The sequence below is a fragment of the Microbacterium sp. genome, from assembly GCF_049650565.1.
Lineage (GTDB): Bacteria > Actinomycetota > Actinomycetes > Actinomycetales > Microbacteriaceae > Microbacterium.
In genome coordinates this window covers 1-111,225 of sequence record NZ_JBASAK010000003.1, presented here as the reverse complement: position 1 = coordinate 111,225, position 111,225 = coordinate 1, and the positions used below count along the sequence as shown (strand labels likewise).

At 68.5% G+C, this 111,225-nt stretch carries 97 protein-coding genes; 54 read left to right on the top strand and 43 right to left on the bottom strand.

Translation table 11 applies throughout. The features are described 5' to 3' along the window. On the top strand, positions 1 to 314 hold a 314-nt coding region (locus tag WA967_RS00705; RefSeq protein WP_424418987.1), incomplete at its 5' end, for a hypothetical protein. Between the two features lie 6 nt (positions 315 to 320). Here WA967_RS00705 and WA967_RS00700 read toward each other — a convergent pair. Continuing rightward, positions 321 to 1,751 (bottom strand): GH1 family beta-glucosidase, encoded by a 1,431-nt coding sequence (locus WA967_RS00700; protein WP_424418986.1) that lies wholly within the window; start codon positions 1,749 to 1,751, stop codon positions 321 to 323. Between the two features lie 197 nt (positions 1,752 to 1,948). Here WA967_RS00700 and WA967_RS00695 point away from each other — a divergent pair, with 197 nt between their 5' ends. From WA967_RS00695 to ddaH, 6 genes are all read left to right on the top strand, one after another. Next, a complete protein-coding gene (locus WA967_RS00695; protein ID WP_424418985.1) occupies positions 1,949 to 3,265 on the top strand; it encodes an ABC transporter substrate-binding protein in 1,317 nt (438 codons plus the stop codon). A gap of 73 nt (positions 3,266 to 3,338) precedes the next feature. Then, on the top strand, positions 3,339 to 4,316 hold the full coding sequence (locus WA967_RS00690) for a carbohydrate ABC transporter permease (RefSeq protein WP_424418984.1): 978 nt from the start codon (positions 3,339 to 3,341) through the stop codon (positions 4,314 to 4,316). Further along, complete coding sequence (locus WA967_RS00685; RefSeq protein ID WP_298868394.1) at positions 4,309 to 5,148, top strand: carbohydrate ABC transporter permease; 840 nt, start codon at positions 4,309 to 4,311, stop codon at positions 5,146 to 5,148. Before WA967_RS00690 ends, WA967_RS00685 begins: the two co-directional genes overlap by 8 nt. After that, entirely contained in the window at positions 5,145 to 7,067 is a 1,923-nt protein-coding gene (locus WA967_RS00680; protein WP_424418983.1) for a cellulase family glycosylhydrolase, read from the top strand. The genes WA967_RS00685 and WA967_RS00680 overlap by 4 nt, the downstream gene beginning before the upstream one ends. Positions 7,068 to 7,109: 42 nt before the next feature. Next, positions 7,110 to 8,135, top strand: a complete 1,026-nt coding sequence (locus WA967_RS00675; RefSeq protein WP_424418982.1) for a LacI family DNA-binding transcriptional regulator — start codon at positions 7,110 to 7,112, stop codon at positions 8,133 to 8,135. A 166-nt stretch (positions 8,136 to 8,301) separates the two neighbouring features. Continuing rightward, positions 8,302 to 9,183: a dimethylargininase gene (ddaH, locus tag WA967_RS00670; RefSeq protein WP_424418981.1), complete on the top strand. Its 882-nt coding sequence runs from the start codon at positions 8,302 to 8,304 to the stop codon at positions 9,181 to 9,183. A gap of 79 nt (positions 9,184 to 9,262) precedes the next feature. On the opposite strand, the gene WA967_RS00665 is transcribed toward ddaH, so the two are convergent. Further along, positions 9,263 to 10,021, bottom strand: coding sequence for a GntR family transcriptional regulator (locus WA967_RS00665; protein ID WP_424418980.1), 759 nt, complete (start codon positions 10,019 to 10,021; stop codon positions 9,263 to 9,265). 230 nt (positions 10,022 to 10,251) lie between these two features. Between WA967_RS00665 and iolC the strand changes: the two genes are divergently transcribed. Genes iolC through WA967_RS00625 form a run of 8 tightly spaced genes read left to right on the top strand, consistent with a single transcriptional unit; the run spans position 10,252 to position 19,327 of the window. After that, complete coding sequence (gene iolC, locus WA967_RS00660) at positions 10,252 to 11,178, top strand: 5-dehydro-2-deoxygluconokinase (protein WP_424418990.1); 927 nt, start codon at positions 10,252 to 10,254, stop codon at positions 11,176 to 11,178. After that, positions 11,175 to 12,131 carry a class I fructose-bisphosphate aldolase gene (locus tag WA967_RS00655; RefSeq protein ID WP_424418978.1) on the top strand — a complete coding sequence of 319 codons (957 nt, stop codon included), beginning with the start codon at positions 11,175 to 11,177 and terminating at the stop codon, positions 12,129 to 12,131. Before iolC ends, WA967_RS00655 begins: the two co-directional genes overlap by 4 nt. Then, positions 12,128 to 13,681 carry a CoA-acylating methylmalonate-semialdehyde dehydrogenase gene (locus WA967_RS00650; protein WP_424418976.1) on the top strand — a complete coding sequence of 518 codons (1,554 nt, stop codon included), beginning with the start codon at positions 12,128 to 12,130 and terminating at the stop codon, positions 13,679 to 13,681. The genes WA967_RS00655 and WA967_RS00650 overlap by 4 nt, the downstream gene beginning before the upstream one ends. A 52-nt stretch (positions 13,682 to 13,733) precedes the next feature. Then, on the top strand, positions 13,734 to 14,651 hold the full coding sequence (gene iolB, locus WA967_RS00645; protein WP_424418974.1) for a 5-deoxy-glucuronate isomerase: 918 nt from the start codon (positions 13,734 to 13,736) through the stop codon (positions 14,649 to 14,651). After that, a complete protein-coding gene (iolD, locus tag WA967_RS00640) occupies positions 14,651 to 16,585 on the top strand; it encodes a 3D-(3,5/4)-trihydroxycyclohexane-1,2-dione acylhydrolase (decyclizing) (protein WP_424418972.1) in 1,935 nt (644 codons plus the stop codon). The genes iolB and iolD overlap by 1 nt, the downstream gene beginning before the upstream one ends. Then, positions 16,582 to 17,499 (top strand): sugar phosphate isomerase/epimerase family protein, encoded by a 918-nt coding sequence (locus tag WA967_RS00635; protein ID WP_424418971.1) that lies wholly within the window; start codon positions 16,582 to 16,584, stop codon positions 17,497 to 17,499. Before iolD ends, WA967_RS00635 begins: the two co-directional genes overlap by 4 nt. A 41-nt stretch (positions 17,500 to 17,540) precedes the next feature. After that, complete coding sequence (iolG, locus tag WA967_RS00630) at positions 17,541 to 18,551, top strand: inositol 2-dehydrogenase (protein WP_424418970.1); 1,011 nt, start codon at positions 17,541 to 17,543, stop codon at positions 18,549 to 18,551. Next, positions 18,551 to 19,327, top strand: a complete 777-nt coding sequence (locus WA967_RS00625; protein ID WP_424418969.1) for a TIM barrel protein — start codon at positions 18,551 to 18,553, stop codon at positions 19,325 to 19,327. Before iolG ends, WA967_RS00625 begins: the two co-directional genes overlap by 1 nt. A gap of 21 nt (positions 19,328 to 19,348) precedes the next feature. Here the strand turns inward: WA967_RS00625 and WA967_RS00620 are convergent, their stop codons facing one another. Further along, complete coding sequence (locus WA967_RS00620) at positions 19,349 to 20,524, bottom strand: Gfo/Idh/MocA family protein (protein WP_424418967.1); 1,176 nt, start codon at positions 20,522 to 20,524, stop codon at positions 19,349 to 19,351. A gap of 141 nt (positions 20,525 to 20,665) precedes the next feature. On the opposite strand from WA967_RS00620, the gene WA967_RS00615 reads away from it, so the two are divergent. From WA967_RS00615 to WA967_RS00605, 3 genes are read left to right on the top strand one after another with little or no spacing between them, the layout of a single operon-like run. Continuing rightward, positions 20,666 to 21,652, top strand: a complete 987-nt coding sequence (locus WA967_RS00615; protein ID WP_424418966.1) for a sugar ABC transporter substrate-binding protein — start codon at positions 20,666 to 20,668, stop codon at positions 21,650 to 21,652. A 55-nt stretch (positions 21,653 to 21,707) separates the two neighbouring features. Next, positions 21,708 to 22,751 carry an ABC transporter permease gene (locus WA967_RS00610; protein WP_424418965.1) on the top strand — a complete coding sequence of 348 codons (1,044 nt, stop codon included), beginning with the start codon at positions 21,708 to 21,710 and terminating at the stop codon, positions 22,749 to 22,751. Then, on the top strand, positions 22,748 to 23,548 hold the full coding sequence (locus tag WA967_RS00605; protein WP_424418963.1) for an ATP-binding cassette domain-containing protein: 801 nt from the start codon (positions 22,748 to 22,750) through the stop codon (positions 23,546 to 23,548). The genes WA967_RS00610 and WA967_RS00605 overlap by 4 nt, the downstream gene beginning before the upstream one ends. A gap of 58 nt (positions 23,549 to 23,606) precedes the next feature. Here WA967_RS00605 and WA967_RS00600 read toward each other — a convergent pair whose 3' ends face one another. Genes WA967_RS00600 through WA967_RS00590 form a run of 3 tightly spaced genes read right to left on the bottom strand, consistent with a single transcriptional unit; the run spans position 23,607 to position 26,821 of the window. Next, positions 23,607 to 24,083 carry a GbsR/MarR family transcriptional regulator gene (locus WA967_RS00600; RefSeq protein WP_424418961.1) on the bottom strand — a complete coding sequence of 159 codons (477 nt, stop codon included), beginning with the start codon at positions 24,081 to 24,083 and terminating at the stop codon, positions 23,607 to 23,609. A gap of 24 nt (positions 24,084 to 24,107) precedes the next feature. Beyond that, positions 24,108 to 25,715 (bottom strand): ABC transporter permease, encoded by a 1,608-nt coding sequence (locus WA967_RS00595; protein WP_424418959.1) that lies wholly within the window; start codon positions 25,713 to 25,715, stop codon positions 24,108 to 24,110. A 2-nt stretch (positions 25,716 to 25,717) separates the two neighbouring features. Further along, positions 25,718 to 26,821, bottom strand: coding sequence for an ATP-binding cassette domain-containing protein (locus WA967_RS00590; protein ID WP_424418957.1), 1,104 nt, complete (start codon positions 26,819 to 26,821; stop codon positions 25,718 to 25,720). A gap of 186 nt (positions 26,822 to 27,007) precedes the next feature. Here WA967_RS00590 and WA967_RS00585 point away from each other — a divergent pair, with 186 nt between their 5' ends. Further along, a complete protein-coding gene (locus WA967_RS00585; RefSeq protein WP_424418955.1) occupies positions 27,008 to 27,553 on the top strand; it encodes a hypothetical protein in 546 nt (181 codons plus the stop codon). Here the strand turns inward: WA967_RS00585 and WA967_RS00580 are convergent. From WA967_RS00580 to WA967_RS00565, 4 genes are all read right to left on the bottom strand, one after another. Beyond that, positions 27,550 to 29,151 (bottom strand): molybdopterin-dependent oxidoreductase, encoded by a 1,602-nt coding sequence (locus WA967_RS00580; protein WP_424418953.1) that lies wholly within the window; start codon positions 29,149 to 29,151, stop codon positions 27,550 to 27,552. The two genes, WA967_RS00585 and WA967_RS00580, sit on opposite strands and share 4 nt — an antisense overlap. Before the next feature lie 67 nt (positions 29,152 to 29,218). Continuing rightward, positions 29,219 to 30,397, bottom strand: a complete 1,179-nt coding sequence (locus tag WA967_RS00575; protein WP_424418951.1) for a multidrug effflux MFS transporter — start codon at positions 30,395 to 30,397, stop codon at positions 29,219 to 29,221. Between the two features lie 27 nt (positions 30,398 to 30,424). After that, positions 30,425 to 31,798, bottom strand: a complete 1,374-nt coding sequence (locus WA967_RS00570) for an MFS transporter (RefSeq protein WP_424418949.1) — start codon at positions 31,796 to 31,798, stop codon at positions 30,425 to 30,427. Further along, the gene (locus WA967_RS00565) at positions 31,795 to 32,226 is read right to left on the bottom strand and encodes a MarR family winged helix-turn-helix transcriptional regulator (RefSeq protein WP_424418947.1); all 432 of its coding nucleotides are present in this window, start codon (positions 32,224 to 32,226) and stop codon (positions 31,795 to 31,797) included. The genes WA967_RS00570 and WA967_RS00565 overlap by 4 nt, the downstream gene beginning before the upstream one ends. An 88-nt stretch (positions 32,227 to 32,314) precedes the next feature. Between WA967_RS00565 and WA967_RS00560 the strand changes: the two genes are divergently transcribed. Genes WA967_RS00560 through WA967_RS00545 form a run of 4 tightly spaced genes read left to right on the top strand, consistent with a single transcriptional unit; the run spans position 32,315 to position 35,937 of the window. Next, entirely contained in the window at positions 32,315 to 33,079 is a 765-nt protein-coding gene (locus WA967_RS00560; protein ID WP_424418945.1) for a copper homeostasis protein CutC, read from the top strand. Positions 33,080 to 33,105: 26 nt separating this feature from the next. Then, positions 33,106 to 33,984, top strand: coding sequence for an alpha/beta hydrolase (locus WA967_RS00555; RefSeq protein ID WP_424418943.1), 879 nt, complete (start codon positions 33,106 to 33,108; stop codon positions 33,982 to 33,984). Positions 33,985 to 34,030: 46 nt separating this feature from the next. Further along, positions 34,031 to 35,080: a lipoyl protein ligase domain-containing protein gene (locus WA967_RS00550; protein WP_424418942.1), complete on the top strand. Its 1,050-nt coding sequence runs from the start codon at positions 34,031 to 34,033 to the stop codon at positions 35,078 to 35,080. Further along, positions 35,077 to 35,937 carry a DNA-methyltransferase gene (locus WA967_RS00545; protein WP_424418940.1) on the top strand — a complete coding sequence of 287 codons (861 nt, stop codon included), beginning with the start codon at positions 35,077 to 35,079 and terminating at the stop codon, positions 35,935 to 35,937. Before WA967_RS00550 ends, WA967_RS00545 begins: the two co-directional genes overlap by 4 nt. A 103-nt stretch (positions 35,938 to 36,040) precedes the next feature. On the opposite strand, the gene WA967_RS00540 is transcribed toward WA967_RS00545, so the two are convergent. After that, positions 36,041 to 36,934, bottom strand: coding sequence for a LysR family transcriptional regulator (locus WA967_RS00540; protein ID WP_424418938.1), 894 nt, complete (start codon positions 36,932 to 36,934; stop codon positions 36,041 to 36,043). A 91-nt stretch (positions 36,935 to 37,025) separates the two neighbouring features. On the opposite strand from WA967_RS00540, the gene WA967_RS00535 reads away from it, so the two are divergent. Further along, complete coding sequence (locus WA967_RS00535) at positions 37,026 to 40,478, top strand: bifunctional proline dehydrogenase/L-glutamate gamma-semialdehyde dehydrogenase (RefSeq protein ID WP_424418936.1); 3,453 nt, start codon at positions 37,026 to 37,028, stop codon at positions 40,476 to 40,478. Between the two features lie 213 nt (positions 40,479 to 40,691). Here WA967_RS00535 and WA967_RS00530 read toward each other — a convergent pair whose 3' ends face one another. Continuing rightward, positions 40,692 to 42,128: a carboxylesterase/lipase family protein gene (locus WA967_RS00530; RefSeq protein ID WP_424418934.1), complete on the bottom strand. Its 1,437-nt coding sequence runs from the start codon at positions 42,126 to 42,128 to the stop codon at positions 40,692 to 40,694. A gap of 38 nt (positions 42,129 to 42,166) precedes the next feature. Then, complete coding sequence (locus tag WA967_RS00525; protein WP_424418932.1) at positions 42,167 to 42,736, bottom strand: TetR/AcrR family transcriptional regulator; 570 nt, start codon at positions 42,734 to 42,736, stop codon at positions 42,167 to 42,169. A gap of 142 nt (positions 42,737 to 42,878) precedes the next feature. Between WA967_RS00525 and WA967_RS00520 the strand changes: the two genes are divergently transcribed. The 4 genes from WA967_RS00520 to WA967_RS00505 are packed head-to-tail and all read left to right on the top strand — an operon-like array spanning position 42,879 to position 48,759. Then, a complete protein-coding gene (locus tag WA967_RS00520) occupies positions 42,879 to 44,186 on the top strand; it encodes an MFS transporter (RefSeq protein ID WP_424418930.1) in 1,308 nt (435 codons plus the stop codon). A gap of 23 nt (positions 44,187 to 44,209) precedes the next feature. Further along, positions 44,210 to 45,697, top strand: coding sequence for a carboxylesterase/lipase family protein (locus WA967_RS00515; RefSeq protein ID WP_424418928.1), 1,488 nt, complete (start codon positions 44,210 to 44,212; stop codon positions 45,695 to 45,697). Next, entirely contained in the window at positions 45,694 to 46,479 is a 786-nt protein-coding gene (locus tag WA967_RS00510; RefSeq protein ID WP_424418926.1) for a phosphatase PAP2 family protein, read from the top strand. Before WA967_RS00515 ends, WA967_RS00510 begins: the two co-directional genes overlap by 4 nt. Positions 46,480 to 46,518: 39 nt before the next feature. Next, positions 46,519 to 48,759, top strand: a complete 2,241-nt coding sequence (locus WA967_RS00505; RefSeq protein ID WP_424418924.1) for a glycoside hydrolase family 3 C-terminal domain-containing protein — start codon at positions 46,519 to 46,521, stop codon at positions 48,757 to 48,759. Positions 48,760 to 48,889: 130 nt separating this feature from the next. Here the strand turns inward: WA967_RS00505 and WA967_RS00500 are convergent, their stop codons facing one another. The 4 genes from WA967_RS00500 to galT all read right to left on the bottom strand — a co-directional run bounded on the left by WA967_RS00500 (position 48,890) and on the right by galT (position 52,983). After that, a complete protein-coding gene (locus WA967_RS00500; RefSeq protein ID WP_424418922.1) occupies positions 48,890 to 49,411 on the bottom strand; it encodes an N-acetyltransferase family protein in 522 nt (173 codons plus the stop codon). After that, positions 49,411 to 50,388 carry a UDP-glucose 4-epimerase GalE gene (galE, locus tag WA967_RS00495; protein ID WP_424418920.1) on the bottom strand — a complete coding sequence of 326 codons (978 nt, stop codon included), beginning with the start codon at positions 50,386 to 50,388 and terminating at the stop codon, positions 49,411 to 49,413. The genes WA967_RS00500 and galE overlap by 1 nt, the downstream gene beginning before the upstream one ends. Positions 50,389 to 50,539: 151 nt before the next feature. Further along, positions 50,540 to 51,781, bottom strand: coding sequence for a galactokinase (gene galK, locus WA967_RS00490; RefSeq protein ID WP_424418918.1), 1,242 nt, complete (start codon positions 51,779 to 51,781; stop codon positions 50,540 to 50,542). A 23-nt stretch (positions 51,782 to 51,804) separates the two neighbouring features. Continuing rightward, on the bottom strand, positions 51,805 to 52,983 hold the full coding sequence (gene galT, locus WA967_RS00485) for a galactose-1-phosphate uridylyltransferase (RefSeq protein ID WP_424418916.1): 1,179 nt from the start codon (positions 52,981 to 52,983) through the stop codon (positions 51,805 to 51,807). Positions 52,984 to 53,058: 75 nt separating this feature from the next. Between galT and WA967_RS00480 the strand changes: the two genes are divergently transcribed. Next, the gene (locus WA967_RS00480) at positions 53,059 to 54,024 is read left to right on the top strand and encodes a LacI family DNA-binding transcriptional regulator (protein WP_424418914.1); all 966 of its coding nucleotides are present in this window, start codon (positions 53,059 to 53,061) and stop codon (positions 54,022 to 54,024) included. A gap of 24 nt (positions 54,025 to 54,048) precedes the next feature. Here the strand turns inward: WA967_RS00480 and WA967_RS00475 are convergent, their stop codons facing one another. Continuing rightward, the gene (locus WA967_RS00475; RefSeq protein WP_424418912.1) at positions 54,049 to 55,071 is read right to left on the bottom strand and encodes a zinc-dependent alcohol dehydrogenase family protein; all 1,023 of its coding nucleotides are present in this window, start codon (positions 55,069 to 55,071) and stop codon (positions 54,049 to 54,051) included. A 54-nt stretch (positions 55,072 to 55,125) separates the two neighbouring features. Then, positions 55,126 to 56,124, bottom strand: coding sequence for a hydroxyacid dehydrogenase (locus WA967_RS00470; RefSeq protein ID WP_424418910.1), 999 nt, complete (start codon positions 56,122 to 56,124; stop codon positions 55,126 to 55,128). A gap of 169 nt (positions 56,125 to 56,293) precedes the next feature. On the opposite strand from WA967_RS00470, the gene WA967_RS00465 reads away from it, so the two are divergent. From WA967_RS00465 to WA967_RS00415, 11 genes are all read left to right on the top strand, one after another. Further along, positions 56,294 to 58,003 (top strand): MDR family MFS transporter, encoded by a 1,710-nt coding sequence (locus WA967_RS00465; RefSeq protein WP_424418908.1) that lies wholly within the window; start codon positions 56,294 to 56,296, stop codon positions 58,001 to 58,003. A 1-nt stretch (position 58,004) separates the two neighbouring features. Next, positions 58,005 to 58,445 carry a MarR family winged helix-turn-helix transcriptional regulator gene (locus WA967_RS00460; RefSeq protein WP_417555058.1) on the top strand — a complete coding sequence of 147 codons (441 nt, stop codon included), beginning with the start codon at positions 58,005 to 58,007 and terminating at the stop codon, positions 58,443 to 58,445. A 302-nt stretch (positions 58,446 to 58,747) separates the two neighbouring features. Continuing rightward, positions 58,748 to 59,902 (top strand): Gfo/Idh/MocA family protein, encoded by a 1,155-nt coding sequence (locus tag WA967_RS00455; protein WP_424418907.1) that lies wholly within the window; start codon positions 58,748 to 58,750, stop codon positions 59,900 to 59,902. Next, a complete protein-coding gene (locus tag WA967_RS00450; protein ID WP_424418905.1) occupies positions 59,902 to 61,062 on the top strand; it encodes a dihydrodipicolinate synthase family protein in 1,161 nt (386 codons plus the stop codon). The genes WA967_RS00455 and WA967_RS00450 overlap by 1 nt, the downstream gene beginning before the upstream one ends. Further along, positions 61,059 to 61,997, top strand: a complete 939-nt coding sequence (locus WA967_RS00445) for a sugar phosphate isomerase/epimerase family protein (protein WP_424418903.1) — start codon at positions 61,059 to 61,061, stop codon at positions 61,995 to 61,997. Before WA967_RS00450 ends, WA967_RS00445 begins: the two co-directional genes overlap by 4 nt. A gap of 15 nt (positions 61,998 to 62,012) precedes the next feature. Beyond that, positions 62,013 to 62,771, top strand: a complete 759-nt coding sequence (locus WA967_RS00440) for a sugar phosphate isomerase/epimerase family protein (protein ID WP_424418901.1) — start codon at positions 62,013 to 62,015, stop codon at positions 62,769 to 62,771. A gap of 9 nt (positions 62,772 to 62,780) precedes the next feature. Beyond that, on the top strand, positions 62,781 to 63,788 hold the full coding sequence (locus WA967_RS00435) for a LacI family DNA-binding transcriptional regulator (protein WP_424418899.1): 1,008 nt from the start codon (positions 62,781 to 62,783) through the stop codon (positions 63,786 to 63,788). 50 nt (positions 63,789 to 63,838) lie between these two features. Continuing rightward, positions 63,839 to 64,939, top strand: a complete 1,101-nt coding sequence (locus WA967_RS00430; protein WP_424418897.1) for a glycerate kinase — start codon at positions 63,839 to 63,841, stop codon at positions 64,937 to 64,939. A 112-nt stretch (positions 64,940 to 65,051) separates the two neighbouring features. Beyond that, positions 65,052 to 65,903 (top strand): ABC transporter permease, encoded by an 852-nt coding sequence (locus tag WA967_RS00425; RefSeq protein WP_424418895.1) that lies wholly within the window; start codon positions 65,052 to 65,054, stop codon positions 65,901 to 65,903. 56 nt (positions 65,904 to 65,959) lie between these two features. Beyond that, positions 65,960 to 67,000 carry an ABC transporter substrate-binding protein gene (locus WA967_RS00420; RefSeq protein ID WP_424418893.1) on the top strand — a complete coding sequence of 347 codons (1,041 nt, stop codon included), beginning with the start codon at positions 65,960 to 65,962 and terminating at the stop codon, positions 66,998 to 67,000. A gap of 53 nt (positions 67,001 to 67,053) precedes the next feature. Continuing rightward, the gene (locus tag WA967_RS00415; RefSeq protein ID WP_424418891.1) at positions 67,054 to 67,833 is read left to right on the top strand and encodes an ABC transporter ATP-binding protein; all 780 of its coding nucleotides are present in this window, start codon (positions 67,054 to 67,056) and stop codon (positions 67,831 to 67,833) included. 34 nt (positions 67,834 to 67,867) lie between these two features. Here the strand turns inward: WA967_RS00415 and WA967_RS00410 are convergent, their stop codons facing one another. From WA967_RS00410 to WA967_RS00395, 4 genes are all read right to left on the bottom strand, one after another. After that, the gene (locus WA967_RS00410) at positions 67,868 to 68,947 is read right to left on the bottom strand and encodes an acyl-CoA dehydrogenase (RefSeq protein ID WP_424418889.1); all 1,080 of its coding nucleotides are present in this window, start codon (positions 68,945 to 68,947) and stop codon (positions 67,868 to 67,870) included. Then, positions 68,944 to 69,777, bottom strand: a complete 834-nt coding sequence (locus tag WA967_RS00405; RefSeq protein WP_424418887.1) for an ABC transporter permease — start codon at positions 69,775 to 69,777, stop codon at positions 68,944 to 68,946. Before WA967_RS00405 ends, WA967_RS00410 begins: the two co-directional genes overlap by 4 nt. Further along, entirely contained in the window at positions 69,774 to 71,735 is a 1,962-nt protein-coding gene (locus WA967_RS00400; RefSeq protein ID WP_424418885.1) for an ABC transporter substrate-binding protein, read from the bottom strand. The genes WA967_RS00405 and WA967_RS00400 overlap by 4 nt, the downstream gene beginning before the upstream one ends. A gap of 291 nt (positions 71,736 to 72,026) precedes the next feature. Then, positions 72,027 to 72,581 carry a TetR/AcrR family transcriptional regulator gene (locus WA967_RS00395; RefSeq protein WP_424418883.1) on the bottom strand — a complete coding sequence of 185 codons (555 nt, stop codon included), beginning with the start codon at positions 72,579 to 72,581 and terminating at the stop codon, positions 72,027 to 72,029. Positions 72,582 to 72,668: 87 nt separating this feature from the next. Here WA967_RS00395 and WA967_RS00390 point away from each other — a divergent pair, with 87 nt between their 5' ends. Next, positions 72,669 to 73,208, top strand: a complete 540-nt coding sequence (locus WA967_RS00390) for a DUF4242 domain-containing protein (protein ID WP_424418881.1) — start codon at positions 72,669 to 72,671, stop codon at positions 73,206 to 73,208. A gap of 25 nt (positions 73,209 to 73,233) precedes the next feature. Here WA967_RS00390 and pgm read toward each other — a convergent pair whose 3' ends face one another. Then, positions 73,234 to 74,880 (bottom strand): phosphoglucomutase (alpha-D-glucose-1,6-bisphosphate-dependent), encoded by a 1,647-nt coding sequence (gene pgm, locus WA967_RS00385; RefSeq protein ID WP_424418879.1) that lies wholly within the window; start codon positions 74,878 to 74,880, stop codon positions 73,234 to 73,236. Between the two features lie 197 nt (positions 74,881 to 75,077). Here pgm and pheA point away from each other — a divergent pair, with 197 nt between their 5' ends. Beyond that, entirely contained in the window at positions 75,078 to 76,022 is a 945-nt protein-coding gene (pheA, locus tag WA967_RS00380; protein WP_424418877.1) for a prephenate dehydratase, read from the top strand. Between the two features lie 180 nt (positions 76,023 to 76,202). Here the strand turns inward: pheA and WA967_RS00375 are convergent, their stop codons facing one another. From WA967_RS00375 to WA967_RS00355, 5 genes are all read right to left on the bottom strand, one after another. Next, positions 76,203 to 77,132 (bottom strand): carbohydrate kinase family protein, encoded by a 930-nt coding sequence (locus WA967_RS00375; RefSeq protein ID WP_424418875.1) that lies wholly within the window; start codon positions 77,130 to 77,132, stop codon positions 76,203 to 76,205. After that, positions 77,129 to 77,464 (bottom strand): putative quinol monooxygenase, encoded by a 336-nt coding sequence (locus WA967_RS00370; protein WP_424418874.1) that lies wholly within the window; start codon positions 77,462 to 77,464, stop codon positions 77,129 to 77,131. The genes WA967_RS00375 and WA967_RS00370 overlap by 4 nt, the downstream gene beginning before the upstream one ends. Next, on the bottom strand, positions 77,461 to 78,240 hold the full coding sequence (locus WA967_RS00365) for an ATP-binding cassette domain-containing protein (protein WP_424418872.1): 780 nt from the start codon (positions 78,238 to 78,240) through the stop codon (positions 77,461 to 77,463). Before WA967_RS00365 ends, WA967_RS00370 begins: the two co-directional genes overlap by 4 nt. Further along, a complete protein-coding gene (locus WA967_RS00360) occupies positions 78,237 to 79,289 on the bottom strand; it encodes an ABC transporter permease (protein ID WP_424418870.1) in 1,053 nt (350 codons plus the stop codon). The genes WA967_RS00365 and WA967_RS00360 overlap by 4 nt, the downstream gene beginning before the upstream one ends. Before the next feature lie 62 nt (positions 79,290 to 79,351). Further along, a complete protein-coding gene (locus tag WA967_RS00355) occupies positions 79,352 to 80,455 on the bottom strand; it encodes a substrate-binding domain-containing protein (protein ID WP_424418868.1) in 1,104 nt (367 codons plus the stop codon). A gap of 196 nt (positions 80,456 to 80,651) precedes the next feature. On the opposite strand from WA967_RS00355, the gene WA967_RS00350 reads away from it, so the two are divergent. After that, entirely contained in the window at positions 80,652 to 81,665 is a 1,014-nt protein-coding gene (locus WA967_RS00350) for a LacI family DNA-binding transcriptional regulator (protein ID WP_424418867.1), read from the top strand. Between the two features lie 6 nt (positions 81,666 to 81,671). Here the strand turns inward: WA967_RS00350 and WA967_RS00345 are convergent, their stop codons facing one another. Then, complete coding sequence (locus WA967_RS00345; RefSeq protein ID WP_424418865.1) at positions 81,672 to 82,301, bottom strand: nucleoside/nucleotide kinase family protein; 630 nt, start codon at positions 82,299 to 82,301, stop codon at positions 81,672 to 81,674. A 368-nt stretch (positions 82,302 to 82,669) separates the two neighbouring features. Between WA967_RS00345 and WA967_RS00340 the strand changes: the two genes are divergently transcribed. Further along, positions 82,670 to 83,593, top strand: coding sequence for an endonuclease domain-containing protein (locus WA967_RS00340; protein WP_424418863.1), 924 nt, complete (start codon positions 82,670 to 82,672; stop codon positions 83,591 to 83,593). Positions 83,594 to 83,753: 160 nt separating this feature from the next. On the opposite strand, the gene WA967_RS00335 is transcribed toward WA967_RS00340, so the two are convergent. After that, positions 83,754 to 84,821, bottom strand: a complete 1,068-nt coding sequence (locus WA967_RS00335; RefSeq protein WP_424418989.1) for an LLM class flavin-dependent oxidoreductase — start codon at positions 84,819 to 84,821, stop codon at positions 83,754 to 83,756. Between the two features lie 149 nt (positions 84,822 to 84,970). Between WA967_RS00335 and WA967_RS00330 the strand changes: the two genes are divergently transcribed. The 7 genes from WA967_RS00330 to WA967_RS00300 all read left to right on the top strand — a co-directional run bounded on the left by WA967_RS00330 (position 84,971) and on the right by WA967_RS00300 (position 92,218). Beyond that, positions 84,971 to 86,080, top strand: coding sequence for an ROK family transcriptional regulator (locus tag WA967_RS00330; RefSeq protein ID WP_424418861.1), 1,110 nt, complete (start codon positions 84,971 to 84,973; stop codon positions 86,078 to 86,080). 116 nt (positions 86,081 to 86,196) lie between these two features. Then, on the top strand, positions 86,197 to 87,309 hold the full coding sequence (locus WA967_RS00325) for a sugar ABC transporter substrate-binding protein (RefSeq protein ID WP_424418859.1): 1,113 nt from the start codon (positions 86,197 to 86,199) through the stop codon (positions 87,307 to 87,309). Positions 87,310 to 87,407: 98 nt separating this feature from the next. Then, on the top strand, positions 87,408 to 88,187 hold the full coding sequence (locus WA967_RS00320; RefSeq protein WP_424418857.1) for an ATP-binding cassette domain-containing protein: 780 nt from the start codon (positions 87,408 to 87,410) through the stop codon (positions 88,185 to 88,187). Continuing rightward, positions 88,184 to 89,446: a sugar ABC transporter permease gene (locus WA967_RS00315; protein WP_424418855.1), complete on the top strand. Its 1,263-nt coding sequence runs from the start codon at positions 88,184 to 88,186 to the stop codon at positions 89,444 to 89,446. The genes WA967_RS00320 and WA967_RS00315 overlap by 4 nt, the downstream gene beginning before the upstream one ends. A gap of 92 nt (positions 89,447 to 89,538) precedes the next feature. Next, the gene (locus WA967_RS00310) at positions 89,539 to 90,027 is read left to right on the top strand and encodes a nucleotidyltransferase domain-containing protein (RefSeq protein ID WP_298862759.1); all 489 of its coding nucleotides are present in this window, start codon (positions 89,539 to 89,541) and stop codon (positions 90,025 to 90,027) included. Next, complete coding sequence (locus WA967_RS00305; protein WP_424418853.1) at positions 90,024 to 90,377, top strand: DUF86 domain-containing protein; 354 nt, start codon at positions 90,024 to 90,026, stop codon at positions 90,375 to 90,377. Before WA967_RS00310 ends, WA967_RS00305 begins: the two co-directional genes overlap by 4 nt. Positions 90,378 to 90,505: 128 nt before the next feature. Next, positions 90,506 to 92,218 carry a cation:proton antiporter gene (locus WA967_RS00300; RefSeq protein ID WP_424418851.1) on the top strand — a complete coding sequence of 571 codons (1,713 nt, stop codon included), beginning with the start codon at positions 90,506 to 90,508 and terminating at the stop codon, positions 92,216 to 92,218. A 1,181-nt stretch (positions 92,219 to 93,399) separates the two neighbouring features. Here WA967_RS00300 and WA967_RS00295 read toward each other — a convergent pair. From WA967_RS00295 to WA967_RS00250, 10 genes are all read right to left on the bottom strand, one after another. Next, entirely contained in the window at positions 93,400 to 94,806 is a 1,407-nt protein-coding gene (locus tag WA967_RS00295; protein WP_424418849.1) for a dicarboxylate/amino acid:cation symporter, read from the bottom strand. A gap of 236 nt (positions 94,807 to 95,042) precedes the next feature. Next, positions 95,043 to 95,381 (bottom strand): hypothetical protein, encoded by a 339-nt coding sequence (locus WA967_RS00290; RefSeq protein WP_424418847.1) that lies wholly within the window; start codon positions 95,379 to 95,381, stop codon positions 95,043 to 95,045. Between the two features lie 113 nt (positions 95,382 to 95,494). Then, the gene (locus tag WA967_RS00285; RefSeq protein WP_424418845.1) at positions 95,495 to 95,668 is read right to left on the bottom strand and encodes an AbrB/MazE/SpoVT family DNA-binding domain-containing protein; all 174 of its coding nucleotides are present in this window, start codon (positions 95,666 to 95,668) and stop codon (positions 95,495 to 95,497) included. Positions 95,669 to 95,886: 218 nt separating this feature from the next. Next, positions 95,887 to 98,970, bottom strand: coding sequence for a type III restriction-modification system endonuclease (locus WA967_RS00280; RefSeq protein WP_424418843.1), 3,084 nt, complete (start codon positions 98,968 to 98,970; stop codon positions 95,887 to 95,889). A 4-nt stretch (positions 98,971 to 98,974) separates the two neighbouring features. After that, a complete protein-coding gene (locus tag WA967_RS00275; RefSeq protein WP_424418988.1) occupies positions 98,975 to 100,975 on the bottom strand; it encodes a site-specific DNA-methyltransferase in 2,001 nt (666 codons plus the stop codon). A 27-nt stretch (positions 100,976 to 101,002) separates the two neighbouring features. Next, entirely contained in the window at positions 101,003 to 101,152 is a 150-nt protein-coding gene (locus WA967_RS00270; RefSeq protein ID WP_424418841.1) for a hypothetical protein, read from the bottom strand. Beyond that, positions 101,142 to 102,989, bottom strand: a complete 1,848-nt coding sequence (locus WA967_RS00265) for a site-specific DNA-methyltransferase (RefSeq protein WP_424418839.1) — start codon at positions 102,987 to 102,989, stop codon at positions 101,142 to 101,144. The genes WA967_RS00270 and WA967_RS00265 overlap by 11 nt, the downstream gene beginning before the upstream one ends. Beyond that, a complete protein-coding gene (locus WA967_RS00260; protein WP_424418838.1) occupies positions 102,986 to 103,642 on the bottom strand; it encodes a DUF4391 domain-containing protein in 657 nt (218 codons plus the stop codon). Before WA967_RS00260 ends, WA967_RS00265 begins: the two co-directional genes overlap by 4 nt. Further along, positions 103,635 to 106,904, bottom strand: coding sequence for a helicase-related protein (locus tag WA967_RS00255; RefSeq protein ID WP_424418837.1), 3,270 nt, complete (start codon positions 106,902 to 106,904; stop codon positions 103,635 to 103,637). The genes WA967_RS00260 and WA967_RS00255 overlap by 8 nt, the downstream gene beginning before the upstream one ends. 2 nt (positions 106,905 to 106,906) lie before the next feature. Next, positions 106,907 to 107,092, bottom strand: coding sequence for a helix-turn-helix domain-containing protein (locus WA967_RS00250; RefSeq protein WP_424418835.1), 186 nt, complete (start codon positions 107,090 to 107,092; stop codon positions 106,907 to 106,909). Positions 107,093 to 107,252: 160 nt separating this feature from the next. On the opposite strand from WA967_RS00250, the gene WA967_RS00245 reads away from it, so the two are divergent. The 3 genes from WA967_RS00245 (at position 107,253) to WA967_RS00235 (ending at position 108,961) form a co-directional block, all read left to right on the top strand. Then, positions 107,253 to 108,176: a restriction endonuclease gene (locus WA967_RS00245; protein ID WP_424418833.1), complete on the top strand. Its 924-nt coding sequence runs from the start codon at positions 107,253 to 107,255 to the stop codon at positions 108,174 to 108,176. Between the two features lie 159 nt (positions 108,177 to 108,335). Beyond that, a complete protein-coding gene (locus WA967_RS00240) occupies positions 108,336 to 108,560 on the top strand; it encodes a type II toxin-antitoxin system VapB family antitoxin (RefSeq protein ID WP_424418831.1) in 225 nt (74 codons plus the stop codon). Beyond that, positions 108,557 to 108,961, top strand: a complete 405-nt coding sequence (locus tag WA967_RS00235) for a PIN domain-containing protein (RefSeq protein ID WP_424418830.1) — start codon at positions 108,557 to 108,559, stop codon at positions 108,959 to 108,961. Before WA967_RS00240 ends, WA967_RS00235 begins: the two co-directional genes overlap by 4 nt. 7 nt (positions 108,962 to 108,968) lie before the next feature. Here the strand turns inward: WA967_RS00235 and WA967_RS00230 are convergent, their stop codons facing one another. Together WA967_RS00230 and WA967_RS00225 are read right to left on the bottom strand one after the other, a co-directional pair. Further along, positions 108,969 to 110,765 (bottom strand): hypothetical protein, encoded by a 1,797-nt coding sequence (locus WA967_RS00230; RefSeq protein WP_424418828.1) that lies wholly within the window; start codon positions 110,763 to 110,765, stop codon positions 108,969 to 108,971. Between the two features lie 98 nt (positions 110,766 to 110,863). Next, entirely contained in the window at positions 110,864 to 111,103 is a 240-nt protein-coding gene (locus tag WA967_RS00225) for a helix-turn-helix domain-containing protein (RefSeq protein WP_424418826.1), read from the bottom strand. Positions 111,104 to 111,225 lie beyond the last annotated feature (122 nt).

Here is a 111,225-nt window from a genome sequence, read left to right as displayed (position 1 = left end):
GCGCCGAACTGGGCGCGCTGGAGGTGCCGGTGGCCGTGGAGACCGAGTCGGAATGGATCCAGCGCGTGCGGCAGCGCTCACCGGAGTCCGCCAAGGTGGGCCGCGTGCGGCTGATCGGCGGGCGGGGTGCCGTCGCCGAGCTGCATCGCACGCTGTCGGATGCTGTGGGCGGCGATCCCGACGTGGCCGTCTACGACAACGAGGTGACCTCCGCAGGCCGCCTGGAGCTGCTGCCGTTCCTGCATGAGCAGGCCATAGCCATCACCGCGCACCGCTTCGGCAACCCCGACCCGTGGAGCACCTCGGTCATCTGAGCGGGCTCATCCCTCCAGCATCCGGGTGCGCGCCAGGCGCGAGTACCAGAGCGCGCTGTCCTTCGGCGTGCGCTCGAGCGTGTCGAAATCGATGTGCACCAGGCCGAAGCGCTTGTCGTAGCCGTACGCCCACTCGAAGTTGTCCATGAGAGACCACGCGTAGTAGCCGCGCACGTCGGCGCCCTCGGCGATGGTCTGCAGCACGACGGCCAGATGCCTGCGCAGATAGTCGATGCGTTCGGGGTCGTGGATGCGGCCGTCTGCCGACACGACGTCGGGGAACGCCGCGCCGTTCTCGGTGATCATCAGCGCCATCCCCGGGTTCTCCCGGTGCATCCGCATGATCAGCTCGTACAGGCCGCTCGGGTCGATGTTCCAGCCCATGTCGGTGTACGGGCCGGGCTGCGGGAGGAACTGCACGCCGTCCGCGCCCGGCCACGGCGATGCGTTCGAGTCGTTGTGGCCCGCGGAGTGGTTGTTGGCGCCGACCCCGTCCCATTCGCGCACGCGACTGGTGGAGTAGAAGTTGATGCCGATCGCGTCGAGGGGCTGATGGATCGCCGCCAGGTCGCCGTCCTGAACGAAGGACCAGTCCGTCACCGACGCCGTGTCGGCCAGCAGATCCTCGGGGTAGGCGCCTGCGAGCATCGGCCCGGTGAACACCCGGTTGGCGAGGGCGTCGATGCGCCGCACGGCGTCGGCGTCCTCGGGGCGATCCGGACGCACGGCCTGCAGGTTCAGCGACACGGAGAACTCGGATGTCGACGGCACCCGCTCGCGCAGCGCCTGAAGGGCGAGGCCGTGCGCGAGGTTGAGGTGGTGCGCCGCGCGCAGCGCGATGGCGGGGTCGGTGATGCCCGGAGCGTGCACTCCCGATCCATGGCCGAGGAAGGCCGAGCACCACGGCTCGTTGAGCGTCGTCCACATGCCGATCCGGTCGCCGAGGGCGTCGCCGACGATGCCGGCATAGTCGGCGAAGGCGGCGGAGGTGTCGCGGGAGGCCCAGCCTCCGGCATCCTGCAGCGCCTGCGGGAGATCCCAGTGGTACAGCGTCGCCAGGGGCCTGATGCCGCGATCGCGCAGCCCGTCGGCGAGGTGCCGGTAGAAGTCCAGGCCCCGCTGGTTCACGACGCCGCGGCCGGTGGGCAGGATGCGCGGCCAGGAGATCGAGAACCGGTAGGCGCCGAGGCCGAGCTGCGCCATCAGGTCGAGGTCGGCGTCCAGCCGGTGGTAGTGGTCGCAGGCGACATCGCCCGAGTCGCCGTGCAGCACCCGGCCGGGCGTGTGGCTGAACGTGTCCCAGATGGACGGGCCCCGGCCGTCCTCCTCCGCCGCCCCCTCGATCTGGTAGGCGGCGGTGGCCGCGCCGAACAGGAAGTGGCCGGGGAATGCCGCGGAGGATGCTGCGGGCTGAGCGTCGTGCGATGAAGCCGTCATTGGTGTCGTCGTCTTTCCGTCCGGATCGGCCGCCGTCGGGCGGTGACCGATCCGTGACCTGATCGTGATGTTAAGAACCTAACCGGTTAAGTTAGGCTACCGCTCAGATCTCCTCAAGAGAAGAGGCAACCCACCGGGTGCCGCAGTGAGGAGGTCGGCGGGCCGACGAACGGCCTTCTGAGACGAAGGAGTCATAGGTGGAAGCGAAGCGGAAGGTCGTCGCGGCAGCCGCGGCGATGGCAGTCGTATCGATGGCGCTGGCCGGATGCTCGGGCAGCGGCTCGGCCGGCGGCGGCGCAGACGGCGGATCGGCGACGATCACGTACTGGGCCAGCAACCAGGGCACCAGCCTCGACAATGACAAGGAGGTGCTCACCCCGATCCTCAAGGAGTTCACCAAGCAGACCGGCGTCAAGGTCGATCTCGAGGTGATCGGCTGGAACGAGCTGCAGACCCGGATCCAGACCGCCGTCACGAGCGGGCAGGGCCCCGACGTGGTGAACATCGGCAACACCTGGGGTGCGGCGTTCCAGTCCACGGGTGCGTTCACGGAGTTCAACTCCGACAACGCCGCCAAGATCGGCGGACTCGACAAGTACGTGAAGACCGCGCTCGACGCGGGCGGGGCGCCGGGGAAGACACCGACCTCCGTGCCGCTCTACGGCCTGGCGTACGGCCTGTACTACAACAAGGCGATGTTCGCGGACGCGGGCCTGCAGCCGCCCACCACGTGGGATGAACTCGTCACCGACGCGAAGACGCTCACGCATGACGATCAGTGGGGCCTGACCCTCGCCGCCGGCAGCTACACCGAGAACATCCACTTCGCGTTCCTCACCTCCGCGCAGAACGGCGGCGAGTTCTACGACAAGAGCGGCAAGCCCACGTTCAACACCCCCGAGAACGTCGCGGGCATCAAACGCTACCTCGACCTGATGCAGACGGAGAAGGTCGCCAATCCCGCCAACGCGCAGTACGACAACGCATCCTCGGCGGCTGCGGATCTGGCCTCCGGCAAGGCTGCGATGTTCCTCAGCCAGAACAACGCCGACTCCACACTCAAGGCCGACGGCATGAAGCCCGGTGAGTGGGGCGTGGTCCCGCTGCCTGCGCCGGACGACGCGAAGGAGCAGATCTCGACGTTCCCCGCCGGCATCAACATCTCGGTGTTCGGCTACACCAAGCACCTGCCGGAGTCGCTGAAGTTCGTGAAGTACATGACCAGCCCCGAAGTGCAGTCCGAGCTGGCCGTGCCGTTCTCGGTGCTTCCGGTGCTGAACGACGCCGAGGCGAAGTTCACCACGGATGCCGACGAGGCCAAGGTGTTCATGGACGCCTACCAGAACCGGTCCAAGCCGTTGCCGCAGGTGGCCAGCGAGGGTGACTTCGAGAGCACGATCGGCAAGGGGATCAGCGGTCTGTTCGCGCAGATCGCCACCGGCAAGAAGGTCACGGAGGCCGACATCTCGGCGATGCTCGACACCGCTCAGCAGCAGGTCGAAGCAGCCAGCTGACCCCATCCGCGAGTCGTGGCGGGCCCGGACCGCACCGGGCCCGCCACGCATGCACAGAGAAGGAGTGACGGACATGTCCGCAACCGCCTCGCCGAGCATCTCGAGGGATGCCGCGGTCGACCCGTCGGGAGAGATCCGGCCGCGGAGACGTCGCCGCGACTGGCTGCCGTACGTGCTGCTGATCCCGGCCGCCCTGTTCGAGCTGCTGGTGCACATCGTTCCCATGGTGACGGGAATCTGGATCAGCTTCATCAAGCTCACGCAGCAGTACCTGCGCAACTGGAGCGAGGCGCCGTTCCTGGGCTTGGGCAACTATCGGGTGTCGCTCGACTTCAACGGCGCTGTCGGGCAGTCTCTGCGCGACTCGTTCCTGATCACCTGCGGCTTCACGCTGCTCGTGGTCGGCATCGCCTGGGTGGCCGGCATGGCTGCGGCCGTCGCGCTGCAGCGGCGCTTCCCCGGGCGCGGCATCTTCCGCACGGTGTTCCTGATCCCCTACGCCATCCCGGTGTACGCGGGGATAATCGCGTGGAAGTTCATGCTCCAGAAGGACACCGGCGCGGTCAACCACCTGCTCTTCGACAACCTCGGGCTTCCCGGCGACAAGCCGTTCTGGCTCATCGGCGGCAACGCCTTCTGGTCGCTCGTCGTCGTCGCCATCTGGCGGCTGTGGCCGTTCGCGTTCCTGATGCTCATGGCGGGGCTCCAGTCCGTTCCGGAGGAGCTGTACGAGGCATCCGCCGTCGATGGCGCCAAGCCGTTCCGGCAGTGGCGCTCGATCACGCTGCCGATGCTGCGTCCGGTGAACGTCGTGCTCGTGCTGGTGATGTTCCTGTGGACGTTCAACGACTTCAACACGCCGTTCGTGCTGTTCGGCAAGACCGCGCAGCCGCCGGCCGGCGACCTGATCTCGTTCCACATCTACAACGCGTCGTTCCTGACGTTCAACTTCGGCTACGGGTCTGCCATGTCGGTGCTGCTGCTCATCTTCCTGCTGCTCGTGACCATCGTCTACCTGCTGTTCGTGAATCGGAGGTCCCAGCGTGCGTGAGACAACGGGAACGCGGATCTTCCGCGTCGTGACGATCGCCGTGCTGACGGCGTTCACGCTGCTGCCGATCTGGGTGATGATCACCTCGTCGGTCAAACCGCTCGGCGAGGTGCTGGACAGCTTCACCTGGTGGCCCGAGCACATCACCTTCCAGCCGTACATCGACATCTGGAAGACGGTTCCGCTGGCCGAGTACTTCGTCAACAGCCTCATCGTGTGCACGGCCGCCACGGCTGTCAGCCTGGTCGTGGCCGTGTTCGCCGCCTTCGCGGTCTCCCGCTGGCGCTTCCGCGGGCGCAGCGTGTTCACCACGACGGTGCTGTCCACGCAGATGTTCCCCGGCATCCTGTTCCTGCTGCCGCTGTTCCTCATCTTCATCAACGTGACGCAGGCCACCGGCATCCCGCTGATCGGCACCCGGCTGGGCCTGGTCATCACCTACCTGACCTTCTCGCTGCCGTTCTCGATCTGGATGCTGGCGGGCTACTTCGACGCCATCCCGCGCGACCTCGACGAAGCAGCGAAGGTCGACGGCACGGGTGCGATGGGAGCCCTGTGGCACGTGCTGCTGCCGGCCGCGCGGCCGGGCCTGGTGGCGGTGGGCATCTACAGCTTCATGACCAGCTGGGGCGAGCTGCTTTTCGCCTCGGTGCTGACCAACGGGCCCACCCAGACCCTCGCGATCGGCCTGCAGCAGTACTCCACGCAGGTGAACGTGTACTGGAACCAGATCATGGCGGCGTCTCTCGTGGTGAGTGTGCCGGTGGTGGTGGCCTTCCTGCTGCTGCAGCGCAGCTTCGTGGCGGGCCTTACGGCGGGAGCGGTGAAATGACGGATGTTGTGAGGACGGATGCCGTGCGCGAGCGCGTCTGGCTCGGGGCCAACTTCTGGTCGCGGGCCGGCGGGCCGCGGATGTGGACCGACCGCTACGACCGCGCCGTGGTGCGCGAGGAGCTGGCGGTGCTGGCCGAGCACGGGCTGAACATGACCCGCTCGTTCTTCTTCTGGCCTGACTTCCAGCCGGAGCCGGACGTGCTCGACGAGGACTGCATCGCGCGGTTCGCCGACTTCCTCGACGCGCATGAGGAGGCCGGGATGACCACGATCCCCACGTTCATCGTGGGGCACATGTCGGGCGAGAACTGGGATCCGGCGTGGCGGCAGGGGCGCGACCTGTATCGCGACGTGTGGTTCGTGGGCCGGCAGGCCTGGTACGTGCGCGAGCTGACGGCGCGGTTCCACGCGCACCCGGCCGTGGCCGGATGGCTGCTCAGCAACGAGGTGCCCATCTACGGCGGCGAGGCTCCGCACGAGGCCGTGGCCGCGTGGGCGCAGCTGCTGGTCGACGCGGTTCGCGCGGGCGGCGGCACCCAGCCGGTGTCCATCGGCGACGGCGCGTGGGGCATCGAGACCACCGGTCACGACAACGGCTTCCGCCTGCGCGAGCTCGCGGAGGTGTCGGACTTCGTCGGCCCGCACGTGTACCGGATGGAGAGCGATCAGATCCGCCAGCATCTGAAGACGGCGTGGGTCGCGCGGCTGTGCGAGATCGCGGAGCGGCCCATCGTGCTGGAGGAGTTCGGCGTCACTGACGCGTACGTCTCACCGCAGGGAGCGGCCTCGTATTACCGCCAGCAGCTGTACGGCACGCTGGCGGCGGGGGCGGTGGGCTGGATCGCCTGGAACAACACCGACTACGACGACCTGGTCGCCGAGAGGCCGTACTCCCATCATCCGTTCGAGATGCACTTCGGCATCACCGACAGCACCGGGGCGCCCAAGCCCGCACTGCTCGAACTGCAGCGGTTCTCCGCCGACCTCGAGGCGATGGATGCCGCGGGCCTGCACCGCCCCGCCGCACAGGCGGCGCTGGTGCTCCCCTCGCACCTGGCCGAGGGGTATCCGTTCAGCCGTGAGCCGGAGCGGGAGCACATCGTCGCGGTCGGCGAGCAGGCGCACATCGCCGCCCAGGAGGCGCACCTGCCGGTCGACGTGGTGCGCGAGGTCGCCGACGGCGGCATCGCGCCGGGCTACGACCTGTACCTGGTGCCGTCGGTCAAGCAGCTGTGCGGGCCCAGCTGGCGGCAACTGGTGTCGCTGGCCGAGAACGGTGCCGTCGTGTACGCGTCATACTGTGCGGGTGAGACCGACGCGCAGCGCGGGCCGTGGTGGGCGTTCACCGAGGAGCTGTTCGGCGTGGTGACGGCCGCGTCGTACGGGCTGGTGGAGACCATCCAGGATCAGACCGTCACCGTGAAGATGACGGGAGACCTGGGCGCGCTGCGCGCCGGCGACCGGCTGCACGTGCGCGCGGCGGGCGCCGACAACGCCCGGGCCCACCTGCCGGTGACCGTGACCAGCGGCGAGGTGCTGGCGACGGATGCGCACGGCAGGCCCGTGCTGGTGGCCCGCAGGCACGGCCGCGGCCTGGCCGTGCTGTGCACGTATCCGCTGGAGTACCTGGCGTCGCAGCTGGGACGCGTGAACCCCGAGGACACCTGGCGGCTCTACGACGCGCTGGCCGACGTCGCCGGCATCCGCCGCCCGGTCGTACTGGACGATCCGGAGGTATTCGCGCAGACGCTGGAGCACGCCGACGGGCGCCGGTTCGCGATCTTCGCCAGCCAGCACGACCGGCCGTGCACGGTGACCCCGGAGGTGGCATCCGGTGCTCTGCGCACTCTCGGCGGCGAGGCTGTCGCGGAGGTCGCGCTGGGCGCGTACGGCACCCAGGTGCGCGAGATCCGCTGAGGGATTCTGCACGACCGCCGAGCCCGTGTCAGAGTGTGATCGATGGATGGGAAGAAGAAGACGGCGGCACGGGTGACCATTCACGAGATGGCGCGCAGGCTCGGGGTCTCGGTGGCGTCGGTCTCGTATGCGTTGAACGGCCGGCCCGGGGTCGGCGAGGCCACGCGCGAGCGCGTGCTGGCGCTGGCACGGGAGCTGGACTGGCAGCCGAGCTCCTCGGCGAGGGCGCTCTCGCGCTCGCGCACGGATTCCGTGGGCATGGTGCTGCGCCGCGAGCCGGAGCTGCTGGGCCAGGAGCCGTACTACATGAGCCTGCTCAGCGGCGTGGAGGCCGTGCTGTCCGAGGCGGGGCAATCGCTGCTGCTGCGGATGGTCGGCACCGCTCCCGGGCGCGACCTCGACGTCTACCGGCAGTGGAGCGCGCAGCGCCGCGTCGACGGCGTCATCGTGCTCGACCGCCTCATCGACGATCCGCGGCCCGAACTGCTGCGATCGCTGGGCATGCCGTTCGTCCAGCACGGGCTGCGCATCGAACCGGGCACCGGTCGTCAGGTCGTGGAGGATCTCGTCGTCGATGCCCGGCAGATCGTCGACCATCTGGCGGCGCTGGGGCACACCGAGATCGTCGACGTGAGCGGTCCGCTTACACTCGCGCACGAGGTGGAGCGCCGGGATGCCATCGCCGCACGGGCCGTCGAGCGCGGCATCCGCGTGACCGTGGCCGAGGGCGACTACACCCGTGAGGGGGCGGCGCGACTGGTCGCGGAGCGGATCGGGAGCTGGGCGTCGGCCACGGCGGTGATCAGCTCGAACGACGTCATGGCGCTGGGAGTGCTGCGGTCCCTGCGTGCCGCAGGGCGCGCGGACATGGCCCTGATCAGCTGGGACGACTCGCTGCTGTGCGAGGTCTCGGCGCCTTCCATCACAGCGCTGTCGCGCCGGACCGACGAGCAGGGCCGGCGCAGCGCCAGAACCCTGCTGCGCGTCATCGGCGGGCACGAGGATACGGCCGAGCCGGCCATCCCCAGCGAGCTGATGGTGCGCGAGACGAGCATCGCCGCCCGCTGAGCCCGGCGGCGCCTGCGGAAAGGGCTGGCGCTCGCGGCATCCGGGATGCGAAGATGTCTCAGGCGTGCCCGAGTCGCATCTTCCCCTCCTCGCCCAAGGCGAGCGGGTCGAACTTCCGCCGGGCCCCTGGACAGCGTCCGCCTCTGCCTTCATCCGAGGAGAAACCATGTCCACGCCCGAGACCGCGACGATCCTTCGACCCGCTCAGGAACCCATCCGCCGACGAGTCGCCCAGCACCGCCACTACCTGATGTGCAGGCCGACACACTTCACGGTCGACTACAAGATCAACCCGTGGATGGACCCCGCCACCCCCACCGACACGGCCAAGGCCGTCGCGCAGTGGCAGGACCTGTACGACCTGTACGTGAAGCTCGGCCACGAGGTCGAGCTCATCGAGCCGCTGGCCGGCTACCCCGACATGGTCTACACGGCCAACGGCGGGTTCACGATCGGCGGCCGGGCGTACGTGCCCGCCTTCTACTACGAGCAGCGTCGGGGCGAGTCGCCGGCATTCGCAGAGTGGTTCCGCAGCCACGGCTACGACACCGTGCTCCCTGCGGAGATCAACGAGGGAGAAGGCGACTTCCTGCTCGCCGGGGACGTGATCCTGGCCGGCACCGGCTTCCGCTCGGTGGGTGACAGCCACCGCGAGGTGCAGGAGGTGTTCGGCCGCGAGGTCGTCACGCTCACGCTCGTCGACCCGCGCTTCTACCACCTCGACACTGCGCTGACCGTGCTGGATCCCGTGGTGGAGGATGGTGCCACCGCCGGCATCGCCTACCTTCCGCATGCCTTCGACGAGGCCTCGCAGCGCATCCTCGCCGAGCGCTTCCCCGACGCGATCCTGGTCGCCGACGAGGACGGCGCGGTGTTCGGCCTGAACTCCGCCAGCGACGGCCTGAACGTCATCATCTCCCCGCGCGCGACCGGGTTCGAGAAGCAGCTGCGCGAGCGCGGGTACAACCCGATCATGGTCGACCTGTCCGAGCTGCTGCTCGGCGGCGGCGGCATCAAGTGCTGCACGCTGGAGCTGCGCCAGGCCTGATCAACGCCCCGCATCGGCGGTCACGGATCTCGGGATGGCGGAGCGCCTGTCTCCGCCGAGGACGTGATCGCCGATGCGTTCAGGCCACCAGTGTGGTCTCGAAGCTGTAACGGTCTGGCCGGTAGCAGTGGTGGCCGTACTCGACAGCCTTGCCCGAACTGTCGAAGGCGATGCGCTCCATGGTGAGCACGGGTGCGGACTTCTCGATCTCCAGCAGGGTGCTCTCGTCGGCCTGGGCGCGACGCGCGCCGATCTTCTGGTTGGCGACCCGGATCGAGACTCCTCGCGAGCGCATGATGTCGTACAGGCCGCGATCGATGAGGTCGTCGACGGTGATGTCCGAGAACTCCATCGGCAGGTAGTTCTCCAGGACGGCCACCGGATGGCCGTCGGTGTTGCGCAGCCGCCGGAGGTAGAAGACGTCGTCTCCCACAGCCATGCCGAGTCCCGTGGCCACCTCGGTCGATGCGGACACGACCTCGCAGACGAGCACGCGCGTGGTCGGGTGGTGCTCTGCGGTCTGCAGATCTTCGAAGAGGCTGGTCAGCTCGACTCGGCGCGTGACCTGACTCTGGACGACTTGCGTTCCGATGCCGCGCCGCCGCACGAGCAACCCCTTGTCCACGACTTCCTGGATGGCGCGGCGCACGGTGGGCCGGGAGATCCCGAGACGCTTGCCGATCGCGATCTCGTTCTCCAATCGCGCTCCGGCGGGGATGGCCCCGGTGCGGATGGCGGACTCCAGCCGGTTCGACACCTGGTAGTACAGCGGGACGGGGCCTGATCTGTCGAGATCGAGGAAGAGCTCGTCGGGCCAGATGGGGTCGCTGTCGGCCACGTGTCGTCCATTCGGTCGGGAATGCGGCTATTGTCATGACAATTTTACACATCGTGCCCAGAATCACCCGGAACGCCGCCGAAACTGCTCCGGATCTGTTGTGCAGATGGCCGGTTGTGCTAATGTCAGAACATACATATCGAAGGGTGACGGGGAGATGACCCCTGGTCGGAGAGGGAGGCGGAACAGTGAGCGCAGCTGAACAGTCGCGTGACAGCGAAGTCGTGGTCATGGGGCGACTCGGTGTCGACATCTACCCGCTGCAGTCCGGGGTCGGCCTGGAAGATGTGACCACCTTCCAGAAGTTCCTCGGTGGCAGCGCGGCCAACGTGGCCGTCGCGGCGGCCGGATACGGCCACGCCGTATCGCTGGTGTCGCGAGTCGGGAACGATCCCTTCGGCCGATATCTCCTGCGCGAGCTCGACCATCTGGGAGTGGATCGCCGTCTCGTCGTCACGGATCCGACGTTGAAGACGCCGTTGACGTTCTGCGAGATCTTCCCGCCGGACGACTTCCCGCTGTACTTCTACCGCGAGCCGAAAGCCCCCGACCACAACATCGAAGCAGGCGACCTGGATGCCGGGATCCTGCGCTCGGCACGACTGCTGTGGATGACCGTCACGGGGCTCAGCCAGGAGCCGAGCCGTGCGACGCACTCCGCCGCGCTGGCGGCGCGGGGGAGCGCGGGCGAGAACATCCTCGACCTCGACTACCGGCCGATGTTCTGGGAGGACCCAGCGCAGGCCACCGCCGCGATCGCCGAGGTCCTTCCGCACATCACCGTCGCCGTCGGGAACCGTGAGGAGTGCGAAGTGGCCGTCGGCGAGACCGAGCCGGGGCGTGCGGCGGATGCCCTTCTGGAACGCGGAGTCCGGCTCGCGATCGTCAAGCAGGGCCCCAAGGGGGTGCTGGCCAAGACCGCGGACGAGACCGTGGAGGTGCCGCCGTACCCCGTCGAGGTCGTCAACGGCCTCGGCGCGGGGGATGCCTTCGGCGGCGCCCTCATCCACGGACTTCTCGAGGGCTGGGGTCTCGAGCGCATCCTGCGGTTCGCCAATGTCGCCGGCGCCATCGTCGCATCCCGGTTGGAGTGCTCGACCGCGATGCCGAGCAGTGCCGAGGTAGAGTCCATCCTCCAGGCGGGAGTCCGAGCATGACCGGTCACATCTTCAGCGACGCCGACTTCGAGCGCCTGCGCACGCTCCGCGCCACCGACCCCGGGGTCTTCGCCAGGGTGCTCTCCGAACGCCGGCGCAGACCGGTGCTGCGGGGCGACGGGCAGATGCTGATCGTCGCGGCCGACCACCCCGCCCGCGGCGCGTTGGCCGTGGGGCGCAATGCAGAGGCGATGGCCAACCGGTACGACCTGTTGGACCGCCTGGCGGTGGCGCTGTCCAATCCCCGTGTGGACGGCGTGCTCGGCAGTCCCGACATCATCGACGACCTGGCTGCGCTGGGCGTGCTCGACGACAAGATCGTGGTCGGGTCCATGAACCGCGGCGGTCTGCGGGGCGCGGCATTCGAGATGGACGATCGCTACACCGGTTACGACGTGGACAGCATGGTCTCCGCGGGCATCGACTTCGCCAAGACGCTCATCCGCGTCAACCTCGGCGACCCGGGCACCGCTCCCACACTGCGGGCGACAGCGGATGCCGTGACGCGCGCGGCTCAGGCGGGCCTCCCGATCATGCTGGAGCCGTTCATGAGCAGCTGGCAGGACGGCCGCATCCTGAACGATCTGTCCACCGAAGCGGTGATCCTGTCGGTGTCCATCGCGCAGGCTCTGGGCGCCAGCAGCAGTCACACCTGGCTGAAGCTGCCCGTCGTGGCGGACATGGACAGGGTGATGCAGGCCACCACGCTGCCGACGCTGCTGCTCGGCGGCGACTCCGGCGCCGATCCGGACCAGACTTTCGCCTCCTGGCAAGACGCCCTCACGCTTCCCGGCGTGCGCGGGCTCACCGTGGGCCGCACGCTGCTGTATCCCCCCGACGGAGATGTGGCGGGTGCCGTTGCCATGGCCGCACAGATGGTCCATCCATCTCAGGTGCCCGCGCCCCAGGACCTTTCGACCACTGACAGAACCTTCAGCAAGGAGTCAAGATGAGCATTGCAGAGCAGTCCGCGCCCTCGGACACGGCCGACACGGCGACCCGCGTCATCTCGCACTGGATCGACGGCGCTGAGCGCGCGTCGCAGTCCGGTCGTCGTGCTGCGGTGTACAACCCCGCCACCGGTGAGGTGCAGGCGCAGGTGGCCATCGCCGACGAGCAGGAGATCGCCGAGGCGATCGCCTCCGCGCAGCAGGGCTTCGCCGTCTGGTCGAGTCTCTCCATCGCGAAGCGCCAGACCGTGATGTTCGCGTTCCGGGAGATCCTGAACGCCCGCAAGCAGGAGCTGGCGGAGATCATCACCTCCGAGCATGGCAAGGTCGTCTCTGACGCGATGGGCGAGATCATGCGCGGGCAGGAGGTCGTGGAGCTCGCGACCGGCTTCCCGCACCTGATCAAGGGCGACTTCAGCGAGAACGCCTCCACGGGCATCGACGTCTACTCGATCAAGCAGCCCTTGGGCGTGGTCGGGATCATCTCGCCCTTCAACTTCCCCGTCATGGTGCCGCTCTGGTTCATCCCCATCGCCATCGCCGCGGGCAACAGCGTGATCCTCAAGCCCAGTGAGAAAGACCCGAGCGCGGCGCTCTGGCTCGCGCGGGCGTGGAAGGATGCGGGGCTCCCCGATGGGGTCTTCACCGTGCTCCAGGGCGACAAGCTCGCCGTCGACGGGCTGCTGGAGTCGCCCGTCGTGCAGTCCATCTCGTTCGTGGGCTCCACTCCGATCGCGCAGTACATCTATGAGACCGCCTCACGCAACGGCAAGCGCGTGCAGGCCCTTGGCGGCGCGAAGAACCACATGCTGGTGCTGCCGGACGCCGATCTGGATCTCGTCGCCGATCAGGCCGTGAACGCGGGCTTCGGCGCGGCGGGCGAGCGCTGCATGTCGATCTCGGTGGTGCTGGCCGTCGAGCCCGTCGCCGACGTGCTGATCGAGAAGATCACCGATCGCATCTCGCGACTGCGAATCGGCAACGGCGTCGGGGCAGACGGGGTCGAGCCGGACATGGGCCCCCTGATCACCGACGTGCACCGCAAGAAGGTCGCCTCCTACGTCGACATCGCCGAGGCGGACGGCGCGAAGATCGTCGTGGACGGTCGCAACTGCCGCGTCGAGGGCCACGAGGACGGCTTCTTCTTCGGACCGACCCTCATCGACGACATCCCGCTGAGCAGCCGCGCGTACTCGGAGGAGATCTTCGGACCCGTGCTGTCGATCGTCCGTGTCGCCTCGTACGAGGACGGCCTCGAGCTGATCAACTCGGGCGAGTTCGGCAACGGAACGGCCATCTTCACCAATGACGGCGGCGCGGCGCGGCGCTTCCAGCACGAAGTCGAGGTCGGGATGATCGGCATCAACGTGCCGATCCCGGTGCCGGTCGCATATCACTCCTTCGGAGGATGGAAGAAGTCCCTGTTCGGCGACGCGAAGGCGTACGGTGCGCACGGATTCGACTTCTTCACCCGCGAGAAGGCCGTCACGAGCCGGTGGCTCGATCCCGCGACTCACGGCGGGATCAACCTCGGATTCCCGCAGAACGATTGACACGGCACGCGCCCGTGGCGGCGCAGCCCGGCATCCACGAGAGAGGATCGACATGAGCACGGCAGGTCGCAGCTGGTTCCACCGTCGAGGCGCGCTCGCCGTGCCCGGCTGGGATGTCGTCGTCGATTCGGATTCGGCGGGCTTCGCATACGCGGGGCTTCGCGTCACCGCTCTTGCGGAGGGGCAGACGGCGACGCTCGCCGTCGATGACGTCGAGCGCCTCATCGTGCCGCTGACCGGCTCGTTCGAGGTGACGCACGAGGACGGCGCGGGGGAGCGGATGACGCGGATGCGCGGCCGGAGCTCGGTGTTCGACGGACCCACCGACGTGCTGTATCTGCCGACCCGCACCGCCGCGACGATTCGGGGCACCGGGCGCGTCGCGGTCGCAGAGGCGCCGACCGGCGAGCGGCGGGACTGGCAGTACATTCCCGCCGCTCGCACTCCGGTCGAGCTGCGCGGCGGAGGATCCTCCACCCGGCAGGTGCACAACTTCGGCACGCCGCAGGCACTGGACGCCGTCAAGCTGATCGTGTGCGAGGTCATCACGCCCGCAGGCAACTGGTCCTCGTACCCGCCGCACAAGCACGATGAGACCGTGCCGGGGCACGAGTCGCAGCTCGAGGAGATCTACTACTTCGAGAGTTCGCCCGTGCGGGGCGCAGAGGGCGTTTCCGACGCAGCGGCGTTCGGACTGTTCAGCACCCACTCATCCCCGGCGGGCGAGATCGAGATCGACAAGACGGTGCGCACCGGCGATGTCGCGCTGGTGCCGTACGGATACCACGGACCTGCCGTGGCCGCGCCCGGATACGACCTCTACTACCTCAATGTCATGGCCGGGCCTGCCGCCGAGCGCGAGTGGCTGATCAGTGACGAGCCGGCTCACGCCTGGGTGCGGTCCACCTGGCAGGAGCAGGGCGCAGACCCGAGACTTCCCTACATGGTGAGCGAGAAAGGAGACGGCTGATGCCCTCGACGAGGAGAATGACGGTCGGACAGGCGCTGGTGGAGTTCCTCGCCCGGCAATGGACGGTCGACGGCGACACGCGGGAACGGACCATACCCGGAGTGCTGGGCATCTTCGGCCACGGCAACGTCGCGGGACTCGGTCAGGCGCTTGCTCAGCTCAACGTCGAGCAGCCCGAGCTGATGCCGTATCACCAGGCCCGCAATGAGCAGGCGATGGTTCACCAGTCGGTGGGCTTCGCGCGCATGCACCGCCGACGCGCGACCTTCGCTTCAACGGCATCCGTCGGGCCGGGAGCCGCGAACATGCTCACCGGCGCCGCGCTGGCGACGACGAACAGGATGCCTGCCCTGCTGCTGCCCAGCGACACCTTCGCCACGCGAGTGGCCGACCCGGTGCTGCAGCAGCTCGAGCAGCCGTGGGACACCGGAATGACCGTGAATGACGCCTTCCGGCCGCTGTCGCGGTTCTTCGATCGGGTGCAGCGCCCCGAGCAGCTGTACTCGATCGCCCTCTCCGCGATGCGCGTGCTCACCGATCCAGCCGACACGGGTGCGGTCACGATCGCGCTCCCCGAGGATGTGCAGGCCGAGGCCGTGGACGTGCCGCTGGAGTTCCTGGCGGAGCGGGAATGGCACGTGCGGCGCCCTCTGCCGGAGCGGGCTGCACTCTCGAGGGCCATCGAGGCGATCCGAGGGGCTCGCCGCCCCCTGGTCATCGCCGGCGGCGGCGTGATCTACTCGGGTGCCGAGGAGCGACTGCGCGTCTTCGCCGAGGCCACCGGCATCGCGGTCGCCACGACGCAGGCAGGCGGCGGTGCGCTCACCTGGGACCACCCGCAGTATCTCGGCGGGGTCGGTGCCACGGGCTCCACGGCCGCGAACCGCTTCGCCGCCGATGCGGACGTGGTGATCGGCATCGGCACCAGGTACAGCGACTTCACCACCGGATCCCGCACGGTGTTCCAGAACCCGCAGGTGCGGTTCGTCAACATCAACGTGGCACCCTTCGACGCGTACAAGCACGGCTCCGCGCTGCCGGTGATCGCCGACGCGCGCGAGGCGCTGGCCGCGCTCGCCGAGGGGCTTCGGGGTCACGGGACATCCGCCGAGTACCGGGAGCGCACCGCACGCGAGAAGAAGGCTTGGGATGCCGCCGTCGATGGGGCCTTCTCCCCATCGGGACGCGCCCTTCCCGGACAGCCGGAGATCATCGGCGCGGTCCATGCGGCCAGTGCGCCGAGGGACGTCATCGTCCAAGCGGCCGGCTCCCTGCCCGGCGACCTGCACAAGCTCTGGCGAGTGCGCGACCCGCTCGGCTATCACGTGGAGTACGCCTTCTCCTGCATGGGCTACGAGATCGCCGGTGGTCTCGGAGCCAAGCGCGGGCTGATCGCCGACGGCGACGACCGCGACGTGATCGTCATGGTGGGCGACGGCTCGTACCTCATGCTGAACACCGAGCTGGTCACGGCCGTCGCCGAGGGCATCAAGCTCATCGTCGTGCTCGTCGAGAATCATGGGTACGCGTCGATCGGGCACCTGTCCGAGACTGTCGGGTCGCAGCGATTCGGCACCCAGTACCGTGCCTACGACGCCGAGCGTCGCAACTTCCAGGGCGAGGAGCTGCTGCCCGTGAACCTCGCGGCGAACGCGCGAAGCTATGGGATCCACGTGGTCGAGATCGCGCCGGAGGCCGGAGCCGTCGATCGCCTGCGCGACGCGGTGGCTGCGGCGAAGGCGTCCGCCGAGTCGACCCTCATCCACATCAACAGCGACCCGCTGATCTATGCGCCCGATGGCGAGGGATGGTGGGACGTGCCGGTCGCTGAGGTCTCGACGCTGCCGAGCACTCAGCGGGCGAGAGCGGAGTATGAGACCCTCATCGGCGCTCAGCGGAGCCTGCTCGGCGAGAACACGGAGAACCGCGCATGAGGGCCACGGTCGCGGGGGCGCCCGTCAGCTTCGGAGTGTTCGAGCTCACGCCCCAGGGTGCGCAGACGGTCACGGCGGACGACCTCGGCGAGGCGCTGCAGCGGGCGCAGTACCGGGGCATCGATCTCGGACCGGTCGGGTTCCTGGGCACGGGTTCCGGACTGCGGAATCGTCTGCGGAGGTTCGACCTCGAGCTCGCGGGCGGATGGATCCAGCTCCCCTTCTCCGACGACGCCGCCTTCGCCGCCTCCCTTCCCGGACTTCGCGAGACTCTGCGGATCTTCTCGGATGCTGCCGAGCTGGGCCCCGATCGCCTGCCGCTCCCCACGCTCGCCGATGCCGGATCCCCCGCGAGGGTGTCGCATCCTGGTCGAGGTGAGGAGGTGGACCCGGTCGCCGCGGATGCCGTTCGACGGCTCCATGAGAACGTGCAGCGCGCGGCGGGCATCGTCCGGGAAGCGGGGTTCGAGCCGACGTTCCATCACCACGCGGGAACGCTCGTGGAATCGCCCGCCGAGGTGGATGCCTTCCTGGCGGGCACGGATGTGGGGCTGACGCTGGACACCGGGCACCTGCTGATCGCGGGCGGCGATCCCGTCGGGGCGGTGCGGCGCTGGGGGCCGCGCATCAACCACCTGCATCTCAAGGACGTCGATGCTGCCGCGCTCGCACGCGTGCTGGCCGGTGGCGGCGGAATGCCGGAGGTCTGGTCCTCGGGCTGCTTCGTCGCCCTCGGGCGGGGCGACATCGACCTCGCCGGAGTCATGGCGGCCGTCGACGCCGAGAACTACGACGGCTGGATCGTCGTGGAGCAGGATGTCCTGAATCCTCCGGACATCGCGATCGACGCGTTCCTCGCGCAGCGCGTCGCGGATCAGATCATCAACCGGGCCTCCCTGCGCACCTGGGCGTAGTGGTCGGCAATTCGCAGCTCTCAGAGCAGACAGGAGAAGTCGTGACTGGTTCACCCTTGCGTTTCGGGCTGATCGGCTCCGGCCGGATCGGCCAGGTCCACGCCGCAGGAATCGCGGCCGACGCGGATGCCGTGCTGGCATGGGTCGCCGATCCGTTCGTCGACGGCGCCCACCGGCTCGTCGATCAGTACGGCGGACAGGCCACGGATGACGTGGAGGATCTCTTCGTGCCCGGCCGGGTGGATGCGGTGCTCATCGCCTCACCGACGCCGACGCACGTCGGTCTCATCGCACGCAGCATCGAGCGGGGACTGCCGGTGCTGTGCGAGAAGCCGATCGACCTCGACATCGCCCGGGTGGATGCCCTCCGCTCTCGCGTGCGCGCCGCAGGCGTGCCGGTGGCATTGGGCTTCAACCGCCGTTTCGACCCGGGCTTCGCGCAGGCGCGTGAACGCGTCGGTGCCGGTGAGATCGGCCGGCTGGAGCAGCTCACGATCATCAGCCGCGACCCGGCCGCGCCTCCTGCCTCCTACGTCGCCGTGTCGGGCGGGATCTTCCGTGACATGACCATCCACGACTTCGACATGGCGCGCTTCTTCCTTCCCGATGTCGTGGAGGTGCAGGCCGTCGGCACCTGCACGTTCGACCCCGGTGCTCGCGAGCACGGCGACTTCGACACTGCGGTCACGGTGCTGCGCTCCTCCACAGGCGCAGTCGCCACCATCGTGAACTCCCGGCACAGCGCGGTCGGCTACGACCAGCGCATCGAGGTCTTCGGCAGCGAGGGGACGCTGGAGGTCGCCAATCAGGGGACCAGCCTCGTCAGCGTCTCCCACGCGGGCGGGGTGGAGACCCGTCGACCCTACGAGCCGTCGATGGCCGTGCGCTACGCCGCGTCCTACCGCGCCGAACTGCACGAATTCATCCGTCTGGCCAGGGGCGAGGCATCGACCAGCCCGACCTTCGAGGATGGCCGTGCGGCCCTGCTGCTCGCCGATGCGGCGCAGCGCTCCGCGCATGAGCGAGTCGTCGTTCCTGTCGACCTGACCTGATGATGTTCCGTCTGGCGGCGTGCGCCGAGATGATCTACCTCGACCTTCCTTTCGTCGAACGGGTCGAGCGCATCCACGATCAGGGCTTCGAGGTGGAGCTCTGGGATTGGAGCGCGAAGGACCTCGGTCGCCTGGCAGCGACCGGGGCGGTCTTCTCGTCGATGACGGGCTATCTGCACGGCGATCTGATCACGCCGGAGGGGTCGGCGCAGCTGCTGGCCACGGCGGAGGATTCGCTGCGCGCCGCAGAGATCATCGACGCTCAGCGACTGAACCTGCACGGCACGGGGCTGAATCCGCAGGGGCTGCCCGTGGTGCCACGGGATCGGGTGAGCGCCGAGGACTGGCGTGCGGCGGAGGACACCCTCGCGCGCATCGCGGCGCTCGGGGAGCGTGCCGGGCGGGTGTTCACGCTCGAGAACCTCAATACCCTGGTCGACCACCCCGGTACGCCGTTCGCTCGGGCAGCGGATGCTCTGGCTCTGGTGCGCGCGGTGGATTCGCCGGCCTTGCGGACGAATCTCGACCTGTACCATGCGCAGATCGGCGAGGGGAACCTCATCGAACTGGTGCGCGCCAGCCTGCCCTGGGTGGGCGAGATCCAGGTGGCCGACGTCCCCGGGCGCACGGAGCCGGGAACGGGCGAGATCCGCTACGAGGCGATCGCCGCCGCCCTGCGCGAGCTCGGCTACCGCGGGGTGGTGGCCCTGGAGGCGTGGGCCCATCATGACTCGGATGCGGCACTGGCGGCGTTCCGGTCGGCCTTCGCGGAGTGATGGGCCGACCGGAGCCCGGCCTCAGGAGTCGAACGTGGTGCGCCCGGACACCGAGACGACGTCGGCCCACGCGCGAGTCTGCGCGCTGCGGACAGCGGCGTCGACGACCTCGGCGGCAGCCCAGGCATCCGCGGTGGACGGCGCCAGCTGCCGCTGCTGGGCGACGGAGCGCAGGAACAGCGCGGCCTCGATGACCTTGAGATCGTCGAAGCCCATGCTCGTGCCCGCTCCCGGCTGGAAGCGGGAGAAGTCGCCGAATCCCGGCCGGGCCATGACGGTGCGGTAGCCGGAGGTGTCATCGGCGATCTGCAGCTCGTTGAGCCGCTGGAAGTCCCAGCGCAGCGACCCGGCGGTACCGTATACCTCCAGGCGGTACTCCGCGTGCGGGCCGATCGCGACGCGACTCGTCTCGAGGGTGCCGACGGCGCCGCCGTCGAAGCGCAGCAGTGCGGCGGCGTAGTCCTCGTTCTCGACCTCGCCGGTGGGATCGTCGTCGCCGCCGCGGCTGAAATGGCTGGCAGCTCCCGCGGTGGGCAGCGGGCGCCGTGTGATGAACGTCTCGGTGAGTGCGCTCACCGACGCGATGCGGCCGACGACGAACTGTGCGAGGTCAGCGCCGTGCGAGGCGAGGTCCCCCAGCACGCCGGTGCCGGACTGCTCCTGCCGGAACCGCCAGGTGAGGGCGCCCAGCGGATCAGCCGAGTAGTCGGCCAGCAGCGCCACCCGCACGTTCGTGATCGTGCCGAGAGCACCCTGACGCACGAGTTCTCGCGCGTGAGCGATGGCGGGTGCGTGCCGGTAGTTGAATCCGACGGCGGTGATCAGGCCGGCCGTCTCCGCGGCTCGCGCGACGTCGCGGGACTCCGCAGATCCCCGGCCCACGGGCTTCTCGATCCAGAACGGCTTGCCTGCCTCGATCGCGGCCAGCGCGATTTCCCGGTGCAGGAAGTTGGGGGCGCAGATCGAGACCACGTCCACATCGGGATGAGCGAGAACGTCGCGGTAGTCCGCGGTGGTCTCCGCGTAGCCCAGTGCGTCTTCGGCATGGGCGCGGCCGCCGGCGTCGGGGTCCGCCGCGATGACGAGGCGGGCTCGGGGCACGTCGTCGTAGTGCCGTCTCACCGCCCGGTAGGCGTGTGAGTGCAGGCGACCCATCCATCCCACCGAGATCAATCCGGCACCGAGTTCTTCGGTCATGGTCTGCTCCTTCGAAGGCTTGACATTGGAATGACAGAATGTATTGACAAAGCTAGATGATGATGCAACTCTAGACCACGACACAGTCGTCGGACAGAGGGATCGTCGGTGGCGGCAAGGTCTTCACCGAAAGGGGCAATCATGAAGAAGCGATTTCTCGCAGGCGCCGGCCTGGCGGTCGCGGCAGCATTGCTGCTGACTGCCTGTTCAGGAACCGGACAGGACAGCGGCACGAGCACCACCGATGGCGGCTCCACCACCGCATCCAAGCATCTGACCTACGCGGTCGTCACCCACTCCGGACCCGGCGACGCATTCTGGGACCGGGTCAAGTCGGGCGCCGAGCAGGCCGGAAAGGACTACGGCGCCGAGGTGACGTACAACGCCGATCCCGACCCGGCCAAGCAGTCACAGCTGATCGACAACGCGGTGGCGCAGAAGGTGGACGGCATCGTCGTGTCCATGGCCAACCCGGATGGCGTCCGCGCCAGCGTCGAGAAGGCCGTCACCGCGGGCATCCCCGTGGTCACGATCAACTCGGGCATGGAGCAGTCGAAGGCGTTCGGTGCGATCACGCACATCGGCCAGAGCGAGTCCATCGCCGGTGCCGCGGCCGGGGAGCGGCTCAGCAAGGAGGGCGCGAGCAAGGCCCTCTGCGTGATCCAGGAGGCCGGTAACGTCGGTCTGGAAGAGCGCTGCGCCGCCGCGGCGAAGTCGTTCGCCGGCCAGATGGACAACCTCCAGGTCGATGGCACCAACGATTCCGAGGTCAAGGCGACGATCAAGTCGAAGCTGCAGGCGGACCCGTCGATCAACGGCGTCCTCACCCTCGGCGGCCAGTACGCGATCGACGCGGTCGGCGCCGTCGCCGAGTCGGGCAGCTCGGCCAAGGTCGCCACCTTCGACCTCTCGGAGGACGTCGTCAGTCAGATCGAGGCAGGCAAGATCCTGTTCGCGATCGACCAGCAGCCGTACGTACAGGGGTTCCTCGGAGTCACGGCGCTGTATCTGAAGAGCATCAACGGCAATGACATCGGCGGCGGCCAGCCGATCTACTCGGGTCCGGCATTCGTCACGGCCGAGAATGCCAAGCAGGTCGCGGAGTTCGCCAAGAAGGGCACCCGCTGATATCGCTCAGGGGCCGGGCACGCAGTGCCCGGCCCCGTTCAGAAAGGAGCATTCGATGACCACGACAGACATTGTCACGCTCGCCACGCGGCCCCGGCTCGAGCGGCGACCGATCCGGGCACTTCTCGCCAGGCCTGAAGTCGGCGCGCTGGTCGCCGCACTGGCCGTGATGATCTTCTTCAGCCTGTACACGGAGACGTTCATGACCTTCAGCGGCGCGGGAGTCTGGCTGGAGTCCGCGTCCACGTTCGGCATCATGGCCGTCGCCGTGGCGCTGCTGATGATCGGCGGCGAGTTCGACCTGTCGGCGGGTGTGATGACCGGCTTCACCGCCCTCGTGGTCGGCGTGCTCACGACCCATTACGGGCTGAACATCTGGGTCGCCGTACTCGTCTCCCTGGCTCTCGCACTCGTGGTCGGCGCGATCAACGGCCTGCTGGTGATGAAGACGGGACTGCCGAGCTTCATCATCACCCTGGGCACGTTCTTCGTGATCGCCGGTTTGGACCTCGCGGTCACGAAGATGATCACCGGCCAGGTCGCCGTGCAGGGGATGACGAAAGTGCCGCACTACGACAGCGTGCAGCCGTTGTTCGGATCCTCCGTCCAGATCGGCGGAGGCACGTTCTACGTGTCCGTGCTGTGGTGGTTCCTCGTCACCGGCGCCGCCAGTTGGATCCTGTTGCGCACCCGACCCGGAAACTGGATCACAGCCGTGGGCGGTGCGCCGGACTCGTCCCGCCAGGTGGGCGTGCCCGTCGTGAAGACGAAGATCGGTCTTTTCATGGGGACGGCGGGCGCCGCCTGGCTGGTCGGGATGATCTCCCTGTTCCGCACGTCGACCGTGCAGGCCAACACCGGCGTGGGTCAGGAGTTCATCTACATCATCTGCGCGGTGGTCGGCGGCTGCCTGCTGACGGGCGGACTGGGGTCGGCGGTCGGCGCGGCATTGGGCGCCCTGATCTACGGCATGGTCTTCCAGGGCATCACCTTCGCTCAGTGGGATACCAACTGGCTGCGCACGTTCCTCGGAGCGATGCTGCTGCTGGCTGTCTTCCTGAACCACTGGGTCCGGACACGAGCAGGGGGTCGGAAATGACCGATATGGCGACCAACGCCGCCGTCGTCGAGGTGCGCGACGTCGGCAAGAGCTACGGACCGGTCAACGCACTGGCCGGGGTATCGATGTCGGTGTTCGAGGGTCAGGTCACCTGCGTTCTGGGGGACAACGGTGCGGGAAAGTCGACGTTCATCAAGATGCTCGCCGGCGCGCACACTCCCAGCGAGGGCGTGATGCTCCTGGACGGAGAGCCGGTGACGTTCTCCTCTCCGCGTGAGGCGCTGGATGCCGGGATCGCCACGGTGTACCAGGACCTCGCTGTGGTGCCTCTGATGCCGGTGTGGCGCAACTTCTTCCTGGGCTCGGAGATGACGAGGGGGTGGGGACCGTTCCGCAGGCTCGAGACCCGCAAGATGAAGCAGATCGCGCAGAGTGAACTCGCCAACATGGGCATCGATCTGCGTGACATCGATCAGGCGATAGGCACTCTCTCGGGTGGTGAGCGGCAGTGCGTCGCCATCGCCCGCGCAGTCTACTTCGGGGCGCGAATCCTGATCCTCGATGAGCCCACTGCCGCGCTGGGGGTGAAGCAGTCGGGTGTCGTGCTGAAGTACATCGCCCGTGCGCGCGACCGGGGACTGGGTGTCGTGTTCATCACGCACAACCCGCATCACGCCTATCCCGTCGGGGATCGTTTCCTGCTGCTGAACCGGGGAACGAGCATGGGGTACTTCGAGAAGAGCGAGATCACCATCTCCGAGCTGACGGCCCTGATGGCCGGTGGTGCGGAGCTGGATTCGCTCGCTCACGAACTCGAACGCGGGCCGGAGGACTGAGGGGGCATCGCAGCGGGGCCCTCGCAGAAGGGCCCCGCTGTCGTGTGGTCTTCTCGGCTCAGCTGCCGAGGCGCCGCTCAGCCCGCAGCGTCTCCCACTCGTCGATCAGCTGCGGCATCCGCAGCGACATGAAGCGGAAGAACTCCGCCATCTCCTCGGCGCGGACACGCGAGGCGGCATCCACGGTGTGGGCGGCGCCGATCTCGTCGATGTAGCCGGCCAGCCGGTCGTACACCGGGGAGTTGCTGGTCATCATCCCGTACCAGGCGTCGGAGATGATCTCGTAGTGGGCAAGGCGCTGGTCGGGGCGGGAGACCTTGCGGATCACGTGCAGCGTCTGCAGGTAGCGCACGGCGCCGGAGACGGCGGCGGCGCTGACCCCCAGTCGCTCGCCGATCTCGGATGCCGTGTAGCCGTCCGACGGCGCTGCGATGAGCGCCATCATCACCCGCGCCGGCATCCGGGGGAAGCCGACCGCGGTGATGGCTGCGGCCGCGCTCTCCGCGGCATCCACCCCCACGTGCTCGTCGCTCATGCGCTCATCCTTTCACCTGCACGGCTATCCGGCCGGGTGGAGCTCACGGCGGCGCATCAGCGCCAGGGATGCCGCGGCGCCGACGGCCACGATCAGCACCAGCCACCACGTGCCGCGCAGGTCGGTCGCGCTGCCGGTCACCATGGGCGTGACCGCGAACGGCGAGAATCGCGTGGTCCACTGCGGCAGTCCGAACAGGGGGCCGAACAGTCCGAAGACCGTCGCCAGCAGCACCAGAGTCCACGCGATGCCGATCGTGCCGCGGGGGACGAGCACGAACACCAGCGCGGTGAGCACCGTGAATACGCAGGCCGCCAGTCCCTGGCCGAGGCCGACGACCGTGACCACCTGGGCGAGCGAGTCGGCATTCCTGCTCCCGGCGATTCCGGCGAAGGCCGCCAGCATGGTCGCGGCCACGATGATCGCGATCGCGAACGTCGCCACCAGCAGGTAGTCGAGCAGCCATCGCACCCGCCCGACGGGCTGCGCGAGCACGATCTCGGCCGTGCCGTGCGCCTCCTCCTGTCGTGCCCGTGCGAGGATCTGCACCGCCGCGCAGGCGGCGAGGATGCCCATCATCGTGAAGAACACCGAGACGACGGTCTGCTCCAGGCTCCCGGCCTTGCCGATCTTGTCGAGGATCTGCTCCACGGCGGGGTTCTGTCCGGCGATCTGACCCGCCAGGCCCGAGAGCTTGGTCGCCAGCATCCCGGTCAGCACGCCGCCCACCGCCCAGCCGATGATCGCACCGTTCGTCAGCCGCCACACCAGCGCATGCGGGCTCGACAGCGCAGGTCGCGCGTGCACCCGACCGGGGCGCGCGGGGATGAACCCCTCGCCGATGTCGCGCACCGACTGCAGTGCCACGGACGCGACCGCGAGCACCAGGCCGAAGGCGAGGCCGAGCAGTGCGGGAACGGGGTTGTCCGTGTCGTACGGGCGAACCTGCGCGGCCCAGCCGAACGGCGAGAGCCAGACGAGTCCGGAGCTCGAGATCCGGGTGAGGTCGTTGCTCGGCGTGCCCGCGACGTCGCCGATCCCGTTGAGCAGGAACGTGCCGACCAGGATCCACACCGAGAGCGAGTTGGCTCCGCGGGAGGTGCGCATGAGCTGTGCGGCGATGAGGCCGATGCCGAGGAACGCGACGCCGGTGGCGGCCGAGGCGATGCCCGTCAGCCACGAGCCTGCCGGATCCAGCTTGGAGCCCATCAGCGCCAGCGCCACCAGCACGCCGAGGACGACGTTGGCCGCGACGCCGTGGATGACGGTTGCGATGGTCGGCAGGGCGCGACCGGCGGGGGTCGCCGCCAGCAGCTCGGTGCGGCCGGCCTCCTCGTCGCCCCGGGTGTGCCGCACGGCCAGGAAGATGCTCATGAGCGCCGCGAGCATGGTCAGCCAGGGCAGGATCTCGAACGACAGGAACTGCCCCTCGGATGCGCCGGACGGGAGCCCGCGGAACATCATGATCACGGGGTTCGCCATCACGGCGGCCAGCACCTCGATGCGGTCCTCGAGCGTCGCGTACGACTGCGTGACGCCCGCGAAGCCGGAGTACGCCATCAGCACCGTCGCGAGGATCCACAGCGTCAGCTGCAGCCAGTCACGGCGCAGGCGCTGCCGGAGAAGCGGCATGATCATCGCCTCGCCTCCTGATCCTTCCTGGACCGCCGCGTCTGGGTCGCTGAGCTCCCGCCCTGGGTCGCTGAGCTCCCGCCCTGGGTTGCTGAGCTCCCGCCTTGGGTCGCTGAGCCTGTCGAAGCGTCGCCCGCTCCGTGTTCCGGGGACTTGGCCTTATGGTTCGCTGAGCCTGTTGAAGCGTCGCCGTCGCCCTCCAGAGCCGCCAGGTCGTCGCCGTAGTGCCGCAGGAACAGCTCCTCCAGGGAGGGCGGCTCGATGCGCAGTCCGGTGACCGCGCGCTGCGCGAGCACGGGCAGCACGGCGGGGACGGCATCCGAATCGACGGTGAACCGCGCGCGGCCCTCTTCGACGACGCCGTCGTGCGCCTGCGGGATGCCGGCGAGGGCGTCGTCGTCGAGAGCCTGGAACGAGACCTCCGTGCGGGTCAGGTGCCGCAGCTCGGACAGGGTCCCGGACTCGACGATGCGGCCTGCGCGGATGATCGAGACCCGATCGCACAGCAGCTCGACCTCGGAGAGGATGTGGCTGGAGAGCAGCACAGTCGCGCCGCGCTCGTGCAGGCGCTGCACCTCGTCGCGGAAGACGACCTCCATCAGCGGGTCCAGGCCGCTGGTGGGCTCGTCGAGGATGTACAGCTCGGCGGGCACGGCGAACGCCGCGATGAGCGCGACCTTCTGCCGGTTGCCCTTCGAGTACGCGCGGCCCTTCTTGCGCGGGTCGAACTGGAACGCCGTCATCAGGCGCTCGCGTTCGGCGCGGTACGCGGCATCCTTCGTGCGCGCGCCGCGCAGGCGTGCGAGGAAGTCGATGGCCTCGCCGCCGGACAGGTTGGGCCACACGCTCACGTCACCCGGCACGTACGCCGTGCGCTGGTGTATCTGCACGGCGTCGCCCCAGGGCTCCAGCCCGAAGACGCTCGCCTCGCCGCCACTGCGGCGCGCGAGGCCCAGCAGGATGCGGATGGTGGTGGACTTGCCGGCGCCGTTCGGCCCGAGGAAGCCGTGCACCTGGCCGGCCTCCACCTCGAGATCCAGACCGTCGAGGGCGTGCACGCGACCATAGGTCTTGGTCAGACCGCGCGTGCTGATGATGGTGCTCATGAGAGGCGACGGTACACCCGTTTCATGAATTCGTGAAGAGCGTGTAACACGTGTTCGACGGGCCTTCAGCCGCAGCTTGCAGACTGCGTTGCAGAGCAGGGGTTTCATGCGAGAAGTGAAGTCTCGCCGGCCGAGGCGCGAATACGATTGAGACGTTGCTTGGTGGAGCACGGAGAGGATGGGGCGGTGGTGGCAGCGTTCAACCCCCGGCGGGAGAGCCCTGAAGCGGCGGACGGGGCGTTCAACCACCGCGAGCAGTCCGCCGCGGGCGGGCACTCTCGGGACGAGCCCGCCGATGAGGGCGGACGCCGGCCCCGCGACCTGGTGGACCGGCCCGACATGTTCGGGCTGTGGGGCAAGCCGATGCGGGCCGCAGCGGGAGTCGACCCCGCCGATGCCGCGTTCATCGCGGCCAACGCGCAGCACTGGGTGGCCAATGCCATCCGCGAGGAGATCGCCATGGAGCTCTCGAACCTGGCATCCGTGCTGCCGACTCTGGACCCGACCTCGCCGGAGATGACGTTCGACCGCATCGCGCAGGTGCGCCGCGGCGAGATCCCGATGACGCTCGCCGACCTGCTGGTGTGGTCGCGCCGATTCCCGGCCGTGCGCGACATCGTGACCGCGACGCTCGGCGACCGGCCGCACCCGAACTCGCGCATGTCCGCACCCTCCGATGGCGGCATGGGCCCGGTGATCACCACGAAGCGCGGCCGGACGGCCGGCGCCTAGGAGACTCGCACGCTGATCGTGTGCCAGCCGCTGGCGCCGTCCGGTGCCGGAGGCGCCACGGCATCCGTCTGCGTCGTCCCGTCGCCGCCGATCGCGCGGCAGCGGATGCTGTGCTGCCCGGCCCTCGCGGGCCAGGGCAGCCGCCACTGCACCCAGGTGTCGTCGGAGATGGCCGTCGCCAGCTCGGCGCGCTGCCAGTCGCCGTCGTCGACCTGCACCTCCACGCCCGCGATCCCGGTGGCGGGCTGCCAGGCGACCCCGGCGATCACGGAGTCGCCCGCGGGGACGTCGCGACCAGGGCGGGGGACGTCGATGCGGGACTGCAGCTTGATGGGCCCGCGCTCGGACCAGCCGCGGTCGGTCCAGTACGCCCGCGCGCGGTCGAACCGGGTGACCTCCAGCTCGGTCACCCACTTCGTCGCCGAGACGTAGCCGTACAGCCCCGGCACGACCATGCGCACCGGGAACCCGTGCTCCAGCGGCAGCGGAGCGCCGTTCATCCCCACCGCCAGCAGCGCCGCGCGCTCGTCGGTCAGCGCCTGAAGCGGCGTCCCCGCTGTGAAGCCGTCGACCGACGTGGAGAGCACCATGTCGGCATCCGCCTGCGGCACCGCCCGCTTCAGCAGCTCGCGGATCGGATACCCGAGCCACACCGCGTTGCCGACCAGGTCACCGCCCACCTCGTTCGACACGCACGACAGCGTCGCCGCGCTCTCCACCAGCGGCAGCGCCAGCAGTTCGTCCCAGGTGAGCGTCACCTCGTGGGCGACCAGGCCGTGGATGCGCAGCCGCCAGCTCGCAGGATCGACGGTGGGCACGACGAGCGCCGTGTCGATGCGGTAGAAGTCCGCGGCGGGCGTGATCAGCGGGGAGATGCCCGCCACGTCCAGAGAAGCGGATGCCGGGATTGCCGGCGCGGGCGTGGCGGGCTTCGGCAGGCGGATCGCCTCGCGCGCGGCCGTCACCGCGGTCGACCCCGCGCGGGCCAGCGTGCCCGCGATCGCGAGCGCCACCCCGACCGCGGCCGTGCCGACGGTCCAGGTCAGGAATCGGCGCCGGGTCGGCCCGTCCACGGCATCCGCTCGTCCTTCCGAGACCGGTAGGGATGCAGGCGGATCCGCACGTTCGGAGACGGACATGCGGGGGAATCGTCCTGCGGACGGGTACGGCGTCCGCACCAGGCCGAGCAGGGAGCGCAGCGCGATGGCGGCGATCACGCCGGCCAGCACCGATGGCAGCCAGGCCAGCAGTCCGGCATCCGATCGGGTGAGCGACAGGATGCCGACGATCAGCCCCAGCGCGGCGAACGCGACCACCCCGGCACGGCGCCACCGCGCCTCGGCGATGCCGGCCAGTGCCGCCACCACCAGCAGCACGATGCCGATCCCCACCAGCAGCGCGGTCTTGTCGGAGGTGCCGAACCAGGCGATGGCGGTGTCCTTCGCCCATGCCGGCGCCGCATCGACGAGGACACCACCCACGACGGCGAACGGGCTCGACGTCGGAGCCGCCAGCGCCGCGGCCAGCTCGCCTGCGCCCGCGCCCAGCAGCGCTGACGCGATCCCCGCCGCGCCCGCCCGCCTCGCGCGTACGCTCATGCCCTCAGGCTACGTCGCGGGCATAGCATCCACCCGTGAAAAACCACATCGCGCCTGCGCGCATCTCTCATGTCGGAAGGGGATTCTCACGCCGGGAGGCCGGAGGGTGTGCGGCCAGCACCAGCATCAGGCTCAGCGCGAACGATGCGAGCATCACCGCACCCAGCACTGCAGCCGAGACGCCCAGCAGCGACACGATCGGCGGCACGAACGCGCCCAGCAGCATCGACAGCGTGCCGAGCACGGCGGATGCCGAACCCGCGCTGTGCGTGATGTACCCCAGCGCCAGGGCGGTCAGCGACGGATTGTTCAGGCCGTGCGTGCAGATGCCGATGAACAGCGGCACCAGCAGCCACGGCAGCGGGGAGTGCAGCGTCCCCGAGAGGGTGAGCGCCAGGGCGCCGGCCGTGCCGACCGTCAGCGACCAGCGCACGATCACCGCGCCGGGCACCCGCCGCTGCGCGAGCCGGCGGTTGAGGTTCGCGGCGGCCGTGATGCCCACCGCGTTCACGGCGAACACGATCGCGAAGCCCTGGGCGTTCAGCCCGTACTGCACCTGCAGCACGAACGGCGACAGCTGCAGGTACGAGAACAGCGCGATCGAGGCGATGCCCAGGGTGATCGCCGCCATCATGAAGCGCCCGTTGCGCAGCGCCGCGCCGATGCCGCGGACGTCGTTGACCAGGCCGCCGGTGGTGCGATGATCGCCGGGGAGAGTCTCCGGCACCCCGAGGATGGCCACCGCAAGCATGAGCAGCCCGATCACGGCCAGCGCGATGAACACGCCCCGCCAGTCCGAGAACGTCACGATGGCGCCGCCGATCAGCGGAGCCAGCACGGGCGCCACACCCATCACCGCCGCCAGTGTGGAGAACGCGGCCACGGCCTCCACGCCCCGGAACAGGTCGTGCACGACGGCTCTGGCGATGACCATCCCCGCCGCACCGCACAGGCCCTGCACCACGCGGATGCCGATGAGCGCCTCGATGGTCGGCGCGAACGCGCACAGCACCGAGGTCACCGCGAAGCCCGCGACGCCGATCATCAGCGGCATCCGCCTGCCGAACCGGTCGCTGATCGGCCCCCAGAGCAGCTGCCCCAGCGCGAGCCCGATCATGCAGGCGCTCATCGTCAGCTGGGTCAGTGATTCGGATGCCGCGAACTCGGCGCCCAGCTGGGGGAGCGAGGGCAGGTAGACGTCGAGCGAGATGGGCCCGAAGGCGGTCAGCGCGCCGAGCGCCGGCATGAGCGAACGCGGATGCCGGCCCATGCGTCAGTCCGTCTTCTTCCGTCGCGGGGGCAGGGGCATGGACGTCGTGGCCGTGGTCTTCTCGTCGAACGATTCCGGTGCCATCGCCTGAATCACGCTCAGCGGCCGCGTCTCATCGAGAGTGAGCAGGAACCGGGTGCGCTCCTGGCGGTGCAGGCGGCCGGACCACAGCATCCAGCCCACGCCGATCGCACTGGCCAGAAGACCTGCGATACCGCCGACGACGATGGCGGCTCGCGGGCCGAATGCGTCGGCGATCCATCCGGCGATCGGTGCACCGATCGGGGTGGAGCCCATCAGCACGGCCATGTACAGCGCCAGCACGCGCCCGCGCAGCGCCGCCTCGGTCGTGGTCTGCACATAGCCATTGGCGGTGGTCAGCATGCTCACGGTGGTGAAGCCGACCAGGATCAGCACGACCGCATAGCTCCAGTACGCCGGCATGAACGCCGAGACGATGGATGCTGCGCCGAACCCTGCCGCAGAGAAGACGATCACCCGCACGCGGGCGCGATCCCGCCGGGCCACCAGCAGTGCGCCGGTGAGCGAGCCGATCGCCAGCACCGAGCTCAGCAGTCCGTAGCCGTCGGCTCCCCTGCCGAATTCCAGGGCCATGGTCGAGGCGAAGATCGGGAAGTTCATGCCGAACGCGCCGATGATGAACACCATCACGAACACGACCACCAGGTCGGCACGACTCAGCACGTAGCGGAACCCGCCGGCCAGGCCCGCGCTGCCCTTGTGTCCGCGAGGCCTGGGCATGAGCAGCGCCGGGCGGATCACCAGCAGCGCCACCAGCATCGCCAGGAACGTGGCGGCGTTGGCGACGAACACCCAGCCGGGCCCCATGGCCACGATGGCCACGCCGCCGACGGCCGGGCCGATCAGGCGGGCCATGTTGAAGGATGCCGAGTTCAGTGCCACCGCATTCGGGGTGTCGTCGATGCTGACCATGTCCGAGACGAACGCCTGTCGTGCGGGGGAGTCGAAGGCATTGGTCACGCCGAACGCCGCGGCGAAGCCGAGCATCATCGGCAGCGTCAGCACGTCGGTCAGCAGCATGACGGCCACGGCGACGGCCAGCAGCATCAGCGTGGACTGCGTGATCATCAGGATCCTGCGGCGGTCGAATCTGTCCGCCACCCAGCCGGTGATGCTCACCAGCACCAGCGGCGGACCGAACTGCAGGGCCATCGTGGCGCCCATCGCGGCGGCGTCGTTGTTGGTCAGCTCGGTCAGCACCACCCAGTCCTGGGCGGTGGCCTGCATCCAGCCGCCGATGTTCGAGATGATGGCGCCGAAGAACCAGGTGCGGTAGTTGAACGAGCGGAACGAGCGGAACATGGCGCCCCCGCGCCCGGCGGATGCGACACTCATGCGTCGGCCACCTTCCGCAGCACGGCGGCGGCATCGCGCAGCACGCTCAGCTCCTGATCCGACAGGCCGATCCCGGAGATCATCTCCGCCATCGCCTCATCACGGCGGCGCACGGTGTCGGCCACGACTGTGCCGCCCTGCTCGGTGAGCTCGACGTACACGCGGCGGCGGTCGTCCTCGTCGGGCACGCGCACCACCAGCCCGAGCTCGGCCAGCCCGTTGACGGTGGCGCTCATGGTGGGCGCTGTCACGCGCTCGTGCTCGGCGAGGCCGGAGATCGTGCGGCGGCCGTGCGCCTTGAGCACGCCGAGGACAGCGAGCTGCGCGTCGCTCATCGCGTCGACGGAGCGCACGCGGCGCAGCCGGCGGGTGGTGCGGAACATGGCGTAGCGGAGCTCGGAGGCAGTGGTGGCGAAGTCCTCGGTCATTACTTAGATAGCCTAACTAAGTTCCTCGCCCGGCGCTAGGATTGAAAACAATGTTCAACATCCGGTGGATCGCCGCTGAAGTGTGAAAATGGATTTCGTGAACCTTCCTTACGAACTCGCCGTCCAGAACATCTCCGGCATGCGCGTCGCCCGTGAGCTGGGCGCCGCCCGTGTGGAGCTGGCGCAGGCGCTGGCGCTCGGCGGGCTCACCCCCTCGCGGGGCACTCTCGAGAGCGTGCTGGCCGAGGCCGGGGATGCCGGCCCCGAGGTGCACGTGCTCGTCCGCCCCCGGGCGGGCGGCTTCCACTACGGCCCGGATGCACTGGGTGTCATGGTGCGGGATGTGCGCGACGCGATCTCCGCCGGCGCGCACGGCGTGGTGGTCGGATGCCAGCAGGCGGACGGCACCCTGGATCGCGACGGACTGGTCCGACTCGTGGACGCCGCGAACGGGGCATCCGTAACCCTGCATCGAGTCATCGACACGACACCCGACCCGGTGGCCTCGCTGCGCACGGCCCGCGAACTGGGCCTTCGCCGCGTGCTCACGTCCGGCGGGGCGTCGCGCGCGGTCGACGGCATCGCCGTGCTGCGCGCCCTGGTCGAGGAGGCTGCCGGTGGTATCGAAGTCATGGCCGGCAGCGGCATCGACCAGCACAGCGTGCGCGCCGTCGCGGAATCCGGGGTGGATGCCGTGCACTTCTCCGCCAAGCGCACTGTGCCGGCGAATGCGGCGGGTGGATCGGTGCGGATGGGGTCCGCCAGCGACGGTGTCGGCGGCTACGAGGTCACCGACCGCGACACGGCGCTGGCCATCATCGCAGCACTGCGCGGAGCCGTGACCGCGGCGTGACCGCCCGGCATCCGTAGACTCGGGGCATGTCTTCTGAGAGCGGCGTCGCGAAGAGAACAGTGGAGTTCACCGACGCGTACGGGGTCGCCATCGTCTACGACGTCTACGAGGCGCAGGGCCAGGCCCGCGGAGTCGTGCAGCTGCTTCACGGCGTCGGCGAGCACGCCGGTCGCTACGGGGCGCTCATCGAGGACCTCACGGGTGCGGGATTCCACGTGTACGCCGACGACCACCGCGGACACGGGCGCACCGGCATCCGGCAGTGGGGCGGGCCGGCGAAGCTGGGGCACCTCGGCAAGGGCGGCATGCGCGCGACCGTCACGGCCTGCTGGCAGTTCACCGGCATCATCCGCTCCGAGCACCCCGACCTGCCGCTGGTGCTGCTGGGGCACTCCTGGGGCTCGTTCCTCGCGCAGATGCTGCTGAACCGGCATCCGGACGCCTACGACGCCGTCGTCCTCAGTGGATCCGCCTACCGCACCCCGACCGACATGAACGCGCTGCCGCTGAACAGGAGGTGGGACGGGCCGGATGCCGACGGGCTGGAGTGGCTGTCTCGTGATCCCGCCGTGTGGCACGACTTCCACGAGGACCCGCTGACCACGGAGGTGCCGCTGCTGAAGCTTTTCGGGCCGGTCGAGGCCGCACGCATGTACGGCCGGCCTCGCAAGGACATCGGGGCGGATGTGCCGGTGCTGCTGATGGTGGGTCGCGACGACCCGGTGGGCGGGCCGCGCAGCGTGCACAAGCTCGCCGACGCGTACCGGAACCGCTCGGGGCTGTCCGACGTGACGACGCTGGTGTACCCGGATGCCCGGCACGAGATCTTCAACGAGCTGCAGCAGGAGCAGGTGCGCGCCGACGTGCTGGCCTGGCTCGATCAGCGCTTCCCCGCACGTGGCTGAGGTGACCGGCCATCGGTCCTGATCCAGCCCGGCATAAGCTGGAGCCGTGCATGGTGAGTACAAGGTTCCTGGTGGCAAGCTCGTCGTCGTCGACCTGGAGGTCGAAGACGGGCTGATCCGAGACTTCCGGCTGGCCGGCGACTTCTTCCTCGAGCCGGACACGGCGCTGGAGGCGATCAACGCCGCCATCGAGGGCATGCCCGTCGAGGCCGACGTCGCCACGATCGCCGCCGCCGTCCGTGCGGCACTGCCCTCCGGCGCCCAGCTGCTGGGCTTCTCGCCCGAGGCCGTGGGCACGGTCGTGCGCCGCGCACTGGTGACGGCTCCCGGATGGCGGGACTTCGACTGGGAGATCGTGCACGACGAGGCTGTCTCGCCGCGCATGAACCTGGCGCTGGACGAGGTGCTCACCGACCGCGTCGGCCGGGGGCTGCGCCGCCCCACGCTGCGCATCTGGGAGTGGAACGAATCGGCCGTGGTGATCGGCTCGTTCCAGTCGTATCGCAACGAGGTCGACCCCGAGGGCGCAGCCCGGCACGGGTTCGACGTCGTCCGCCGGATCTCCGGTGGCGGCGCGATGATGATGGCGGCGGGGCAGATCATCACGTACTCGCTGTACGTGCCGGCATCCCTGGTGCAGGGCATGACCTTCGCCGACTCCTACGCGTTCCTGGACGACTGGGTGCTGCAGGCGCTGCGTTCGATCGGCATCGATGCGACGTATCAGCCGCTGAACGACATCGCCTCGCCCACGGGCAAGATCGGCGGCGCCGCGCAGAAGCGCCTGGCCAACGGGGGCGTGCTGCATCACGCCACGATCTCGTACGACATCGACGGCCAGGTGATGACCGAGGTGCTGCGCATCGGCCGCGAGAAGCTCAGCGACAAGGGCACCACGTCGGCCGCCAAGCGCGTGGACCCGCTGCGCACGCAGACAGGCATGGAGCGGTCCGAGATCATCGCGCGGTTCAAGGAGACGTTCCGGGCGCTCACCGGCGCGAACGACGGGCACATCGCACCCGACGAGTACGCGGACGCCGAGGCCCTGGTGGCCTCGAAGTTCGCGACCGACGCGTGGCTGCACCGCGTTCCATGAGCCCCGCTCCTGAACCGGGGGTCGTCGAGATCATCGAGGGCGACAACCTCGCAGTGGCTGCGACTCTGGCATCCGGATCCTTCACCCTCGTCTACCTCGACCCGCCGTTCAACACCGGCCGCACGCAGGAGCGGCAGGTGGTCACAGCCCGGCGGGCAGGCGATGAGCCGGAGGGCGAGGTCCGGCACGGCTTCCACGGGCTGGCGTACGAGCGGGTGCGCGGCATGCTGCGGGCGTACGACGACCGGTTCGACGACTACGGCGACTTCCTCGTGCCGCGGCTGCAGGAGGCCTGGCGCCTGCTGGCCGATGACGGCACGCTGTACCTGCATTTGGACTACCGCGAGGCGCACTACGCCAAGGTGATGCTGGATGCCGTGTTCGGCCGCGACTCGTTCCTGAACGAGCTGATCTGGGCGTACGACTACGGCGCGAAGTCGCGCAGTCGCTGGCCCACAAAGCACGACACGATCCTGGTGTACGTGAAGAACCCCCGCGAGTACGTGTTCAACTCCGACGACATCGACCGCGAGCCGTACATGGCGCCAGGGCTGGTCACGCCCGAGAAGGCCGCTCGCGGCAAGCTGCCCACCGACGTGTGGTGGCACACGATCGTGCCCACCACGGGGCATGAGAAGACCGGGTACCCCACCCAGAAGCCGGAGGGCATCCTGCGCCGCATCGTGCAGGCGTCTTCGCGGCCCGGTGACCGCGTGCTCGACCTGTTCGCCGGCTCCGGCACGACCGGCGCCGTCGCCTCGGCGCTCGGCCGGGATGCCGTGCTGGTCGACGACAACCCCGAGGCCGTCCGCGTGATGCAGGCCCGTATCCCGCACGCCACCGTCCGCGTGCTCTGACCGCGCCACAGCCCGACTCTCTGGCGCGAGAAGCTCCGGTTCCGCTCAGGACAGGGAGCATTGCGCCACAGGGACGGGCTCTACGGGGCGATAGGGACGGGCTCTACGGGGCGATGCGGTGGTGGGCGGTGAAAGACTCGCGCAGCGCCGTGCGCACGATGGCGACCGACTCGTCGGCACGCGAGGAGGACCGCACGGCCGTGAACACCTCGCGCACGGGGGAGCCGGGCAGGTCGGCCACCGTGAGCGGGCTGGGCTCGTCGCCCCAGATCAGGTCGGGCAGCATGCCGACCGCCAGGCCCGCCGCCACCAGCCGCACATGCGCGGTGAGGTCTGCGGCCTCGTAGCGGATGTCGGGCTCGAAGCCCGCGGCGCGGCACTGCTGCACGGCCCACTGCCGGGCCGCCGTGCCCTCCGGCTCCATCACCCACGCGCGGTCGCGCAGCTCGTGCAGGGGAGTCGGATGCTCCCACGGGGGCAGCACGATCCGGATCGGATCCTCGCCCAGCAGGTCGTGCTCCACGCCGTCGCGCAGCTCACGCGTGTGGCCGGGGTACTGCTCGGCGATCACCAGGTCGAACCGGCGCGCCCACAGCTCGAACAGGCTCTCCTCCGGCGGCAGCTCGGCCAGTTCCACTCGGAGCTGTGGCGCACGCGCGGCGAGGTCGGTGAGCGCGGCGGGCACGATGGTCTCCGCAGCGGTCGGCATGGCCGACAGGCGCACGGTCTCCCAGCCGGCGTGCGTGGCCAGCGCGGCGTGCGCCGCCTCGTCGAGCTCCAGCGCACGTGCGGCGTGCTGCGCCAGCATCCGTCCCTGCGGCGTCAGCCGCACCCTGCGCCCGTCGGGTTCCAGCAGCGCGACTCCGGCCTCTCGTTCCAGCAGATTCAGCTGCTGAGAGACGGTCGAGGGGGAGTAGGAGAGGGATGCCGCCACCTCCGCGATCGTGCCGCGCAGCGCCAGCTCGTGCAGCAGGCGCAGCCGTCTCAGCTCGAACATCCGAAGCCTCCGCAATCATTCGATGACAGTGAATATTATCCATCGGAAACCATCGCTTTTCATAGACGGTCCAGCACGGCATCCTGAGAGCATGAGCACCCCAGTGTCCGCTTCCGAAGCGTCCGTCTCCGATCTCGCAGAACTGGCCGACGACGCCGTCGCCCTCGTCAAGAAGTGGCTCGTCGAGAGCCGCGCCGTGCCGGTGGATGCCGCCGGACAGCGCCTCGCCGGCGTGCTGCGCGACCCCAACGGTCTGGACTTCACCGTCGGCTTCGTCGACGGCGTCGTGCGCCCCGAGGACCTGAAGGTCGCCGCCGCCAAGCTCAAGGAGCTCGTGCCGCTGACCCCCGCGTTCCTGCCCGCCATCATGCGCGGCGCCATCGGCCTGGGCGGCGCCACCGCCACCATGCTCCCCGGTGTGGTCGTCCCCTCCGCCCGTGCCGTGCTGCGTCAGATGGTGCGCCACCTCATCGTCGACGCCCGTGACGAGAAGCTCGGCGCCGCCATCAAGCACATCCGCGAGACCCAGGGCGTCGACTTGAACGTCAACCTGCTGGGCGAGGCCATCCTCGGCCAGGACGAGGCCGTCCGCCGCCTGGAGGGCACCCGTCGCCTGCTGCTGCGCGACGACGTCGACTACGTCTCCATCAAGGTCTCCTCCACGGTCGCGCCGCACAGTCCGTGGGCGTTCGATGAGGCCGTCGCGCACGCCATCAAGGCGCTGCACCCGCTGTACGAGATCGCCGTGAACCCGAAGCGCGGACCGAAGAAGTTCATCAACCTCGACATGGAGGAGTACAAGGACCTCGACCTGACGATCGCGGTGTTCACCGGCATCCTGGACCGTCCCGAGTTCAAGAGCCTCGAGGCCGGCATCGTGCTGCAGGCCTACCTGCCCGACTCCCTGGCCGCCATGATGCACCTGCAGGAGTGGGCCGCAGCGCGCGTGGCAGCCGGCGGCGCGCCCATCAAGGTGCGCATCGTCAAGGGCGCCAACCTGCCCATGGAGACCGTCGACGCCGAGTCGCACGGCTGGCCGCTGGCCACCTGGTCGTCCAAGCAGGAGTCCGACTCCTCGTACAAGGGCGTGCTGAACTACGCGCTGCAGCCCGAGCACATCGGCAACGTGCGCATCGGCATCGCCGGTCACAACCTGTTCGACATCGCGCTGGCCTGGCTGCTCGCCTCCAAGCGCGGCGTCACCTCCGGCATCGAGTTCGAGATGCTGCTGGGCATGGCCACTGCGCAGGCGCAGGTCGTCAAGCGCACCGTCGGCTCGCTGCTGCTGTACACGCCGGTCGTGCACCCCGATGAGTTCGACGTCGCGATCGCGTACCTGATCCGTCGTCTGGAGGAGGGCGCGTCGCAGGAGAACTTCATGTCGGCCGTGTTCGACCTGGATGCCGATCCCACGCTGTTCGAGCGTGAGAAGGATCGCTTCCTGGCATCCGTCGCCGGCATCCCCACCGAGGTGCCCGGCCCGAATCGCACGCAGAACCGCCAGCTGCCGGCCGCCCCGGCGCTGCGCGACGGCTTCGTCAACACCCCCGACACCGACCCGTCGCTGAAGGCCAACCGCGACTGGGCCGACGCCATCCGCTCGCGCATGGTCGCGTCGAAGCTCGGCGATGACACCGTGGCGGCGAACACGCTGACCACGGCCGAGCAGGTCGCCGAGCGCATCGCCGCCGGTGTCGCCGCCGGCGAGGCGTGGCGCGCGCTGGGCGCCGACGGCCGTGCCGAGATCCTGCACCGCGCGGGCGACGTGCTCGAGGCGCGCCGCGCCGAGCTGCTCGAGGTGATGGGCTCCGAGGCCGGCAAGGTCATCGAGCAGGGCGACCCCGAGGTGAGCGAGGCCATCGACTTCGCGCACTACTACGCCGAGTCCGCCCGCAAGCTCGCCCACGTCGACGGCGCCGAGCAGCACGCCGTGGGCCTGACCGTGGTCACGCCGCCGTGGAACTTCCCGGTCGCCATCCCCGCCGGCTCCACGCTGTCGGCGCTGGCCACCGGCTCGCCGGTCATCATCAAGCCCGCCCGTCAGGCCCGCCGCTCCGGGGCGGTCATGGTCGAGGCGCTGTGGGAGGCCGGCGTGCCCCGCGACGTGCTGCAGTACGTGCAGCTGGACGGCCGCTCCCTCGGCGAGAAGCTGGTGAGCGACCCGGCCGTGGGCCGCGTCATCCTCACCGGCGGCTACGAGACCGCAGAGCTGTTCCGCGGCTTCCGCGCCGACCTGCCCCTGCTGGCCGAGACCAGCGGCAAGAACGCCATCATCGTCACGCCGTCGGCCGACCTGGACCTCGCAGCGAAGGACGTCGCCTACTCGGCGTTCGGCCACGCGGGCCAGAAGTGCTCGGCCGCCTCACTGGTCGTGCTGGTGGGCTCCGCCGCGAAGTCCGAGCGGTTCCGCCGCCAGCTCATCGACGCCGTCGGCTCGTACGAGGTGGGCGCGCCGGAGGACGGCTCCAACCGCATCGGCCCGCTGATCGGACCTGCCGAGGGCAAGCTGCTCAGCGCACTCACCGAGCTGCACCCCGGCCAGTCCTGGATGCTCGAGCCGCACAAGCTCGACGAGGTCGGCCGGCTGTGGACCCCCGGCATCCGCGAGGGCGTCAAGCGCGGGTCTGAGTTCCACCGCGTGGAGTACTTCGGCCCGGTGCTGGGCGTCATGACCGCCGACACCCTCGCCGAGGCGATCGACATCGTCAATGACATCGACTACGGCCTGACCAGCGGCATCCACTCGCTGGACGAGTATGAGATCCAGCAGTGGCTGGCCGGCATCCAGGCCGGCAACGTGTATGTCAACCGCGGCACCACCGGCGCCATCGTGCAGCGCCAGCCGTTCGGCGGCTGGAAGAAGGCCGCCGTCGGCGCCGGTTCCAAGGCCGGTGGCCCCAACTACCTCGTCGGGCTGAGCGAGTGGACGGATGCTCCGGCCAGGAGCACCACGAAGCTCGACGCTCTCGGCGCCTCGGCCCTGAAGCTGGTCGAAGGCGACGACGAGGCCTGGCTGCGCGGGGCGCTTGCCACCGACATCGACGCCTGGAATGCCGAGTTCGGCGTGGTCCGCGACGCGACCGGCCTGGTCACCGAGCAGAACGCGCTGCGCTACCAGGCCGTGCCCGTCACCGTCCGCTACGAGGGCGAGCGCGTGGCCGAGGTCGTTCGCGTGGCCGCCGCCGGCGTGCGCGCCGGTTCGCACGTCACCGTGAGCACGGCTTCCGCTCTGCCGGCCGCCGTCGTCACCTGGCTGGGCGCGCATGACGTGACCGTCGTGACCGAGGATGCTGCGGCCTGGGCCGCCCACGCGCAGCGCCTGGCCGCGACGGCCGGCCGTGTGCGCGTGATCGGCACGACCGCGCTGGCCACCGCCGAGGCCGTGCACGGCTCGCCGAGCCTGGCCATCTACGCGAACCCGGTGGTCTCCGCCGGCCGCGTGGAGCTGCTGACGTTCCTGCGCGAGCAGGCCGTCTCGGTCACCGCGCACCGCTTCGGCACGCCGCACCGCTACGAGATCCCGCTTCTCGACCCGGTGCGCTGAGCCGCGATACCCGCCGCCCTGCCGCTCGCCCCTGGTGCTCTGGGTCCTGCGGCAGGGCGTCGTCGTCTGCCGGCGCAGCTCAGCGTCTTCGCGGGTCCTGGATTGCTGCCATCCGGCGCGTGTGCCCGCCATCCAGACCCCGCGCTGTGCCCGATCGCAGACCAGCAGGCGCGGAGCACCGAGCAGCGGGCAGTATGCGGCACCGCGGGGGCGTCACACCAGCGGCAGGGCGTCGTCGTAGGCGCTGCGGGAGAGAGCGGGCTGATCCCCGAACACGCGCGTGATGCCCGGCTCGGTGCGCCAGGCGGGCCAGCCGGGATCCCCGTCGCACACGAATGCGACGGCCGCCGCGTGCATCTCGTCGGCGAGCTGCTGCGGTGGATGCGGACCCGTCATCGCCGCGACGTGCTCCTCGTCCAGGCAGTCGAACCAGAAGGGCACGTCCAGGCAGTGGTGGGACCAGCCGTTCACCGGAGAGCGCCACGTGAACCCGTACACCCAGGTGTCGGCAGCTCGTCGCGACTCGGCCGCGCGCACGACGACCGAGCGGAAGACCCGATCGGTGACGTAGCGGCCCAGCACGGGGACCATCCCCCGCCGCGTGCGGTTGGCGCGCAGCCAGTGCCGCCGCAGCGCGCTGACGCTTTCCAGCGCGCGCAGCGCGATCCGGGCGGGGATCCACCGCAGCATCCGCGGGATGGCCTCGAAGCCCATCGTGAACTCGTCATCGGCGGCGCCCAGCAGCAGCGGCCTGCGCTCGCCGATGCCCTCGGCGAACGCATCCAGCGTCGGGCGGGGGATCAGATCGCCGTCGATCACCGGGCCCCACGGCAGGCCATCGGCCAGCGGCGCGGTGGCCTCTGCCAGCCCGGTTCTGCCCAGCAATGACGCCTGGTACTGGTGACGGGTCAGCTCCCGCTCGGGCACGCCACGGTAGCCCTCGAGCGTGGGTGCGCAGCCGACGGTCTCCGCCAGCTGCTCGCTGCGCCGTCGCACCAGATCGCGGGGCAGGTCGCCGAGCGCTCCGCTGATCGAGATCCCGGCATGGAACAGGTGCTGCACGGCAGGCATCCCGAACAGCGTGAGCACGGCTCCGCCGCCGGCGGACTGCCCGGCGATCGTGACCCGGGAGGGATCGCCACCGAAGAACGCGACGTTGCGCTGCACCCACTCGAGCGCCGCGATCCAGTCGCGGACACCGCGGTTGTCGGGCGCGCCGTCGATCACTCCGAAGCCGTCGAAGCCCAGCCGGTACGAGATGCTCACCAGCACGATGCCGTCGCGGGTGAACGTGCCTCCGTCGTACCAGGGGCTCGCGGAGGACCCCGCGGAGTAGCCGCCGCCGTGGATCCACACCAGCACCGGTGCCCGCCCGTCGAGCGCCGGTGAGAAGACGTTGAGGTTCAGGGTCGCGGCGCCGGGGACGCTCGGCTCGGGGATGATGGCGTTGTCCTCGGGGCGCCGCTGCGGCGTCGGGCCGTACGCGGTCGCGTCCAACGGCGCGGTCCAGGGCGCCACCGGCTGCGGAGGCAGGAAGCGCCTCTTTCCGGTGGGCGGAGCGGCGTACGGGATGCCGAGGAATGCGTACGATCCGTCGGCGCGGCGGATGCCGCGGACGGGCCCCTCCGCCGTCTGCACGATCGCGTTCATCGGGTTCAGGCTACCGCCGGCGTCGCGAATGGGCGGCCTCACGCCGGGCGGAGGATGCGGAGCAGCTCCTCCAGATCCGCGGCCATGTCGATGGAGTGATCCAGCATCCACGCCGTCTGCAGGCCGTCCGCCGTGGCGTGCAGCACGCGCATGACCCATTCGGGGGAGACGTCAGGGCGGATGTCTCCGGCCTCCTGGGCCTGCACCACGGCGAGGCGGGCGATGCCCTCCAGCCGTGCGGTGCGCTCCCGGAAGAACCCGTTGGCGGGATGCTGCGGGTCGCCGGCATCCGCCGCCAGTCGGGCGTAGAGCCGGACGAGACCCGGGACCGACGCGTTGTGCCGTATCACGGCGAGGAACGCATGGGCGAAGTCGCTTCCGTCGTTCTCGCGGGAGTCGCGCGCGTCGCGTGCGGCGAGCACGGCGACGAAGAGCTCCTCCTTGGAGCCGAAGTAGTGCAGCAGTCCGGCGGGGCTCAGCTCCGCGGCATCCGCGATGGCGCGGACGGATGCCTTGCCGTAGCCGACCTCGGCGACGATCCCCAGAGCCACCTCGAGGATCTCCTCGCGCTTGGCGACGCCCTTCGCGTACGCCCCTCGTCGTGCCATGCGTCCACAGTACTCGTCGCGCAAGCCATTACCGAACGATGTTCGGTAATGGCTTGCGCGACCGCCCGGCGTCTGCGACGATGAGTCTGGAAACCGAACACCGTTCGGCATCTATGCCCTATCTGCTCAACGAGGAGCTGACATGACTCTTCCTCCGCACGACCCGACCCACGAGAACGCGCCCACCGGGCTGATCTCCTCCACGCCGCCTGCCGCAGGCGAACCCGCCGCGAGCCCGCCCGCAGGCAAGGCGCTGCTGCCCAGCATGCTGGTCACCGCGCTCACGCTGTTCGCCACCTACGGCGGCCTCATCGCGATCCTGCTCCCCAGCCAGGTCGCGCTCATCGACGAGAAGAACAAGGTGGCGAACCTCGCGATCGTCGTCACCACGTCGTTCGTGTTCACGCTGTTCGCGCAGCCGCTGGCCGGCGCGCTCAGCGACCGCACCCGGTCGCGGTTCGGCCGCCGTGCTCCGTTCATGGTGATGGGCGCGATCGTCGGCGCCGTCTTCCTGTTCGGGCTCGGGTCGCTGAGGGACATCCTCTGGATCACCGTGTTCTGGGTGATCATCCAGGTGGCGCTGAACTTCCTCCAGGCGCCGCTGACCACCATCACCGCCGACCGGTTCCCGCGGTCCAGGCGCGGCACGGCCAGCGCCATGATCGGTCTCGGCACGCAGCTGGGCATGACACTCGGCGTCATGCTCGCCGCGGCCCTCGGCTCGCAGATCGGCATCGGCTACTCCACGTTCGGCGCCGCCGTGCTCGTTGTCACCGTGCTGTTCGTGCTGATCAACAAGGACTGGTCCTCGAAGCAGGCCGCCGTCGACCCGTTCAGCTGGGGAGGCTTCTTCAAGGGGTTCTGGGTCAACCCGCGCAGGCACCCCGATTTCGCGTGGGCGTTCGGAGCGCGCTTCCTGCTGATCCTCGGCTACTTCGTGGTGTTCTCGTACCAGCTCTACCTGCTGCAGGACTACATCGGCATGTCGCTGACCGAGGCGCAGGGCGCGAGCGTCACGCTGACCCTCGCGGCGCTCGTGCCGACGCTGATCGCCGTCATGCTGTCGGGCTGGTGGAGCGACAGGGTCGGTCGTCGCAAGGTGTTCATCTACGTGGCCTCCGCGATCATGGTCGTGGGCCTGTCGATGCCGATGTTCATGCCGGACATGACCGGGATGATCGCGATGAGCGTGATCAACGGCATCGGCTTCGGCCTGTACATGTCGGTGGACGCCGCGCTCATGACCGAGGTGCTGCCCAGCGAGGGCACCGCGGCGGGCAAGGACCTCGGCATCCTCAACGTCGCCACCAACATCCCGCAGGCGATGAGTGCGGCGATCGCCGCGATCATCATCACGTCGTTCGGCGGCTACTCGTCGCTGTTCGTGTTCGCGATGGTGTTCGTCGTGCTGGCGGCCGTGGCGACGGCCCCGATCCGAGGCGTGAAGTAGGAACAGGAGAAGGAGCGGATGCTGTGAACAGCACAGACACCGAATACGTCGAGGTGCAGACGTCCGCAGGGCGCGTGCGCGGAAGCTGGCGGCCCACCACCGGTGGGCGCGGCAACCCCCGTTCGGCGGGATTCCTCGGCATCCCGTTCGCGGAGGCGCCGGTGGGTGAGCTGCGGTTCGCGGCGCCCGTTCCGAAAGCGCCCTGGGAGGGCGTGCGGGACGCCCTGGAGTTCGGCGCCACCGCACAGCGCGGCGACCCCGGGGTCACCCTGATCCCCGAGCCCAGCATCCCCGGCGAGAGCACGCTGAATGTCAACGTGTTCACGCCGTCACCGGAGAACCCGGCCGACGGCGCCGGGCTCCCGGTGCTGGTGTGGATCCACGGCGGCGGCTACTTCGCCGGGTCGCCCGCCAGCCCCTGGTACGACGGACGCAACTTCAACCGCGACGACGTGGTGACCGTGTCGATCTCTTACCGGCTCGGCTTCGACGGCTTCGGATGGATGGAGGGCGCCCCCTCCAACCGCGGCGTGCGCGACTGGATGCTGGCCCTGGAATGGGTGCAGCAGAACATCGCCGCGTTCGGAGGCGACCCGAGTCGGGTGACCATCGCCGGGCAGTCCGCCGGAGGCGGCGCGGTGCTCACCCTGCTCGGCATGGAGAAGGCGCAGCACCTTTTCCACGGCGTGTACGCGGTCTCGGGCGCGCTGGCCGACGTCAGCGCGCAGCGCTCGGAGGAGTTCGGACGTCAGCTCGCGGCATCCGCCGGTGTCGCGGCGACCCGCGACGGCTTCGCGAGCGTGCCCGAGGAGACGCTGCTCGAGCTGCAGAAGAAGGCGACCGCACTCGACCCCAGGGCCATGGACAAGATCATCGAGGAGGGGCTGCCGCTGGGGCCGTCCGTCGACGGCGACCTGATCCCGCGCCCCACGCGCGAGTCGCTGCGCGCCGGAGTCGGCGCGGACAAGCCGCTGGTGATGGGCACCACCGATGACGAGTTCTCGATGGCGATGGGGGATGCCGCGAAGATGCTGCGCTGGGTGCCCCGCGGAATCCTGCTGGGCAGGCTCGGCGTCGCCAAGGGCCGCCGCCGCGCCTACCTCGAAGCCAACGCGGACGTCGTCGCGCTCGGCAAGGCGCGACTGGCAGGCCGCGTGCTCACCGACCGGATGTTCCGCACCGCCGTGCTGCGGATCGCCGCCGACCGCGGGAAGGCCCCCACCTGGCTGTACCGGTTCTCGTGGCCGTCGGGCGTGTTCGGCTTCGCCGAGCACTGCCTCGACGTGCCGTTCTTCTTCGACTGCCTCGACGGTCCCGCGATGGTGCCGCTGGCGGGCCCGAACCCACCGCAGACCCTCGCCGACATCGTGCACGCGGGGGTGGTCGCCTTCGTCAGCACCGGCGATCCCGGGTGGCCGGAGCACGATGCCGTCCGCCAGATCGCCCGCGTCTACGACGTGTCCACCAGAGATGCGGAGGACGCGTACTCGTCGGTGAAGGCGCTGCTGTGAGCGGCGCGGCGAAGAAGACGGATGCTGCGGTCGTGGCGCGCGTTCCGCGCACCCGCGGTCTGCTGTGGGCAGGAATCGTGCTGCTGGTCGTCGTCGGCCTCCACGGGATCGCCGTCGCCGCGGATCCGGCAGCCCCGTGGACGCAGGGCCTCGACGACGCCTGGCGGCGGATGATCGGGGTCGGGCCGGACTCGGGCGCGTACACCTGGTTCCTGCCGATGTTCTTCCAGCACCTCGGGCAGCTGCCCGGCATGGGCGTGCTGATGCTCATCCTGCCGATCGTGCTGGCGGCGGTCGGACGCTGGCGCACTGCGCTGTTCGTGCTGGCCGTGCAGCTGGCCGGGCCCGGGCTGGTCTCGCAGGCGCTGAAGAACACCGTCAATCGGCCGCGCCCGGCGACAGACCAGGCCATGGGGCTGTACGGGCCGCTGTTCCCCGTCGATCACGGCTCGTTCCCGTCGGGCCATGCGGTCAGCGCCGGTGCCCTCGCCGTGATCCTGCTCGCGCTCGTGCCGCTCGCGCGGCGCGGGTCGCGGGTCGCGATGATCGTCATCGGCGCGGTGCTGATCGTCGGGATGATCTGGCAGCGCACCCTGATCAACGCCCACTGGTTCAGCGACTGCATCACCGGCGCCGCGGCCGGCATCGGCGTGGCGCTCGTGCTGTGGTGGGCGTTCCAGCCGTGGCTGACACGCGACCTGCACCGCCGACCGTGGTTCCTCGGCCACCGCGGCGCGGCCGATGCCCCGCCCCGCACCGCTTCCCGAAGCGCAGGCGCCTGAGCGCCCGCATCCCCCGACCCGCCGACGAACGGAGAAGACATGACCGACCGCACCGACATCGTCGCCGCACTGAGCACAGCCGAGAAGGCCTCGCTCACCAGCGGCGCCGACTTCTGGACCACCAAGGCAGTGGGCGAGATCCCCTCGATCATGCTCACCGACGGCCCGCACGGCCTGCGCAAGCAGTCCGGCGACAGCGACCACCTCGGCCTGAACGACAGCGTCCCCGCGACCTGTTTCCCGCCCGCCACTGCCCTCGGATCGACGTTCGATCCGGAGGTCGCGGAGCGGGTCGGCGTCGCGCTGGGGGTGGAGTCGGGCATCGAGGACGTCGCCGTGATCCTCGGCCCCGGTATCAACCTGAAGCGCTCGCCGCTGTGCGGGCGCAACTTCGAGTACATGTCCGAGGACCCGCTGCTGTCCGGCGTCATGGGCGCGGGACTCGTCCGCGGCATCCAATCCCAAGGCGTCGGGGCGTCGTTGAAGCACTTCGCCGCCAACAACCAGGAGAAGGACCGCATGCGGGTGTCGGCCGACATCGACGCCCGGCCGCTGCGCGAGCTGTACCTGCGCGGCTTCGAGCGGGTGGTCAAGGATGCGCAGCCGTGGACGGTGATGTGCTCCTACAACCGCATCAACGGCGTCTACGCATCACAGGATCCGTGGCTGCTGACCCGGGTGCTGCGTGAGGAGTGGGGCTTCGAGGGGCTGGTCGTCTCGGACTGGGGCGCGGTGAACGATCGCGTGGCAGCACTCGTCGCGGGCCTCGATCTCGAGATGCCCGGCGGTGGCGGTGACACGGATGCGCAGATCGTGGCGGCCGTGGAGGCCGGAACGATCGACGAGTCGGTGCTGGATACGGCGGCGGGACGTGTCGTGGAGCTGGTGGGCAGGGCGCAGCAGCGCCCGGGGGCAGCCGGTGCGCTCGACGTCGACGCGCACCACGCCCTCGCGCGCGAAGTCGCCGGGCGCTCGATCGTTCTGCTGAAGAACGATGACGCACTGCTGCCGCTGGCCCCCACGGCATCCATCGCCCTGATCGGGGAGTTCGCCAGGACCCCGCGCTTCCAGGGCGGCGGGTCGTCGCACATCAACCCCACGCGCGTGGACACGGCGCTGGACGCATTCCGCGAGGCCGCAGGAGACCGCGTCGGCTTCGCGCCCGGATTCGCGTTCGACGGATCGGATGCCGACGCGCTTCGCGCAGAGGCCGTGGCGCTCGCATCCGGTTCCGACGTGGCCGTGGTCTTCCTCGGGCTGACGGATGCCGAGGAGTCGGAGGGCTTCGACCGCGAGCACATCGATCTGCCGGCCGGGCAGGTGGAGCTGCTGGATGCGGTGCTGGCCGTGAACCCGCGCACTGTCGTCGTGCTCTCGCACGGCGCCGTCGTCGCGCTGCCCTTCGCAGACCGCGTGCCGGCGATCGTCGAGGCCTGGTTGCTCGGCCAGGCAGGGGGCTCCGCCACGGTCGACGTGCTCACCGGCGCGGTGAACCCCTCGGCGCGGCTGGCGGAGACCATCCCGCAGCGGCTCGAGGACACCCCGGCGTTCGGGTCGTTCCCCGGCTCCTTCGGGCACGTCCGCTACGGGGAGGGGCTGTTCATCGGCTACCGCTGGTACGACCAGCGCCGAATCGACGTGACCTTCCCCTTCGGGCACGGCCTGTCGTACACGACGTTCGAGTACGGTGAGCCTGTCGCATCCGTCACCGCCGGCGGCGACGTGTCGGTCTCTGTGACCGTGACGAACACCGGCGACCGAGACGGACGCGAGGTCGTGCAGGTCTACGTCGCTCCCGAGGAGTCGGTCGTCGAGCGCGCACCCCGCGAGCTGAAGGGCTTCGCCTCGGTCGAGATCGCTGCGGGCGCCTCGCAGGATGTCGAGATCGTGGTGCGCCGTGAGGATCTGGCGTACTGGGACATCCGCGTCGACCGGTGGGTGGTCGAGGGCGGCGCCTACCGGGTGGAGGTCGGGGCATCCAGCCGCGACCTGCGCGGATCAGCCGGCGTCGATGTCGCCGGAGACGAGGTGCGGATGCCGCTGACGATGAACTCCTCGGTCGGCGAGCTCATGGCGCACCCCGTGGTGGGGCCGATCGTGCGCGCGCAGCTGGCAGGAATGCAGGATCTCGCGGCGGGCGCGGCGGATGCCGGCCTCATGAGCGACGATGCGATGGCCACGATGATGGCGTCCTTCCCGATCGGGCGCCTGGCCGGGTTCCCAGGCATGGGCGTCAGTCGAGAGCAGATCGAGCAGCTGATCGCGGTCGGCAACGCCTGAGCACGCGTCGTGTCCTGGCTCAGGCCAGGGCACGACGGCGCGGGTTGCGGGTGCGAGGCCGACTTCGGCGGCCGGGGTGGTCGTGGCGCTGATCGCCGTTCCGATCGTGCTGCCATCGATCCTTGTCGTGTCAGTGCAGGCGCGTCACGTGCCGCAGCTCGCGCAGCTCCAAGCCCGGGCGCCTGTCGATCTTCATGCCGCCGTCGGCATGCCAGCCGTGCCGCTCGTAGAAGGTCGACGCGCGCTCGTTCCCGTCGAGCACCCACAGGTAGGCGGTCTCGTGCCCGGCATCCCCCAGCTCCCGCTCGACGGCCGTCAGCAGCAGGTGGCCCACGCCGGTGGACCAGGCATTCGGATGCGCGTAGATGCCCCACAGCTCACCGGTGCCGCCGCGGGAGTCCGGCTCACCGGCATCCGCATCCCTGGCATCGCCGAAACTCGCCCAGCCGACCACCCGTTCGCCGTCGACAGCGACCAGCGTGCGACGCGGGGTCTCGGCGAGGATGCGTGCCCAGCCGGCAGCGCGCTCGGCGACCGACAGGCCGTCCAGCACGTGCTGCGGCATCAGCCCGCGGTAGGCGGCCTGCCAGGAGCGCACGTGCACCTCGGCGATGCCGTCGGCATCAGCGGAGGTGGCACCGCGGATCAGCATCAGCCGGCGTTGCGCCGTGCCTCCCAGCCCGAGCGCACCATCTCGTCGACGGTGTGCCGCATGGTCCAGTCCAGGTCGCGTGCCGCCAGGTCACCGGCGGCCACGATCCGGTCCGGGTCGCCGGGGCGGCGCGGTCCGATCACGGGGACGAAGTCGATGCCGGTGACGCGCACCATGGCATCCATGATCTGCTTCACGCTCAGCCCGTCACCGGATCCGAGGTTGTAGGCCGGCTCGATCGGGTCGCCGTTCGCCAGGCGCTGCGCGGCCACGACATGGGCGGCGGCGATGTCGCCGACGTGCACGTAATCGCGCACGTTCGTGCCGTCCGGTGTGTCGTAGTCGTCGCCGTTGATCTGCGGCGTGCGGCCCTCGAGCAGTGCCTCGAACACGATCGGGAACAGGTTGTGCGGGCTCACGTCGTAGACCGTCGGGTCGGCGGAGCCGACCACGTTGAAGTAGCGCAGCGAGGTGTGCCGCAGGGGCGCATCGGATGCCGCGGTCGCGACTCCCAGGTCGCGCAGCAGCCACTCGCCGATGAGCTTGGATTCGCCGTACGGGCTGGCCGGCTTCTTGGCGGTGTCCTCGACGACCAGCTCCACATCGGGAGTGCCGTACACGGCGGCGCTGGAGGAGAACACGATGTTCGTCACGCCCGCGGCATCCATCGCCTCGAGGATCACCCTGGTGCCCTCGACGTTCTGCGCATACGTGTGCAGCGGACGGTCGACCGAGACGCCGGCGTACTTGAAGCCCGCGACGTGGATCACGCCCTGAACATCGTGCTCGCGCAGGGTGCGCTCGACGAGCTCGCGGTCCAGGATGCTGCCCTCGACCAGTACGATGCCCTCGGGCACGAACGCGGGCTGCCCGCTCGACAGGTCGTCCAGCACGATCGGGGTGAGCCCGGCGGAGGCCAGTGCCCGCACGACGTGCGATCCGATGTAGCCGGCGCCGCCGGTGACAAGCCAGGACATGGGTCTCCTTCCGGGCGCGCGTCGCGCGCACTGTCTCCATTGTTCCAGACGGGGTCGGGCATCCTCGCCCCTGTTCAGCGCCGCCGCCCCTGTTCAGCAGCGCAGTTGAGCAGGGGCGAGGACGCTCAGCAGGGGCGGCGGTGCTGCGGGGTCAGGCGTCGCGGCGCGGGCCCTCCGAGGGTTCGACCGTGAACAGGTGCGGAGTGGCGAAGCCGGCCTGCGCGAAGGCCGCGATCACGGCATCCGACACCCGCTGCAGGTCAGCGTGCGCGACCAGCGCGATGGCGGCGCCGCCGAACCCGCCGCCGGTCATCCGGGCGCCGACCGCGCTGTTCGCCAGGGCCGTGTCGACGGCCACATCGAGCTCGACGGACGAGATCTCGAAGTCGTCGCGCATGGAGACGTGCGAGGCCACCAGCAGGTCGCCGATCGCCCGCGGACCCCGCTGGGTGAGCGCCTCGACGGTATCCAGCACGCGCTGGTTCTCGGTGACGATGTGCCGCACGCGGCGGAACGTCACCTCGTCCATGACCTCGGCCGCGCGGGGCAGGTCGGCGACCGACGCGTCGCGCAGAGAGCGGATGCCGAGCAGCTTCGCCCCGAGTTCGCACGAGGCCCGGCGCTCGCCGTAGCCACCGGTGGCGTGCGCGTGCTTGACCTGCGTGTCGATCACCAGCACCTCCAGCCCGGCATCGTGGAACCCCGTGGGGATGGAGCGCGTCTGAAGGCTGCGGCAGTCGATGAAGGTCGCCGCGTCGGGCTGCCCGAGCATCGACGACATCTGATCCATGATCCCGGTGGGCGCGCCGACCGCCTCGTTCTCGGCACGTCGGCCGATCTGCGCGAGCGTCACCGGGTCCAGGCCCAGCTCCCACAGATCGTTGAGAGCGGATGCCACAGCCCCCTCGATCGCCGCGGACGAGGAGAGCCCCGCCCCCACCGGCACATCGGAGGCGATCGCGATGTCGACGCCGCGGAACCGAGTCGCGCCGTCCGGGTCCTGAGCCGTGGAGCTCAAGCCCTGGGCCCCTGAGCCTGTCGAAGGGTCGCCGGCTCGCATCCGCAGCGCCCATGCCACGCCCAATACGTACGCCGACCATTCCGGCACGGCCGGTACCTGCCCGGCCGGCGTGGGGAAGAAGCCATCGAGATCGGAGATGTGCGCTTTGACCTCCCCCTCGGCGAACGTCGACCGCACGCGGATCTCGTCGGTGCCGGTGAGTGCCACCGCCGCATAGGTGCGGTGCTGGATGGCGAACGGCAGCACGAAGCCCTCGTTGTAGTCGGTGTGCTCGCCGATCAGGTTCACGCGACCCGGTGCGGACCAGATCCCGTCGGGCCGGCGGTCGTGGGCGGCGACGAACAGGTCGCGGGCTGCGTCGGCAGCGGTCATGGGTGCTCCTGGGGCTGGGCGGGTCAGAATTCGGGGATGGCGGCGATGGCATCGCGCAGACGCGAAGCCGCCACCTCGGGGAGGATCTCAGCGGTCCACGCGCTCATCGCGGCCTCGGAGCCCGCGAGGAACTTCAGCTTGTCCTCGGCGCGGCGGGGGCTCGTCAGCTCCAGGCGCATGCGCACGGTCTCGCGGCCGGTGTGCACGGGAGCCTGGTGCCAGGCCGCGATGTACGGCGTGGGTGTCGAGTACAGGGCATCCACTCCGCGCAGCAGCCGCAGATAGAGCGGCGCCAGCTCGTCGCGTTCGGCATCGTTCAGAGCGGCGAAGTCGGGCACGTGACGGTGCGGCATGAGCTGCACCTCCAGCGGCCATCGCGCGGCGAACGGCACGAACGCCGTCCAGTGCTCGCCCTTGAGCACGACCCGCTCGGAGGAGCGCTCGGAGGCCAGCACGCGATCCATCAGGTCGGGCACCGTGCGATGGATGCTGTCCAGCAGGCGCTGCGTGCGCGGGGTCACGTACGGGTAGGCGTAGATCTGGCCGTGCGGATGCGGCAGGGTCACGCCGATGGCCTCACCGCGGTTCTCGAACGGGAACACCTGCTCGATGCCCGGCAGCGCGGAGAGAGCCGCCGTGCGGTCTGCCCAGGCCTCGATGACGGTTCGGGCGCGGGTGACGGACTGGGTGCCGAAGGAGCCGGCGCTGTCGGGGCTGAAGCACACCACCTCGCATCGGCCGACGCTGGTGCGGGTGCGCCCGATGCCGAGCTCGGCCAGGTCGTCCAGGCCGCGCGTGGGGTTGACGGCTGCCGGCGCGCCGCCGGTGGCCGTGTTCAGCGCGGGCCCGAACGACGGCGAGCGGTTCTCGAACACGGCAACGTCGTAGCGGGCGGGCACCTCGGAGGGGTTTGCCGGGGTCTGCGGAGCGAGCGGGTCGGCGTCGGAGGAGGGCATCATCACACGGTTCTGCCGCTTGGTGGCGAATGTGATCCAGTCGCCGGAGAGGATGTCCTGCCGCATCGTGGCGGTCTCGGGACGGGCATCCAGCTCGCGGGCGTCGACCGCGCGCTCGGCGCCCAGGGAGGTGCCGGGGTCGTCGAAGTAGAACAGCTCGCGGCCGTCGGCGAGCGTCGTGGCGCGCTTGAGCACGCCTGCACCGAGCTCGGTGGTCTGCAACTCCGGAGATTCGCTGATGTTCACGTAAACACGGTATCGCGACCTGAGTGGTAACGTCAACAATCCGGAGTTGTGAACGTCGGGAGAAGGAGAGAGCGGATGCCGCAGAAGCGCGTCTCGATGGCCATGGTCGCCCAGCGGGCCGGCGTGTCGGGGCAGACCGTCTCCCGCGTGGCCAACGACAGCCCACGCGTCGACCCTGCGACCCGTGCGCGCGTGGAGCAGGCCATGGCCGAGCTGGGCTACCGGCCCAACCGTGCGGCCCGCGCCCTGCGCACCGGCCGCTCGCACACCATCGGCCTGGTGGCGCAGACCCTCGCCACCATCGGCAACTCGCGCATGCTGCAGGCCGTGGCGGAGTCCGCGGCATCCCGCGGCTACGCCGTGACCGTCGTCACGCTCGGCGCCGACGGCAGCATCGACGACGCCTTCGACCGGCTGCGTGATCAGGGCGTGGACGGCGCGATCGTGCTCAACGAGGCGACCGCGTTGGCCCGGCATGCGGCATCCGCCGGTCTGCGCCTGGTCGTCGTCGACTCCCTGCCCGATCAGCGCTTCACGGTCATCGGCACAGACCACGCCGCCGGCGCGCGCACCGCGACCGAGCACCTGCTGGCAGCCGGCCACCGCACCGTGCACCATCTGGCGGGTCCCGCGGATTCGTACGCCGCCGCCGAGCGCGAGCGGGGCTGGCGCGAGGCGCTGGGCGACGCGGGCGCTCCGGAGCCCGAGGTCGTGCGCGGCGACTGGAGCGCGGCCTCCGGATACGCGCAGATCCGTGAGCTGGCCGATGCGACGGCGCTGTTCGTCGCGAATGACCAGATGGCCCTCGGCGCCCTGCGGGCCCTGGCCGACGCCGGCCGCCGCGTGCCCGAGGACGTGGCCGTGATCGGCTTCGACGACATCGCGGATGCCGCCGAGTTCCAGCCCCCGCTGACCACCGTGCGGCAGGACTTCGACGCGCTCGGCGAGCAGGCCGTCCGCCGCCTGGTCGATTTGATAGACGGCGGGCGGCCCACCGATCTGCTCCTGGCGCCTGCGCTGGTCGGACGCCGAAGCGCGTGAGCGCGCCGAAGCGCGTGATCGGGGTCAGAACTCCAGCATCACCTTGATCGCGCGGCGCTCGTCCATGGCCCGGTAGCCGTCGGCCGCCTGGTCGAAGGGAAGCGTGAGTGTGAAGACGGCGCCCGCATCGATGTCGTCGTTCATGATCAGGTCGATGAGCTCCGGCAGGAAGCGGCGCACCGGCGCGGGGCCGCCGTGCAGGTGGATGCCGGAGTAGAACAGCTCGCTGCCGCTGAGCGTCACGTCGTGGGAGACCCCGACGATGCCGAGGTGCCCGCCGGCGCGGGTGGAGCGCATGGCCTGCGCCATGGACTCCTGCGTGCCGACGGCCTCGACCACGGAGTGCGCGCCGTAGCCGCCGGTGAGCTCCTTGATGGCGGTGATGCCGGCGTCCCCGCGCTCCTCGACGATGTCGGTGGCGCCGAAGCTGCGCGCGAGCGCCTGCCGGTCGGCGTGCCGGGACATCGCGATCACGCGGTCGGCGCCCAGGCGCGCGGCGGCGAGGACGGCGGACAGTCCGACCGCGCCGTCGCCGACGACGGCCACGGTCCTGCCGGGTCCCGCCTCAGCGGCGACGGCGCCGAACCAGCCGGTTCCCAGCACATCGGATGCCGCCAGCAGGCCGCGTCGGCGCGCCGGGGTGAGCTCGCCCTCCACCTTCACCAGCGTGCCGTCGGCCCACGGGATGCGCGCGTACTCGGCCTGCGTGCCCACCGACCCCATGCCCACCACGTGGATGCAGCGCGACTGGTAGCCGGCCCGGCAGATCTCGCAGATGCCATCGGATGCCATGAACGAGCCGACCACGTAGTCGCCCACGGCGAGGTCGTGCACGTCTGAGCCGACTCGTTCCACCGTGCCGATGTACTCGTGGCCCATCTGGATCGGCCAGGCGGGATTGTCGATGCCGCGGTACGGCCACAGGTCCGATCCGCAGATGCACGCGGCATCCACTCGGATGATCGCGTCGGTGGGCTCGATGAGATCCGGCTTCGGAACGTCCTCGACCCGGACATCGCCGGGGCCGTGCATGATGACAGCGCGCATGGTTCCACTCCACCACTCCTGAGGCCTCCGCGCGAGCCCCGCCGAGATGGCGGGTCATGCGCTGATGGTCAGTTCGTCTCGGGTGATCGGATGCCGTGCGGCGGCGCCCGCGGCATAGGCGGCCAGCTCGTCCAGAGCGGCGTCCGCCAGCCGGCGTGTCTCCGTGCCCAGGGAACCTGCCAGGTGCGGGGTGATCGCGACGTTCGGCAGCGCGCGCAACGGGTGATCGTCGGCAAGCGGCTCGGGGTCGGTGACGTCCAGCAGTGCGTCCAGCCGTCCGGTGCGGCATTCCGCCAGCAGCGCGTCGTGGTCGAGCAGTGCTCCGCGAGCGGTGTTGATGAGCGTCGCGCCGTCGGGCAGCGCAGCCAGCTGATCCGCCGCGATCATGTGGCGGGTGGCCGGCAGTGATGGCGCGTGCAAAGACATCACGTCCACCCGGGGGAGCATCTCCTCCAGAGGTACCAGCGTCGCGCCGGCGGCTGCCACGGCATCCGCATCGGCGTAGGGGTCTGCGACCAGCACGCGGATGCCGTCGAACGGCCACAGCAGCTCGGCCACCCGTCGGCCGATGCGGGAGAATCCGACGAGCCCCACGGTGCGATCGACGTTGCCGATCCGCCGATCCTGCCAGGCGCTCCAGGTGGGGTCCGCGCTGCGCAGGCGCGTGAACGTGCGCTTGCCGGACAGCAGGATCGCCCCGAGGGTGAACTCCGCGACGGGCACGGCGTTGGCGTCCACGGCGGAGGTGAGTCGGATGCCGCGAGCCCAGAACTCGTCGGAGACCAGCGTCTGCACGCTGCCGGCGGCATGCAGGACCGCGCGCAGTCGCGGCATCCGGTTCAGTCGCTCCGCGTCCAGCCGCGGCGCTCCCCACGACGTGATGAGCACTTCGGCCTCGGCCAGCAGCGCAGCAACGGAAGGGGCGTCGAGGTCGGTGATCAGCATCCGGTCGGCGGTGTCGGCGAGCTCGGCGAACCGCGTGCATCGCGCGTCGTCGAACAGCAGGGCGAAGGCATCAGCATCCATCACGGCGTGCACTCGAGGTCGTGTCATCTTCGGGGCTCCAGCGATCACCCTATCCCCACGCGCACGCGGGGGCGACGCGCACGGCATCCATCCCGGGAATAGTTGACCATCCCCAACAGTTGAGGAATATCAACTAACAATGTATCGTTGACGCAGATCAACTATTCGTACAGGAGAGATCCCACCCTTGAGCTCCATGACATCCTCCGCCGGCGCCACGCGCTCGGCTCGCGAGGTCTTCACTGCGATCTCCGGCCTCATCGTCGGCATGTTCGTCGCCGTGCTGTCCGGCACGGTCGTCTCGACCTCCCTTCCCGTCATCGTCGCCGACCTCGGCGGCACCCAGGCCCAGTACACCTGGGTCATCACCGCGAGCCTGCTGGCCACCGCGGTGACCACTCCGATCTGGGGCAAGCTGGCCGACCTGGTCGACCGCAAGATCCTCGTGCAGCTCTCGCTGATCCTGTTCACCGCGGGAACGGTCGCGGCCGGCTTCTCGCAGGACATCAACATGCTCATCGCCATGCGCGTGGTGCAGGGGCTCGGCGTCGGCGGCCTCATGTCCCTGGTCATGGTCGCCGTCGCTCTCATCATCTCCCCGCGAGAGCGCGGCAAGTACATGGGCGTCGTCGGCGGCATCATGGCGCTCGCCACCATCGGCGGACCGCTGCTGGGCGGCTTCCTCACCGACGCGTTCGGATGGCGCTCCAACTTCTGGGTCGGCGTGCCCTTCGCGATCGTGGCGCTGGTCCTGCTGCAGGTCACCCTGCACCTGCCCAAGCCGCAGGACGTCAAGGTCTCCATCGACTACCTCGGCATCGTGCTGCTGTCGGTCGGCGTCTCGGGCCTGCTGATCTGGGTGTCCATGGGCGGCGACCAGTTCGAGTGGGACTCCGTCACCAGCTACGTGCTGGCCATCGGCTCCGGCATCCTGCTGCTCGCATTCGTGCTGGTCGAGGTTTTCGTCACCGAGCCCCTCATCCCGATGTCGCTGTTCCTGGGCCGCACCTTCACGTTGTCGGTCGTCGCGTCGATCGCCATCGGCGTGTCGATGTTCGCGACCTCGGTGTTCCTCGCGCAGTACTTCCAGTTGGCCCGTGGCGCCACACCGACCGAATCGGGTCTGATGACGATCCCGATAATCGTCGGCCAGATGGGCGCGTCGATCATCATCGGCCAGCTGGTCAGCCGCTACGGCAAGTGGAAGGGCTGGATGATGCTGGGCTCGGTGCTCGCGCTCGTCGGCGTCACCATGATGGCCACGCTGCGCTTCGACACCCCGTTCATCCTCGTCGCGATCTACATGTTCATCCTCGGCGCGGGCCTGGGCATGGTGATGCAGAACCTCACCCTGATCGTGCAGAACGACACCCCGCCGCAGCAGCTGGGCGCCGCGTCCTCGGGCGTGAACTTCTTCCGCACCATCGCCGGCACCATCGGCGTGACGATCATGGGCTCGATCCTGGCCACCAACGTCAAGAAGTACATCATCGACGGGTTCGCGGGCTTCAAGCCGGCCTCGCCGAAGGACCTGGCCGCGCTGAAGGCGCTGGACTCCGGCAACGTCCCGAAGATGTCCGACCTTCCCGACAGCATCCGCAACATCGTCGAGGCGGCGTACGGGCATGGCATCGCGGATGCGTTCCTGGTCGCCGTGCCGCTGGCCGTGATCGGCATCCTGGCCATCGCGTTCATCGCCAACAAGCCGCTGTCGACCAAGAACTCCGCCGAGCAGCTGCGCGCCAACGCCGAGGAGTCGGCCATCGAGGTCGCCGAGGCCGAAGTGGGCGCCGCGACCGGCAGCATCCGCATCGTAGAATCTGAGGGTGCCGAGACGGCCTCGTCCTCGGTGCTGCTGCTGGAGCGCGACGACGACCGCGCGGATGATGAGGACCCGGTGCGCTGACATGGTCGACACGCAGACCGCTGACGACATGCTCGCGGACTTCCAGGCTCATCTGAACCTGATCTTCGCGCGTGCCAAGGCGCTCTGGAAGGAGTCCGCCGCGCGCGTGCACCCCGACCTGCAGCCGTCGGGCTACAAGCTGCTGGCGTACATCGCCCGCAATGGCGACACGCACGCGCACCAGCTCGCCGACCTGTTCGACCTGGACAAGTCGGCCGTCAGCCGTCAGACGCGGATGCTGGAGGAGTTCGGCCTGCTGAGCTCCCGCCCTGACGAGCGCGACGGGCGCCTGCGCGTGCTGGCTGCCACACCGCAGGCCTGCGAGGTGCTGGCCGAGCTGCGAGCCGAGAACGCCGACCGGATGCGCTCGGTGCTCGCCGAGCTCACCCCCGAAGAGGTGCACGCGGCCTCGAAGGTGTTCCATCTGCTCGCCGAGGCCTGATCGCCGGCATCCGCTCGGCTTCCGGCATCCGCCCGGCTCCCGGCATCCGCCCGGCTCCCGGCATCCGCTCGGCTTCCGGCGTCTGGCATTCTCGCCCCTGCCCACCGTCGCCGCCCCTGCCCATCGCCCCCGCCCCTGCTCAGTTCCGCGACTGAGCAGGGGCGGCGGCGTTCAGCAGGGGCGGTGTTCGTTCTCGTCTCCGGATGCCGCCTCTTGCGTTCGGCGCGACAACCTGATTCACTATGGGAAAGCGCTTACCCATGAACGGTGCGCAACAGCTTCCCGAGCAGAACGGAAACAGAATGGCGAACGTGCGCGAGATCGGCATCATCATGAACGGCGTCTCCGGGCGCATGGGCTACCGGCAGCACCTGGTGCGCTCGATCCTCGCGATCCGCGACCAGGGCGGTATCGAGCTGCCCGACGGTTCCAAGGTCACGGTCAAGCCTCTGCTGGTCGGTCGCAACGAGGAGAAGCTCGCCGAGATCGCGGCGAAGCACGGCATCCAGGACTGGACCACCGACCTCGACGCAGCGCTCGCCGATCCGCAGTGGGAGATCTACGCGGACTTCCTGGTGACGAAGGCGCGCGCCACCGCCATCCGCAAGGCCATCGCCGCCGGCAAGGCCATCTACACCGAGAAGCCGACGGCCGAGTCGCTCGACGAGGCGATGGAACTGGCGCGCCTGGCGAAGAGCGCCGGCGTGAAGACCGGCGTCGTGCACGACAAGCTCTACCTGCCGGGCCTGCAGAAGCTCAAGCGCCTGGTCGACTCCGGGTTCTTCGGCCGCATCCTCTCCGTGCGCGGCGAGTTCGGGTACTGGGTGTTCGAGGGCGACTGGCAGCCCGCCCAGCGCCCCAGCTGGAACTATCGCACGGAGGACGGCGGCGGCATCATCACCGACATGTTCCCGCACTGGAACTACGTGCTGGAGAACCTGTTCGGCGAGGTGAAGAGCGTGTACGCGCAGGCAGCCGTGCACATCGCCGACCGCTGGGACGAGAAGGGCGAGCACTACAACGCCACGGCCGAGGACGCCGCCTACGGCATCTTCGAGCTGGAGGGCGGCATCATCGCCGAGATCAACTCGTCGTGGACCGTGCGCGTGAACCGCGATGAGCTCGTCGAGTTCCAGGTCGACGGCACGCACGGCTCGGCCGTGGTGGGGCTGTTCGGCTGCCGGATCCAGCCGCGCAACGCCACACCCAAGCCGGTGTGGAACCCCGACATCGAGGACACCCACGACTACGACGCCGACTGGCAGGAGGTGCCCACGAACGACGTGTTCCTCAACGGCTTCCGTCAGCAGTGGGAGGAGTACCTCGCGTCGTACGTGCTCGGCACCGAGTACCCCTTCGACCTGCTGGCCGGCGCCCGCGGCGTGCAGTTCGCCGAGGCGGGACTCGCCTCCAGCGCCGGGGGCCGCAAGGTCGCGATCGAGAAGCTGTCGCTCTGATGACGACGCTGCGCCTGCTCTCGGCATCCGGTGAACTGTCGGGTGCCGTGCTGAACGACTCCGGCGGATACACGCGGCCCACCGCGCCGTTGCGGAGTCGCGTGGCCTACGCGGCCGCGCACGTCGTGCCCGTCGTGTGGGGCGACAACACCCCCGGGCGGCCCGCCGAGATCGACTGGGACTCGACGCTGGCGTTCCGCCGCAGCGTGTACTCATGGGGACTGGGCGTGGCGGATGCGATGGACACGGCCCAGCGCAACATGGGCCTGGATGCCGCGGCGACCCGCGAACTCATCTCCCGCAGCGCTCAGGTGGCGCGCGAGGAGGGCGGGTCGGTGGTGGTCGGCGTGAACACCGACCATGTTCTCGAGGAGGTCATCTCTCTCGACCAGGTGATCGACGCGTACAAGTCCCAGCTGCACTTCGCCGAGGAACAGGGCGCAGGGCCCGTGCTGATGGCCTCCCGTCACCTGGCGCGCGTCGCGACGAGCGCCGACGACTACCGTCGCGTGTACCGTTCGGTGCTGCAGTCGGCCACGACGCCCGTGGTGCTGCACTGGCTGGGCACGGCGTTCGACCCCGCTCTCTCGGGCTACTTCGGGGCATCCGACTGGCAGACCGCATCGAGCGTGCTGCTGGAGATCATCGACGAGAACCCCGGCAGGGTCGCGGGCGTGAAGATGAGCCTGCTGAACGCCGAGAGCGAGATCTCGGTGCGCGAGCGCCTGCCCCAGGGCGTGCGCATGTTCACCGGCGACGACTTCAACTACGTCTCGCTGATCGGGGACTCGGATGCCGGGTACTCTGACGCCCTGCTGGGCGCGTTCGCCGCGATCACGCCGGTCGCGTCGGCCGCGATCCAGGCGCTGGATGCCGGTGACGCGGCCGGCTACCGGCGGATCCTCGGCCCCACCGAGGAGCTCAGCCGTCAGGTGTTCGCCGCTCCCACGTTCTACTACAAGACCGGCGTCGCGTTCCTGGCCTGGCTGAACGGCCACCAGCCGGCGTTCCAGATGGTGGGCGGACTGCACTCCGCGCGCAGCCTGCCGCACCTCTCGCGCATCGTCGAGCTGGCCAACGCCTCGCTGGCGCTGGAGGATCCGGAGCTGGCGCAGGAGCGCTGGCACGGCATGCTGGCCCAGAACGGAGTAGACGCATGACCGCGGAAGTGAACGGCCCTTCGACGAGCTCGGGGACCCACTCCGAGGACGCTGGCTCGCGGAGCCCGTCGAAGCGTCGTGGCGACCGACTGTCCCTGAACCAGGCCACGATCAAGCACGCGGATCTCGCGACCGCGCTGCGGGTGACGGCGGATGCGGGCATCCGCTCGATCGGGCTGTGGCGCGAGCCGGTGAACGAGGTCGGCCTCGAGACGGCGGCGCGGATGCTGGCCGATTCCGGCCTGCGCTTCTCCAGCCACTGTCGCGGCGGCTTCTTCACGCTGCCCGAGGGACTCGAGCGCATCGCCGCGCTGGACGAGAACCGCCGCGCCATCGAGGAGACCGCGACGCTGGCCGCTGCAGGGGCCGATGGCTCCGCCGCCGTGCTCGTGCTGGTCGCCGGCGGGCTGCCCGAGGGGTCGCGCGACCTCACCGGCGCCCGCGAGCGCGTGCGCGATGCTCTCGGCCTTCTCGCCGACGATGCCGAGCAGGCCGGGGTGACCCTCGCGCTCGAGCCCCTGCATCCGATGTACGCCTCCGACCGGGCCGTGATCTCCACCCTCGGCCAGGCGCTCGAGATCGCCGCCGACTTCAATCCCGCGGTGGTGGGCGCCGTCGTCGACACCTTCCACATCTGGTGGGATCCGCAGGCTCTGGAGCAGATCGCCCGAGCCGGGCGCGAGGGCCGCATCGCCAGCTACCAGGTGTGCGACTGGAAGACCCCGCTGCCGGCCGACGTGCTGCTCTCGCGGCACTATCCGGGCGAGGGCGTGATCGACTTCGCCTCGCTCACCCGGGCTGTGACGGATGCTGGCTACACCGGCGACGTCGAGGTGGAGCTCTTCAACGCCGACATCTGGGCCGCCCCCTACGCCGACGTCGCAGCCCGCACCGTCGCGTCGTTCGCCGAGTGCGTCGCACCCCACCTCTCCTGACGGCAGGATGAAGGGATGATCATGCGACCAGGGCTGTGCTCGGTGACGTTCCGGGGGCTCGCACCGGAGGAGATCGTGGCGCTCGCTGCCGACGCGCAGCTCGAGGTGATCGAGTGGGGCGGCGACGTGCACGTGCCGCCCGGCGACGTCGAGCGTGCGGTGCGGGTCGCGCACGCGACGACGGATGCCGGACTCGCGGTCTGCTCGTACGGCTCGTACTTCCGCGCCGGCGCCGACGAGCCGCTCACCCCGATCCTGGATTCCGCGCAGGCGCTCGGCGCCGACCGGGTGCGCGTCTGGGCGGGCCGCGTCGATTCCGCCGATGCGACGCCCGAGCAGTATGCGCAGATCGCCTCCCGGCTGCGAGATGCCGCGGATGAGGCCTTCGAGCGCGGCATCCGCCTGGCGTTGGAGTACCACCGCGGCACGATCGCCGACGACCCGGATGCCGTGCTGCGGCTGTTGGCCGATGTGCCCGCGCTGTCGACCTATTGGCAGCCCTCGGTCGGCGCGGAGGATGCGCAGGCCCTCGCCGAGTTCGACGCCGTCGCCGAGCACACCACCGCGGTGCACGTGTTCTCGTGGTGGCCGGCCGGTGAGCGCCTGCGCCTGCACGAGCGCGAGGTGCTGTGGCGGAGGCTGTGCTCGGCGGCATCCGCTCTGCAGTCCCCGCCCCAAGACGCCCTGCTGGAGTTCGTGCCCGACGACGACCCCGGACTGCTCCTCGCCGAGGCGGCCACGCTGCGCCGGTGGCTGTCGCAGGCCGATCGGTAGGCTCGACGCATGACCACTGATGCCACGCGCACCACCGCTCCCACCCTGCACGATGTCGCACGGGTCGCGGGCGTGTCGCTGGCGACGGCGTCGCGGGTGCTGAACGGGTCCGATCGCAAGGTCGCCGAGTCGTTCCGGGAGCGCGTCGCGAAGGCGGCCGACGAGCTGGGCTACATCCCCAACATCTCCGCCCAGGCCATCGCCCGCGGCACCTCGCAGGTCATCGCGCTGCTGGTCGCCGACATCGCCGACCCGTACTTCGGGCTGATCGCCTCGGGCGTCGCACGCGGCGCCGACGAGGAGGGGCTCATCGTCACCGTCGCGATCACCGAGCGCGAGCCCGCCCGCGAGACCCGCATCCTGCACGCCCTGCGCGGGCAGCGTCCGCGCGGCGTGATCCTGGCTGCATCGCGGGCGGGAGAGCGCGACGCATCGGCGCTCGACGAGCTCGGCGCCTTCCGCAACCTGGGCAGCCGCACGGTCACGTTCGGGGCCGGCGGCGACCGCAGCATCGTGATCGACAACCGCGCGGGCGCCGAGGCGCTCGGACGCGAAATGGCCGAGCTCGGCTACCGGCGCGCGATCGCGATCGGCGCGGCCGCGGGGGTGAAGACCAGTGACGACCGCCTCGCCGGCTTCACCGCCGGCTTCGGGGTCGGCTTCGAGCGCGTGCACCGGGGCACCTTCCACCGCGAATCGGGAGCAGCGTCGATGACGGATGCGCTGGCCGCGGGCGTGGATGCCGGGACGCTGGTCTTCGCGCTCAGCGACGTGGTCGCCGTCGGCGCGATGACCGCGATCAGGGATGCCGGACGCTCGGTCGGCGCCGACATCGCCGTGTGCGGGTTCGACGACGTGCCCGTGAGCCGTGACGTCACACCGCGGCTCACCACCGTGCGCGTGCCGCTGAGCGAGCTCGGCTACCAGGCGTTCCGCGCCACCGTCGACGCCGACTGGCAGCAGCCCGCACTGTCGCTCGAGGTCGTCGTGCGCGACAGCACCCCGCGGGTCGCCTGATGGCGGTGGGCTCCTGATGAGGGTGGTCTTCTGATGGCGGTGGGCTCCTGATGCGAGTGGTCTTCGCGCCGGACAGCTTCAAGGGCACCATCACCGCGGCGGATGCCGCGCGAGCGCTGGCCGCCGGGTGGCGCGAGAGGGACCCGGCGGCCGATCTTGTGCTGCGGCCCATGGCCGACGGCGGCGAAGGAACGGTGGCGGCGTTCGAGGCGGCGGTTCCCGGAGCGCAGCGGATGCCGGTCACTGTCGACGGGCCTGCGGGAAGGCCCGTCGACGCGTCGTGGCTGCTGCTGCCGGCATCCCACGACGCACCGCACGGCACAGCCGTGATCGACCTGGCGTCGACCTCCGGGATCGAACTGCTCGACGAGCTGCGCCCGTGGGACGCCGATTCGTCCGGCTTCGGGCAGGCCATCGCCGCCGCCCTCGAGCACGGCGTCTCCCGGCTGGTGCTGGGCATCGGCTCGAGCGCCTCCACCGACGGCGGCACCGGGATGCTGCGTGCGCTCGGCGCGCGGTTCGTATCCGTCGACGGAACCGAGGCCGTCCCCGGCGCACGCGGGCTGGCCTCCATCGCGCGCGTCGACCTCCGCAGCCTGCGCACCGCCCCCGAGACCCTCGTGCTCAGCGACGTCACCAACCCGTTCACCGGCCCGCGCGGCACGGCGGCCGTGTTCGGCCCGCAGAAGGGGCTGACGGATGCCGCCGATCGGGCGGCCGTCGATGCGTCGCTGGTGCGCCTCGCCGGCCTCCTCGGCCTGGACCCTGCGACTCCCGGCGCCGGCGCGGCCGGAGGCGTCGGCGCCGCACTGGTGGCCTGGGGCGCCCGGCTGCTGCCCGGTGCGGGGGAGGTCGCGCGGCTCATCGGCCTGTCCGGCGCGATCACCGGAGCCGACGTGGTCGTGACCGGCGAGGGTTCCTACGACGGCCAGTCCAGCGATGGCAAGGTGCCGTCGTTCGTCGCATCCGTCGCTGCGGATGCCGGCGCCAGAGCCGCGCTCGCCGCCGGCCGCATCGCCGCCGATTCCGACACCTCGCTGTTCACGGCAGCGGTCTCCCTGACCGAGCTGGCCGGCTCTGCGGCATCCGCCCTGTCCGACACGGCCCGCTGGCTGCGCGCAGCCGGGCGGACGCTCGCCGAGCGCGCCTGACGCCAGCGCGTGCAGTCCGGATTGACACCCCTCCGACCGCGACATAGACTCGGACCATCACTCGGGAATACGCTTTCCCATCCATCCCCGGACGAAGGAGTCGAGGAGCCGCATGTCGTCATCCCAGAACGCCACCATGGCGATGGCACTCGCCCAGGCGCCGCGCGAACAGCACCGCATCGTGCGCTGGTGGGCCCGCAGCTGGCATCCGATCGTCTTCGGGATCGTCGTGCTGGTCGTCTGGTGGCTCGTCACCGCGCTCAAGCTCGTCAAGCCGTTCATCATCCCCTCGCCGGGCGACACCTGGAGGGCGTTCGCCGACAACGTCCCATACCTCATGCAGCAGACGTGGGTGACCACTTACGAGACCCTGGTCGGTTTCGTGATCGCTGTCATCGTCGGCCTGTTCGTCGCCGTCGTCATGGTCTACTCGCGGGGTCTCGAGCAGACCCTGTACCCGGTCATCCTGTTCGCGCAGGTCATCCCGAAGATCGCGATCGCCCCGCTGTTCATCGTCTGGCTGGGGTTCGGGATGGAGCCGAAGATCCTGGTCGCCGTGCTGATGGCGTTCTTCCCGGTCGTGATCTCGGGCCTGGCAGGGCTCCGCACGGTCGACCCCGAGATCCTGCAGCTGACCTCGACGATGGGCGCCGGTCGCTGGCGCACCTTCACCAAGGTGCGCCTGCCCGCGGCGCTCCCCGAGCTGCTGTCGGGCCTGAAGGTCGCCGCCACGCTGGCCGTCACCGGTGCGGTGGTCGGCGAGTTCGTCGGTGCCAACGAGGGCCTCGGCTACGTGATCCTGCAGGCCAATGGCAATCTCGACACCGCCATGCTGTTCGCGGCGCTGATCATCATGTCGCTGATGGGCGTCCTGCTGTTCGCGATCATCCAGGTCGCCGAGAAGTTCCTCATCCCGTGGCACGCCTCCAAGCGGGATGTCGGCGCGGCCACGGTCCGCCTCTGATCCACTCCCAAGACCACTCCCCAGCACCACCCGAAACCCCACTAGGAGAACTACTGATGAAGAAGTCAGCATCCATCCTCGGCACCCTCGCCGTCGTCACGGCATCTGCTCTCGCCCTCGTCGGATGCGGATCGTCCGCGCCGTCGAGCGACAGCAGCGCCCCCGCGAAGGGCGAGAAGCAGGTCACCGACGTGACGCTCATGCTCAACTGGTACCCCTACGGCGAGCACGCGCCGTTCTACTACGGGGTCGAGAAGGGCATCTTCAAGGACCACGGCATCAACCTGACCATCAAGGCCGGCCAGGGCTCCACGAAGACCGCGCAGGCCGTCGGCCAGAAGCAGGTCGACTTCGGCTGGGCCGACACCCCCGCCGTGCTCGCCAACATCGACAAGGGTGTCGCGATCAAGAGCGTCGGCGTCTTCCTGCAGACCACCCCCTCGGCTGTGCAGGTGTTCGCCGACTCGGGCATCAAGGAGCCCAAGGACCTCAAGGGCAAGACCATCGCCGTCTCGGCCGGCGACGCTCCCACCACGACGTTCCCGATGTACCTCGACGCGGTCGGGCTCGAGGAGTCCGACGTCAAGCAGCAGAACCTCGACCCGGCCGGCAAGATCGCCGCCGTGCTCTCCGGCCAGGTGGACGGCCTGATCGGCTTCGCCCACGACCAGGGTCCGACCATCGCGGCCAAGAGCGGTAAGAAGATGCGCTACCTGCGCTACTCCGACGCCGGGCTGAACTTCTACAGCAACGGCCTGATCGCCCCCACCGACACCATCGAGCAGAAGCCCGAGCTGGTGAAGGAGCTCGTCGCCGCCACGTCCGAGGCGTTCGCCGCCGCCGTGGAGGACCCCGAGGCCGCCGTCGCGTCCATGACCGGCAAGGACCCGCAGATGCCGGCGAAGGATGTGCTGCTGGACCAGTGGACCGAGACCATCAAGCTGCTGAGCACCAAGGCCACCGAGGGCGAGGCCCCGGGCGTGAACGCCACCTCGGACTGGCAGGCCACCCTGGACGTGCTGGGCAAGGCCGGCCTGATCTCCGGTGACGGCACCGTGGACACGTACTACGACGCGTCCTTCGCACCCGGCAAGTGACCCCACTCCCGGCAGCTGAACCGAACCGACCGCACGAGCAGGAGAACACGCACATGACGCAGACGAGCGCGGCGCTGGAGATCACCGACGTCTCGATCACCTTCGCCTCCAAGCGCGGCACGGTGACGGCACTGGACGGCGTCGACCTGAACGTGCAGGCCGGTGAGTTCATCACGATCGCGGGGCCTTCGGGCTGCGGCAAGTCGACCCTGCTCAAGGCCGTCGCCGGCCTCACCCTGCCGAGCTGCGGCAGGGTGAGGCTGAACGGCGAGGATGTGACGGGTCCCCGCCAGGACATCGGCTACGTCTTCCAGCGCGCAGCGCTGCTGGAGTGGCGCAGTGTGCGCGGCAACATCCTGCTGCAGGCCGAGATGCGCGGCATGGACATGAAGAAGGCCAACGCGCGGGCCGACGAGCTGATCGAGATGACCGGCCTGACCGGCTTCGAGAAGGCGCTGCCGCACGAGCTCTCCGGCGGCATGCAGCAGCGCGTGTCGCTGTGCCGCGCGCTGCTGCACGAGCCGCGCGTACTGCTGATGGATGAGCCGTTCGGCGCGCTGGACGCACTGACCCGCGAGAAGATGAACGTCGAGCTCAACCGCATCTGGTCGCAGACCGGCACGACGGTGCTGCTGGTCACGCACTCGGTGGCCGAGGCCGTGTACCTCGCCAGCAGGGTGGTCGTGATGAGCCCGCGGCCGGGCCGCATCCTCGAGGAGCACACGGTCGACCTGCCCGCCGAGCGGGGTTACGCGGAGGTGCTGGCGACGCCGGAGTTCACCCGGATCTCCACCCGCGTGCGCGAGCTGCTGGGCTCGCCGGGCGGGGACTGAGCCGCGCTGCGGTGACTGAGCCGCACCGCGGTGCTCAGATCGAGTAGTAGTCGGCCGGGTGATCGCCGAACTGCTCGAGCTCGCGCAGCAGCTGCACCTCGCTGGGCGACTGCACCGGCAGGAAGGCGGCCTCGCGCAGACGGCGGTTGGTGGCGGATGCCGTGAGATACCCGCGCCCGCCGGTCAGCGCCGCCTCCTGACCCGTGGCCGCCTGCGCCAGCCGTGCGGCGTCGAATCGCAGGCGCGTGACGGCATGCGCGTCGGTCGCGGAGACAGCGGATGCCGCCAGGCGCAGCTCACCGGACAGCTGCCGGTGCTCGTCCTCCAGCCGGCGCTGGAAGCCCGACAACACACCGTTGGCACCCTCCAGTCGCGCGGCCGCCTCGGCCAGCGCTCGTCGCGCGAGGCCCAGGCACAGCGCGGTCTGCAGCAGGTAGTGGGTGGCGCGCTGGTCGGCGGCGGCCTGCAGCGAGGTCGCGAGAACGGCATCCGCGCTCACGGGCACATCGTTCAGCAGCAGCATGGCCGAGCGGGTGGCGTCCAGAGCCAGCAGACCCTCGACCGGACGCGTGGTGAAGCCCTCGGCCCCGACCCGCACGGCCAGCAGCACCCGCTCGTCGTCCACACGCGCGGGCAGGATCACCAGCGTGCCGAGCGCGATGTTCGAGGCCCACGCGATGCGGCCGGACACCCGGTACCCGCCCTCGCCATCGGGCACGGCCACCGTCGGCACGGTGCCGAGTCCCGCTGACTCCTGCAGCGCGGTCGCCATCGCGATCGACCCGGCCAGGCGGCCGGAGACCAGATCGGACAGCAGCGAGTCGCGATCGGGAAGGGACGACGCCCGCACGTACTCCGTCACCATGCGCTGCGCCCACAGCGAGAACGCCGTGCTCATGCACTCCCCGGCCACCGCGCAGAGCAGCTCAGCAGCATCCGACACATCATCATCCGCACGCTGCACGCCCAGCCCCAGCGCGCCCAGCGAACCGTACCCGGCGAGGGTCTCGGCCAACGACGGCGCTGTGCCGCCGTCCACAGCGGCGGCAGCATCCGCCGCCCGCCGCGCCGCGGCCTCGATCACAGAACCGGCCTCGATCACGGAACCGCTCATGCCTGTGACTCCCTCGCGTCGACCAGCCGGTGCAGCCCGCGCAGGATGCGGTCGAGCAGGAAGCCCAGCACCCCGATCGCGAACATGGTCGCGGCCAGTCCCGAGTAGTCGATGTTGTCGCGAGCGTTGAGGATGGCGTAGCCCAAGCCGTTGGGCACGCCGAGCATCTCGGCCGGCACCAGCACCACCCATGAGATGCCCAGCGCCACCCGGCTGGAGCCGACGATGGGGGAGGTCAGCGCCGGCAGCGCCGTGGAGCGGAACGCCTCCCACCGCGTGGCGCCCAGTGAGCGGGCCACCTTGCGCAGGCCCGGATCCAGCGCCCGCACGCCGGCGGCCACGCCCAGCACGATCGGCCACACCGCCGCCAGTGCCACCAGGGCGATGACCGCTCCGGTGCCGGCGCCCAGCAGCACGATCGCCAGCGGCGCCCACGCCAGCGGAGAGGTCATGCGCAGGAACTGCACGACCGGGTTCACGGCATCCTCCGCCGTGCGACGCGAGCCGAACAGGATGCCCAGCGGCACGCCGATCACGATCGCGATGCCGAGCCCTGCCAGCAGTCGCCACAGCGACACGGTTATCGCGTCGAGGAACGACGGGTCGACGACCAGGCCTGCCAGCGCCTGCAGCGTGTCGGCCGGTCCCATCTTCGACACGACCGGGTTGGCCGCCAGCACCACGTCGGCCAGCAGCCACCACAGCACGACGGTCACGACCAGCACCGCCAACCGAAGCAGGATGCGGTGCAGCACGGCGTCCCGCGCCGGGGGAGCGGATGCCGGTGGCGCCGCCACAGTGATCTCGGGCGCTTCTGCGATGACGGTCATGGCTGCACCTGCTCCTCCCTGGTCGCCGCGGCGCCGAAGGCGGCGAGGCCGCCTGAGGCGTCGACGGCCCTGCTGTTGATGCGCGTGGCGACGAGGTCGGCGTGCACCTCAGCCGGTTCGATCCGGCCGAGCCAGGCGGTGTCGGCATCGATGGCGGTCAGCCGCATCTGCCGCACCAGCTCCTCGGTGTAGCTGGGGTACGCGTAGGGCTGGAACCCGATCCGCGGCTGATCCCACTCCGGATGCTGCACGGCGCCGTCATCGACGTACTCGTGGTCGTCGTGCTCGACGAGCACCTTCGCGATGGCCGCGGGCGCCTGCGGCAGATACCCGCCGGCGGACAGCCGCTCGGCCGCCGCCTTCCGGTCCTTGCGGATCCGCAGTTGCGCGGCCACCACGGCATCCGCCGCGCGCTGCGCGAGATCCGGGCTGTTCTCGACCAGATCCTCGCGCACCACGGTCACGCAGCATGCGTGCTCGCGCCACACATCCCCGGTGAACCGCAGGATGCGGCCGATGCCCTGCACCTCGGCCACCGCGCAGAACGGCTCGGCGACGATGTAGCCCGACACCGACCCCGCGCCCAGGGCGGTGGGCATGTCGGCGGGCGCCAGCACCACCAGCTGCACGGTGCCCGCTGCGGCGGCCGGCTTCTGGTTGATCACGGCGGTCAGGCCCGCATCCCGCAGAAGCTGCTGCAGCACGACGTTGTGGATCGAATACCAGCCCGGCACGGCGACGGTGGTGCCCGCCAGCTGCGCGACGTCGGTGATGTGCGGGGCGACGGTGATCGCCGAGCCGTTCACGTGGTTCCAGGCCAGCACCTTCACGGGCACCTTCGCCTCGTACCGCAGCTGCATGGCGGCCGGCATCAGCAGGTGCACGATGTCGACGCTGCCGGACTGCAGTGCCTCGACCAGCGGCGCCCAGCCGCGGAACAGGGTGGGCTTCGGGGTCTGGATACCGCGCTGCGCGAACTCCCCGCCGTCATGCGCGAGCAGCAGGGGAGCCGCGTCCGTGATGGGCAGGTAGCCGATGCGCAGCGTATCGGACTTCTTCTTCGCCTGGCTCGGTGCGGCAGTGGCGTCGGCGGGACGGTTCAGCGCGCCCGCCACGACCGGCAGCGCCACCAGCGCGCCGGCGCCCGCCAGGGTGAGGAACTCGCGTCGCGTGCGGTCACGACGAGCGGATGCCGGAATCTCGGCCTGCTGGTCGTCCGCAGCCTCGGGGATGTCGTCTGCGAAGCGCGCCAGCAGCTCGGATTCGAGCCCGACGCGGTCGTCGCCCGCATCGAGGATCTGCAGCCCGCGGCGTCCGGTGCGCAGCACCGCCACCCGGTCGCCGAGCAGCGCGGCTTCGGCCAGGTCATGCGTGACCAGCACCGTGGTCAGCCCGCGCTGGTCGTGCACGCGACGCAGCCACGCCTGCGCGTCAGCGCGGGTCAGCGGATCCAGTGCCGAGAACGGCTCGTCCAGCAGCAGCAGAGTGGGGTGCGCGGCCACGGCGCGCGCGATGGTCACGCGCTGCGCCTGGCCGCCGGAGAGCTGATCGGGGTAGCGTCCCGCAAGGGCGCCGATGCCGAGGTCGAGGAGGAGCGCGGCGATGCTCTCGTCAGCGCCCGCGGTTCCGGCATCCGATCCGCGGTTCGCACGGTACTCCAGGCCGAGCCGCACGTTCTCGGCGGCCGTGCGCCAGGGCAGCAGGTGCGGCTGCTGGAACACCGTACGGGTGGAGCCACCGGCATCCTCCGGCCTGCGCACCGACCCGGATGCCGGCTCGATGAGCCCGGACAGCAGCGAGAGCAGCGTGGACTTGCCCGCACCCGACGGACCGACCACGGTCAGCAGCTCACCGCGACCCAGCGTGAGGTCGATGCCGTCCAGCACGCGGTTGCCGCCGCGCACGACGCAGGCGGACCGCACCTCGACGATCGCGTTGTGCGGATCGGACTCGGTCATGATGCTCCAGACGCCAGGGATGTGGGGCGAGCGTAGCAAGCAGACAGACTTGTCTGTAGATGTATGTCGACACATTTCACCGGCCGATGAGCGGGATGCCGTGAACGGCGCGCGAGACGGCGGTCGTGCGCGCTGCGGCTCCGTCACAGATCGGGGGCCGACACGCCAGATCGGGGGTCGTTCTCGCAGGATTCGTCCGCAATGTGGCGTGTCGGCCACCCAAGTGTGCGACGAGGTGTCGGCGACGCGTCAGGGAGTGGCGCTGCAGGGGGACGCGGAGGTGCGGGCGGGCTACGCCGCCGCGATGCGGGCGCGGATCATGTCGGCCGCCAGCTGGATCGGGGCCACGTCGTGCGCGACCTTCGCGCCCAGCAGTCCGCCGTCGTAGGCCAGCTGCGCCTCCGACGCGATGCGCTCGGCGTCCGCGATGCCCGCCAGTGCGTCGAGCCACTGCGTGCGCACCCAGGCGCGGTGCTCGCGCACGGCGCGGGCGATGGGCTCGGCGGGGTCGGGGAACTCGACGAGCGCGTTCAGGAACACGCATCCGGTGTATCCGTCGGATGCGTTGCGCCTGGCGGCCAGCTCGAACGAGGCCAGCACGCGCTCCGGGCCCTCGGGCATGCCGCTGATCGCCGCGCGATAGGCCTGTCGGTCACCGGCATCCGTCCGCTCGAGGTGAGCGACCACCAGCGACTCCTTCGAGCCGAATGCCTGGTACAGGGTCGCCTTGGCGACGTCGGCCTCGGCGATGATCCGGTCGATGCCCACCGGCCGGATGCCCTCCTGGCAGAACAGGCGGCTGGCGGTCTGCAGCAGCCGGTCGGCGGCGGGCGTGAGCGTGGGCATGACTCCATGTTACGGATGCCGGGACGCGCATCAGCTACCCTGGGGCATACAGACAGGTCTGTCTGTAATTGAGTGAAAGGAAATCCGATGGCACTGTTCCTGGTCGAGGTCGAACTGTCCGATCCCACCCGCGAGGCCGCATCCGCCGTGATCGACCGCGTGGCCGCGGCGTTCGCCGCCACCGGAGGAGAACTCGTCGAGGCGCAGGTGCCTGCCGGGCACGAGCGCGTGTATCTGATCCTCGAGGGCGACGACTGCGCGGGCGTCGTGCTCGACGCGCAGACCCTGGGCGCGGCATCCGTCACCGACATCGTGCCGGTGCGCCTGATCGGCGCCACGGTCGACGAGGTTCGTGCGCGCGGCAATGCCGGGTATCTCGTGGAGTGGGACATCCCCGCCGAGATCACCATGGAGAAGTACCTCGCCGCCAAGAAGGCCAAGACTCCGCTGTACGACACTCTCGACGACGTGGCGTTCCTGCGCACGTACGTGCGCGAGGACACTCAGAAGTGCCTGTGCTTCTACGACGCCGACAGCGAGGATGCCGTGCGACACGCCCGCGAGGTCGTCACCACCCCGATCAGCCGCCTGCACGCGCTGGACGCCCTGCCCGTCACCGCCTCCTGACGTTCACGGGCTCGGCGGATGCCGGTCAGCCGAGCGCCGCGCTGACGACGGCGCGGGCCTCCTCCTGCACCTTCGCGAGATGCTCGGGGCCGAGCAGGCTCTCGGCGTACAGCTTGTACACGTCCTCGGTGCCGGACGGGCGGGCGGCGAACCAGGCGTGCTCGGTCTGCACCTTCAGCCCGCCGATGGCCGCGCCGTTGCCGGGGGCGTGCGAGAGCTTGCCCGTGATCTCCTCACCGGCCAGGGTCGTGGCGGTCACGGCATCCGGCGACAGCTTGCCCAGCGTCGCCTTCTGCTCGGGAGTGGCCGGCGCGTCCACGCGCTGATAGGCCGACGATCCGAACTCGGCCTCCAGTTCGCGGTACCGCTGCGAGGGCGTCTTGCCGGTCACGGCGATGATCTCCGCGGCCAGCAGGCACAGGATGATCCCGTCCTTGTCGGTGGACCACACGCTGCCGTCCTTGCGCAGGAACGACGCGCCTGCCGACTCCTCGCCGCCGAATGCGACGGAGCCGTCCAGCAGGCCGGGCACGAACCACTTGAATCCGACGGGCACCTCCAGCAGGCGGCGTCCCAGCGACTCGGCCACGCGGTCGATGATCATCGACGACACCAGGGTCTTGCCGATCGAGGCATCCGCCGGCCAGCCCTCGCGGTGCGAGAACAGGTAGTCGATGGCGACGGCCAGGTAGTGGTTTGGGTTCATCAGCCCGGCATCCGGGGTGACGATGCCGTGCCGGTCGGAGTCGGCGTCGTTACCCGTGAGTACGTCATAGTCGCCCCGCTTGGCGACCAGCGAGGCCATCGCGTTCGGTGACGACGGATCCATCCGGATCTTCTCATCCCAGTCCAGCGTCATGAAGCGCCAGGTCGGGTCGACCTCGGGATTGACGACGGTGAGATCCAGGCCGTGCATCTCGGCGATCAGCTGCCAGTACTCCACCGACGCCCCGCCCAGCGGGTCGGCTCCGATCCGCACGCTCGCGCTCCTGATGGCCTCCAGGTCGATGATCGTGGGCAGGTCGCGCACGTACGCGTCACGGAAGTCGTAGCCCTTCGCGGTCAGCGCATCCCAGTCGATGTCGGCTGGGCTGAGGCGCTTCACGCCCTCCAGCTTCGCCTCGATGAGCTCGTTGGCGCGTTTCGCGATCCAGCCCGTGGCGTCGGTGTCGGCGGGGCCGCCGTTCGGCGGGTTGTACTTGAAGCCGCCATCGCGCGGCGGGTTGTGGCTGGGCGTCACGACGATGCCGTCGGATCGGCCCGGATCGTCGGCCGCGCGTCCGCGGTTGAAGGTGAGGATGGCGTGGCTGAGCGCGGGCGTCGGAACCCAGGCATTGCGCGAGTCGACGCGCACGTCCACGCCGCCTGCCAGCAGCACCTCGACGGCGCTGCGCTCGGCGGGGCGGGAGAGCGCATGCGTGTCGCGCCCCAGGAACAGGGGGCCTTCGATGCCCTGCCCGTTGCGGTAGTCGACGATGGCCTGCGTCGTGGCGAGGATGTGGTCCTCGTTGAAGCTGCCGGTCAGCGCGGAGCCGCGGTGGCCGCTGGTTCCGAACACCACCCGCTGCGACGCGACGGCCGGATCCGGATGCCGATCGTAGTAGGCGGCGATCAGCTCGTCGACGTCGATGAGATCCTTTTCCTCCGCGGGGAGGCCTGCACGGCTCGTCATGTGCATAGTCTGCCCCGCGTGCGGTCGTCGCGCATCTTCGGCGTCATCCTTCGGGTCCATCGGTACAGATGTCGGCTCAGACCACGGTTGTCGGACCGGATGCCGGTTTTCTGCCGACATCCGTGAATCGCGCCGACATCCGTACCGCAGTCGGATGCCGGGCCGAACCGGCGGATGCCCGGCGCTAGGCTTGCCGGGTGACCGAACGCCGCACGTACAGCTACCTGGGCCCCGCCGGAACCTTCACCGAGGCGGCACTGGATCAGGTTCCCGAGGCCCGCGGCCACGAATGGCGGCCGGTGCACAATGTGGGCGAGGCGCTCTCCGACGTGCTGTCGGGAGTGTCGGATGCCGCGATGATCGCCATCGAGAACTCCGTCGAGGGCGGCGTCTCCACCACGCAGGACGCGCTGGCCACCAACCCCGGCCTGCGGATCATCGGCGAGTACCTGGTCAAGGTGAACTTCGTGCTGGTCGCCGCTCCCGGGACGAAGCTGGAGGACGTGCAGGTCATCGCCGCGCATCCGGTCGCGTACGCGCAGTGCCACGCCTGGCTGGGCGAGAACCTGCCCGCGCATTCGCATGTGCCGGCGGCCAGCAACGTGGCATCCATCCTCGGCGTGCTGGATGGATCCCTCCCCGCCCAGGCCGCCATCGCGGCGCCCGGCATCGTGCAGCACCAGGATGTCGAAGTGCTGGCCGAGCAGATCGGTGACAACGACAATGCCGTGACGCGCTTCGTGCTGGTCTCGCGCACGACCGCCGCCGGTGAGCCGACCGGCGCCGACAAGACCTCCCTCATCGTCGAGCTGCCCGACGACCGCCCCGGTGGGCTGCTCGACCTGCTGGAGCAGTTCTCCACCCGCGGCATCAACCTGTCGCTCATCGAATCGCGGCCGGTCGGCGACGAGCTGGGCAGGTACCGCTTCGTGCTGGACGCCGACGGGCACATCCACGACGAGCGCATGGCAGACGCCCTGCTCGGCATCCGTCGGTTCAGCCCCCGCGTGGTCTTCCTGGGCTCCTACCCGCGCGCCGACCGCCGCATTGTGCAGTACCCCGATCGCTACGCGGACGACGTGTTCGTCGAGGCCCGCGACTGGCTGCGCGGCCTGATCGCCGGCGAGCCCGACGAGGCATAGCCGCGACGCCGCACCCGCGCTTCCGCGCTCCTGGTTCCCCGATGCGTTTTCGATCCAGCCCGCGGTCTGGATCACTTGTGCATCTGCGGAGCGTGTTTCCGGTGCATCTTCGATCCAGCCCGATTCGGGCGGATGCGTTTTCGATCCAGCCCGATTCGGGCGGATGCTGGGGGAGCGGCGCTATTGCTCCAGCTCGCGCAGCGCCCGCTGCAGTTCTGCCGCGGTCGGGGGCATCGCGCCGGCCCGGGCCACGGTGAGCCCGGCGGACACCGCCGCCATGAGGCCGATCTCCGCCAGCTGCGCGTACGAGTAGCTGCCGGCGAGTGCACCCTCCATGCCGACCTTCTCCGCGATCGCGGCGATCAGGCCGGACATGTACGCGTCCCCCGCGCCGATCGTGTCGACGATGTCCACCTGCAGCACCGGGACCTCGACGCGCAGATCAGCGGTGTGCAGCACGCTGCCGGCGGATCCGTGGCTGACGGCGACCAGCTTCGCACCGGCGTCCAGCAGACGCCGTGGCGCACTCGCCGCGTCACCGGGGTACAGCCACTCGGCATCCTCGTCGCTGAGCTTCACGACGGCGGCGCGGGAGGCGTACCTCTCCACGGCGGCGACGGCGACCTCCCGCGGAGGCATCACGGCCGGACGCGCGTTCGGATCGAAGGTGACCAGCACATCATCGGGCAGCGACTCCACGAAGGAGAGCACGCGGTCGCCGCCCGGCAGGTGCAGGGCGCCGATGGAGCCGAAGTGCACCACCGACATCCCGCCGACCTGCGGTGGTGTGCGGAAGGTCCAGGACAGATCGAAGTCGTAGGTGGCCGATCCGTCCGCCCCGATTCGCGCCGTGGCCGTCGACGTGGGCAGGCCTGCGTCTCCGACTGTCACGACCGAGACCCCGGCCGAGTCCAGGTGATCGCGGATCGCGAGGCCGTCCGGGTCGTCGCCGAATTCGGAGGCGAATGTGGTCGCCGTGCCGAGGCGCCCCAGGCCGAAGGCGACGTTCAGCGGGCTTCCGCCGACGTGCCTGGTCACGCGGTCGCCGTGGTCGACGACGTCGATGAGGGCCTCGCCGATCACCAGGACCCGTCCGGCGAAGGCGGTCATGCCGCGGATCCGGCCGACCACGCGGTCGCCGCGCCATCCTCGATGCCGTCCAGCCACGTCAGCGTCGAGCCCCCGCCCACGACCAGCGGACTCAGCGCCGCGTTGAACGCGGCGTTCGTCGCGCTGCTCAGATGCCTGGCGAACGCCGCCTCATCCGCATACTCCTCGTAGACGAAGAAGCGCTCCTGCTCGTCGCGCACCCGGTGCGCGTCGAACCGCACATTGCCCGCTTCGGCCCGCACCACCCGTCGGTACCCGGCGACGAGGGACGCGACGGCGTCCCCCGCCCCGGGAACCGCCCGGAACTCGGCGTACAGGTGCTTGCCGGTCACAGCGTCTGCGCACCCGTCATGATCGCCACGGCCTCGCTCATGGTGTGCGATTGCGGCGTGATGGTGCCCGCGCGCTTGCCGAGACGCTGGATGTGGATGCGGTCGGCGACCTCGAACACGTGGGGCATGTTGTGGCTGATCAGGATCACGGGAACGCCGGTGTCGCGCAGCCGCTTGATCAGCTCCAGCACCTGGTTGCCCTCGCGCACGCCCAGGGCCGCGGTCGGCTCGTCGAGCACGACCACCTTGGAGCCGAAGGCCGCTGCCCGGGCCACGGCGACAGCCTGCCGCTGACCGCCGGAGAGGTTCTCGATCGGCACGGTCACGTCCTGCAGGGTGGAGATCCCCAGCCGTGTGAGTTCGTCCCTGGCGTTCTTGCGCATGGCCTTCGTGTCCAGCATCCGGAACGTCGAGCCGAGGATGCCCGGACGACGCATCTCGCGACCGAGGTACATGTTGGCGGCGACGTCGAGCGCCGGGGAGACCGCGAGCGACTGGTACACCGTCTCGATGCCGGCATCCCGGGCATCCTGCGGACGACGGAAGTGGACGGGCCTGCCGTCGAGCTTCAGCTCGCCCTCGTCGGGGATCTCCGCACCGGTGAGGCACTTGATGAGCGTGGTCTTGCCGGCGCCGTTGTCGCCGATGATGGCGAGCACCTCCCCGGCGTACAGGTCGAGGCTGACTCCGTCGAGCCCGACGACGTGTCCGTAGGTCTTGACGAGCCGCGTGGCCGAGAGAACCGGCGTGCGGGTGTCGACAGCTGCAGCGTTCACTTGCGTACCTTCCGAATCCACTGATCGATGGAGACCGCGACGATCACCAGGATGCCGACGGCCAGCGTCTGGTAGAGCACGTCCAGGCCGGCGAGGGCGAGGCCGTTGCGGAACACGCCGACGATGAGCGCGCCGAGCAGGGTGCCCCACACGTTGCCGCGGCCGCCGAAGAGGCTGGTGCCACCGATGACGACGGCGGTGATGGCGTTGAGGTTGGCGTCGACGGCGGCGTTCGGGCTCGACCCGAAGTCGCGGCCGATCTGCACCCACGCGGCCACGGCGACGATCGCGCCCGCCACGATGTACACGCTCAGCAGCACGCGGTTGACGCGGATGCCGCTCAGGCGCGCGGCCTCGGGGTCGTCGCCGACCGCGTAGACGTGACGTCCCCAGGCGGTGCGGCCCAGCGCGAAGGCGGTGATGATGTACAGCAGGAGCATCAGCAGCACGCCGAAGGTGATGTCGACGCCGAGGTGGAACGTCGTCCCCGTCCAGGTGATGATGTCGGGCAGGTTCAGCCCCTGCACGGTGGTGCCGTTGGAGAGCAGCAGCATGAGCGCGGTGAAGATGCTCAGCGTGCCGAGGGTGACGATGAACGGCGGCAGGTTCAGCCGGGTGACGAGGAAGCCGTTGATCACGCCGGTGAGAATGCCGGCGAGCAGGCCGATGAGCAGGGCGACGATGCCGGGCATGCCCATCCCCGCGGCGGCGTTGCCGATCACGATCGAGCTGAGCACCATGGCCGCGCCGACGGCGAGGTCGATGCCGGCGGTGAGGATGACCAGCGTCTGCGCGAGGCTCAGGATGCCGATCACGGCGACCTGCTGCGTGATCAGGGACAGGTTGTTCGGTGCGAGGAACCGCGGGTTGATCACGCCGAAGATGATGACGGAGACCAGCAGCACGAGGGCCGGGCTCAGGGCGGGATAGCGGTAGAGGACCGACCGCACCCGCTGCGCGGGAGTCTGCCGGGCGATGAACTCGTCAGCGAGATGCAGCGCCGAGGTCGGCGGACCCGCGGGGTCGACGGTGGAGGTGGAATCTGACATGGGTTCTCCTGAAGTCGGAGGGAAGGGTGTGGGCGCCGGCGACGCGGCCGGCGCCCGGGAGATCACTTGCCCCAGCAGGTGCCGGCGGCTTCGGAGGAGCTGACGCTGTCGACGCCGGGCTGGGCCTGGTCGGTGACTAGGGTCTGACCGGTGCTGAAGAAGTCCAGGCCGTCGCTGGGCTCGGGCGCTTCGCCGCCGCGCGCGATCTTGGCGATGGCCTCCATGCCGAGGGCTGCCATCTTCGACGGGAACTGCTGGGAGGTGGCGGCGATGATGCCGTCCTTCACGTATCCGACGCCGGCGCAGCCGCCGTCGATGGAGACGATCAGGACGTCCTTCTCCTTGCCCGCGGCCTTCAGCGCCTGATACGCGCCGTAGGCCGCCGGCTCGTTGATCGTGTACACGACGTTGATGTCGGAGTTCTTCGAGAGCAGCGTCTCCATGGCGGCGCGTCCGCCGTCCTCGGCGCCCTGCGTGGGCTGGTGGCCGACGACCGTGTACTCGCCGCCCTTGCCGCCGGTGTAGGTGCCGGTCTTCGCCTCGGTGCCGTTCTTGCTCTTGTCGGGCACCGTGATGCCCATGCCCTTGAGGAAGCCCTGGTCGCGGTTGGTGTCGACCGAGACGATCTGGTCGCTGAACAGGTCGAGCATCGCGATGGTCGCCTTCTTGCCGTCGAGCTTGGCCGCGGTCCACTTGCCGATCAGCTCGCCGGCGGCGAAGTTGTCGGTGGCGAAGGTGATGTCGACGGTCTTGGCGGGGTCCGGAACCGTGTCGAGCGCGATCACGTACAGGCCGGCCTTGCGCGCCTTCGCGATCTCGTTGTTGACGGCCGTGCCGTTGGGAGTGATCAGGATGCCCCTGTCGCCGCGGGAGATGGCGTTCTCGATCGCCTGGATCTGGCTGTCGGTGTCGCCGTCCTTCTTGCCCGCGGCGAGGGTGAGCGACACGTTGGCCTTGGCGGCGTCGGCCTTCGCGGCCTCCTCCATCGAGACGAAGTAGGGATTGGTGGTGGTCTTGACGATCAGGGTCACGCCGACCTTGTCGTTCGGGCCGACGGTGGAGCCGGCCGAGCCGGCGGTGCTGCATCCGGCGAGCGCTGTCACGGCGACGGCGGCCAGGGATGCTGCGGCGAGGAGCTTGGAGCGGCGGTTCAGAGTGAAAGGCATCTTTGCTGTCCTAACGGGGATCAGGCGGTCACTGCGGTGGAGGACACTCTCGGTCGATCACGACCTGACAACGGTGTCAGAGATATGTTTAGCTCACGGATGTGAAGTGCGCAAGTGTCAGATTCGGTCGGATGGAAGATTTATGACACCGTTATCAACTCCAGCGCCTGCCGGAGGGCGGAAGAAGCGGCAGCGGGTGACCATCCGCGAGGTCGCCCAGCACGCCGGCGTGGGGACGAAGACCGTCTCACGGGTCGTGAACGATGAGCCCAACGTCGCGCCCGCGACAGCGGCGAAGGTGCGGGCGTCGATCGAGGCCCTGGACTGGGAACCCGATGCCTACGCGTCGAACCTGCGCCGCACGACGACCCGCACGCGGTCGGTGGGCCTGCTGCTGGGAAGCGTGGGCAACCCGTTCTCGGCGACGATGCACCGTGCCATCGAGGACGTCGCCGTGCACCGCGATGTGGCGGTGTTCGCCTCCAGCCTGGATGACGACCCCGAGCGCGAGGTGGCCGCGGTCGAGGCGTTCGTGCGGCGCAAGGTCGACGGGCTGATCCTCACCTGCGTGGCCGAGAGCCAGGCGTACCTCGCCGACCTCGTTCCACCGGAACTGCCGGTGGTCTTCATCGACCGGGAGCCGAGCGGGTACGTGGCGGACTCCGTGCACTCCGCCAACGTCGAGGGCGCGCGGCTCGCCACGCGGCATCTGCTGGGCTTCGGGCATCGCCGCCTCGCCCTGCTCATCGACCGCCGCGGTCTCTGGACGGCGCGGGAGCGCGAGCGGGGGTTCCACCTGGCGCTCGAGGAGTTCGGAGTCCCGCGGGAATCGGCGACGGTCATCGACGGACTGTCGGACCAGGATGCCGCCGAGCGCGCCGTGATGACGATGCTGGGGTCGCCCGATGCCCCGACCGCGATCGTGAGCGGCCAGAACCTCATCACCATCGGCGCCGTGCACGGACTGCGCAGGCTCGACCGGCACCATGACGTCGCGCTGATCGGCTTCGACGACGTGGAGCTGGCCGACCTCATGGAACCCGGCATCAGCGTGGTCGCGCAGCGACCGGCCGAGATGGGACGCATCGCCGCCGAGCGGCTGTTCGCCTCGCTCGACTCCGGGCACCGGCTCACGCCCGAGCACAGGGTGATCCCCGTCGACCTGATCCCGCGCGGATCCGGGGAGATCAGGCCTCCGCACAGTCGCTGAGCGCGATCAGCCGACCGGGACGATCAGGTCGGCCAGCTCGCGTCGCGCGCGGATCCGCTCGGCGTTGGGCTCATCGACGGCGGCCACCCATGCCTCGGCGACGGCGCGGGACTTCCCGAACTCGACATGGCGGGCGATGAGCCGTTCGACGCGCACGTCCGGCGCGACATCCGCGTACCAGACCTCCGCCGTCTGCGCCCGGGCCAGCGACCACGGCTCGTCGGCGTCGAGCAGGTAGTTGCCCTCGGTGATGATCAGCGCGGGACCGGCCGGGATGACGCGGTCGGCGGCGATCGGCTGCTCGAGGGTGCGCTCGAACCCGGGCACGTAGACCGCGTGATCGACTTCGGCGCACACGCGACGCAGTGCAGCCAGGTACCCCCAGCCGTCGAAGGTCTCGATGGCGCCCTTCCGCTCGCGCAGGTGCAGCGCCTCAAGAGACCCGTCGCCGAGATGGAACCCGTCCATCGGCAGCCACGCGACGGGCACCCCTCGTGCCTCGAGGGCGGCGATCAGCGCCGTCGCGAGGGTCGTCTTCCCGGCACCGGGCTCACCCACGATGCCGAGCACCACGCGCTCGGCGCGCGCGGCCAGGGCGATCGCGCGGTCGACGACCGAGTCATCCAGTTCGAGCACCCTGGCACTCTACTGCGCCGCCTGCTGAGCTCAGGACTCCTATGTGTGCCGCTGCGTCGTGCAGTGGCCCGTGAGCCCAGCGCTCGCGTGCGCGCGCGCCCCGCTCGCGCGCGTCCCACGCGCCCCACGCGCAGCATCCCAGTCGCATTTCTGATCCATCTCGCGGTCTGGATCGAAAGTGCATCGGATTCCGCACTGCGCGGAGAAGTTTCGATCCAGCCCGTTCCGGGTGGATGCGATTGCGATCCAGGTCGAACTGGCCGGCCCCTGGAGGTGGGTTCTCCTGCACAATCAGGCGGATCGGCGAGTTGTCCACGGATGCTGGGAATCGGGGCCGACGGCTTCCGGGGGGCGGCAAACATGGGCCCATGCGACACAGGATCACGCTGCCCGAGCAGTTGGGCCGGTACTTCAGCGTCAGCCAGGCGGCCGCGGCTGGAGTGGGCCGAGGTAGAGCGGATGCCCGCGATCTGGCGCGCCCGTTCCACGGCGTCCGCGCGCTGAAGCAGCCGCAGACGTTCGGGGAGCGTGTCCTCGGCTATGCACCGCGGATGCGCCCCGGTCAGCGGCTCGTCGGGCGCACCGCCGTGCGGTGGTGGGGGATGCCGTACCCCGAGGAGTGGACACTCGCGGAGAAGCTGGAGATCGCAGTGCCACAGCATCTGAGTCCTCCTCGCACGAGCGGCGTCGCGGGACGGCATCTGAAAGCATCGCGCGTGGAGGGCTGGAAGGTGGGGAAGGTGCGCGTGGTCGATCCGGTGGCTGCCGTCTTCAGCTGCGCCGAGCACCTTGCTGTGCCGGATGCGGTCAAGCTGCTGGACGCGCTGCTGACCGACGCCGACAATTACCCGGGGCTGAAGCAGAAGCGGCCGCTGTACACGCTCGCCGACATCGAGGCGCGACTGCGCTCCTGGAACCGGTTCAAGGGGAGCGCGACGATCCGGGAGGCCCTGCCGAGGGCACGGCCGCAGGTGGAGTCCCCGAAGGAGACGGAGACGCGACTGGCGATCGTCGACGCGGGCATGCCCGAACCTGTCGTGCAGTTCGCGGAATATGACGGCCGTCGCCTGGTCGCGCGCATCGACCTGGCATACCCGGAGTGGAAGATCGCCATCGAGTACGAGGGCGACGGGCACCGCGTCGACAAGGCTCAGTGGCGCCGCGACATCCAGCGCCAGCGCGAGCTCGAGGACCGCGGATGGATCGTCATCCGCCTCACACAGGCCGATCTGCGCCGCCCGTCGGAGTTCCTCGCCCGCATCCGCCGCGAGATCGCCTCACGCGCCGCGTGATCCCCCGCATCCGCCCGCCGTGCTGGTGCGGGCTGGATCAGAAGTGCGTCTCACCGCCTTGAGCTGGATCATTTCCGCACCCCGCAGCACGGTGCGCGATGGGTTTCTGATCCAGGACGCGGAATGGAACAGAAGTGCATGCGGGGTGCACGCGGCGAACTCAGCGCGCGAGCAGCTCCAGGGTCTGGGTGCGACCGGGGGTCGCATCCAGGGGTGCGGAGTCGAACTCGCCGCCGACGGGGGAGACCATGATCTCGTCGACCTCGTACTGCGCGGCGAACGCCTCCAGCCGCTCGCGCACGTCGTCACCGGTGCCGATGAACCAGTTCGAGCGGATGCCGTCGATGAGAGCCTGCTCGGAGACCCGAGCATCCGAGCCGGCGTCCGCCAGCCCCTGCTGCGCCTGCTCGACGGTCTCCAGCGGGGTGAGCGGCCGGTTCGAGCGCAGCCGCGCCATCATGCGCAGCTGCGGGAGCGCCCGTGCCGACGCCTCATCAGCAGACGGAGCGGCCACGACGTTCGCCGTCAGGAACGTCTTCGGTTCGGAAAGCGTCTCCGAGGGCTGGAACTGCGAGCGGTACAGGTCGAGCGCGCGCTGCAGCCCGTGGCCCGAGAAGTGGTTCGCGAACACGTACGGCAGGCCGCGGGATGCCGCCAGCTGCGCCGAGTAGTCGCTGGAGCCCAGCAGCCAGAGCTCAGGCGAGCCGGATGCCGCGGGTGTGGCCCGCACGGTGTACTCGCCGCCGCTGGTGAACTGCAGCGTCGCGCCCTCGGCGCGCAGCATCAGGCCGATGTCGTGCACGTGCTGCGGGAACCGCTCCACGTCGCCGGAGGTGCCGGACTGCCGCAGCAGCTGCGTGATCACCGGGTCGCTGCCGGGCGCGCGGCCGATGCCCAGGTCGATGCGGCCGGGGGCGAGAGCCTCGAGCGCGGCGAACTGCTCGGCGACGATCAGCGCCGCGTGGTTGGGCAGCATCACGCCGCCAGAGCCCACCCGGATCCGCGAGGTGCGGGCGGCAGCCGCGGCGATCAGCACCGGGGGAGTGGTGGATGCCACCGACGGCATGTTGTGGTGCTCGGCGAACCAGTACCGCCGGTAGCCGAGCTCGTCTGCGCGTTGCGCGAGCGCCATCGATGCGCCCACCGCCTGGCCACTGGTCTGCACGGCTCCAGAGGAAGAGCCGCGAACGGGAATGAGATCGAGGACAGACAGCGCGAGAGAAGACATCATCAGGCGCAACGCGCGACGCGCACAGCGCATTCCGAGCGACGAGGATACGCGCAGAACCCGTCCGCCTATAAGGTGTCGTTGTGCCCTCACAAAGACGTCCTCCCGGCTCGCAGGCTTCATTGCGTGAAGCCAACCGGCGTCGTGTGGTGGCTGCGATCAAGAAGCAGGGCAGCCTCACGCAGGTCGAGCTGGCCGGTGCGACGGGCCTCTCGCCGGCATCCGTCTCCAACATCGTCAAGGAGCTCGCTCTGGCCGGCGTGCTGCGCACGACCCCCAGTACCCGCAGCGGACGCCGGGCCACACTCGTGTCGTTCGCGCGCGCCGTCGGGCTCGTCGCCGGCATCCATGTCTCCGCCCGGCATCTGCGCGTGATGGTGGCCGATGTCAACGGCACGGTGCTGGGCGAGAACCACATGCCGCTGGCGCGCGACCACCGCGCCGACAACGAGCTCGACCGCGCGTCGCTGCTGCTCTCCGACATCCTCGCCGGGCTGGAATCCGGCATCGACGAGCTGCGCGGCGTCGGCGTCGCGCTCTCGGCGCCGATCGACCGTGACAAGGGTCGCGTGGCGGGCCGCGGGATGCTGCGCGGCTGGACCGGCGTGGACATCGTGGATGTCGTGCACCGGCGCCTGCGGCAGCCGATCTTCCTCGACAATGCGTCCAACCTCGCCGTGCTGGCCGAATCCAGGCTGGGCGCGGCGCGCGGCCAGCAGAACGTGGTCTTCCTCGACGTCGGCGACGGTGTGGGATCCGGTCTGCTGCTGGAGGGCCGCGTGCTCCGAGGGCACAACGGCATGGCCGGCGAGCTGGGGCACACGGTCATCGACGAGGACGGCCCGGTGTGCCGGTGCGGAAACCGCGGATGCCTGGAAGCGGTGGCCGGAGGACCGGCCATCCTCGAGCGGCTGAGGGATGAGGGCGGGGTCAGCAAGATCGGCGACATCGTCCTGCGAGCGATGGCCAACGACCCCGCGTGCCTGCGTGCGCTCTCGGATGCCGGCAAGCACATCGGCGTGGCCACGGGCAACCTCTGCAACCTCTTCGATCCCGAGCGGGTGGTGGTCGGCGGCGAGCTCGCCCGGGCCGGCGAGCTGCTGCTGGGGCCGATCCGCCAGGCCATGGAGTCCACCACGCTCGCGAGCGGCGCCGAGGTGCCTGATGTCGTGCAGGGGCAGCTGGGTCTCAGCGCCTCCGCGCTGGGCGCCGTGGTGCGCGCGATCGATGAGACGAATGTGAGCGGCGCGGTGCTCTGATCACAGTACGGACACGATGTGCCGACATCCTTGAGTTCAAGTCTTGACGTCAAAGAGTGAATGCTGTCATGCTCAGAACGTCGCCACAGTGGTCGGCACAGCAACGGAGGTTTTCGATGAAGATCACACCCATGCGGGCGCTCGTCGCGACGACGACGATCGCCCTCTCACTCGCAATGCTCTCGGGGTGTTCCAACGGCACCCAGACCGGCGGGGACCAGCCCGCCGCCGGCGCGAAGGACGGCGCGGCCACGATCGGCCTGCTCCTTCCCGACAACGTCACCGAGCGCTACGCCAGTGCGGACAAGCCGTACTTCGAGAAGAAGGTCAAGGAGCTGTGCGCGGACTGCACAGTGCTCTACGCGAACGCCGACGGCGACGCAGCCAAGCAGCAGCAGCAGGCCGAGTCGATGCTCACGCAGGGCGTCGACGTGCTGGTGCTCGACCCGTTCGACGGCAAGGCCGCGGCCGCTGTCGTCAACCAGGCCAAGGCCAAGAACGTGCCGGTCATCTCCTACGACCGCCTGATCGACAGCGCCGACGTCTCCTACTACGTCTCCTTCGACAACGAGAAGGTCGGCGAGCTGCAGGCGCAGGCCCTGGTCGACCAGATGAAGAAGCTGGGTCTTCCCGCCGACTCCGGCATCATCATGGTGAACGGCTCGCCGACCGACCCGAACGCCGCTCAGTTCAAGAAGGGCGCGCACAGCGTCATCGACGCCTCCGGCCTGACGGTGCTCAGCGAGTTCGACACACCCGGATGGGAGCCTCCGAAGGCTCAGGACTGGGTGTCCGGTCAGGTGACCCAGTTCGGCGACAAGATCACCGGCGTGTACGACGCCAATGACGACACCGCCGGCGGTGCGATCGCCGCGCTCAAGGCCGGCGGCATCACGCCGCTGCCGCCCGTCACCGGTCAGGACGCCTCGCTCGCCGGCATCCAGCGCATCCTCGCCGGCGACCAGTTCATGACCGTCTACAAGGCGTTCCTGCCCGAGGCCAACCAGGCCGCCGAGCTGGCCGTCGCGCTGGCCAAGGGCGAGAAGCCCAAGGCCGACACCACCGCCGACACCGCCAGCGGCGCGTCCATCCCGTCGTTCCTGCTGAAGCCGGTCGCGGTGACCGTCGACAACATCAAGGACACTGTGGTGAAGGACGGTCTGTACACGATCGACCAGATCTGCACGGCAGCGTACGCCGACGCGTGCGCCGCGCACGGCCTGAAGTGATCAACCCCGCGGTGCCGGCTCCGGCCGGCACCGCGGCCTCACAGCGAAAGGGAGCCGCAGTGGCTTTAGCATCCGATCTCGATGAACAGCACGACGCGGTGCGAGAACCCGTCCTGTCCATCCGAGGCATCTCGAAGGGCTTCGGCGCCGTCCGGGCGCTGACCGACATCGACCTCGACGTCTATCCGGGCGAGGTCGTCGCGCTGGTCGGCGACAACGGCGCAGGCAAGTCCACTCTGGTGAAGATCCTCGCCGGCGTGCATCCCGCCGACAGCGGTGTGATCACCTTCAACGGCGCGGAGGTCTCGATCCCCTCCCCGACCGAATCGCGGGAACTGGGCATCGCGACGGTCTTCCAGGATCTGGCACTCTGCGACAATCTCGACGTCGTGGCCAACCTGTTCCTGGGCCGCGAGCGCGGCGGTCTGCTCGTCGACGAGGAGCTCATGGAGGAGCAGGCCTGGACCCTGCTGCGCCAGCTCTCGGCGAAGATCCCGTCGGTGCGCATCGCGGTGGCCTCCCTCTCCGGCGGTCAGCGCCAGACCGTCGCCATCGCCCGCTCACTGATCGGCGAGCCCCGCGTGGTGATCCTCGACGAGCCCACCGCGGCGCTCGGCGTCGCGCAGACCGCGGAGGTGCTGAATCTCATCGAGCGGCTGCGCGAGCGCGGGCTCGGCGTCATCCTGATCAGCCACAACATGGCCGACGTGCAGGCCGTCGCCGACCGCGTGGTGGTGCTGCGGCTCGGTCGCAACAACGGCGTGTTCCGCACGGCCGACGTCAGCTACGAGGACATCGTCGCGGCGATCACCGGTGCCACCGACAACCCCGTCAGCAGCCGCAGTGCCGCGCACTCGACCGAGAAGGACGCAGAATGAGCGAGCAGACGAAGGACAACTCCGCGCCCACGACCATCGCCGTCGATCTGCAGGACGAGCGGGTGACGCGCGGCGAGGGGCTGCGCGGCGTGCTGAGCGGCTTCGGCACGCGCGTGCGCACGGGTGACCTCGGATCGCTGCCGGTGTTCCTGGGACTGGTCATCATCTGGATCGTGTTCCAGTTCCTCAACCCGCGGTTCCTGTCGGCCACCAACCTGGTCGACCTGACCATCCAGTGCGCGGCTCTGGGCGTCATCGCCCTCGGCGTGGTCGTCGTGCTGCTGGTCGCGCAGATCGACCTGTCGATCGGATCGCTCGCCGGGCTGTCGTCGGCGATCCTGGGCGTGGCGTTCATCAGCTGGCACTGGCCGATCTGGGCTGCGGTCGTGGTCGCCCTGCTCGTCGGCGCGGCGATCGGGTATGTCTACGGGTTCCTGTTCACGCAGTTCGGGGTGCCCACCTTCGTGGTGACGCTGGCCGGGCTCATGGGCTTCCTCGGTCTGCAGCTGTGGGTGCTGGGACCCACCGGCACGATCAACCTGCCGTACAACTCGTGGATCGTGCAGTTCGCGACCACGTGGTTCCTGCCGCCGTGGCTCGCGTACACGGTCGCCGGGCTCGTCGTGCTCGCGATCGTCCTCACGGACGTGTCGAAGGCCCGTCGTCGCGCGAAGTCGGGACTGTCCACCGGGCCTGTCTCGCTCATCGTGATCAAGGCCGTCGTCATCGCCGTCGTGGCCTCCGCCGCGATCACGTGGCTGGCCACCAACCGCGGTGTCGCCGTGTCGTTCCTGCTGTTCATCGTGCTCGTCGCCGTCATGGCGCTGCTGCTGACCCGTACGCGCTGGGGGCGCTGGGTCTACGCGGTCGGCGGCAACGAGGAGGCCGCGCGCCGTGCGGGCATCAATGTGAAGGCGATCTACATCTCGGCGCTGATGGTCGGCACGGTGCTGGCGACTCTCGGCGGCCTGATGCTGGCGGCGCGCCTGACCGCGGCGAGCATCTCGACCGGCGGCGGCACGACGAACCTCGTCGCCATCGCGGCGGCGGTGATCGGCGGAACCAGCCTGTTCGGCGGCCGCGGCTCGGCCTGGTCGGCGCTGCTGGGCATCTTCGTCATCCAGTCGATCGACAACGGGCTGACGCTGCTGAGCCTCGATTCGTCGGTGCGGTTCATGGTCACCGGTGCGGTGCTGCTGCTGGCCGTGATCATCGATTCGCTCTCGAGGAGGTCCCGCGCGCAGCACGGTCAAGCCTGACCTGCTGGCCCGGAGGGGGGGGATGCCCCGCCACACCCGTCCAGGGTGCGGCGGGGCTTCTGCATGCCGGTGGCGGTGATAGCATTTGCTATATGTCAATCGGCGGGGGAGTTCTCGAGGGCATCCGTGCGCAGTCGGTGGAGGCGGATGCCCTTCAGCGGCGTGCTCGGGATCTGCTGCTGGATGCCGTCCATCGAGCCGCTGCGGAGGGGCTCTCGCAGAGGGAGATCGCGCAGGTCGTGCGTCGAAGCCAGCCCGAGGTCTCGCGGCTGCTTCGGCAGAAGCCCCCGGGGCCGTTGGCGCTTCGAGTGTGGGATGAGCGTCGCGCGATGTCCACGGCACTGGCGAGGTACGGCATCACGAACGCGAGGATCTTCGGCAGCGTCGCCACGCGGTCGGAGCGGGAAGGATCGGATCTGGACGTACTGGTCGACACTCCGCAGGTGCTCAGCCTCGGGACGCTGTCTCGCCTCGAGCAGGAACTGTCAGCGATGGTCCACGCGTCTGTCGACGTGGTTCCCGTACGATCGCTCCCCGAGCATCTGCGTGACCGCGTGCTTGCTGAGGCCGTGCCACTGTGAGTCGCACCATCGACGAACTGGTGCGCGAGGCACTCTCGCATCTCGAAGCGGTGCACCGACACTTGGCCCGAGGATCGGTGGAAGACGAGACCGTCGCAGACGCCGTTTCGCTGCGCATCGCGGCGATGATCGAGACGCTCCATCGGGGTGCACCGGATCTGACGGACGGCTTCTTCGGCGATGAATGGGCGGTGATCTGGGGGATGCGCAACCGCATTGCGCACGGTTATGCGTGGGTCGACATCGAGACTGTGCGGGCGACCGTGGAGGAGGATCTTCCCGGTGTCGAGGCGAAGCTGAGGGCCTTGTCTGGAATGTCTGCCGACGCAGAGGCTGATCCGGAGGTCTGACCCTGCCCTCGTCGCCGAGAGCACGGTACCTCGCCGAGCGCACGGGTCGTTCGCGCGGACTTCCTGTGCACTCGGCGAGATCCCGTGCTGTCGACGTCCAGCAAGGGTGCGCGCATTAGCCTTTTCTCATGGACGCGAGCATCTTCTTCGTCATCGTCGGAGCCGTCGCGGTGGCGGCGGTCGCACGATGGCGGGGCTGGCCCGCGCCCCTGCTGGTCACGGTGGTCGCGCTGGCGGCATCCTTCATCCCGATCGTGCCGAACATCTCGATCGACGGGCACGTGCTGCTGAACCTCGTGCTGCCGCCGCTGCTGTACTCGGCGGCGCTGGATGTCTCGTTCGTCAGCTTCGCGCGCGCGATGCCGCAGATCCGCCGGCTCGGGATAGGCCTGGTCGTGGCCACCACGATGATCGTCGGCCTGGTCGCCTACCTGCTGCTGCCGGAGCTCGGCGTGTTCGGCGCGCTGCTGCTGGGCGCGATCGTCGCGCCGCCGGATGCCGTGTCCGCCGCCGCCATCGGCCGCAAGCTCGGCCTGCCGCGGCGCATCATGACGGTGCTGTCGGGGGAGAGCCTGATCAACGACGCGACCTCGCTGACCCTGTACCGCGTGTTCGCGGCGGCGGTCGTCGTGGGGCCGACGGCGTTCCACATCTGGTCGACGGTCGGGCAGTTCGTGCTGGCGGTGGTCGTGGGTGTGCTGATCGGCGTGGTGTTCGGCCTGGGCATGCACCAGCTGCGCATGCGCAGCGACGACGCCGTGATCAACGGAACCGTGGGGCTGCTGGCGCCGTTCGGGGCGTACGCGATCGCCGAGCAGCTGGGCGGCTCCGGCGTGATCTCGGTGGTGGCCATGGGGCTGTTCGTCGGGTTCAACGCCCCGCGCACGAGCTACACGACCAGGCAGCAGGAGGCGCCGCTGTGGCTGAGCGCCGACTTCCTTCTGGAGTCGTTCGTGTTCGCGTACATCGGCCTGCAGCTGCCGCGGGTGATCGGCGACCTGGCCGACGGCGAGGTGGGACCCGTGATCGTGCTGTCGATCGTGGTGCTGCTGGTGGTGCTGGTCGTGCGCCCCCTGTTCGTCTACCCCGCGAGCGTGTGGGGGCAGTGGTGGACGCGTCTCAAGCTGCGCAGGTGGCAGCGACGGCGGGAGTCCGGCGTCTCCGAGGCCATCGCGGAACGCCGCGGCCGGCATCCGCTCACCGAGGAGCAGTTGAGGCAGCAACTGGCCGAGACGAAACTGTCCTGGCGCGACAACGCGGTGATCTCATGGGCCGGGATGCGCGGCGTGGTCACGCTGGCGACCGCGCTGGCCGCGGCGGACCTGGCCCAGATCGGCACCCAGGCCTCGCACGCGATCGTGTTCGTCGCGTTCGTCGTGACGGTGGGAACGCTGCTGCTGCAGGGGCTGACGCTGCCGTGGCTGATCAAGGCGCTCGGGGTGGTGGACGGGCGGGAGGCCGCCCAGGATGCCAGGCAGCTGGCGGCCGTGCGCGTGCGCAGTCGTGAGGTGGGCAAGGCGTACCTGCGCGACATGCGCAAGCAGTGGGCGAAACAGCACGGCGAGGAGTCGCTGAAGACGTTCGACGCGTTCGCGAAGCGGCTGATTCGGGTGGAGACGGATGCCGAGACCAGCCAGATCGACCTGACACCGCGGCCGTCGTACGAGCAGTTCATGACCATGTCGAAGGGTTGGCTGTCGGTGCGCCGTCAGCTGCTGCTGACCGAGCGCGATGCCGGCAACCTCAGCGAGGAGGTCATGCACGAGCTGATCACGGCGATGGATGCCGAGGAGCTGGCGCTCGACACCCGCGCCGCGACGAGGCCCCAGTCCCGGGTGTAAGCAGGCCCGCCCTGGGTCGCGAGGCTGACCTGGGTCGCTGAGCCTGTCGAAGCGTCGGCCCCTTCGCGCGATCGGATGCCATGACCCGCGGCAACCGTCTCGGCCTCGGTGTGCCGGACGGAAGTCTGCGGGTAAGTCGGGTCTGGACAGGCGGTATCCATCTCGGTGACGTTCGGCCGGGCGGAAACCTGCGGACAACTCGCGCGCCCACCGGCGTCTTCCATCTCGACTAATGAAGACTGCGGGTACTACAGCGCACTCGTGGTGGTTTGGTTGATCCGGTCAGTGTCCGGGTGGAGCGCCGGTACGCTGGTGCTTGCGACGCTCCACCCGGCAATAGGAGTCACCGCAGGTTGAACGCGCGTCCGCACTTGGAGCAGGTCCGCGCCCCTAGAGCGACGCGGGAGAAGGGTCCATACTGCGTGTGGCAGTAAGGGCAGGTGACGTAGATCGGGCCGTTGACCCGTCGAGTCGCCATCAGCGCTTACCGTGCTTAGTCGGATCCACGAGCGCGTAGCTCATGTTCGGCCGTGGAGTTGGGGGAAGCGGCTCGCCGCGCGTAACCGTCCGCTCCGCTCCCGTCCGGCCCCCGCGCGGCCCGATGATCTCGTACTGCCCAGACCGTTGGGCGATCATTCCTGCATGCAACTTGTTGTCGTTGGTCACGGTTACCCTCCAAAGGGATCTTGTAGGACACGTTCCCGGTATTTGGAAAACGTGGTGTCGACGCGTACCTTGGAGGGAGTATCCCGTGCAAAGGATTCTCCAGCCCCTTAGAAAGCAGCAACTTTCTGGGGGGCTTTTCCGTGGTAACCCGGCGGCGACTCAATACTACATATGGGGACGGACATTGCGACCGGCCACTAGGGATAGTAGTTACATCTGTGTAGTTTTCCACTGGTCTCACCCGGTTAAACACAGGTTGTGCACGGATCGTTCCACAACCTCGAACCCCGCCGGGCGCGGGTGCGAGGCGCATGTTTACGCGGGTGTTTCTGTCGACGCCGGACTCCGTCCACAACCCGCACGGCACGCGGGGTCACCGGTGCTCGATTTCCTGTGGAGAACGCCCCTCGGCGTGTCTTGGCGTGTCGTTGGAGACGCCGGTTGGTGCGGTGCGTACCCCCGGAACGCCGAAGCGCCCCGCCCCTCGTGAGGGCAGGGCGCTCCGGTGAAGAGGATCAGCGCGCGGCGGTCGGCTCGCCGGCATCCACGGCATCCGCCTCTTCGATGTCCTCCGCGAACGGAAGGCCGTTGCGGGGAGCGTTGTACAGGTCGAGGTCGAGGATGCCCTCGCGCTTGGCCACGATGGTGGGGACCAGCGCCTGGCCCGCGACGTTGATGGCTGTGCGGCCCATGTCGAGGATCGGGTCGATGGCCAGCAGCAGCCCGACGCCCTCCAGGGGCAGGCCCAGGGTCGACAGGGTGAGGGTCAGCATGACGATCGCGCCGGTGGTTCCTGCGGTGGCGGCGGAGCCGAACACCGAGACGATCACGATCAGCAGGTACTGCAGCGGGCTCAGCGTGATGTCGAAGAACTGGGCGACGAAGATGGCGGCGACGGCGGGGTAGATGGCCGCGCAGCCGTCCATCTTGGTCGTCGCTCCCAGCGGCACCGCGAACGAGGCGTAACCCGAGGGAACGCCGAGGTTGCGCTCGGTGACGCGCTCGGTCAGCGGCAGGGTGCCGATGGAGGAGCGGCTGACGAAGCCCAGCTGCACGGCCGGCCACACGCCGGAGAAGTACTGCTTGATGGAGAGTCCGTGGGTCTTCACGAGGATCGGGTAGACGACGAACAGCACCAAGGCCAGGCCGATGTAGATGGCGCCGGCGAACCAGGCCAGGGCGGTCAGCTTGTCCCAGCCGTACTTGATCACGGCGGAGCCGATCAGACCGAACGTGCCGATCGGGGCGATGCGGATGATCCACCACAGCACGCGCTGGATGATCTTCAGCAGCGACTCGGTGAAGGCCAGGAACGGCTCGGCGCGGCGGCCGGCCTTGAGAGCGGCGATGCCGACGACCGCGGCGACGACGATGACCTGCAGGATGTTGAATCCGACGTTCGAGGTGAGGGCGCCGGTCTCGTCGGCGGAGGTGGAGACCGACAGGCCGAGGAAGTTCTGCGGGATGAGTCCGAGCAGGAAGTTCCACCAGGTGCCGACCGTGTACGGGTCGCCGGTCTTCAGACCCGCGCCGGCCTTGCTGCCGGGCTGGATGACCAGGCCCAGCACGATGCCGATCGACACGGCGATGAACGCGGTGATCGCGAACCAGAGCAGGGTCTGCCCGGCCAGGCGGGCGGCGTTCTGCACGCGGCGCAGGTTTGAGATGCTGGCGACGATGGCCGTGAAGATCAGCGGCACGACGGCAGCCTTCAGCAGGGTGACGTACGAGCTGCCGATGCGGTCGAGGGTGTCGGAGAGGATCGTGTGGTTCTCGCCGGTGGCGCCGGATGCTGCGCCGATGAGGCCCACGGCGATGCCGAGGACGAGGGCGGCCAGGATCTGGAACCCGAACGAGGTCAGCAGCTTGCGAACCGGTCCCCGGGTGTCGGGCGCCTTCGCGGCGCGTGCGGTGGTGGTCATCAGTTCTCCATGTTCAGGGAGTGGGGCACGCCAACGTTAGGAGCTTCCGCAGCGCCCCGGGAGCGATGTGTCACCGCGTGACGTCACATTTCAGGCTGGATGCCGGGGACCGCCGCTCATTGAGCGAGCGCAGCGAGACGAAATGCGGCGTCGTCGCCCCACATGCGACGAGGCTCCCGAACCCTCAGGTCCGGGAGCCTCATCATCCCCCTCCGGCTTTCAGCACATGGCTGAAGTCACTGCTTCGAGGCGCACTCCTGGGCGCTGTCCTGAACGACCTTGGTCATCTTCTTCTGCGCGTCGGTGCTGGTCTGCACGTCCTTGCCCTTGGCCGCGTTCGCGAGGTCCTCGTCCGAGACGTCGGAGTCGACGAGCTTCTCCGCGATGCACTTCACGACGGCATCCGGGATGTCGCTCTGACCGGCATCCGTGAAGATCTGCTGCATGCCGGTCGCCAGCTCGTCAGCGCTCGGGCGCTGCGCCCCGGAGCACGCCGTGAGCGAGAAGGCGAGCACGGCGACGGGCAGCAGGGTCAGCAGTCGGGCGGCGGTACGCGGTTTCCGGTCGATGTGCATTGCACTCACGCTAAACCGGTGCACGGGCTGGCGCGATGGGGAGAACTGCCCATCCGCTCCCTGCTGGGGTCCCGGAGCCGCCTACTGGGTCGGCTGAGCCTGTTGAAGCGTCGTCACTGCGTCTGCTGTGCTGCTGAGACTGTCGCCGTGTCGGATCTGTCAATGACGGGCACCATGACCAGGTCGTCTCCGTCAGCATGGAACTGTATTTCATCACCCGGGCGCAGTCCGTACCGACGCCGTAGTGCCGCGGGGATCGTGAGCCGGCCGCTGCTGTCGATCTTCATGATGCGTCGAGCTTACGCACGGGGTCGGACGTGAGGAACGACGGCGCCGCACGTAGGGGTCGCTGAGCCCGCCGAAACGTCGTCGCTGCGCCCTCACCACCCGGTGCGCCGTCGCCCGTCCGTCGCTGACGTCGCGAACATCTCCACGGTCACCTCGTTGAGAAGTTCTCCCGGGTGTACGTTGAGCGCCTCCGCGACGCGGACCAGCGTCTGCACGCTCACGCTCCCACGAGTTGTAACAGTGAGTCGAAGCTGTCGACGACGTCGTACTTCACGCCGCCATCATCGGTCTTCGCGTTGAGTGAGGCGAAGAACTTGCGTGCGCAGTCGATCTTGGCATTCTCGACTCCCTTGAGCTGGAGGGTCGACATGGATCCTTTGGTCTCGGCAACGAAATACACGTGCTTCACCTGGGTGATGTCATCGCGGAAGGCGATGGCCCAGTCAGGGTTGTAGTCGCCGACCGGAGTCGGGATGAAGAAGCCGCGGGGCAGCTTTGAGTAGACGACGACCTCATCGCTCACGTCGAGCTTCTCGACGAACGATCGCTCCACCTTCGAATCGGTGACGACGTACTCGTAGACGCTCTTCTTGAGCTTGTCCCCAGCCTTAGACAGATCCTGGGCGGTCTGGTTCTCGGTGAAGATCGAGGAGTCGTAGCTGCTGTCGAGCGGGTCGTAGGCCAGATGCTCGACGATGACCGTTGCTTTCTGCTCGTTGACCAGGCGAGCAGTCTCGGTGATGAATTGCTCGGGGTTCTGCTTGAACTTCGCGAAGGTGCCCGGGTCGATGCCGGTGAGGATCGCCGCGCAGGTGCGTCTGGTGAGCTGGGTCTTCTCGGCGATCTCTCCGAGCAGGTCGTACTTCACGGTCGAGCCGGCTGAGACCGCCGAATGCTCGACCTTGGTCTCCGAAACCTTGAAGCCGGTGCCCGCCTCGAGCTGCTCGACCTCAAGGCCGACGACCTGCTTGCCGGCCTCGACGAGGTACTGCATGACGGTGACGTTCAGTGAGGTGTCGAGCACGCGAATGCAGTTGCGGATCAGCTCGCCGGAGTCGAACTCGACTTGGTAGACGGCCTTATGGTTGATGCGGCCCCACAACTCTTGGAACTCGCGCTTCCGGAAGTTCTTCTCGTTGAACGGAATCTTCTTCGGCTTGCGGCCGTCTGTCGGCTTGGGCACGTCGAGGTATAGCGCGTCGACGAGGGGCCAGACGAAGTCGATGACTGACTTGAGTGCCTCGGACGTCGGCGTGGCGAGCGTCCCGTGTGCCCGTGCGTCCTTGTACGTCTGGGTCACGAAGCCGTCATCGTCGATGTAGTCGTGGCGGATGAGATGGTTGTAAAGCGCCTGTGCGAGAAACTTCTCCAGGACGCTCGTAGAGCCGTCTTCGAGTTTGATCTGCTTGCCGATGAAGTAGTCGAGGCTCGCCTTGCGTGGCCGAGCCGACAGCGACTCGATGATCTCCTTCTGCAAGGCAGTGACGAAGTCGGTGTACGACTCGTCGGTGACGACGGTCAACTCATTGATGTCGTGCACGGTGACCGGGTTGTCCATCCGCTCGCCGTGTTGGTCGACTGCCAAGCGCAGGCCACGCCCGATCTCCTGCCGCCGGGTGGTGGTATTGTCGCTCTTCTTGAGCATGCCCATCACGAACACGTTGGGGTTGTCCCAGCCCTCACGCAGCGCCGAGTGCGACCAGATGAAGCGCACCGGCTCCTCGAAGGACAGCAGCCGCTCTTTGTCTTTGAGGATCAGGTCGTAGGCGTCGACGTCATCCGACTGACCTGCAAAGTCACCCCGTGCGGCGATCTTGCCGTTGACCATCTGCTTTGTCTTCTTGTCGATGGAGAAGTAACCCTCGTGAGTCGAGCGCACCGGGATTGCCTCGACGTGCTTGCGGAAGCGCTCTGCGGCGTCATCCAAGTCGAGTTGGCTGAGGTAGTCAGACAAGACTGCCTCGTACTCTTCCTCGAACAGCCGAGCGTACTCACCAAGGGTGTCCTCGCGAGTGTAGTCGCGGTACTTGGCGACCTCGTCGATGAAGAACAGCGATAACGTCTTGATTCCCTGCGCGAACAGCTCGCGCTCCTTGTCGAGGTGGGCGCGGACGACCTCGCGGATCTGGATGCGACGTTTCTGATCCTCCGCGACGTCTTCGGTCACTTCACCGGCGCCGATGACATCGCCGTTGCTTAGTTCGATGATGTCGCGATTTGCGTCGACGTCCCGGATGAACAAGCCCTTGTATGCCTCGATGCCGCCGGAAATGACGTGCAGATTCATGCCCTGGCTGAGCCGCTTCACCTGGCGTCGGATGCCTTGGGCGGTCTGCACCTCCAGTTCGACGCGAGCCTTCGGGAAGTCAGCGCCCTTGCCAATCTCCAGCCCATCCACGTAGAGGTACGCCGTGCTCCCGGCCAAGTGTTTGACTGTGATGCCGCGCACGGCAATCTTCTTCACCAGTTTCTGGTTGTATGCATCGACGGCGTCGAGACGGTGCACCTTGGTGCGCTCGACCTTGTGCGTGGCTGAGTAGCGCAGCGCGAGCAGCGCGTTGAACAGCCCGAGTGCCTCCAGTGACTTCGATGGCTTCTTCGCATCGCCCTCGATCTTCTGAGGCTCGTCGATGATCAGGATCGGCCGGTTCGCCGCGATCACATCAATCGGCTTTCGGGACTGGAAGTCGTCGAGCACTTCGTAGATGCGGCGGGCGTCCTTGCGCGTGGCGTTGAACGCCTGGATGTTGATGATCATCACCTGCACGCCCGCGTCGGACGAAAATCGCTCGACTTCGTGCAGCCGCGACGAGTTGTAGACGAACGTGCGTGGCTTGGTCCCGTATAGCTGCTGGAAGTGCTCCGCGGTGATGTCAAAAGATTTTTTCACGCCTTCACGGATCGCGATCGACGGCACGACCACGATGTACTTCGACCAGCCGTAGCGCTTGTGTAGCTCCATGATCGTCTTGATGTACACGTAGGTCTTGCCGGTGCCCGTCTCCATTTCGACATCGAGATTGATCGGCGCAGCTGACTTCCTGACCGGGTCCTTGAGATCCTTCGACAGCTCGAGGCCACGTGCCTGCTGGACCCGGTGGACGTTCTCCAGGAGCTGTGGCGGCGTCAGCGCGATCTCCGCGTTGCGAAGACCTGCATCCTCCAAGAGTGCCGATGCGGTCTCCTTGCCGGGGTCGATGCGGTACTTCACTCCGTCGGCATACGGCTGCCCACTGAAGACCTCGACCACGGCATCGACCGCCTCGGTCTGATACTGCTGGACCTTGAACTGGAGCTTCATCGGGCTAAATCGTCCTAACCTCGGTTTCGGGGGACACCTCGCGGAAGATCTGCTCGGCGTTAATCCGTGCAGCGTCTGTCGCGAAGGTCGCGTCCAAGAACACAGCCCGGAGCGGATGCCGCGCCGCAATCATCTTCACGAGATCGTCCGTGACGTCGTTGGCAAAGCAGGCGATCAGAGCGTCGTCGTCGACAGACAGCACCCGTCGGGCTGCAACCTCTTCGGCCGTGATCGGCGCGGTGAGGTCGAGACCCCAATCGAGCAGCACCTGGAAGAGCAGGTCTTCGTCGGTGCGGTCCGGCTTCACGCTGTCTACCGACTCGGTGAGGGCGATCTGCACCAGGTCATCTGCTGTTGAGAGCGTGTCAGCCATGTTTGAGGTGTCGACCTTCAGTACGCGGAAGCCATTATCCACCTGCGGACCAACGGCAACTTGCTCGTGCACGAGTCGCATTCTCTGTTTGGTGATCTCGGCGACGGTTGCCGGACGACCCAGGCGAGACAAGTGCTTGATCGCGTTCGTTGTGATCTGCTTTGCGGCGCCCCTCGCGGTCTTGAGGGCCTCCGTCAAGTCCTCGGCGACCTGGATGCCGATGAAGTGACAGGAGGATGACTCCGCGGTGTGGTTGAGTTCTAGGACTGCTTGCAGGGCGGATCCCGAACCCGAGAACATGTCAAGGACGACGTCGTCGCCCGTCACGCCCACGGCGCGATAGATGTCACGCAACAGGAACTCGTCCTTCGGGTTCGTGAACACCTTCTCACCGAACAGCGTTGCGAGCCGCTTCGATGCCGCGCGTCCGTCCACGTACCGTATGCTCGTGAGGCTCTGATACTCGGTGTTTGCGAGATAGGTCTTGTTGTTGGGGACCGTCGTTTCATCGGAGCCGAAGTGCACCCGCCCATCGGCGATTCGGGCGCGCATCGCCGCCTCGGGGTACCGCCACCCTGTAGAGGGCATCTTGACCGTCCGGCCTGTTTCGGGATGCGCGACATCGTAGACGTACTGGCCGTCGTTGGGTCCCGCGATGTTGTCGGGGAAGTACACACCCCGCGAGTCCATCCAGGTGTAGTGCTTGCTGGCCGACACTGGGTGGCTTGCCGGGAACTGTTTGTACCAGTCCTTGGCAGCGGCGTGGATGGCTGCCCAGTCATCGCCATGTTTCTTCCGGAACCCGTCGAACGCGGCGTAGATCTTGTCGAGACCTTCCTTCTTCTCGACCCAAGCGCCAGGGTTGGCCTGGCGGTTCTTGACGAAGAACACGATGTACTCGTGCTGGACCGACACGTACGCCTGATCGTTCTTACTGCTGTTCTTGAGCACGATTTCGCCCACGTAGGACGCATCTCCGAGCACCTCTTCGCCGAGCCGAACGAGGCTAGCGTGCTCGTTCTCGTCGATCGACACGACGAGCACACCGTCGTCAGCGAGTAGGTTCTTGGCTAGCTTGAGCCGCGGATACATCATGCTCAGCCAGTCGGAGTGGAAACGTCCGTTGGTCTCGGTATTCGCGACGAGGCGGTCGCCGGTGTCCGACTTCTGGCGCGAGCGGGCAAGGTAGTCGGCGCTCGACTCGGCGAAGTCGTCTTCGTAGACGAAGTCGTTGCCGGTGTTGTACGGCGGGTCGATGTAAATCAGCTTGACCTTGCCGAGGTAGGACTCCTGGAGCAGCTTCAGCGCATCGAGGTTGTCGCCCTCGATGAAGAGGTTCTTTGTTGTATCGAAGTCGACGGATTCAGCGCGCACGGGTCTCAACGTCTTCGCGATAGGCGCGTTCGCGGCGAAAGCCGCTGCACGCTTGCCCGGCCAATCGAGCTGATACCGCTCCTGCGGCCCCTCCACGACGTGATCCGAGAGCTCCTGGCGAAGCAGATCGAAATCGACCCCGCGCACGATGTTGCCCTCCGCGTCCCTCGACTCTTTGATGACCTGCGGGAACAGCTCGGCGATGCGCTCGACGTTGCGTGCCGTGAGGTCTGGCGAATGCAATGCGCGCTTCTCCATCACGCACCACCGCCCAGCACCGCGAGGTCATATGGTCTTGACCTCCGTGCCCGGCGAGAGCTCTCGGAAGATCTGCTCGGCGTTGATCCGGTCTGCATCCGACGTGAAGGACGAGTCGCGGAAGACAGCGCGCAGCGGCTGGAGTTTCGCGATATGGGTGACCACATCAGCGGACACCTCCTCGCTGAAGCACGCGACGAGTGCGTCGTCGTCGACGCGGAAGATCTCTCTCTCTCTCTCTCTCTCTCTCTCTCTTAAGCGGTTCGCGCTGGATCGGGAGGCTGAGATCGAGACCCCAGTCGAGGAGAACCTGGAACAGCAGATCGTCGTCGGTGCGGCCGGGTTTCACGCTGTCGATCATTCCGGCGAGCTCCCCCTGGCCGAGCGCTTCGGCGGTCGTGCTGGTGTCGGCCATGTTGGTCGTGTCGACCCTCAACATCCGAAAGCCGGCGTAGATCTCGCTGGCCTGGACCTCCGCATCGATGACGCGACGCAGCCGATCACGCGCGATGGCGGAGATGGTCGCGTAGCCATGCGCCTCCGCAACACTTTTCTCTGGAACCGGTTCTGCCACCTGCACCAGTATGAAGCGCCGCTCGCTACTCGTTGTCGCGTTGAGATCCAGCACTGCGTGCCCGACGGAACCTGAGCCAGCAAAGAAGTCGACAATGATGTCATTGGTGTCAGTCAGGTACTCGATGATCCGACGCAGATCCTTCCAGCTCTTCGGGTTATCGAAGACCTTTCCGCCCATGAGGTTCATGAAGTCCACTGCAGCTGTCTGTGCATAGCTGTAGTGAACGGACCCCATCACCAGGCCCTCGGACTCGAAGAGGTAGGAGATGATCCGCGGCTGCGTGGTCTCGTCGGCGCCGAACACCACTCTGCCCTCAATGACTGCCTCATCGAACCGCTCTTTCGTAGAGAACACCCAGCCGCGCGACGGAATCTTCGTCGGCAGGCCTGTCGTCGGGTGAAGAACCTCATACCTCGGACCGCCGCCTCCAGGCCATGAGATGTTGCCGTCATCCCTGTACGGCCCCCGCGATCCAACCTTGGAGTACCGTCCCAGCTTTCGCCGTGGGTCGTCGTGGTCGAACGATGAGGCCCACTTACGCCATTCTGCTTGGGTAGTGTCCCAGTCGTCACCGTTGCGCGTTGTCGCGTCCGCAATGAACTCGCGGGCCTCTGCGATGCCGGTCTGCGGCTCGCGCAACCGCGTGCCGCGTTCGGTGAGAACGGTCTTGTCCCGTGCGTACACGAGCATGTACTCGTGACCCACAGAGAAGAAGCGGGCATCATTCTTGCGGTTGCGATCCCACACGAGAACCGCGAGTTTGTTCGAGGCACCGAACACTTCATCGAGCAATAGTTCCAGTGCCGAGAACTCGGCGTCATCGATACTCACAACGATGTATCCGTCTTGGGTGAGTAGCGACTTCGCGAGCTTCAGACGCGGGTAGATCATGTCTAGCCAGTCAGAGTGGAAGCGTCCGTTCGAGTCAGGGTTCGAGCGGAGTCGCTCGCCGGCATCGTTGACCTGTCCTGAACGCACTAGGTGTTCGGCGGACCCCTCGGAATAGTCGTCCGGGTAGACGAAATCGTCATTGCCGGTGTTATAGGGAGGGTCGATATAGACGAGCTTGACCTTGCCGAGGTATGACTCCTGCAGCAGCTTCAGCGCGTCGAGGTTGTCGCCCTCGATGAAGAGGTTCTTCGTCGTGTCGAAGTCGACTGACTCCTCGCGCACGGGGCGCAGGGTCTTCGCGATGGGCGCATTGGCGGCGAAGGCTGCAGCGCGCTTGCCTGGCCAGTCGAGTTGATAGCGTTCCTGAGGCCCCTCAACGATGTGGTCGGCGAGCTCCTGACGCAGTAGATCGAAGTCGATCGAGCGACGGGGCGTGCCAGATTCGTCGACCGACTCGGTGACGACGGTCGGGAAGAGTTCGGCGAGCTTCTCGATGTTCGCGTGGGTGAGGTCGGGGGATGTCATCCGGAGCTTCTCTATGGTCACTTCTGCTCTTCCAGTTCTGTTTGCTTTGACATCAGCGTCCGGCGCAACTCGATCTTGCGATTGAGCTGTGGTTCGGTGTGTAACTTGCGCTCCAGGGCGGTGATCTCACGCTGCAGTTTTTGGGCACGATTCAGTCTGCCCGCCGTCTCCGACACTGTTTCCCCCGCGCGGGGTGTCATCGGCAGCACGGCGCTGAGAATCGCGTCATGCAGTCCAGGGAGGTCGAGTGCGGCGGGCAGCGGTCTGCGGTCAGCATCAGCTGACAGCCAACCGCTCGAATAGTGTGTGCCGACAACAGGAGTTCTCCCGCCAAGCGCCTTCTGTGCGGCGGCGGTGCGTATGCGGTCGCCACCGGTGACCTCGAAGACGATGGGAGAGTGCACGCTTTTGTCGATGGCGGTGAGCACGTCGTCGGAGACGTCCCCGCCCTTGGTCTCAACGATGAAGACTTGGATCTCTGGCACCGCTTTTGTCCCACGCAGCCGGATGGTCGCGTCCGCGAGCTTGTAGGCCCAAGTGACGCGCTGGACATCGCTGATGAACTTTTCACGTAGCGCAGCGTGGACATTCCCGTGTTCGTAGAACTTCGATTTCGCCACTACGAGTCCGAGGGTCGCGGCTGCCGGCCACCGGAACAGCACGGGATTAGTCATCAGAAGGCTCTTCGACGATGGCGAGGAATGCGACCAGTTCGAAGTTATCGAGACCAGCGATGGAGTGCACGAGTGCTGTTGTGTGGCCTGGTGTGAACAGGCTGTCGATGTCGCGCTCTTCGGTGATGTCGATCATGGAACGAATCGCTTCGGTCAACAGATCGCTGTATTGGCTCATGTCGGCGCCATCGGCGGTTGCCGCGTTGAAGACACGGCACACCTCCCAAACGGGGTCGGAGCGGTTTCGACACCCCGCTCGGATCAGGTCCAGTAGGCGCTTTACCTCCGTGTGATCGGCGATCACTTCCCCGTGGTCGTCGAGATAGACGAGGTAATACGGGTGGAGTCTGTTTCCTCGGTTGAGGTGCCCGTCCGCCTGGATGTTTCGTAGGACAAACAGCGCGCCGGGCCTGAGGCCCTTCTCGGGGTCTGCCGGCACGACGGCGTGCAGGCCCCTCGGCGTCCCCGCCAGATCGCCATACGCCTTGATGTAGCCGAGGAGGTCCATTCGGAAGTCGTTCAGACCGAGGTCGGTGATGGATACGCCGGTGTGTACGTCTTCAAGCTCAATCACTTCGTCCTGGAGTTTGCGGAGCTGCTCCTTGCGGAAGGCCGCATCACTGGCATCCGGATCAAGGATGTTGTCGTCGCCGGTGCCACTGAGGTTCGCTGCAACCATGCGATTCTCGACGCGCTCCTTGAGATTGATGTACTCGTCGAGGGAGATATCGGGCCAAAAGTTGACCAGCTGGATGCGCTCGTTGGTCGAGCCGATCCGGTCGATCCTGCCGAATCGCTGGATGATGCGCACCGGGTTCCAGTGTATGTCGTAGTTGACGAGAAGGTCGCAGTCCTGCAGGTTCTGGCCCTCGCTGATGCAATCGGTGCCGATGAGTACGTCGATCTCTCCGGGCTCGCGAGGCAGGACCAAATGCCGCTGCTTGGACTTCGGAGAAAACAAGGTGAGGGTCTGCTGGAAGCTGTATCCCTTACCGAGAGTCGTCGACGGATTGCCCTGGCCTGTGACCACTGCCGTGTTCAAACCAACCCGCTCAAGCGCCGGCGCGACGTTTTCGTAGATGTACTCGGCTGTGTCCGCGAATGCTGAGAAGATCAGCACCTTGCGGTTGCCGGGATTGAGCGGCTCCGCGAGCTTGTGATCGATGACGCGCATCAGCTCCCTCAACTTGACGTCCCGGTCAGGGGATATGCCACTGATAGAAGCGAGTAGATGCTGAATGACGTTGCTGTCGCTGGCAAGATCGCGACTCCATGACTCGACGTCCATGTCGGCGAGGTCGATCTTGACCTTCTTGCCGACTGTGCCTGTTGTGGGGAAATCGAAGTCGTCATCTTCGGCGTCGATGTCAGCGAATGCCGAGGCGAGGTCTGCGATTTCGCCCGCGTGTCTTTCGACTGAGTCGATTGCCTCGGTGACGGTGATCTGCAGTCGGCCGAGTGTGAGACGGAATGCCTCGACACTTGACTCCAATCGCTTGAGGAGATTCACCGTCATGAGCTTGCGAAGCCCCTGCTCGCGACCAGCCACGTCCATGTTCGACTTCAGGCCGCCCATGTAGTTCTGGTTGTCGTCGCTGTATTTCTCCTCGTACTTGCTCCGTCTGCTGGGAAAGACGTATGCCAGTGGTGTGTACACGGCGAGTGTCAGCAACTGGAGCTGCTCGAAGATCTCGCTGAAAGTGGGAGCGCCAACCAAGTCCGTCAGCGGAGGACGCTTCGACGCGGGCTTCATCCTCTGTGGAAAGGCGCCGATGTCAGCGGTGTCGTAAAACGCCTGAATGTGCTTCCGAGACCGTGCGATCGTCACTGAGTCGAGCAGTTCGAAGAAGTCGAAGTCCAGCTTCGCGAGGATCGTATCCGTGGTGCGCTTCTCTGGCTCCAGATCTGACCACTCGTTGAAAGCTCGCTGAGCCTGGCGGAACACCTCTTCGACCGAGGTCTGGATATTCAACTTGGCTGCTAGTTGAGCCGAATCTCCCTCGTATGCCAAAGCGAGCTGGTTGCGCAGATCATTGAAACGGTTGTTGACCGGTGTCGCTGAGAGCATCAAGACCTTGGTCTTCACGCCTTCGCGGATGACCTTGCGCATGAGGCGCTGGTAGCGGGTTTCTCGTTCCTCTACGAAGTCGGCATTGCGGAAGTTGTGGGATTCGTCGATGACGACCAGGTCGTAGTTTCCCCAGTTGATTAGATCCAGGCGTTTCCCGAGCGACTCGCCTGAGTGGCGGGAAAGGTCGGTGTGTGCGAGGACGGTGTAGTTGAAGCGATCCTTCTCGAAGATGTTCGTCGTGTAGTTCGAGTTGTAGTTCGTCCAGTTGTCCGCGAGCTTCTTCGGTGCCAACACGAGCACGGTCTTGTTACGAAGCTCGTAGTACTTGATTACCGCCAGCGCCGTGAACGTCTTCCCGAGACCGACGCTGTCCGCGAGGATGCAGCCGTTGTACGTCTCCAGCTTGTTGATCACCCCCGTCGCCGCGTCCTTCTGGAAGTTGTACAGGGCCTTCCAGATCTCCGTGTCCTGGTATCCAGTTCGGTCGTTCGGTAGGACGTCTTCGCTGATGTCGTCGAGGAACTCGCTGAACAGGTTGTAGAGGATGAGGAAGTAGACGCGTTGCGGGGAGTTTTCTGCATAGACGCTGGCGATGTGCTCCCGGACGGCCTCTGTGACGTCGTCGAGCTGGTCGGGATTGTGCCAGATCTGGTCGAAGAGCTGGACGAACTGACGAGTTTCCGTCGCTCCCTCGAATTTCGTGACGACGTTGGATACGGCAGGCCCGCGCTCATAGCCGAGGTCGGCAGTTGTGAAGCCCTGAAGCGGGAAGTAGGCGTTGTCATCGTCGATCGTCGCGAGCGCCTGCATCGGCGCGCCGGTGTGGTTTGAGCGGAACGTGGCCTTCTGCCGCACCCACTCTGCGCACTCGCGAGCGATGGCCCGCTGTGTCAACTTGTTGCGCAGGCGGATCTCGAACTCGGTGCCGTACAGGGCAGCGTCCCGGGCTTGGTCGTGAGGGATGAAGAACTGTCGTTTCTCAGGCGCCGGCTTGTCGGTCGCTTTGGCGGTTGTGAACGACGGAGCGGTGAAGATGAACTCCAGTTCGTCCACCGACTGGAGCTCTTGCTTTAGTGCCTCGAATGCGAAGATCGAGAACGTGCTTGCCGCGATGCGTACTTTGGAGCCCGGCTTGATCGACGCCTTCAGGTCATCGCCGAGGAGCTCATTCAGGTTGTCGATGATTCGCATGACTACGCGTCACCGCCGGGGGAGCTACCTGTGCGAACCCAGCGATCCACTTCACTCACCTGGAATTTCCAGAGCCTGCCAACCTTGTGCGCAGGCATTCCCTTGTCGGCGATCCAGGCGTAGACCGTGTCTTTTGTGACGCCCAGGTGCTCGGCGATGTCATCAGCGGAGAACCATGGTTCAGACATGCGAGCTCCCAGAACAGATGAAACCGGATCTTTCCCGATATAACCGAGAGTAGCCGGTGTGCCCAGCGCACGGCCAGTGCGCTGGCATCCTCCTCGCCACGGCATCCGCCTCGAAGCTGCCAGAATCGAACTGCTCGTACCGGAATCAGGAGGAACCGAAGTGACTGCCGACATGCCCAGCTGGGAAGGCTTCATGATCCCGACGCTGCGGGTTCTCAGCGACGGTGTCGTCCGGCACTGGCGCGAGTTCCAGCCGCTGATCGCCGATCTGGTCGGGCTCACCGACGAGCAGAAGAAGGAGATGCTCCCTTCGGGGAGTCAGCTGAAGTACGAGAACCGAATCGGGTGGGGAGTCTCGTTCCTCACGAACGTCGGTGCCCTCGATCGTCCCAAGCGCGGACACTATGAGATCACGGATGCCGGCCGACAGCTTCTTCGCGACTTCCCGGACGGGATCAAGGAGCGCGATGTTCGGGAGCTCGGCGAGGACCCGAACTCGCCGATCCGTGTGTATGAGAAGACCGAACGTGTGAAGCCGGCTGTGCCGACGGTCCATGAGTCGGCGGACTCGATGACTCCGATCGAACAGGTGCAGCAGGGCATCGAGCGCATCCATGACGAGGTGGCCGCAGCACTCATCGCCCGTCTTCAGGGCAAGGAGCCCGGCTTCTTCGAGCAGGCCGTGGTCGACCTGCTCCTCGCCATGGGCTACGGCGGCACCACAGGCAAGGGCACTGTGACCCAGCTCAGCAACGACGGCGGCATTGACGGAGTCATCGACCAGGATGTGCTCGGCCTCAGTCGTGTCTACGTGCAGGCCAAGCGCTACGCATCCGACAATGTCGTGCACCGCCCTGATGTCCAGGGATTCGTGGGCGCGCTCAGCGGCAAGGCCAGCAGCGGCATCTTCATCACGACCAGCCGCTTCTCGGATGGAGCACGTGCATACGCGGACGCCGTGCCGACGCGCATCATCCTGATCGACGGCGACCGGCTGGCACGACTGATGATCCGCTATGGCGTCGGGGTGCAGGTGCGCGAGACGTTCAAGTCGATCGAGATCGACGAGGACTTCTTCTCCTGAGTTCGGACTCGGTCACAGCCGTCGGCAGTCAGCCTTGCGGACGCTCGCGTCCTGTTGTCGGTGCCCGCTCGTACTCTCTGATCACAGTTGGCGACCAACCAACTCATCAGTCGCGAGACGAAAGGTTGCTATATAGTGACTTATATAAGGGAGGAGTCAATGGCTGTCACTTCTATCGATATCGACCCGGAAGAACTCCGGCAGGCGAAGGCGCTTGCCGGTACTTCGTCGAACCGTGAGACGGTCGCCCTGGCCCTGCGAACCCTGATCGCGGTCAGGCGTCAACCGGCTGTGGTCGAGAGGATCATCGGCCGCAGATTCGACGCCGATCAGATCGATCCGCCGACCATCCCTCCGTCCTCACCGATGCAACGTTCCGCATGACCACGTACCTGGTCCACAACAGCATCTGGCAGATGGCCGGCCGCAGCGATGTGATCGCCAACAGGCTTCGAGAGCTGTCGCCGAACAACCTGATCATCACCTGCCCGCCGCAGGTTCTCGAGTACTGCTCCTCCGCCAGAAACGCTGAGGAATACACAGAACTCCGGTCCGACATGGATCAGTTGCTGCCCGCTTGGGAACATCCTGACGAGGCCCAAGTGCTCGACATCCAGCAGTCGCTGTGGGATGCCGGAATGGTGCGCGCTGCGGCGGCGTTCGACTGTCTCATCGCGGCGTATGCAGTGGTCAATGATGCAGTGGTCCTCAACGCAGACCATGACTTCGGTCACATCGAGACTGCGACGGGCGGGTTGGTGCGCCAGGAATACGTCGAGGTGTAGCGTCCCCTCACTCCGCCCCGCCCAGCTCGTCTATGAACCCGTCGACCACCCCAGGCATCAGGTGCGTGGCGAAGACCATCATCACCGCGCGGGCGACGGTCGAGCGCAGCGCATCGGGCACGATCCAGGCGCCATCGGCATCGCGCTCGAGATAACCGGCCTGCTCGAGCGTGCGCATCCGCATGTCCGATAGTTCGAACGCGGCATCCGCGCCGTCGCCCAGTGCCGCGACCACCCGCGCCACAGTGTCCGTGACGACCTCGTGCTCGTCGTCGTCATCGAGGTCGAAGTACGCGTCGGTGATGATCTCGGCGGCGACCAGACCTGCGAGGAACTCCGCCACCTCGAACGTGGTCTCACCGAGCCAGGCATCCGCGCTTCCGCCGGGTCGCACTCGCGTCGCCGTCAGCTCGGTCACCGCCGCGATGTTCAGCGCCGACCACCACGCGGTCAGCAGCGGCAGTTCACCCATCGACATCACCTGCGCGACGCCGCCGGTGCTGCGCATTCGCCTGTTCACGCCCACCGCCCGGATGCCGATCATCGCGGCCACCTGTTGGATCTCCGCCCTGCGCAGGGACCCGGTCGCGCTGACCGCGCGTCCCGAGCCCAGCCACTCCATGAGCCTGCTGACGCCGGCGACGACAGGCAGCCGCTTCAACGCCGCGTGCCGCTCGTCCTCGGGGATCTCCAACCCACTCGACAGCGCATCCTGCAGCACCGCCGCACTGTCGTCCTCGCCGAACTGCAGCTGCTCCTCCAGCACCTGGTGTGCACCCGCCCAGACCAGCGGTTCCGCATCGACTTCGATGCGCATGTGCACGTAGTCGTCCAGCGTCTCGAGCGCGTTCGTCAACGTCTCTTCGGAGCCGTCGACGCCGGCATCGGCATCCGCCTCGCACAGCATCCCGATGAAGTCCTCGACATCCTCCGGGTCGCGCAGATCCAACTGCCACTGGTGTGCGAGCTGCAGCAGCGTGCGGAACATGTGGATCTCGAACTCGACATCGGACGTGGCGATGTCGTCCTGCAGACCCAGCCACGACTGGAACTCGAGAGCCAGCGCCTCTCCGTCCGTGCGGTTGCCACCGCGGCGGAACGCCGCTCCCGTCGGGGCGGCCGGGGCGACGGCATCCGCCTCGCCGTCCGAGAACACGGATGCCGCGAGTTCCGCCACCTCCCGACGCTCGGTCCGCGCCTGCGCCAGCACGGATGCCGCGACGGCCAGCGCCGCGCCGATCATGATGCGCTCGCCGCCGTACCGTGCGATCAGGCGGTCGAGCGCGTCGAACGCCCTGCCCTTGTTCGAGAGCGGGACGATGTCCCGCGACGCAGCCGCAGCCTGCTTGTCGGGCCACACCGGCACCCGCATGCGCTGCCGGGCGGATGCCAGCGCTGGGTCGGTGTGGCGGGTGTCGAGCAGCCCCAGCGCCACGCCGATCACGTGCGAGATGGCCGGCATCGTGTCTGTCTCCTCGATGGGGACGCCTCCGAGAATTCCCTGGGCCAGCGGCAGATCGTCGTCGCCGATCGCCATCGTGAACCTGTGCAGCACCCTCAGCGCCAGCGAGCGATGCTTCCCGACCGGCGTGAACAGCATGAGGTTGTGGAGCTCCGTCGCCCGCGCGAGCGCCGCGTTCACGGCATCCAGATCCGACCCATTCATGTTCTCGAGATCGATGCCCTCGGCGGCCAGCAGGGGAGCGATCTGATCCAGCATCCGCTTCGCCATGCCGGGCTGATGCTGCACACCCATCTCGGCCATCTGCCTGCGGAACTCGGGATCGTCGAAGGGAGAGGTCACCCGGTCAGCGTACGGAAGCGGATGCCGGAATGCACGCGGCGTGTTCCATATCGGGATAATCCGATAGAGCCCACGTATCGGGATATCCAGATACGCACTCAGCCCCGCTCCGCCAGCACCAGCAGCTCGCCCACCTCGCATCCCAGCGCCTCGCAGACCGCGCGCAGCGTCGAGTAGCGGATCGCCCGGGCGCGGTCGTTCTTCAGCACCGACAGGTTCACGATGCTCACCCCCACCCGCGCGCTCAGCTCGGTGAGGGTCATGCTCCGCTCAGCGAGCAGTTCATCCAGGCGGCAGTGGATGCCGGTGAACTCGTCGTCCGTGTCGGCAGGGGTCATACCAGCCCGTCCGTCTCGCGCTGCAGGCGCTCCTTCTCGGATTGCATCCGATGGCCGTGGCGGAACACTGCAGCCAATGCGCCCAGTGCGAGTGCTGCGGCGAAGGGCCAGAGCTGCACGGA

Coding starts and splice junctions, on each gene's coding strand:
- WA967_RS00700 (WP_424418986.1), bottom strand. CDS start 1,751: ATGACGGCTTCATCGCACGACGCTCAGCCCGCAGCATCCTCCGCGGCA.
- WA967_RS00690 (WP_424418984.1), top strand. CDS start 3,339: ATGTCCGCAACCGCCTCGCCGAGCATCTCGAGGGATGCCGCGGTCGAC.
- WA967_RS00680 (WP_424418983.1), top strand. CDS start 5,145: ATGACGGATGTTGTGAGGACGGATGCCGTGCGCGAGCGCGTCTGGCTC.
- WA967_RS00675 (WP_424418982.1), top strand. CDS start 7,110: ATGGATGGGAAGAAGAAGACGGCGGCACGGGTGACCATTCACGAGATG.
- ddaH (WP_424418981.1), top strand. CDS start 8,302: ATGTCCACGCCCGAGACCGCGACGATCCTTCGACCCGCTCAGGAACCC.
- iolC (WP_424418990.1), top strand. CDS start 10,252: ATGGGGCGACTCGGTGTCGACATCTACCCGCTGCAGTCCGGGGTCGGC.
- WA967_RS00655 (WP_424418978.1), top strand. CDS start 11,175: ATGACCGGTCACATCTTCAGCGACGCCGACTTCGAGCGCCTGCGCACG.
- WA967_RS00650 (WP_424418976.1), top strand. CDS start 12,128: ATGAGCATTGCAGAGCAGTCCGCGCCCTCGGACACGGCCGACACGGCG.
- iolB (WP_424418974.1), top strand. CDS start 13,734: ATGAGCACGGCAGGTCGCAGCTGGTTCCACCGTCGAGGCGCGCTCGCC.
- iolD (WP_424418972.1), top strand. CDS start 14,651: ATGCCCTCGACGAGGAGAATGACGGTCGGACAGGCGCTGGTGGAGTTC.
- WA967_RS00635 (WP_424418971.1), top strand. CDS start 16,582: ATGAGGGCCACGGTCGCGGGGGCGCCCGTCAGCTTCGGAGTGTTCGAG.
- WA967_RS00625 (WP_424418969.1), top strand. CDS start 18,551: ATGATGTTCCGTCTGGCGGCGTGCGCCGAGATGATCTACCTCGACCTT.
- WA967_RS00620 (WP_424418967.1), bottom strand. CDS start 20,524: ATGACCGAAGAACTCGGTGCCGGATTGATCTCGGTGGGATGGATGGGT.
- WA967_RS00615 (WP_424418966.1), top strand. CDS start 20,666: ATGAAGAAGCGATTTCTCGCAGGCGCCGGCCTGGCGGTCGCGGCAGCA.
- WA967_RS00610 (WP_424418965.1), top strand. CDS start 21,708: ATGACCACGACAGACATTGTCACGCTCGCCACGCGGCCCCGGCTCGAG.
- WA967_RS00605 (WP_424418963.1), top strand. CDS start 22,748: ATGACCGATATGGCGACCAACGCCGCCGTCGTCGAGGTGCGCGACGTC.
- WA967_RS00600 (WP_424418961.1), bottom strand. CDS start 24,083: ATGAGCGACGAGCACGTGGGGGTGGATGCCGCGGAGAGCGCGGCCGCA.
- WA967_RS00595 (WP_424418959.1), bottom strand. CDS start 25,715: ATGCCGCTTCTCCGGCAGCGCCTGCGCCGTGACTGGCTGCAGCTGACG.
- WA967_RS00590 (WP_424418957.1), bottom strand. CDS start 26,821: ATGAGCACCATCATCAGCACGCGCGGTCTGACCAAGACCTATGGTCGC.
- WA967_RS00580 (WP_424418953.1), bottom strand. CDS start 29,151: ATGAGCGTACGCGCGAGGCGGGCGGGCGCGGCGGGGATCGCGTCAGCG.
- WA967_RS00575 (WP_424418951.1), bottom strand. CDS start 30,397: ATGCCGGCGCTCGGCGCGCTGACCGCCTTCGGGCCCATCTCGCTCGAC.
- WA967_RS00570 (WP_424418949.1), bottom strand. CDS start 31,798: ATGAGTGTCGCATCCGCCGGGCGCGGGGGCGCCATGTTCCGCTCGTTC.
- WA967_RS00565 (WP_424418947.1), bottom strand. CDS start 32,226: ATGACCGAGGACTTCGCCACCACTGCCTCCGAGCTCCGCTACGCCATG.
- WA967_RS00560 (WP_424418945.1), top strand. CDS start 32,315: ATGGATTTCGTGAACCTTCCTTACGAACTCGCCGTCCAGAACATCTCC.
- WA967_RS00555 (WP_424418943.1), top strand. CDS start 33,106: ATGTCTTCTGAGAGCGGCGTCGCGAAGAGAACAGTGGAGTTCACCGAC.
- WA967_RS00545 (WP_424418940.1), top strand. CDS start 35,077: ATGAGCCCCGCTCCTGAACCGGGGGTCGTCGAGATCATCGAGGGCGAC.
- WA967_RS00540 (WP_424418938.1), bottom strand. CDS start 36,934: ATGTTCGAGCTGAGACGGCTGCGCCTGCTGCACGAGCTGGCGCTGCGC.
- WA967_RS00535 (WP_424418936.1), top strand. CDS start 37,026: ATGAGCACCCCAGTGTCCGCTTCCGAAGCGTCCGTCTCCGATCTCGCA.
- WA967_RS00530 (WP_424418934.1), bottom strand. CDS start 42,128: ATGAACGCGATCGTGCAGACGGCGGAGGGGCCCGTCCGCGGCATCCGC.
- WA967_RS00525 (WP_424418932.1), bottom strand. CDS start 42,736: ATGGCACGACGAGGGGCGTACGCGAAGGGCGTCGCCAAGCGCGAGGAG.
- WA967_RS00520 (WP_424418930.1), top strand. CDS start 42,879: ATGACTCTTCCTCCGCACGACCCGACCCACGAGAACGCGCCCACCGGG.
- WA967_RS00505 (WP_424418924.1), top strand. CDS start 46,519: ATGACCGACCGCACCGACATCGTCGCCGCACTGAGCACAGCCGAGAAG.
- WA967_RS00500 (WP_424418922.1), bottom strand. CDS start 49,411: ATGCTGATCCGCGGTGCCACCTCCGCTGATGCCGACGGCATCGCCGAG.
- galE (WP_424418920.1), bottom strand. CDS start 50,388: ATGTCCTGGCTTGTCACCGGCGGCGCCGGCTACATCGGATCGCACGTC.
- galK (WP_424418918.1), bottom strand. CDS start 51,781: ATGACCGCTGCCGACGCAGCCCGCGACCTGTTCGTCGCCGCCCACGAC.
- WA967_RS00480 (WP_424418914.1), top strand. CDS start 53,059: ATGCCGCAGAAGCGCGTCTCGATGGCCATGGTCGCCCAGCGGGCCGGC.
- WA967_RS00475 (WP_424418912.1), bottom strand. CDS start 55,071: ATGCGCGCTGTCATCATGCACGGCCCCGGCGATGTCCGGGTCGAGGAC.
- WA967_RS00470 (WP_424418910.1), bottom strand. CDS start 56,124: ATGACACGACCTCGAGTGCACGCCGTGATGGATGCTGATGCCTTCGCC.
- WA967_RS00465 (WP_424418908.1), top strand. CDS start 56,294: ATGACATCCTCCGCCGGCGCCACGCGCTCGGCTCGCGAGGTCTTCACT.
- WA967_RS00460 (WP_417555058.1), top strand. CDS start 58,005: ATGGTCGACACGCAGACCGCTGACGACATGCTCGCGGACTTCCAGGCT.
- WA967_RS00455 (WP_424418907.1), top strand. CDS start 58,748: ATGGCGAACGTGCGCGAGATCGGCATCATCATGAACGGCGTCTCCGGG.
- WA967_RS00450 (WP_424418905.1), top strand. CDS start 59,902: ATGACGACGCTGCGCCTGCTCTCGGCATCCGGTGAACTGTCGGGTGCC.
- WA967_RS00445 (WP_424418903.1), top strand. CDS start 61,059: ATGACCGCGGAAGTGAACGGCCCTTCGACGAGCTCGGGGACCCACTCC.
- WA967_RS00440 (WP_424418901.1), top strand. CDS start 62,013: ATGATCATGCGACCAGGGCTGTGCTCGGTGACGTTCCGGGGGCTCGCA.
- WA967_RS00435 (WP_424418899.1), top strand. CDS start 62,781: ATGACCACTGATGCCACGCGCACCACCGCTCCCACCCTGCACGATGTC.
- WA967_RS00430 (WP_424418897.1), top strand. CDS start 63,839: ATGCGAGTGGTCTTCGCGCCGGACAGCTTCAAGGGCACCATCACCGCG.
- WA967_RS00425 (WP_424418895.1), top strand. CDS start 65,052: ATGTCGTCATCCCAGAACGCCACCATGGCGATGGCACTCGCCCAGGCG.
- WA967_RS00420 (WP_424418893.1), top strand. CDS start 65,960: ATGAAGAAGTCAGCATCCATCCTCGGCACCCTCGCCGTCGTCACGGCA.
- WA967_RS00415 (WP_424418891.1), top strand. CDS start 67,054: ATGACGCAGACGAGCGCGGCGCTGGAGATCACCGACGTCTCGATCACC.
- WA967_RS00410 (WP_424418889.1), bottom strand. CDS start 68,947: ATGAGCGGTTCCGTGATCGAGGCCGGTTCTGTGATCGAGGCCGCGGCG.
- WA967_RS00405 (WP_424418887.1), bottom strand. CDS start 69,777: ATGACCGTCATCGCAGAAGCGCCCGAGATCACTGTGGCGGCGCCACCG.
- WA967_RS00400 (WP_424418885.1), bottom strand. CDS start 71,735: ATGACCGAGTCCGATCCGCACAACGCGATCGTCGAGGTGCGGTCCGCC.
- WA967_RS00395 (WP_424418883.1), bottom strand. CDS start 72,581: ATGCCCACGCTCACGCCCGCCGCCGACCGGCTGCTGCAGACCGCCAGC.
- WA967_RS00390 (WP_424418881.1), top strand. CDS start 72,669: ATGGCACTGTTCCTGGTCGAGGTCGAACTGTCCGATCCCACCCGCGAG.
- pgm (WP_424418879.1), bottom strand. CDS start 74,880: ATGACGAGCCGTGCAGGCCTCCCCGCGGAGGAAAAGGATCTCATCGAC.
- WA967_RS00375 (WP_424418875.1), bottom strand. CDS start 77,132: ATGACCGCCTTCGCCGGACGGGTCCTGGTGATCGGCGAGGCCCTCATC.
- WA967_RS00360 (WP_424418870.1), bottom strand. CDS start 79,289: ATGTCAGATTCCACCTCCACCGTCGACCCCGCGGGTCCGCCGACCTCG.
- WA967_RS00355 (WP_424418868.1), bottom strand. CDS start 80,455: ATGCCTTTCACTCTGAACCGCCGCTCCAAGCTCCTCGCCGCAGCATCC.
- WA967_RS00340 (WP_424418863.1), top strand. CDS start 82,670: ATGCGACACAGGATCACGCTGCCCGAGCAGTTGGGCCGGTACTTCAGC.
- WA967_RS00335 (WP_424418989.1), bottom strand. CDS start 84,821: ATGTCTTCTCTCGCGCTGTCTGTCCTCGATCTCATTCCCGTTCGCGGC.
- WA967_RS00325 (WP_424418859.1), top strand. CDS start 86,197: ATGAAGATCACACCCATGCGGGCGCTCGTCGCGACGACGACGATCGCC.
- WA967_RS00315 (WP_424418855.1), top strand. CDS start 88,184: ATGAGCGAGCAGACGAAGGACAACTCCGCGCCCACGACCATCGCCGTC.
- WA967_RS00310 (WP_298862759.1), top strand. CDS start 89,539: ATGTCAATCGGCGGGGGAGTTCTCGAGGGCATCCGTGCGCAGTCGGTG.
- WA967_RS00300 (WP_424418851.1), top strand. CDS start 90,506: ATGGACGCGAGCATCTTCTTCGTCATCGTCGGAGCCGTCGCGGTGGCG.
- WA967_RS00295 (WP_424418849.1), bottom strand. CDS start 94,806: ATGACCACCACCGCACGCGCCGCGAAGGCGCCCGACACCCGGGGACCG.
- WA967_RS00290 (WP_424418847.1), bottom strand. CDS start 95,381: ATGCACATCGACCGGAAACCGCGTACCGCCGCCCGACTGCTGACCCTG.
- WA967_RS00285 (WP_424418845.1), bottom strand. CDS start 95,668: ATGAAGATCGACAGCAGCGGCCGGCTCACGATCCCCGCGGCACTACGG.
- WA967_RS00280 (WP_424418843.1), bottom strand. CDS start 98,970: ATGAAGCTCCAGTTCAAGGTCCAGCAGTATCAGACCGAGGCGGTCGAT.
- WA967_RS00275 (WP_424418988.1), bottom strand. CDS start 100,975: ATGGAGAAGCGCGCATTGCATTCGCCAGACCTCACGGCACGCAACGTC.
- WA967_RS00260 (WP_424418838.1), bottom strand. CDS start 103,642: ATGACTAATCCCGTGCTGTTCCGGTGGCCGGCAGCCGCGACCCTCGGA.
- WA967_RS00255 (WP_424418837.1), bottom strand. CDS start 106,904: ATGCGAATCATCGACAACCTGAATGAGCTCCTCGGCGATGACCTGAAG.
- WA967_RS00250 (WP_424418835.1), bottom strand. CDS start 107,092: ATGTCTGAACCATGGTTCTCCGCTGATGACATCGCCGAGCACCTGGGC.
- WA967_RS00240 (WP_424418831.1), top strand. CDS start 108,336: ATGGCTGTCACTTCTATCGATATCGACCCGGAAGAACTCCGGCAGGCG.
- WA967_RS00235 (WP_424418830.1), top strand. CDS start 108,557: ATGACCACGTACCTGGTCCACAACAGCATCTGGCAGATGGCCGGCCGC.
- WA967_RS00225 (WP_424418826.1), bottom strand. CDS start 111,103: ATGACCCCTGCCGACACGGACGACGAGTTCACCGGCATCCACTGCCGC.